Here is a 92,815-nt window from a genome sequence, read left to right as displayed (position 1 = left end):
GATGATAGTTGGTAGATGATGGATGAGAGATGGCAGAGGGGATTTGGGATTTTGGAATTTAAAGATTTGAGGGTTGAGGTTTGGAGTGAAGGGGTTTAGGAATGCTGCGGTAATTAAATACCAGAGGGGGAGAATAGAAATGCCTTTGATATGGTATAGCTATTCAGTAGATACGGAGCTAAAGGGCTGTTGGAGGGCATAAGCAGGGAACAGGCCCGGAGTTGCAGAGGAGTTCCCAGGCAGTCACACCGCGGTAAGGTCGCTATAGATAAGAGGTTCAAGAGTGAATAGTAGAAAATGTTATTTAGTTAAACACCTTCTCTATTATTTTATTATATACTACAACAGGTGAGATAGAATGCATACAAGCTAAGTCTTCGCGGAAGCATGGCTTGTTTCCAAATACAGAGCAGGGGCGACAATAGAGATCGACTTGCACTGCATCGTTTGGAGACTGCCCCCAACCATAGAATCCGGCAAAGGGATGTGTTGCGCCCCAAATTGAAACTACAGGAACACCAGATAAAGATGCAAGGTGCATGTTGGCAGAGTCCATACTTACCATAACATCCAATTGGGCAATCAATTTCAATTCTTCTTTAAAGCTCATTTTGCCAGCAACAGATTCAATACCAGGCATTTCACGCTCCCACTCCTTCAAAAGGACGACTTCTGACTTTCCTCCACCAAATAGTAAAACTTTTACATTTTGGTGTTGGAGCAAAAGACGCAATACCTCTTTCATTTTTTCATGTGGGTACATTTTTTCTGCGTGTTGAGCGAATGGAGCAACGCCTATCAAAAAAGATCGATGTGGGTTAAGAGCTAATGAACTTTGATGTTCTGGCGTTAGCTGCTGACTTTGATTGGAAGAATCATTTGAATCAGGATCGATCAAATGCGGTTGAACTCGATATGGAGATTCCTGATTAAGTTGCACCGGTAAATTTAGGCCAGCAAATACATCTGCATAACGTTGTATTGTAGACTTTAGAGGTTTCAGGATTTTATTTTCTTTCCTGGTTAATTCCTTCTTTTCCTTCCGGCCTTTATCAATTACAGCTACAGGTTTGAAGGAAATACCAAAAAATAAGCGCAGGATTTTGGTCCGTAATACATTGTGCAGGTCCGCAATCGCATCGAAGTTATAAGTCCGGCTTAGCTCCCGATATAAATTGAACAAGCCTTTCACACCTTTGTGGCGTCCTTTTAAATCTGCAGCATGGAAATGAAGTCGCTCAATGCCTGCGAAGAGTGGCGCAACAAAAGCATTGGACACATATGTAATGTGCAGGTCGGGATACTGCTGCAAAAGAGATTTCACCACAGGCACTGTCATGGCAACATCGCCCAGAGCAGAAAAACGAAAGACCAGTAAATGCTGCGGACTCTTCAACACTGTTTACAATTTTGCAGGTATTGGATTAAAACTTTTGTACCCTAAGGCTATTTGCTTTTTTGCTGATACAAAACCGGATTTAAGGATTCATCATTGTACATCTTCATTTGCCTGTAGACTTTCATGTATTTGATACCCCTGGCAATGTCTTCAAGCAGTTGATCGATAGCTATAGATAGGTCTTCTCTTTGAGCTAAAAGGATTTCCAACTTTTGCTGGCAAGCTTTTTTGTGGACTTCGGTTGCATCGGGCCGGTTTGCCTCTATCTCCATATGGTAAATCTTCAGCGCCAAGATGGAAAGCCTGTCGATGGCCCAAGCCGGGCTTTCTGTATTGATAGACGCTTCAGTTTCAGGAACAACCTCTTTGAACTTTTGCAGAAACCAACTATCGATGTATTCCACGACATCGGTACGCTCCTGGTTGGAACGGTCAATACGTCTTTTGATTTGTAAGGCATCCTGGGCATCAATCTGAGGATCGCGGATAATATCTTCCAAATGCCACTGAACAGTGTCAATCCAATTTTTCAAATACAAAAGGTGTTCTAAAGAATCAGCAGGATATGGATTTTGGATAGGAGTATCCACATGATCATGCTTATGATAATTTTCGATGCTTAGCTGAAAGATATAATTAAAATTCTGGCTGGTCATTTAATTGAGTTTAATAGTAAATCCCGAAGTCCAAAAGTAAAGGACGCGCGGAATGTCGTCAATTTATGATCGAAAAGGTTCGTTGCCGGGCACCCTTTTCGTCTTAGGGCGCAAATATAGAGTTATACAGGAATATAGCTTAGAAGTGTGAGTTTGAGATCATGGAACGTTGGAAAACTCGCCCTCCACAAAGTTCAGATCCTTACCGAAGGTTTCGTCTGAATTTATTGCGGCAACAATGGCTATGACCATGACGATAATGCCGGTGATCAGTCCGGCGGTAGCATATTCCATGTGGTTGCGGAGCCATTTGAAGAAAAATATAATTAGAGGCAATGACCCGCGTACTACATTAGGAACCGTAGTTGCAGCAGTAGCACGCAAGTTGGTACCAAACTGCTCGGCAGCCATTGTTACAAAGATGGCCCAGAAGCCGGTGGCAAAACCCAGACCAGCACAAATGATGTACATCTGCAATGCACTTCCACCCTTTTGCGAGAAGAAAAGGGCGACGAATAAAGCTGTCAATGTATAAAATATATACAGCGCCTTTTTTCGGCTTTTCAGCCAATTGCTTACAAAACCAATGAACACATCACCGATGCTTATCCCTACGTAAGCAAACATGATTGCTTTACCAGGATTGATGCTTTCGTCGATACCAAACTGTTTACCAAACTGGTCGGAGAAGGTTACCAATACACCGATGACATACCAGGTTGGCAGCCCTAACAGTATACTGCGCATGTATTTCCTGAATCGATGACTATTATTAAAAAACATGAAGAAATTGCCACGTGAGACATTCAGCTTTTTGGTTTCGTGGAACATAGAAGACTCAAAAACGGAAACGCGCAATATCAATAAAAGCATGCCAAGTCCGCCACCAATAAAATAGCAGATGTGCCAGTCGAAAGTCTTGGAAACAAAATAGGCCACTACGGCTCCTGTTAAGCCAATACCAGCAACCATTGACGTACCAATTCCCCTTTTCTCTTTAGAAAGAAGTTCAGACACAAGGGTAATACCGGCGCCCAATTCACCAGCCAGACCAATACCAGCAATAAATCGAACGATACCATATTGGGTGGTGTTCACCACCATTCCGTTGGCAATATTTGCCAGTGAATATAAAATAATGGAGCCGAAAAGCACACTCAGGCGCCCTTTCTTATCGCCCATGATTCCCCAAATGATACCACCAATCAACAGCCCAATCATCTGAACTGAAATGATATCTTCTCCCACGGTTGTAATCTGATCGGGCGTTAGTCCCAAATCGGCAAGACTTTGCTTACGAACAATTCCAAACAGTAATAAGTCATAGATATCTACAAAGTAACCTAAAGCCCCGACAATGACGGGAATGGAAAACACTCCATGATTTTTGGGATTCATCTGTCTTTTATTGTGCGGGTGAAAATATACAAAGTTTGATTACCCACTCATTTCTTATTGATTTAAAAAAATCAATTATTACCTTCTTTATTTCGATGGGGACCAGGCTTTAGAAACAAAAATATCCAAGACTACTTTTTAATTTCCTGTTCCTGTGAAGGCTTGCCAAGAGGCTTTTTTGAAAAAAACAACTTGTATAATACGGGTAAAGTAGTAATTAAAATAATTACAATGGCAATTGCTTCTATATGATCTTTCAGGCTGTAATTGAATTTTTCCTTAACCATTTCTTCCAGATAATATCCACCCAGCATCATGCTCACAACCCAGGCAATACTACCGAAGATATTGTATATGATAAAAGTTGGGCGATCCATTTTTACAATACCAGCTACGATAGGTGCAAAAGTGCGGATGATAGGCAGAAACTTAGCCACGAAGATGGTACCCTTACCATAATGGTCGTAAAAATCTTTTGCGCGTAGCAGGTGTTTACGACGGAATAGCCATGTTTCTTTACGTTCGAACAGCAATGGTCCGGCTTTATATCCAAACCAGTAACCAACCATATTTCCAAGAACAGAGGCTATAATCACCAAAAGAATAACAATAGCAATGGGGGCATTAAAAAATTCCCGAGACAATTCATTCAGGTAAATACCAGCAGCGAAAAGGAGGGAATCGCCAGGCAAAAAGAAGCCAATGAATAAACCGGTTTCAGCAAAAACCACGAACAGCATGAAGTACAAGCCGCCGTTTAAAATGATCCAGTCGATAAATTGTTGTACAAGTCCTTTATCCATATAACCCCCATCCCTTTCGGGAAGTTTTATGCCTTTGCAGGCTGTTTAATTAAAGTAAGCTGAATGTCAGGCTTTTGCTACATCCGACTGGTTAGCCGGGGTTGTAATTTAAGCAGCAGGCGCAAACATCAACCAAATAATCTTAACAAGTTATTAAAATTGAACGCCATTGGAATTACGAATGGAGCAATAAAAGAGGTCCATTCACTCATTGATCAGTTAGTCTTAAGATTTAACGCTTTCTACCATATGATGTTCACCGTGTACCAATTCGCCTTCCCATTTACTTACTACGCTGGTTGCCAAGGCATTACCAATGACGTTGGTTGCAGTCCGGAACATATCGCAAAAGTGGTCGATTGGTAGAATGAGCGCAACCCCTTCTGGTGGAATATTAAACATTGAACAGGTAGCGAGCACCACTACTAAGGAAGCGCGGGGCACGCCTGCTATACCTTTACTGGTGAGCATCAGTACCAACAACATGGTCAATTGCGTGCCTAACGGCAAATGAACGCCATAGGCCTGGGCGATGGAAAGGCTTGCAAAAGTCATGTACATCATACTTCCATCCAGGTTAAAAGAATAACCAAGAGGCAATACAAATGCCACAATCTTATCGCGGCAGCCAAATCTTTCCAGTTCTTCGGTTAGTTTTGGAAATACAGCTTCACTACTGGTTGTGCTAAAAGCAATCAGCAGCGGACCACTAATCCGTCTTAAAAGTGTTACAGTGCGGCCTTTAAATATCAGAAAGCCGACACCCAGTAACAATGTCCACAAAAGCAGGATACCCAAAATGAAGTAGGCAAAATACATAAGGTAGAACTGAAAAATGCTCAAACCTTTGGTAGCAACAACTGCTGCGATTGCTCCGAAAACCCCCAAAGGAGCAAAGTTCATCACATAGCCTACCATTTTAAGGATAATGTGAGAGGCCACTTCCAATGCTTTAATCAATGGCTTGGCATAATCGCCAATGGCTGCAGCGGCAACGCCAAAAAAAATGGAAAAGACCACCAACTGCAGGATTTCGTTCGTAGCCATGGCCTCAATAAAGCTCCGGGGAATAATATGTTCGACAAATTTATCCAGGGAGAAGCTTTGTTGTTTGGTGATGAGATCCTTAAGACCTTCGGTATCAGCCTGAGAAAGGTTGATATTATGACCAGGCTGGAAGTAATTCACCAACATCATACCCACCAAAAGTGAGACCAAAGAAGCTGTAATAAACCATAGAATGGCTTTGCCTCCTACCCTTCCTACGGTTTTCAAATCTCCAAGTTTGGCTATGCCTACAACGAGGGTAGAAAAAACCAGGGGAGCAATAATCATTTGCACCAGTCGTATAAAGACAGTGCTGAGGAGTTTTACGTTTTTGGAAAAACCACTTATAAATTCTGCGGAGGAAGCTTCGTGTATCCAGTAGCCAATACCGATACCCAAAACCATTGAAAGTATAATAAAGAAAGTAAGCCTATTTGCCTTTCCCATAAATGCAGTATCAATTAAAAAGAAGGGCCGAAAGTCGGAAAAAATACTCATCAACAAAAGTTTTTAACATAATAGGATTGGGACAATTTTTTAAGCCTTTCATGGAAAAGAAAAAGTTGTTTCTCAAATTATCCTTATTTTACCCGCTTAAATAGAACTAATTACTATGAGTTTATTCGTAAGGAAACCTCTTGCGGGACTGCTGACTGAGGCTCACGAAACAGGTGGCCATACCCTTAAAAAGACATTAGGGTGGGGAGGATTGATTGCTTTAGGTATCGGAGCCATCATTGGTGCCGGACTTTTTTCCATTACAGGTGGTGCAGCCGCTAACCAGGCCGGGCCTGCCATTACTATTTCTTTTATTGTAGCTGCTTTTGGTTGTGCCTTTGCCGGTCTTTGTTATGCAGAATTTGCATCCATGATCCCGGTAGCAGGTAGCGCTTATACTTATTCATATGCAACCATGGGTGAATTCATAGCCTGGATCATTGGTTGGGATCTTGTATTAGAATATGCAGTAGGTGCTGCCACAGTGAGTATCAGTTGGAGCCGATACCTGGTAAAATTTCTTGAAGGCTTTGATGTGCACCTGCCTGCAAGTATAGTCACGGGACCTTGGGATGGAGGATTGATCAACCTTCCAGCAGTTTTCATTGTTGTGCTCATGAGCCTTTTGCTGATCAAGGGAACCCAGGAAAGCGCCTTTGTCAATGGAATTATCGTGACGCTTAAAGTTGCAGTTGTATTGATTTTCATTTTCCTTGGATGGAAATACATCAACAATACCAATTACACTCCTTATATACCGGAAAATACCGGAACGTTTGGTCAATATGGATTTAGTGGAATCATCCGTGCTGCAGCCATTGTATTTTTTGCATACATAGGTTTTGATGCAGTAAGTACAGCTGCACAGGAAGCTAAAAATCCCCGGAAGGATATGCCAATAGGTATCCTGGGATCACTGGCTATTTGTACTGTATTATATATACTGTTTGCTCATGTAATGACAGGTGTTACCAGCTACACTACCTTTAAAGGTCAGGATGGAATAGCCCCTGTTGCTGTTGCTATTGAGCATATGGGTACAAAAGATGCATCCGGAGTTATCCACCCCGACTATCCCTGGCTGAACCGAGCTATTATTGTTGCGATTTTAGCAGGTTATGCGTCTGTTATCCTGGTAATGCTTATGGGACAAAGCCGTGTATTTTTCAGTATGAGTAAAGATGGTTTGCTGCCACGCATTTTCTCGGATGTGCATCCAAAATTCAGAACGCCATCAAGAAGCAACTTGGTATTTATGCTTTTTGTAAGCCTGTTTGCAGCATTTGTGCCGGCAAGAGTTGTAGGAGAAATGACCAGCATCGGAACCTTGTTTGCATTCATCCTGGTTTGTCTTGGCGTTATTGTTTTACGCCGCAATATGCCGGATGCACCACGCGCTTTTAAAACGCCATTAGTTCCGTTCGTTCCAATACTAGGCGTGTTTACCTGCCTGTTCATGATGGTATTCCTGCCGCTGGATACCTGGATCCGGCTGATTGTATGGATGATGATCGGCTTTGATGTTTACATGTGGTATGGCATAAAGAACAGCTATTTATCCAGCAAACTGCCTGGCACCATTCCGCAAGGGAATAAAGTAATCGGCTGGAGTGGATTGGCCCTGTCTCTACTACTGGCTATTGTTGCCTTTATTCACCACGGAATGACAGAAGTTAATAATCCTGATACAGGGCTGTTTTACTTCTCCCTGATATTTGCCGCGATTCATGCTGTAATTTTTGGCAGCAGGCTGGCGAAGAAATAAAAAAGTTACTATTTTTTAAAGAAAGCAGCTCTGGTTTAGCAGAGCTGCTTTTTTGTTTTGGTAAATAGTACTTTTGCGCGGCTGAACAGGCACAAATAATAAATTACAAACTAATATATGGGTCGCATATTTGAAGTACGTAAGGCCACCATGTTTGCCCGCTGGGACCGGATGGCCAAACAGTTTACCCGCATTGGGAAGGAAATCGCTATTGCCGTAAAGGCTGGAGGACCTGACGCTAACACTAACCCTGCTTTACGCCGGTGCATGCAAAATGCCAAGGCTGTAAACATGCCTAAAGACCGTGTAGAAGCGGCGATTAAAAGGGCCCAGGGTAAGGAAATGGAGAATTATGAAGAGATCTTATATGAAGGATATGCTCCACATGGCGTAGCTGTCCTGGTTGAAACTGCGACAGACAATCACGTTCGTACAGTTGCCAATGTAAAGTCTGTTTTCAATAAAGGAGGCGGAGCATTAGGTAATAGCGGCAGTGTAAGTTTCCAGTTTAAGAAAATGGGAGTCTTCAAGCTGAAGCCGGAAGGATTGAGCCCTGAGGAACTTGAACTTGAACTGATTGATTTCGGTTTAGAAGAAATGGGCGAAGGAACAGGGGAAAACAACGAAGAGGTATTGGTGTTACGCTGCGCTTTTAACGATTTCGGCAGCATGCAGAAAGCGTTGGAAGAAAAAGGTATTACCCCTATCAGTGCAGAAGTAGAATGGATTCCTACTACTACCGTTGAATTGCCAGAAGAACAAGCACAGGAAGTACTAAAGCTCGTAGATAAGCTGGAGCAGGATGATGATGTGCAGAAAGTGTTTCATAACCTGGCATAAGTTAGAACCAAGATTTGTAGGATCATCAGGATATTCAAAACGGCCTTTTCCAGGCCGTTTTTTTATTGAAACTTGCTTGAGAAAATCATAGAGGAATACTATAACTATCTTTAGGATATGAAGGAGATGCATCCTATTATTTTGTTTGATGGTGTTTGTAATTTTTGCAATGGCATCGTAAAATTTGTTATCCGGCAGGATCATAAGAAGGTTTTTCGTTTTGCTGCTTTACAATCGAAAGCAGGACTGGCATTGGCAGAAAGATTTGAGTTGCCGGGAAGCATTGAAACTTTTATTTTAATAGAAGATGGAAAGGTATACCAGAAGTCTACTGCGGCGTTGCGGTTGTATAACCAACTTTCATGGTACTGGAAGTGGACACAATTGTTTTGGATCGTGCCAAGGTTCTTACGTGATGCGGTTTATGATCTTTTTGCACGAAACCGGTACCGATGGTTTGGCAAGAGCGAAGAATGCATGATACCGACGCCCGATTTAATGAGCAGGTTTATCTGACATGCATTTTTGAGATAAACGGATTTTGCAGAATAGAAAAGGCAAAGCCGTAAAATGAACACATTAAACAGGCTTTGCTTATTGTAAGTAAAGAAATATCCAGATTAAGCGTGGTTAAGAAGAATTTCACCAGTCATATAGAGGACGCATTTTCCACTCATCAGGACACGCCCATCCTTTAGTTCGCATAATAAATCGCCACCACGTTTTGAAAGTTGTTTGCAGGACAATTCCTTCTTTCCTAGTTTTTCACTCCAATAGGGAACTATATTACAATGAGCAGAGCCAGTCACGGGATCTTCTTGTATGCCGGCCTTAGGAAAAAAGCAACGGGAAACGGCGTCGGCAGAATGGCCTTTCGCTGTAGCAATCACGCCGAACGCATCCAATTCTTTCATCAGGCTAAAATCAGGATCCAGGTTTTGCACGGCCTCTTCATTGGGCAGCACTACAAAATAATCTCTCGACTTCAAAACTTCGACTACGACATCAACTCCTAAGCTTTCCAATAGCGTTTCTGGTATTTCGGAAGTTTCAGGAACGCGTGCAGGAAAATCTAACGTGTACAGTCCATCCTTGGCAGAGGCTTTCAAGATGCCAGCAACCTGAGTAGAGAACTGAATTTCTTGTATATGTGGTTCCAAGAAGTTCTTGATCACATAAGCAGAGGCCAAAGTAGCATGTCCACACAGATCTATTTCATTTTGCGGCGTAAACCAACGCAGGTGATAACCTTCATCTGTTTTTACAAAAAAGGCTGTTTCACTTAAATTATTTTCCATAGCAATTTTTTGCATCAGGCTGTCCTCAGGCCAGGCCTGTAGGGGAATTACTGCTGCGGGATTGCCACCAAATACTTTATCTGTAAATGCGTCAACCTGGTAGATAGTCAGTTTCATAATGAGCTAATGTGGTAAAATGATAATGTAATAAGTTACTTCTTCCGGTAAAAATAAAGATTCACGTCTTTTGAAAATCCTTTTTCGCTTAATGTATAAAAGCCTGAATTATCAGCAGCAAATGCCACAGCTTCGCCTTGAGGTTCTATATGGTAATCCAGATTGGTAAAAGGACCTGCCAGTATTTTGGTAATATCTTCACTTTCATTGCGCCTGTAAAGATGCAGTCCAATGTAGGTTTTAATTATAATGTTTTTGGCATCTGCTGAAAGAGAAGCGCTAACAACTCCGGAATATGAAAGAGAGCCAACTTTAGTGGCAGTATTGAGTTCTGTAAAGCTTTGAGGGTAAGAAAGCTTATATATTTCAGAAGGATTATCCCTCTTGGTTATCAAGTAAATATCCTTTTTAACTGGATCAACCAGTAAAGCTTCCGCATCATGGGTGCCGTCGGGGTACTTAAAACGGATTGTTTTAAAGCTTTCGATCAAATTGACAGATGAAGAAGGTTCCGTAAACTGGTAAATAGTGTATTCATTACGTTCCAACTTATTGTCACCAATATCAGCAATGTATATCTGATCTCCGGCAAGGGTCATATCTTCCCAATCATAATTAATAGCATCTTTAATGGGTATCGTTTTTACAACATTTCCCTCGTGACTTATCAGAATCAGGTTCGGAGGATTGTCACTATCTTCCTGCGCCCATAAGTAACCGGGATTTTTCTTACTATCAGCTATGCCCGAAACTTCTAAGAGCATAGGAAGGAGAGGCTTAACTACCGGCGTATCAAATGTCAATATTGGTGACACTCTTAATTCTGACTTTCGCTGGCATGCCAGACAAAGGCTTATCGTAATTGATAAGACAAGACAATGAATATTCTTTGCCAAATTGATGGTGGTTAAAGGATGAAGGGTAATAACAGGTTACAAAAATACAGATTCGGAAGATTGGCAAACAGCCTGATCAGGATTATCTGGATATGGGAAGATGTTAAGGAAGGGGGAAAAGAAGCCCCAGCCCGCAGGCTGGGGTTATAGCATATTTGTTTTTGTTAATTGAAAACAGCATTATTGAAGAGATTTCTTACTGGAATGCTTTAATACCATTGCTTCAAGGTAAAAAATAATCTCTTCGGCAATATTCTTTACATGATCTCCTACCCTTTCGAGTTTCCGAATAATGGAAACTACATATAATGCCTGGTCCAAATCTTCGGGAGCATTCTTCAAATATTCAATTGTAAAGTCATTGGCATTGCGGTTGATGTCGTCGAGGAAATCGTCCTGCTTGAAGACAGCGCGCACTGAAGAAGCATCGCCATTTTCAAATGCATTGAGTGTTTCTTCAAGCATTTTAATTGCCTCACTAAACATTTCCACCACTTTTGTAGTTTCCAGCAGTTGCGGCTTGAAGCTTGAATCTGCATTGATCACAAATTTGGAAATCCCTTCGGCTATATCAGCAATCCTTTCCAGGTTCGTATTGATTTTCAAGGCAGCCAGCAAGAAGCGCAGATCCACGGCAACGGGTGAAAATAAAGCCAGGACATCTTCGCAGTCCCGGTCAATTTTCAGCTCAGCAGCATTCACCCTTTTTTCAATGCTCACCACTTCATGTGCCAAGTCTCTATCAAGATTAATCAGAGCAGACAGTGTTTTTTGAAGCTGAGAATGCACCAAACCCCACATGCTTGTTAGCTCTTCCCTTACTGAGTATAATTCGGTTTCTAATTGGGTCATTGTGTTTTTGAGTTTTCAAGTTTACAGGTTTACGGCTTAAGATAAACAATAAACCATCCATTAGCTAAATCTTCCGGTTATATAGTTTTGAGTACGTGAATCTTTTGGATTTGTAAACAATTCTTTTGTAACGTTGTACTCCACCAATTCTCCCAGGTAAAAGAAAGCAGTCTTATTGCTGACCCTAGCAGCTTGCTGCATGTTGTGGGTTACTATGACGAGGGTATAAGTGCTTTTTAGCTCATATAACAATTCTTCAATACTAGCAGTAGAGATTGGATCCAATGCGGAGGTGGGTTCATCCAATAACAACACTTCTGGTTCCATCGCAATAGCCCTAGCTATGCACAAACGTTGCTGCTGCCCTCCAGATAAGAAGGTACCTTTTTTATGGAGAGAATCCTTTACTTCATTCCACAGGGCAGACCTGGTCAAGGATTGTTCTACAATGCGGTCTTTTTCACTTTTGGAGAGTCTTAAGCCATTCAGCTTATATCCAGCAATTACATTGTCATATATACTGAGGTTCGGGAAAGGATTGGGACGTTGGAAAACCATGCCTATTTTCAAACGAACAAAAATGGGATGCATTTCGTATACGTCATCGTCATGCAGCATCATTTTTCCATCGCTTGTTGCTCCCGGCGTCAGCTCGTGCATGCGGTTGATACAGCGTAAAAAGGTGGTTTTGCCGCAACCTGATGGTCCCATAACCGCAATAACGCTGTTCTTTGGAATTTCAATGTTTACATTCTTCACCACGTGGTTCGTTCCAAAGTAGGCGTTGAAATTAGAGCTGCTTATAATTGTACTTTCCATTTCTGTGTGATCAGCTTAGTAATAATATTTAATAATAAAATCCATATCAACAAGATCATCGATGCGCCCCATGCCAGATTGTGCCACTCTTCGTAAGGACTAGTAGCATAATTAAAGATAAGCAATGGCAGACTTTGCATGGGCTTTGCAACATTTGCATTTAAATATGGATTGCCAAAAGCCGTAAAGAGTAAGGGTGCAGTTTCTCCTGCAATCCGTGCCACGGATAAAATAGCTCCTGAAAGGATGCCACTAAAACCGCAGGGCACGATTACTTTCAAAATCACTTTATGATAAGGGAGGCCTAAAGCGAAACCAGCTTCTTTAATGGTGAATGGTATTAGCTTCAGCGTTTCTTCAGTGGAGCGAATTATAATAGGGAGCATCATTACAGCCAATGCCATACTACCAGAAATAGCTGAAAAGGTACCACTCGGTTTTACGATCCAGAAGTAAATGACAATGCCTATTACAATAGAGGGAACTCCCTGAAGGATATCAACAGCCAGGCGGCTCCAGTAGGAGAGTCTACTGTTTTTATTTTCACTCAGGTAAATGCCGGCAAAGATTCCAATTGGAATTGCAATGATAGCAGCCACCAGAACAATAATTAAGCTTCCCAGCAGAGCATTGGCGATACCACCGCCAACTTCACCAACTGGTTTTGGAATATTTGTCAAAAAGTTCCAGTTGATCTTTGTGATGCCTTCTTTAATTACGAAAAACAAAATGGCAATCAGAGGGATCGCAATCATAAAGGCAAAAACTATAACAAGCGCATGAAATAGCTTGCTCATACCTAAACGGTACTTTATTCTTGGATTCAGCTTATTCATGTGTAAATCGTTTTATGATACTTTTGCCAATCATGTTTATGACCACTGTTACGAGGAAAAGCACCAGGCCCAATTCAATGAGTGCTGATAAGTAAACTGCGCGGTCAGCTTCTGTAAATTCATTAGCTATCACGCTGGCCATTGTATTACCAGGAGAAAAGATACTGTCAGGAATAAGGCTTGTATTACCAATCACCATTGTTACAGCCATTGTTTCACCCAAAGCTCTTCCCAATGATAACAGAACACCGGCAAACATGCCAGATTTGGTGTAAGGCATCACAACATCCCGTATCACTTCATACTGAGTTCCTCCCAGAGAATAAGCGCCTTCCTTTAATGAAGAGGGTACCATTTGGATCAATTCGCGACCCAGAGAAGCAGCATATGGAATGATCATAATTGCCAATACGATCGAAGCAGAAAAGATACCCACTCCGTAAGGAGCAACACCAATTGCGGACTCGAGTTTGCGCACTAAAGGCACCAAGGTTACCAAGGCCCAGAAGCCGTATATCACTGAAGGCACAGCTGCAATCAGCTCGACTACGTTCTTTAGAAAGCCTGACAACCAGCCGGTAGGCCTATATTCGCCCAGGTAAACTGCTATGGCAAAGGAAAAAGGAATTGAAATGATCAATGCCAGAAAGGAAGTAAGTAATGTGCCCAGTAAAAATGGCCAGGCGCCATAAATGTCGCTTACAGGATCCCAAGTTTTTCCGGTCAAGTAACCAATGCCCAAGGCTTTAATAGAAGGGATTGACTGAACGACCAGTGTAATAAAAATACCAACGACCAGCACCAGCACGCTTAATGCTGTTATTACCAGGGAGCGCTTAAAAACGCCTTCCCATCTGATATTGCGGCCGGTATATTTTGTTTTTCTGTCCTGTACAATTACCCGGCTGGGCTTCTGCACTAGTTGGGAGGTTAATTCCTGCATAGTTAATAAGCTAATGTGATGATGTAATCATAAAATAAGATGCCAGTTACTGGTTAGGTGTAACTGGCAACTAATCGTGTATTTCAATAACTTATTGCTCAGTTAAAATTGGCTTACCATCGTAAGTAGCTGATTTTAAGATTGTTTCTGCAACACTTTGGGCTGACTGGGAAAGTGGAGCGTAATGCAGGGGTTCACAGTATTGCTGTCCCTGGTGTATGTTCCACCAAAGTAGTTGTACCAAGTTGGTTGCTTTATCCTGAGAACGGTTGTTATATTTCTGTTCTTTATAGATGATCGCCCAAGTAAATCCGCTAATCGGATAGCCGTCTGGTGCATCTGTGTCAGTTAAAGAAACTTTTGCATCTGCAGGAAGCTGGATGTTGCCAGCAGCACTCGTTGAAGCTACGCTAGGAGTAATGAATTTTCCGCTTTTATTTTGGAGCCTGGCATATGACATTTTGTTTTGCAAAGCATAAGCCAACTCGATATAACCAATGGCTCCAGGTGTTTGTTTAATTAATCCGGCAACGCCTTCATTACCTTTTCCCCCCAAGCCAACCGGCCAGTTGATCGAAGAGCCTTTTCCTACTTTAGTATTCCATTCATTATTTACTTTAGATAAATAAGTAGTGAAAATATTTGTAGTACCACTGCCATCTGAACGGTGCGCAATAATTATAGGCATATCAGGAAGGGAAACTCCCTTGTTAACCGATGCGATTTTAGGATCGTTCCATTTTTTCACTTTACCCAAGAAGATATCGGCTAAAAGAGTTGGTGTGAACTGGAGGGTATCTTTAATACCAGGCAAATTATAACTAACAACTACAGCTCCAGAACACATGGGGATGTGCAAAACCGGAACACTTATTTTTTGTGTCTGCTCTTCATTGAGCGCAGCGTCGGTAGCTCCAAATTCAACAGTTTTATTGGTCAGCTGCAAAATACCGCCCCCGGAGCCAATGGATTGATAATTGACTTTTAAACCTGTGCTGTCATGATACACTGAAAACAGTTTTGAAAAAAGGGGATAGATAAAAGTACTACCGGCACCTAATAAAGCGTCGCCAGCTGACGCGTTACCAGCCATATCTTTTGGGCTATTGCTGCTTTCCCCACTATTACAAGAAGTTAAAACAAGGGCAATAGCACCCAATCCAAGCAGGTAAAAACGATTAAACAGGGAGATCATATATGATTATTAATGATAAGAATAAGATAAAATAATTATACCAACTCTGCTAAAAATGATAGAGACATAACAAATACTGACTGCATTTTTCCTCAAAATGATTGCAAAAAGCAGATTGGTATAGTACATGCCGTTTGAAAAACTAATATTTGCGCTGCAAAAGAACCAAGGCAATGTTACCAAATTGTTAAGCCATCATTAACATAATGTTACCCGGTACCTTTGCATCACTTTTAAAAAATAGAATTTTATGGCTTTCTCGTTTATGAAGCTTTTTATGCCTAAGAACACTGTGTTTTATGAACTATTTGAACAAGTGGCAGACAATGTTGGCATAATGTCGAAACATTTAATTACTGTAATGAATGAGCCGGACTTTGACAAGCGCCAGCAAATTATTACTCAAATGGAAGATATAGAACATGCTTCCGACATGCTGACTCACAGCATTTTTACTGAACTGGGCCGAAACTTTATTACTCCTTTTGATCGTGAAGATATACACTACTTAGCCTCTGCCTTAGATGATATTGCAGATTATATTTATGCGACAGCTAAAAAAATCAATTTTTACCGGATCAATCCCAACGATACCGGCATGCAAAAGCTGGCAGAAATTATTCACCAGAGCGCTACAGAAGTAAGGAAAGCCGTAGGTGAACTACGCAACATGAAAAACATGCGACTCATCACAGAATCGCTTGTAAAGATCAACAGCCTTGAAAATCAAGCAGATGATATGTATGATATGAGTATTGAGCGTCTTTTTGCTATGGAACCTGACGCCAAAGAGGTGATCAAGAAGCGGGAAATTTACCAGGCAATGGAAACTGCTACTGATAAATGCGAAGATGCTGCGAATGTTATTGAATCAATCATTGTAAAATACGCTTAATCCAACCAGACAATTTGAAAATAGAATCCGATAGTGGCTAGGGTGCCATACCTGATGATGCCACAGATTTTTCAGATTATTTCATTTTCAAGTTTTTACACTAACTCTATGTCCTTTATATTTATTATTATAGGCCTGGCTTTGATCTTTGACTACATCAATGGCTTTCATGATGCAGCCAACTCTATTGCAACTGTAGTATCGACGAAGGTGCTTACGCCTTTCCAGGCTGTGTTATGGGCTGCGGTTTTCAACTTTGCAGCTTTTTTTATATTTAAAGATCATGGTGTAGCAGATACAGTTGCTAAAACTGTAGATCCCAGCAAAATAGAAAAAGCAGGCATGTTGACTGTAGTATTTTCAGGTCTTATTGCTGCAATTGCCTGGAATTTATTTACCTGGTGGTTTGGCATTCCATCTTCCTCGTCTCACACGTTGATTGGAGGATTTGCAGGAGCGGGTATAGCAGCTGGCGGATGGGATGCAGTTAACCCTGAACCCATTATTAAGACAGCTTCATTTATTTTCATGGCACCATTGATTGGGATGATCATTGCCTTTATCATATCTATATGGTTTATTTATTCATTCAGAAATGGTCCGGCACCACGCATTATTTCGCTGTTGGTTATTCTCCTCGTATTTTATTTTTTATATGTCAATATCGAAACTGACCCTGAAAAATTAAAGTCGCATTACGAATCATATTTCTGGAAAGTAGTGTTTTATTCTAAGAATTTTAAGTGGATACTGCTTGCATTTATCATGATTGTAATGGCGGTGTTTACCTTCTGGCTTAATACACTCAATGCCACTAAAGCCAATACATGGTTTAAGCGGCTCCAGTTGGTATCTTCGGCGGCATTCAGTATTGGTCACGGAGGAAATGATGCGCAGAAAGTAATGGGTATTATTACAGCGGCCTTAATCGCCAACGGTAATATTACGAGTTTCGAACAAATGCCTGCATGGGTTCCTGTTGCGTGTTATACAGCTATTGGTTTAGGCACGATGAGCGGTGGCTGGAAGATTGTTAAGACCATGGGAACGCGCATTACCAAGGTTACTCCATTTGAAGGAGTTGCTGCCGAAACAGCTGGAGCTATTACCTTGTTCACAACTGAAGCATTGAAAATTCCGGTAAGTACAACACATACCATTACCGGTTCTATTATGGGGGTCGGTGCTACCAAGCGCCTATCTGCAGTACGCTGGGGCGTTACTATTAACCTGCTTTGGGCATGGATACTTACGATTCCAGTTAGTGCTTTGGTTGCGGCAGGGATATTTTATATTGTACGCCTGTTTCTGTAATCTTTGTAATAATTCACATATAATAAAAATGCCGGTATTGTAGCCGGCATTTTTATTGGTTTATACAGATTTTGGGACTTTGATGAGTATCGGACTTTTTTCCGACTTTTGCGGCTCAACACATTATTCAAACCATGGCTAAAATTTTAGTAACAGGCGGATGCGGCTATATTGGCTCTCATACGTTGGTTGACCTCATAGAAAACGGTTTTGATGTGATTTGCGTAGATAACAATTCACGCTCTAATCCGCTCATTTTGAAAGGCGTAGAAGAAATCACAGGTAAAAGCGTTAAAAATTATAAAGTTGATCTTTGTAACTACGACGATACTTACGCAATTTTCCAGGAAAACAGAGACATTGCAGGCATTGTACATTTCGCAGCTTATAAGGCTGTAGGCGAATCGGTTGAAAAGCCCCTGATGTATTTCGAAAACAACCTAGTATCGCTTATCAACCTTTTAAAATGCGTACAGGAATTTAACATCCCCTGGTTTGTATTTTCTTCATCCTGCACAGTTTATGGTAATCCAGATAACAGCATCGTAACGGAAGAAACGCCAACCAAACCTGCAGAATCTCCATATGGCTATACCAAGCAAATGGGAGAAGGCATGCTGAGGGATTTTCAAAAAAGCAATCCTCAAACACAGGTTATATTGCTACGATACTTTAATCCAGTTGGAGCACATCCTTCTATTCAGATTGGGGAGTTGCCCATAGGCAAGCCACAAAACTTAGTTCCGGCCATTACGCAAACAGCCATTGGCAAGCTGCCTAAGATGACCGTATTTGGCAATGATTATCATACAAGAGATGGCAGTTGTGTTCGTGACTTTATACATGTTAGTGATATTGCTAATGCACACACACTGGCTATCAAATACTTGCAAGATGGCAAGAGTGAAAATGGTGTAGAGGTATTCAACCTTGGTACTGGCAATGGTGTCACCGTACTGGAAGCTGTAAAAGCTTTTGAAAAAGTATCAGGGCTCAAATTGAATTATGAAATAGGAGCCCGTCGTGCAGGTGATGTAATTTCTATTTATGCCAATAACGATAAGGCAAAAAGTAAATTAGGATGGGATCCAAAATTTGGCCTCGATGATATGATGCTTACTGCATGGCAATGGGAGTTGAAGTTGAAGAAAGACGAGCAAATGTTTAGTGAACCGAAGTCGCAGTTGAATTAATCAGAAACTGGTTCGGGAGGATTTGGTGAAGAAAGATATCCTGATATTGTGATTAGAAATCATTAGTTTATAGAAGCAGGCCTGGTGCCTGCTTTCTTTTTGATTGAATTTGCAAACAGGTAAAGCCCTTCCATCGAAAACAATGTATATTCAAAGAGATTTTACCAATCTTTTAAAGCAGATAGTACTTAGCTTAGATGTTAATTCACCTTTAAAAATCATACATTTCTTTTAACAAAGCCAATTTATCCACTTATGAAAAAAGTTCTTGCTTATACCGGCGTTACACTGTTAGTACTTCTAGTTCTGGCACTTGTTCTTCCATTCCTATTCAAAGACAAGATCATTCAGTTGGTGAAGTCGGAGATTCAGAAAAATGTTGAAGCCAAAGTTGAATTCAAGGATGTTAGCCTGTCTTTTTTCCGGCATTTTCCGAAAGTCTCGGTAGGATTGGAAGATATTTCAATTGTAGGTAAGCATGAATTTTCGAAAGACACATTACTTAGTGCCAGCATGATTGATGCATCTGTTAATCTACTGAGCCTGGTAAGCGGAAAAGATATAGATGTTTCAGGTGTTTACCTTGATGCGCCACGCATCCATGCATTAGTAAATAAAGAGGGCAAAGCTAACTGGGATATTACTAAAGAAGATACTACGAGCAGTGTATCAACAGATACGAGTTCGTCTTTTTCATTGAAACTGAAGAAGTACGAGATCAATGATGGCTATGTGCTTTACAAAGATGAAAGTGCAGGCATCCATGCAGAGATCATCGGTTTGAATCATGAAGGAAGCGGCAATTTCACAGACGATCTGTTTACACTTTCTACCAGCACCAAAGCGGGCTCTGCCAGTTTTTCCTATGCTAATATGCCTTATCTGGTGAATGCAGAAACAGATATTGATGCTGACATAGAAGTGGATAACAAGACCACGAAGTTTACTTTTAAGAATGCTGATATCGCTGTTAATAATTTAAAGCTAGGGGTTGATGGCTTTTTTCAACTGCTGAATGACAGTACTTACAATATGGATATCAGCTTCAATGCTCCTTCCAATGATTTTAAAGATATATTATCGCTTGTGCCAGCTATTTATAAGAATGATTTCGACAAGTTAAAGACCAGCGGCACAGCATCATTCAAAGGATTTGTAAAAGGGACTTACAGTCCTCAACAAATACCAGCATATCAAGTTGACCTAGGAATCAAAGATGGTTTTTTCCAATATCCAGATCTGCCGCAGCCTGTAAAAAATATACAGTTAGCTGCACATGTAGCGAACCCGGATGGTATCACAGATCATACTATAGTGGATGTTACCAAGGGACACCTGGAAATGGGCAATGAGCCATTCGACTTCAGGCTCTTGTTCAAAAATCCGGAGACCAGCCGTTATATAGATGCTGTTGTAAAGGGGAAACTCAATCTAGCTGACCTGACCAAGTTTGTAAAACTAGATGCGGCTACTAAGTTATCTGGCTTAGTATGGGCCGATGTTTTTGCGAAGGGGAACCTTTCCGCTATTGAACAACAAAAAGGTCCTTTTACAGCAGGAGGCTTCCTTGATGTACGCAACTTGTATTATGCATCAAAAGATTTTCCCCAGCCTGTTCAGAACGGCAATTTTAAAATCCAATTAGAAAACAATGGCGGTATAGCAGATGCAACTGTTGTGAATATTACATCAGGGCATATTGAAGTGAGCAAGGATCCTATCGACTTTACCTTACTGGTTCGCAACCCAGTTTCTACTATAGACTTTAGCGGAAAGGCAAGCGGAAGGTTTACATTGGACAACATCAAACAGTTTGTACAACTAGAACCAGGCACCAGTATCAGCGGGCTTATGGATGCAGACCTCCAATTTAGTGGTAGTAAGGCGGCTATTGATAAAAAGGCATATGACCAGATCAACACTACCGGAGTTGTTCATCTTAAGAACACGAACTACATCTCCAAAGAATACCCGGAAGGTGTAAAGGTGAACACTGCGCAATTGAAATTTGACCCGAAGAATGTAGCACTGAATGACCTTGATGCCCAGTTCCAGGGTACTCATTTTACAGCTAATGGTGTTCTGAACAACCTTATTGGATATGCTTTGCAGAACCAAGTTTTGACAGGAACGGTAAACATGACAGCGGATAAAATGAACCTTAATGAATGGATGGGAACAGATACAACAACCACAACGAGCAGCGTATCTTCTGAACCCTTCCAGGTACCGGCTAATCTGAATCTTACGGTTAATGCAAAAGCTGATGCCGTTCAATACGATAAAGTTGTTTATAACAATGTAAGAGGTTCGTTGTTGTTGAAAGAAGAAACGGTTCAACTGCAGCAGGTACAAACAGAAGCACTGGATGGCACAATTGCTTTCAATGGTTCGTATTCGACAAAAGTTAACAAGGCACAACCTGCTATCAGTATCAATTATAACATCAAAGACGTAGATATTCAAAAAGCCTTTTTCGCATATAACACGATGCAAAAGCTGATGCCGATCGGTAAATTTTTATCAGGGAAGCTTACATCACAAATGAACATGAGTGGCCAACTAAATGGAGATATGATGCCCAACTTTAGCAGTCTTACGGGTAAGGGCAGCTTGTTTTTGATCCAGGGCGTACTCGCTAAGTTTCAACCATTAGAGAAATTAGCCAGCACCTTGCAGATCAATGAACTCAAGAACATCAGTCTAAAGGACGTGAAGAGTCATGTTGAATTTTCTAACGGCCAGGTACTGGTAAAGCCATTTGATATCAAGGTAAAAGATATTGATATGCAGGTAGGCGGCATGCATGGCTTTGATCAGACCATCGATTATATTATTGCGATGAAAGTTCCACGGAAATATCTTGGTACCGGGGGTAATGCTCTTGTCAATAACCTTGCGTCCCAAGCATCCAACAGGGGCATACCGGTAAATCTTGGAGAAGTAGTGGACCTGAAGGTAAGTATGGGTGGAAGTATTACGAATCCCGTAATTAAAACTGATTTGAAGGCCGTAGCCGGCGATGCGGCCCAGGAGTTAAAGCAGCAAGCTGTAAGTTTTGCCCAGCAGAAAATTGATAGTACCAAGCAGACATTTAAAGATTCTATGAACTCCGTGAAAAAGCAAGTAGCCAATGATTTGAAAAATGAATTGAATAAGCAACTGTTTGGTCCTAAAGATTCTGCCGATAAAGGAAATGGACTGGACAGCACAAAGCAGAAGGCTGCAGAGACTATTAAGAATACTTTGAAGAATGTGTTTAAGAAAAAGAAGCCAGCAGAAGAGTGAAGGGAATGACGAATGGGAGAAAGGTAAAGTGAGGGGGTTCAAAACTTGGAAGGTGGGGGTTGGTTTTGTACCTTTAGGTGCAGCTCCATTGACTCCGTTCAGGGCTTTTTAGGGCGTTCTGCCTGTAGGTTGTTTTCCCCTTATTTATGAGCATTTACTCCATTCAGATCGAAGCATAGTCGAAAGATGGTCGAAGGATAGTCGAAGGATGATCGAAGGATGGTCGAGGTAGCATCGGCTTAGATACGGCTATGGTACGGCTTAAGTACGGAGTTGGTACGGAGTAAGTAGGGAGTATACATACTTCACGTTTGCATTAGCACCGAAGGAGGAATTTAGTGATACAGAGAAAAAATTACATTTGCTACATCTTTAATTTTACTGAATGATATTGACCGATCAAAGTGATGCAGAATTATTGATTCAATTCCGAAATCCTGATACCAAAGAGCGGGCTTTTACAACTATTATAAAAAAATACCAGGAAAAGCTCTATTGGCACATAAGACGCATGGTTGTAGATCATGATGATGCCAACGATGTATTGCAAAATGTATTTATAAGAGTTTGGAACGGACTTGAAAATTTCCGTGAAGACGCGCGTTTGTATACCTGGCTGTATCGGATTGCCACTAACGAATGCCTTACTTTCATGGAAAGCCAGAAAAAGCGATCTGCCATATCTCTGAGTGATGTGGAGACGGGGCTCAGCAATAAAATTATTGCAGATAAGCACTTTGATGCCAATAAACTGGAATGGAAACTTCAATTGGCGATACAACAATTGCCAGAAAAACAGCGTCTAGTGTTCAACCTGCGATATTATGACGAAATGCCATATGAAGAGATGAGTCGTGTGTTGGAGACTAGCGAAGGAGCTCTAAAAGCCAGTTATCACCATGCGGTGAAAAAAATTGAAGATTATATCAAAAATCATTAAACTTAAGAACAATTATTGAGTCTTAAAGAACGAGATATGGATAGCCGGACACACATACAAAGCGAATTGATGGAAATGAACAGCAGTTTACCTTTTAACGTTAAAATGCCCGTTTTTAACGTACCCGAAGGTTATTTTGAACGCTTTGCAGATGGAGTACTGGCTAAAATAAAAGGTAAACAAGCTGTTACGCCATCGGATGAGCTGTCTACTCTTTCACCACTTTTGGCAGGGATTTCCCGTAAAATGCCATTTTCTGTACCCGAAGATTACTTTAGCGAGGCAACCAAAAGTCTTCCTGAATTGATACAGGAAGAGCATTTACCTGAGGTATTTTCTGTTGTGGGCAGGGCAATGCCATATGAAATACCTGCGGGATATTTTGATGAATTGCCGTACCAAGTTCTTGATAAGGTAGCAAAGCCCAAGGGAAAGGTTATTTCATTCAATCGTAGTTGGATGCGCTATGCTGCAGCAGCAGTATTGATTGGCATTGTTGCACTGAGCAGTATTGTATACTTTTCGAACAGGAACAATATTGATCCTACAGAACAATCTGAATCGTGGATTGCTAAAAAGTTGAAAAACGTAAGTAACCAGGAAATTGAGGAATTTATTAAAACAATTTCTTTTGGAAATGGGAATGGAACAGAAACAGCCAAAAAGGGAAATCAAGAAAGCCAGGATATTGAAAAGATGTTGAAGGACGTATCAGACACGGAATTGGACGCCTTTTTAAGCCAGGTCCCCTCTGGCAATGGCGAGACCTTGTTTATGAATTAAAATGAAGATCATGAAAAAATTATTATACACAGTTTGTATTTTATTATTAACTGCATCTGCTTCGTTTGCTCAAGATGATGACGGAGATAAGATATCCGGGCGAATGACAGAATACATTCAACGTAGACTGGGTTTGTCCAAAGCTGAAGCAGAGCGCTTTCAACCGGTGTTCTTTAACTATTACAATGACCTAAAAAGGACAACCCGTGAAAATAAGGATGACAAACTGGTGCTCCAGCAAAAAGTTACCGAACTAAGAGTCAGATACCGAGATCAGTTTAAACCTATTGTAGGGGATAAGCGTAGTAATGATGTTTTTGCATACGAACGGGACTTTGTAGACGAAGTAAAAAAGATAAGAATGGAGCGTATGCAGAACAGAAATCATAATCTTTCTGATAAAAGATTAGGTGGGCCGTTGCAAGAGTAGAGTTTTTACTCTATATTTGGCTCTGGTGTTTTTCATAGGTTAGCAACGGCCGGCTCTTTTTAGGGCAGGCCTTTTTTATTGCCGCAGATTTATATAATTAACAGGATAGGTTATCTCAATTTGAAAAAGCCTAGAAGTCTTGTCCAGCTTCAGTTACATTGATTTTATTTCCCCAACAACTTTTTAATATAAGCGATCTGACCCAAGTGGTAGATGTCGTGTTGCACAACTCCATGCAGTAACTTTCTAAATGAGTAAGTTCTTCCAGGAACATCATTTTCGAGTATATCATCCTGTTGCACTTGTAAAATATTTACTAATTCTTCCTGCGCCAGCTGTAATTTTTTTATGCCATCCTGAAAAAGATCTTTATTGGAATGGTCCAAATTTCTCCAATCATTTTGTTCAAATAATTGAAGGTTCTTTTCATTCCCCGGCCTGAGGCAATTGATCGCAAACTCTTTCCAGTTGATCATATGCCATATAAGTTCTACAATGCTATGCTGGCCGTTTGGTTTCTGAAAGGCGATGTCTTCGGTAACCTCTCCCAGTAATTTTAGTGCAGGTCTTCCAAACCAAGGTTCGCCTTCGAATGCATCTTTTAATTGAGCAATCAGGAATAAAATTTCGTTGTTCATGGTTGATACATTTATAGACTTGAATTAATGGACTATTATGTTACAATCACACTATTAAAGTAGCCATAAAAAAAGACCACAAAGGTTTATTAAACTTTTGTGGTCTACAAATATTTAGAAATAAAGTCTAACTGAAATTACTTCCTTCCATCAACGGTCTTACTTACTCAGGTACATGCTGCGGTCTTTATACAGCTTTCTGAAGTAAGGATCTCTAAGATCTTTGATGAAACGGATGGCTTCACCGGTTGATTTCATTTCAGGTCCCAATTCCCTACTTACGCCCGGGAATTTATTGAAACTGAATACTGGTTCTTTGATCGCAAAACCATTGAGTTTTTTCTCAAAGTCAAAGTCTTTCAATTTCTTCTCTCCCATCATCACCTTGGTAGCTACATTGAGGTAAGGAATGCCATATGCCTTAGCTATAAACGGAGTAGTACGAGAAGCCCTTGGGTTGGCTTCGATTACATACACTTTACTGTCTTTAATCGCGAACTGAATGTTGATCAAGCCTTTAATGTTCAGTGCACGCGCTATCTTCTCAGCATAATATTCCATAGTTGTTACCACAAGTGGCGCCAGGTTAAATGCAGGAAGTACAGCATTACTGTCGCCGCTATGGATACCAGCAGGCTCAATGTGTTCCATTACACCCATTACGTGAAACTCTTCGCCATCGAAAATGGCATCAATCTCTGCTTCCTGGCAACGATCCAAGAAATGGTCGATCAATATTTTATTACCCGGGACATGTTTCAAAATGCTTACCACTGCTTTTTCCACTTCTTCATCGTTGATCACGATCCGCATGCGCTGGCCACCCAATACATAACTTGGACGAACCAGGACAGGATAACCTACACGGTTAGCCACTTCAACAGCTTCATCTACAGAATAGGCAGTACCATAATCCGGATAAGGAATATCCAGTTCTTTCAGCATATCGCTGAAGCGACCACGATCTTCGGCGATGTCCATGTTATCGAAGGTAGTTCCGATGATCTTGATTCCTTTCTGGGTCAGGCGTTCAGCCAACTTTAATGCTGTCTGTCCACCCAGTTGCACGATCACACCTTCGGGTTTTTCGTGCTCGATGATTTCCCACAAGTGTTCCCAGTAAACCGGCTCGAAGTAAAGCTTGTCAGCCATATCGAAATCGGTAGATACTGTTTCAGGGTTACAGTTCACCATAATGGCCTCGTAGCCACTTTCTTTGATTGCTAATAGGCCGTGTACGCAGCAATAGTCGAATTCAATGCCCTGACCGATCCTATTAGGACCACTTCCCAGAACGATGATCTTCTTTTTATCTGTAACCTTGCTTTCGTTGGAGTGACCTGCTTCGAAAGTAGAATAGAAGTAAGGTGTTTTTGCTTCGAATTCGGCGCTGCAAGTATCCACCATTTTAAACACGCGGGTAATACCTGCTGCTTTGCGCTTTTCGTATAATTTATCTTCAGTACCGTCGTTCATGATGCGGCAGATCTGCTCATCACTAAAGCCATGCACCTTAGCATCACGCAGCAGTTCCAGCGGCAAAGTTTCCAGTTTGTACTTGGCGATCTCCTTTTCCATATTCACCAATTTCTGGATCTCATAAATAAACCAGCGATCTATGCCATTGGTAGCTTTTACGATGGTTTTTGCACTTACCCCCAGCATCAGGGCATCTTTTATACGGAAGATGCGGTCCCACTTCGGAGTCTTGATATATTCGATCAACTCTTCGGCATGCATCTGGCTTTTGCCATAATAGCCCAGACCTACGGCGTTGTTCTCAAGGCTTTGACAGGCTTTTTGCACAGCTTCAGTAAAGCTGCGGCCGATTGCCATCACCTCTCCTACGCTCTTCATCTGCAGGCCCAGTGTATCGTTTCCTCCTTTGAACTTATCAAAGTTCCAGCGAGGGATTTTCACAATCACATAGTCCAGAGCTGGTTCGAAGTAAGCTGAAGTTGTTTTTGTAATCTGGTTTTCCAGTTCATCCAGGGTATAGCCAATAGCCAGTTTTGCAGCTATTTTAGCAATCGGGTAACCGGTTGCTTTAGACGCAAGGGCTGAAGAACGGCTCACACGGGGGTTAATCTCGATAGCAATGATTTCCTCTGTATCTGGATTTAAAGCGAACTGCACGTTACATCCACCGGAAAAGTTGCCCAGGTCGCGCATCATTCTGATTGCCGTATCCCGCATCAACTGGAAAGCAGAATCACTCAGTGTCATCGCAGGAGCTACCGTAATGGAGTCTCCGGTATGAACACCCATGGGGTCGAAGTTTTCCACGGTACAAATGATGCACACATTATCTGCCGCATCACGCAGCAGTTCCAGCTCAAATTCTTTCCATCCCAGAACGGCCTTTTCTACCAGCACTTCGTGAATGGGTGAAGCCTCCAGACCGCGTGTCAGCGCTTCATCCAATTCGTCCTTATCGTGCACGAAACCACCACCGGTTCCACCCAACGTAAATGAAGGACGGATCACCAGGGGAAAACCAATATCCTGAGCGTACTCTTTACCTTCCAAAAAGGAGTTGGCAGTTTTAGCAGGCGCCACACTTACGCCCAATTCAATCATCCATTGGCGGAATTTTTCACGGTCTTCGGCTTTATCGATGGCTTTGATATCCACGCCAATCAGTTTCACGCCGAATTTTTCCCAAATGCCCAGGTCCTCGGCTTCTTTGGCCAGGTTTAAGGCAGTTTGTCCACCCATGGTAGGTAAAACGGCGTCAATTTGATTTTCTTCCAGGATCTGCTCAATGCTTTCCACCGTTAGAGGCAGGAGGTAAACACGGTCCGCCATCATGGGGTCAGTCATAATGGTAGCCGGATTGCTGTTAATGAGGATCACTTTTACACCCTCTTCCCGTAAGCTTCTGGCAGCCTGGGTTCCGGAATAGTCGAATTCACACGCTTGTCCTATAACAATTGGTCCCGAGCCAATGATGAGGACTGATTTTATAGATGAATCTTTAGGCATAGTCTAATTGAAGAACGTTTGTCTATGGTGAATGTTGGATAAAAAACCTTCACCTATATATACAAAAAAACCGGACTTTAATCCGGGGTGCAAATGTAGGACAAATGCAGCTTTTAAAGTCAAGTCTTTTCTACAAACCGGCAGGATTAACTATCCAATAAGCAAAAATAAAGGGCTACGATCTGCAGCCCTTAAGAATTGAAGTTCAATGAAATTAATTATGCATGTGTAAAACCATCTGCAGCACTTGCTTTCTTGGCAAAAATGTCTTTCACGCTTTCGGGAACCTTTTCATCGTAGAATTTCTTTCCTTTTTCCTTCAATCCATTTACCAGATCACGTTTTTGCTGATCGCTCATTTTAGAGTATTTGTAATAGGCAAATGCGGCAGCTCCTGCTAAAAGAAGACTACCCAGCCCCATACCAGACTTTCTAGTCATAATTTATAATTTTAATGGTTAAAGAAATGTCTCTAATTAATACAATAAAATATCATACCGTTTTTAGGTGGGGGGGATGGTGGAATAAAGATTGATGAACTAACTTGCACAAGTTTTTTTAAAGAGAAAGGAAGCACGAATGAATTGGATGAAATTAACCCTAACCACAGTAATACTTTTATTTTTTTTACTTCCCAGAGCCCAAGAGAAAGATTATCCTAATGGCTATTTCCGTCACCCGTTGAATGTTCCAATGGCATTGGTTGCCAACTTTGGGGAATTGCGCCCCAACCATTGGCACATGGGTTTGGACATACGCACACAGCAGAGAGAAAACCTTCCTGTTTATGCTGCTGCGGATGGTTATATTACTAAAGTCAAGATCGAACCAAGTGGTTTTGGCAGAGCCATTTACATTGCACACCCCAATGGTTACACCACATTGTATGCCCACCTGAATGATTTTTACCCAGCCCTGGAACAGTATATAAAAGAGCAGCAATACCGACTGGAAAGTTGGGCAGTAGAGCTCACATTACCCCCCTTTTTATTTTCTGTAAAAAAAGGAGATTTTATTGCCTACAGCGGCAATACTGGTGGCTCACAAGGTCCGCACGTGCATTTTGAAATCCGTGATACGAAGACTGATAATTGTTTGAATCCACTTCTTTTTGGTTTTCCTATACCTGATGCTGTGCCGCCAACTATTTCACGACTGGCCATGTACGATGCAAACAAAAGCGTTTATATGCAATCTCCGCAAATGATTCCCATCCGTAAAACAGGGGCTAATTACACATTGGCAATGTCTAATTTGTTGAAAGTAGGCAGCAACAAGCTCAGTTTTGCCATTGGCGCTAGTGACCGCTTTAGTGGTTCAGCAAATCCTGTGGGGGTATATTGTGCCAAGATTTTTTTAGATGGCGTATTCCAATCTGGTTTTGTACTGGACAGCATCGACTATAATGAAACAAGGTATATCAATGCACAAATTGATTATCGTTATAAGCATGCCGGCGGGCCCTATTTGCAACATTTAAACAAGATGCCTGGTGATACCAGCAATGTGTATACATCAACATATCCGGATGCAGCTATTGTTCTTCCAGACACTACGATGCATAGTATCAAAATAGAAGTAATGGATGCAGCACTGAATACCTCTGTTCTTGCCTTCAACATTCAATATAACGGCACATTAGCCAAACCAATACAAAACAATACTTCGTCCAGATTGGTTCCTCAGAATGTAAACATTTTCGAATCGGACAATTTTGAATTGTATACTTCAGAGTATACAATTTATGATACAGTACCTATCACATTCAGTAACAGTGGTGTTGCATCGGGCAATGCTGTTTCACCGGTTTATACATTTTGCAGTGCAGCTATTCCATCACATGATTCAGTTACAGTAAGAATAAAGCCTTCCCTTGCTGTTGCGCCTGAAGACAGAGATAAAGTAATTATTAAAAGTATTTCCGGCAGTCGTACTGTTGTTGGAAAAGCAAAGTGGCAGAATGGCTGGTTTGTGGCGAAGTTCCGCCAGTTTGGTACGTACCAGGCATTTATAGACCAAGAGCCTCCTTCGGTAAATGCACCGGTAACCGATTTAAGGAGAGCTAGCAGGCTTGTTTTTGTTCCTACTGATAACTTTAAAGAGATCAAAATGTTCAGAGCAGAAGTCGACGGCCAATGGCTTCGCTTTACCAATGACAAGGGTTATTCTTATATATATAAGTTTGATGAGAAGTTTCCTCAAGGTGAACATTCATTGAAAGTAATTGTTGAAGATGAAGCGGGGAATGTTACGGAGCGAGAATGGAGGGTGGTGCGATAGATGATAGATGATTATCATTTTAAACTACACTTAAAAATAATTTTTTTATGGCTACACATTTAGAAGTTGGACAAGATGCGCCTTCATTTACAGGCGTTGATCAAAATGGAAAGAAGGTTTCGTTGAGTGATTATAAGGGCAAGAAAGTAGTGCTTTATTTTTATCCTCAAGATGATACCCCTGGATGTACCGCACAAGCATGTAACCTGCGTGACAATTATGCTTTACTGAAACAAAATGGTTTTGAAATTCTTGGGGTGAGTCCAGATGATACTGCAAGTCACCAGAAGTTTGAAAGTAAATACAGCCTGCCTTTTACTTTGCTGGCAGATCCTCAGAAAGAGATCATTGAAAAGTATGGCGTATGGGGAGAAAAGAATCTGTATGGGAACAAGTTTATGGGCGTTTTACGTACCACGTTTGTGATTGACGAAAATGGCAAAATCGTGAAGATATTCAAAAGGCCTAAGACACAGGAGCATGCAGAAGAGATCATTGAAAAGGTGAGCGGGGAATAGGCAATGGCGAATGGTAAGTTGTGAATGGTGAATAGGTACTATCGCTTGAAAAGTAAAGACCTATAAGGTTGTGGTAATCTTATAGGTCTTTACTTTTTTTATGATGCAACAGTATCTCCTGTCTTTCTCCTGATTTTATCCCTTCCTTTATTCAGATTGATCAGTAAAGCTGGTAATAATACCAAGTTCGTAATTGTAGCTGTGACTAAAGTTAAGGAGGTGAGCCAACCTAAAGCTTTTGTACCACCAAAACCACTGAAACAGAAGATCACAAACCCAGCAATCAACACAATGGAAGTATAAATAATACTCAAGCCTGTGGAATGAATTGTATTAATTACAGTCCGCTCGGGATTGAATTCGTACTTTTTCAGGTCCTGCTTGTAGTTGACTAAAAACCGTATCGTAATATCTATCGCAATCCCCAAGGCCACGCTGAACACGAGTACTGTAGAAGGCTTCAACGGAACTCCTACCCATCCCATAATACCGGCAGTAATAGCCAGCGGAATTACGTTTGGAATTAATGAACAGAGCAAGATCCTTACAGAACGGAACAGGTACAACATACAAAGAGCGATCAGCAAGAAGGACCAGAAAATACTTTCCCTCAGACCATTGATGATATAACGACTACCTTCCAGGAAGGTAACAGAAGTACCGGTCAATTGAATTGAGTATTTAGATGTATCTAAATAACTATTGGCTTTTGATTGAATGCTGTCTAATATCAAAGGCAGGCGGGCGCTTCCTACATCCTGCATGCTCACACTGATGCGGGCACGCTGGCGAGTGCTATCCATGAATGATGACACCAGCTTTGTAAATGAGTTTTGCGAGCCCTCACTGCTGCGCATGGAAAGATAAGGCTGTAAGGCTGGCAGGTCGTATTCTGATGGTAATGAAAAGTTGGCACTGTCGCCTTCAAAGAAAGCCTGCTTGGCAAACTTCAGTCCTTCCGCAATGCTTAGCGGTTTACCGATGTAAGGTTTTGATGCCAGGTATTGCGTCAGGGAATCCATACCGGTCAAGGTTTTTAGCATTCCTTTCCTTATGCCGTTCTTCTCTTTAGTATCTACGACGATTTCCAATGGCATTACGCCTTTGAAGTGGGTTTCAAAAAACTTGAGGTCGGTATATATTTTATCTGTTTGCGGCAGGTCGTCTACTATATAGCCAACACTCTTCAATCGCATCATACCAGTTATAGATATCAGTAGCACAACGGCGGTAACGCCATAGATCAGTTTCCGGTGGTGGATAGCCCAACGCTCCAACCTGGTGAGCCAACGTTGTAAAGTCGGGTTTTCCAAGTAACGTGTATGTTTTGGTTTGGGAACTCCCATCATGCTCAATACTGCGGGAATCAGGATGAGCGATATAAAGAACAGCATCATGATGTTGATGCCAGATACTATACCGAACTCCTTTAAAATAGTGCTTTCTGTAAGGGCGAAAACGGCAAAGCCAATGGCAGCTGCGATGTTACAGAAAAGGGTCACAATACCCATTTTCTCAATCATCTGTACTATTGCATTTTCTTTGTGACCAGTCTCCCTAAAGGAAGTATGGAATTTATTGAGGAAGTAAATACAATTCGGAATGCCTATTACTACAATTAAAGGAGAGATCAAAGCCGTCAACAAAGTTATCTTGTAGCCAAGCAAATCCATCGTACCGAAGCTCCAAACGACGCCGATAACCACTACTGCCAGGGAAAGAAACATAGCGCTCACAGAACGGAAGAAAAGCAGCAGGATCACTGCCGATAGAGCAATAGAAATAAAAGTAAACCACTTGGTTTCATTGGCAATACGGTCGGCCATCTCAGTGCGGATGAGGGGTAAGCCGCTTAGATGCATCTCCAGATTATGTTTTTGGCCAAAGGCATTTGCCTTCGCAGTAATGTCGTCAACGATTTTAGTTCTTTTGGGAGAGTTCAGCAGGTCGCGATTGATGCGAACGCCCATAAGCCAGGCCTGTGTTTCCGGATTGTATAGGAGACCGCGGTAAAAAGGCAGGGAAAGAAAAATTGCTTTGCTGCTATCGATCTGGGCCTGAGACAGGTTGCCTTCCGGGAAGATGCGTTCGGCCTCCAGTTTTTCGGTCTCATAATTCTTTACCAGGTTAATGGAGGCTGGAAGAGAGATCACATCCTCTACCCCGGTTACACCTTTCAAGTTGTTGTGCAGTTGGACGTAGTCATTAAAAACAGACTGCTGGAAGATATCCTTGCTTTGGATGCCTATAACAAGGAGATTGCCGTCTTCGCCAAACTTCTTTTTAAACTCCTGATAAACAATGTATTTGGGGTTATTTGTTGGAATGGCTCTACCGAATTCATAGCTCAACTTCACTTTACTGGCATGCCAGCCCATATAGGTGGTGGCTGCAAGTAAAATGGTGAGTAACACGAAACGATAGCGGAGGACATTTTCTCCTAGGGCTTTCCACATAAGAAACTGGTTTAAGTCGGCAAAGGTAACCGCAACCGTGGATTTGGGGGATTTTTAAGTAAGATTTATTGGGAGAAGGGGGAGCGGTTTACATTTGCATTTATTATTTTACCCCCATTATAATCGATCTGTGATTCATAAAACCAAAGGTATTGTTTTAAGGAATGTAAAGTTTGGGGAGACCAGCCTCGTGGTTTCTATATATACTGAGTTGTTCGGGCTACAATCTTATATGGTGAATGGCGTACGAACGGCTACTAAAAAGAGCAGCCCTAAGGCGAGTATGTTCCAACCGGCGTCTATATTGGACTTAGTTGTGTATCATAACGAGTCAAACAGCTTGCAGCGGATCAGAGAGTTTAAATGGGCGCATTTGTACCAGCACATCTATTCGGATGTTCCGAAGAATGCTGTTTCACTCTTTATGATGGAGTTGTTGAACAAATGTTTGAAGGAACCCGAACCCAATGCGGACCTTTTTTACTTTATTGAAGACGCTTTATTGCATTTGGATTCTGCTTCTGTAACCATTACTGCTAATTTTCCTCTGTTCTTTGCGCTTCACCTGGCTGTGTTCTTTGGATTCAGGATCAGTGATGAGTTTTCTGAAGAGCATCCCTATTTAGACTTACAGGAAGGTGTTTTTGTAGCAGGGCCGCCAGAACATTCTAATTATCTACAGGATAAGGAAGCCGAGGTTACTTCTTATATTTTAAAAGTGATGAATCCAGTGGAATTGGAAGACCTGCATTTAAACCAGGAATTCAGAAGAAGGCTTTTGAGTGCATATGAACAATATTATGCCTTACATATTCCGGACTTTGGCAGTTTGAAAACGCTACCGGTTTTGAGAGAGATGATGAGTTAGAGGGTTTGAGGTTTAATAATTATTAAAGAATAATTATAAACCTCAAACGATAAGTTTACTTTAAAACTTCTGATAGTTTTCTTTCCAGGTCTTCGCCGCGAAGGCTTTCGGCAATGATTTTACCGGTGGGGTCAACCAAGACATTATAGGGAATACCTTCAAAATGATAAAGAGGAACAACTGAGCTTTCCCAGAATTTGAGATCGCTGACATGGGTCCATGCGAGTTTATCATCCTGGATCGCTTTTACCCAATCGTCTTTCCCATCTGGCCGGTCAAGGGAGACACCTAAAACAGTAAAGTTTTTATCCTTGAACTTGTTGTATGCCTGCACTACATTGGGATTTTCCATGCGACATGGACGGCACCAACTTGCCCAGAAATCCACAAGCACATATTTGCCTTTATAGGATGACAAAGAAACGGGGTTGCCGTTCACATCGGGCAGCGTAAAATCAGGAGCAGGCTTGTTCAGGAGGCTTGAAGCGGCAACTGCTTTTGCTTTTTGCATTTCTGCCAACATACTTTTGTTGATGGAGGCAACACCCTGATGTTCTGGAAATTTAGCTGCTGTCTGACCGATCAACTGTTGCAATTCTTCATTGGAAAATCCGTCCATTGCAAAGGCTGGGTTGGAAGCCATGCTTTGAAAAGTACCTAAGACAAAAACACTTAAAGCAGCGCTCTTACTTTTGCTGATAAAATCAGCTGTATATTTTTTCAATTCATTGACAGTATTGGTATGTTCCGTTACATGCAACCCTATAATACTATCGCCAACAGCAGCTTTTTGCAGGCTGTCGATGGTGCGGTTGGAATTGTAAATAGAACGAAGTTTTTCACCACTGGTATGTAAGAATTCTTTTAGCTGTTCACTTGCATGTGAACCTTTTACCGTATAAACTTCCTGTCCTTTTAAGTCAGCGTTGATGGTAATATGTTTACTATCGTTGATAAAGGAAACCACAGGATATACATTTTCATCAAGACGGAGGTTGTAAATGGTCTCTTCTTTTGCCAGGGCATCCATTAAGAACTTGCCGTCCTTATCCAGTTTTGCCGAATCAACAATCACCGGCCTGAAAGAGCCGATAGAAGCCTCTTCGAGATAAACTGTTTTGGCACCTGAATTTTTGATTGAGCCTTCTACTTCAAAAGATGACTGTTTATTGTTGTTGCAAGCAATCAACAATAAAAGGGAACTATAAATAAGTGTTCGCATTTTCGTTACAAATTAAAAGTTATGGGTTACGGGAGGTCCGGATTTTTTTACGCCTGTTTCAACTTTTCCGTAAACTTTTCTGTTATCAGTTTGGCATCGGCTTTTCCTTTGGCCAGCTTCATTGCTTCGCCTACAAAGAAACCGATAAGACCTTTTTTACCTTTTTTGAATTCTGTTACTTTTTGCGGGTGTTTTTCCAAGACAGAATTGATCCATTCATCCAACTCATCGCTATTATCACTCAACATCAAATTGTTTTCCTGAATGAATTTTTCTACTGCAATGGAACCATCTTTTAACAAAGCCGGAAGAATTTTTTGCACTGCGATGCCATAGGTGATCTTTTTTTCATCGATGAGGCGTATGATTTCAGCAATTGAAGCCGGAGGAACGGCCAACTCATCGGCGGTAAGCTCGGCTTCTGCCAACCAGTTCCGTATAGGGTTCAAAACCCAGTTAGCAGCGGCTTTCGTATTTGAAGTATGTGTAATTATTTTTTTGAAGTAGGCCTCTAATTCAATATCTCCAGTTAGTTGGGATGCGTCATAATTAGAGAGACCGAAGTTGTCAACCAAAGCCTGAACCCTTTGTTTTTGCGTGGGCGGCATTTTCTGAGCAACAGCATCAATCATTTCATCAGTGATCAAGAAAGGTGGCAAGTCAGGATCGGCAAAATAGCGGTAGTCGTCGGCATCTTCTTTTGTGCGGATGGCATAAGTAGTGCCGGAGGCCTCGTCGAAACCTCGGGTCTGTTGCAGCACCTCCTGTCCACTTTCAATTAAATCTACCAAGCGCTTGCTTTCGGTCTCAATCGCCTTTTTAATAAAGCGAATAGAGTTGAGGTTTTTGATTTCGACCTTTGTGCCCAGCTTTTCTTCACCCTTTTTGCGCACAGAAATATTTACATCGCAACGAAGGCGGCCTTGTTCCATGTTTCCGTCACATACACCCAAGTAGCGAACAAGATTGCGCAGCTCGGTTACATAGGCATAGGCTTCTTCACTGCTACGAATGTCCGGCTCGGTTACGATTTCCAGCAAAGGGATGCCTGCCCTGTTGATATCAACACTGGTATATTTTTCATCAATATCATGGACGCTCTTTCCGGCGTCTTCTTCAATATGAATACGGTTGAGTCGAATCTTTTTTACTTCTTTGCCAACTACAACTTCCAGGTATCCATTGCGGCAAATTGGTGCCGTATGTTGAGAAATCTGGTATCCTTTAGGAAGGTCGGGATAGAAATAGTTTTTGCGGGCGAAATAGTTGTTGCGAACGATTTCGCAATTGCAAGCCAAGCCCAGGCGGATCGCCAGTTCAATAGCTTCCTTGTTCATTTTAGGCAGAGTGCCTGGGTGAGCCAGGGAAATCACACTTACCTGTGTATTGGGTTCTTCGCCAAACAAAGTATTGTCGCTACAGAAAAGCTTTGTCTGGGTTGTTAATTGGGCATGTACCTCCAGCCCAACAACAATTTCGTACTGCTGATAAATACTCATTGCGGCAAAAATAGATGATTTGGGATATGGGAGGAGTGGTTTGGAGTTTGAAGTTTGAGGTTTGGGGTTGAGGAAGTAGTTGGATTTCACATTATGATAACGTTTGTAATCCGGCGCATTAGGGATTATAAAAAAACAGCCCGGGCCTGAAGACGCGGGCTGCTTGGTTTTCCATCAAGGATGGAGTCACAAGAGACTATATTTTATCCCTTTTCCATTCTGCATCCTGATTGTTGCCAGAACTGAAGTTTTACAGATCGGCAGTTTTCAGTTTGCGAGGGATTTTTACTTCAATATTTTGTGTTTTGCCTTTGCGTAGGATCTGAAAGTTCAAAGAAGTTTTATCCCGATTTTGTCTTACTTCTCTGGCAACTTCGTCTACACTTTTAATTTCTTTATCATTAATGCGGGTAATAACGTCACCTTCTTTAATACCGGCTTTGGCTGCATTGCTTTCCTCATCCACATCTAAAACTTTTACCCCTTTACCATCTTCGCTATCCTGGATAGAGATGCCAAGTTTAGGACCATTACCACCCATATAGCCTTCTTTGTAAAAGAAAGGCATTTCGTCCACGCCCGGAGGATTAGGAGGCATTACAGGCTGTTTCATGCGGAAGCCACGGGTTGTGATCGTCACACCCTGCCATTTGCCCAATTCAGCATTGAGGTTTTGCTTTTTGCCATCCCGCAAAATTGAGAGGCTGATTTTATCACCGGGTTTGTGTTTGCGTACATTTTCGGTTACGTCTGCTGGACTTTCAACTTTCTTATTATCGATTGAAGTTATGATATCACCGACTTTGAGTCCAGCCTTTTCAGCAGCACTTTCCTTAGTTACAGATTTTACTACAGCACCTTTTGCGCTTGTATCAGTCATTACACCTAGCATGGCCCGGTTAGAGTCTGCGTGGAAGAAAGACATATTGCCATTATCATCGAAGTCAAAATCGAAATTCATATCCATGTTTTCAGCTCTGCGTGCCCTTTCTTCAGCCCTGCGCACTTTGTCTTCAACCAGCGCATCCATGTCTTTTACCTTTTTAAGACGAACGCTTATTTCGCCATCTTTAATATCATTCACATTCTTTCCATTAATCATTACCTTATCTCCCTGAATTTCAATCACAGTTTTCTTACTGTCGTCTCCTTTGCGCGTAATGATGATCTGCTCTACGTCTGTGTTTTTGACTTTGTCCTTAGTATTATCCTGAGCCAATAAAGAAGCAGGTGCTGAAACCAGGATTGCGCCTGCCAATAAAATGCGCCTAGTGAAGAATTGTTTCATTTGAAATAAGTTTTTAATTGTTTGGGGGCCAATCGAGTACCCGCACTACGTTAAATTTCGTACTTCAAATATAAAATAAGTTTTGGATTACGAAAACTTTCGCATTTGTTAAAATAAAATACCCCCAACCCCGCCATAACGCGGGGTTGGGGGTATGCTGTGAGGATGAGGCTATTTATAAGAGGGCCTGATCCAGGTATTCTTTAACAACCTCAATCACCTTGTGCAGTTCACCTGCATTTTGTCCGCCTGCGGTGGCCAATGTTTTTTGTCCCCCACCCCCGCCTTTAATAACCGGGGCAATTTTTTGCTTGATGAGTGCGGATGCATCGAGATTCTTTTCTTTAGCTACAGCATCATCGAACAGCAGTACAATATGGGCTTTACCGTCAATAGCTGCCGCCAGTGCAATGACGTGGCTGACCACAACAGGCTTCAGTTCAAATGCCAGTTTTTTGAGGGCATCCGCGCTGCTTACTTCAACAATCTCACCAATGAAATTGGCGTTGCCAATGGGTTGCAATTTATGTTGCAGACCATTACGCAGAGAAAGTAATTGGGCAGCTTCGTATTTTTCAATTTGTTTTTTCAGGGCCGCAGTTTCTTCACTTAAAGAAGAGAGTGCTTTTAGAATATCTTTCGGGTTCTTTAAAGCTTCTTTTACCTGTTGCAGTTGGGCTAATTGCTCATTTACGTATTGTTCGGCGGCCATACCACAAACAGCCTCTATACGACGAACGCCAGCAGCAACCGCACCTTCGGAAGTAATTTTAAACAAACCGATTTCGCCTGTTGCTCCAACGTGGGTACCTCCGCAAAGCTCAATTGAGTAGTTTGGGTCCATCACTATGACACGAACAGTATCGCCGTATTTTTCACCAAACAGGGCCATGGCACCCAATTGGATAGCATCATCCTTAGGCATCTGCTTGATCACAACGGGTATATTCTCACGGATCTTCTCATTCACGATTGCTTCCACCTGACTAATTTCTTCGGAGGTCATTTTGCTAAAGTGAGAGAAATCGAAACGCAGGTAATCAGCATTCACCAGTGAGCCTTTTTGCGCCACGTGTGTCCCCAATACTTTCCGAAGAGCTGCATGCATCAGGTGGGTTGCGCTGTGATGCAGGGCGGTCTTCTTCCTTTTACTTGCATCAACAACTGCCATTACTTCACCATTGAATTCGCTAGGCAGGCTTTCTGTGAAATGAACGATCAGGTCCATTTCTTTCTTTGTATCTACAATTTCGAGTTGTTCATTGCCAATTGTCAAAGTTCCAGTGTCCCCTACTTGTCCGCCACTTTCCGCATAGAAAGGAGTTTTATTCAATACGATTTGATATAAGTCCTTTCCCTTGGTTTTCACTTTGCGGTAACGCAGTACGCTGGACTTAGTATCTAAAGAATCGTACCCAACAAACTCGGAACTACCACCTTCATTCACGATGATCCAATCGCCGGTATCAACGGCTGAAGCAGCACGTGAGCGTTGCTTTTGCTGTTGCATTTCAGCATTGAAACCAACTTCATCAATAGTGAGCCCTCTCTCAGAAGCAATCAGACGTGTCAGATCGAAGGGGAAGCCGTAGGTATCATATAATTCAAAGGCATCGCTACCGGAGATGGTTTGCTTTGTATGGCTGATGATATCTTCAATGCGTTTCAAGCCTTTTTCCAGTGTTCTTAAAAATGCGTCTTCTTCCTCGCGGATCACCTTTGCTACAAATTGCTCCTGTTGTTTCAATTCCGGGAAAACGTCAGCGAATTGATCAGCCAGCACAGGAACCAATTGATACAACAAGGGCTGGTTGTAATTCAGATTAGTATAGTAATAACGAACCGCCCTGCGCAGGATGCGACGGATCACATAACCAGCGCCGGTATTAGAAGGCAACTGGCCGTCGGCGATCGTAAATGAAATGGCGCGGATGTGGTCGGCATTTACACGGAAAGCTACAGCTTCGCCCCAGTTTTGTCCGGAATCAGGAGTAGCAGCAGCATTGTATTTCCTGCCAGTGAGCTCTTCTACTTTTTGGATCGTACCTGAGAAAACGTCGGTATCGTAATTAGAAGTTTTACCCTGTAGCACGCGAACAAGGCGTTCGAAGCCCATCCCTGTATCTACGTGTTTTGCAGGCAGCGATTCTAGACTACCGTTCTTCAGACGGTTAAACTGGATGAACACGTTGTTCCAGATCTCGATCACCTGGGGGTTGTCGGCGTTGACAAAGGTTTTGCCATCAACCAAGGCTCTTTCCTGGTCAGGGCGCGTATCTACGTGAATTTCGGTGCAGGGACCGCATGGGCCGGTGTCGCCCATTTCCCAGAAGTTATCTTTTTTATTACCCAGCAGAATCCGGTCTTCGGCAATCCATTTTTTCCATTCATTGTAAGCTTCTTCATCTTTAGGCAGATTCTCTTTTTTGTCGCCTTCAAAAATGGTGACATACAAACGGTCGATAGGAATTTGTAATTCTTTCGTCAGCAATTCCCAGCTCCATTCAATAGCTTCCTTTTTGAAATAGTCGCCAAAGCTCCAGTTACCCAGCATTTCGAACATTGTATGGTGGTAGGTATCCACGCCCACTTCTTCGAGATCATTGTGTTTACCACTTACTCTTAGACATTTTTGGGTATCGGCTACCCGAGGCCATGGAGATTTTTGGTTGCCCAGGAAATAATCTTTAAACTGGTTCATACCGGCATTGGTGAACATCAGTGTAGGATCGTTTTTCACTACAATGGGGGCCGAAGGCACAATATGGTGCTGTTTTGACTGGAAAAACTCCAGGAACCTGTTGCGGATTGCTTTCGCAGACAATTGATTTTTAGCGGTTTCACTGGATTGTGCCTGATTTGCTGTCATATTCATTGATAAGTTTCTGCATTGCGGCCTAGGCCGTTTCACAATAAATAGGTTGAAATTTAGTTTCTATCAACCAGTATATTTGTTGTTTCCCCTAAAAGACCGGTAGGTTTTGCAACCTTATTGGTCTTAAGGAGGCGCAAAGGTAACAAATGGGTCGCTTAGAAATCAGAACGATTGGTATTACCAACTTATGAAGAAAATAAAATATTTTTATAATACACATACACTTCGTTACGAAAAGTTGATTACCCCATTGAGGGTTAAGCTTTTACGCATTTTCGGGTTTATCGCAGCGGCATTGGTTACCTCAGTTATTATCTCCTATTTTGCCTTCCAATTTGTGGGATCACCTCATGAAAAGTTGTTGGTGTCTGAAAATGAGCGGCTCAAGAACCGCTACCGGGATCTGAGGGAAGAGGTTGGCGACTTGCAACAGAAAATGTCGGAGCTGGAAAAGAGGGACAACAATGTTTACCGGAGCATATTTGAAGCGGCACCGATTCCGGACAGTGCCCGTGCTAAGGCCATTGAGTTCCAGAAGGAAGTGGCCCTGGTAGAAAGCATGGAGGATGACGAACTGGTAAGTTCTATTAACGCTAGCATAAAGAACTTAACTAACCGCCTAGAGGCTCAGAAGAAGTCGTATGCAACCATAGAGAAACTTATTGCAAATAAAGAACAATTATTAGCAGCAACTCCGGCCATTCAGCCGGTAAGGGACCAGGACCTGAATCATGTTGCTTCTGGCTTTGGCTACCGGATCGACCCCATTTATAAAACGGTAAAAATGCATGCCGGCCTTGACTTTGCGGCTCCGCAGGGCACCCCTATTTACGCAACTGCCGATGGTGTGGTACAACTGGCAGGGTTTAGTGATGGAGGTTATGGCAATCACGTGGTCATCAATCATAGCTATGGCTATGAGACGCTCTATGGGCACATGGTGAGGGTGAAAGCAAGGCGCGGGCAACGTGTAAAAAGAGGAGAAGTTGTGGGATATGTTGGATCAACGGGTAAGTCTACTGGTCCACACCTTCATTATGAAGTGCATAAAAACGGGCAGAAGTTAGACCCGGTATATTTCTTTTATAAAGACCTTACTCCTGGGCAATTTAATGAAATGCTGAAAAGAGCGCAGGCTTCGAACCAGAGTTTTGATTAAGACTGCGGATGAATGGAATATATTATTAGGATCAATAAAAAACCACCTAATAATTAGGTGGTTTTTTATTGATCTGATTTCGAAAATAAAAATTAACGTCCTGTCCACCAAACTGGTGTGAAGTAGTCGTTTTGTGCTTTCACTGCATCGAATTTTTCTGGATTCACAGATGGCTCATTTTCAGGATACATAAATCTTTCGATCCATTTCATTTTAGTTGAATTAGGCAACAAGTTGCCATATTCTTTTCTCAATCTTCTTGCTTCTGCCCATATTTCGTATTGACCTAAGATATTCAGGTGCGCAAACTTTTGATAGAAGATTTCTTTGATCTTACCATCTTTAGTCAATCCTGTAAAGTAAGCAGACTTTGTTGTCAAGAACGCATCAATAACTGCCTGTGCAGGCTTAGGATATTGAGATCCTGGCACCACATTCAGTGGTATTGAAGGAGTTGATGACACACTATATTGGTTGCTGTTATTTACACTATACATCCAGTCGATAGACTGCGCAATAGCAGTTTTATACTCTTGTACTGGATTTATACCACCTGCAACACCGGGGAAACGCAATGCGGCCTCAGCAAGTAACAAATGCGTTTCAGACGGAGTAAATACAGGGAACTTTCTGTCAAAATTGTAGAAAGTCATTTTGTTATACATAGAGAAGAAAGGATTAGTATTATCATCATAATCCCAGGTTTTTGCTTTTTGTCTATCCGGATTACCTACAGGCCATAAAGCATCAATATGTGCTGTTTGTTCAGGACCCCAGGGTTTCTCACCAATATACTTTCCATCTTTGTTAGGCTGGAACAATACATACAAGCGAGGATCTACCTGATTAGCAGGAGTAGAAGGACCATTTGTATAACCAAATACATCGTTAACCAGGAAATAAGGAGCTACCTGGTCAATGACACGCTCATTAAATGAACGGTACCAATATACTTCAAAGATTCTTGATTTTTCTTTGGTAGCCATACCCACCAAATCAGCAGCATCAGTAACCATTGGTGCATTTGTTGAGAGCAATTCACCAATTACTTCCTGTGCTTTAGCAGGGTCTACTACTGAAAGGCGCATGGCCATTCTTAGACGTAGAGAGTTACAGAATTTTTCCCATTTAGCAACACTACCATCGTTTAAGATGTCGTAAACAGGGAAGTTTTTGTGCGCCTGAGACTGATTCAAAGTATAACCATGAAGTTTACCTGCAATAGTTTTCAATTGCGCTAACATATCATAGTAAATCTCCTTTTGCGTATCATATTTAGGCCAGAACTTGCCATCATAAGCACCACCAGCTTCAGTGTAAGGGATAGAGTTGTACACATCTGTTACCCTTTGGAACATGAAGGCCCTGGTTATGTTGATACAATTAACGTACACAGAATAATTGTCTCTTTCTTCACCGCTTAAATTACCCAGTTTCAGATTAATAACAGGGATATTTTTATATGAATCAACATATACACGATTGTAGAGGGTATTTCTAAGCGTACCACCCGACCAGTCGTTATACATAGTAATACTTCCATCAGGTGCTGTATTTTTACCATCAGTTTCTCCATTATAGTATCCCAATCCTAACAAACGGTTCATATTACGCAGGTTGTGATACTCATCACCGTAAACAGGTTGGTATAACCCCCAGGTTTGAAGTGTTCCTGTAAACAATGTTTCTATTGAAGCATCTGTCAGGGCATTGGGTTTTTGGAATTTATCTTCCAATTCTTTTTTACAGGAAGTACCAAAAATGCCCATTCCTACTAACAAATAAGAGAGCAGAGTTACTTTATATTTCATTGCAAATATTTTTACTGATTAAAAACTTAATTTCAATTGACATCCGATCGACCTTACACCCGGCAAGTTGGTAGATTCCATATATTCATTAGTTCCGCCAGTAGATTCCGGTGTTACGTTAGGCAGGGCTTTGTATAAATAAGCCAGATTAAACGCAAACAGACCCAAATTTGCTTTTTGAATTCCTACCTTTCTAACTAATTTAGAAGGCAAATCGTAAGATAACGTTACGCGGCGGAGCGAGATGTAATCACTTTTATAAATTACATCTTCAGTGATATCCATACCACCTTGCCAATAGGTTTTTTCATAATAAGCCTGGGCACTAATCAGCTTGTCATTTTTGGTTGTTCCATCTTCTTTTACACCATCAACAATAACTCCATCGTGGAATATAAAACCATATTTTGAATCAGATGGCACTGCAGCTGTGTGAGAATTCAACAATACATAAGCGCCGGAGTTGTTTACATAATATGGCAATCCGCCATTGGCTTCATCCCTGTATTGTAAAGAGCTCTTGAACGTACCATTTCCACGGCCAAACATATTGGTTTGAGAGATCAAGGTACCTCCGAACTGCCAATCAAAGTCCATATCAAGACTAAAGCCTGAATATTTAAGGTTAGAGTTAAAGCCACCCAATACTTTAGGTAACGTAACACCCACTTTTTTAAGATTGTCCTTATCAAATATGCGAATACCATCGCTACCAACGATGTATTTACCATCCTTGTTCCGTTTCCAGGGAGCAATGTAAATTTCACCATATTCACCGCCTACAACGGCACGGGAGAAAGCTCCATTAATACCCCATAAAGGCAGGATCTTAACACCCTGAGCCAGCTCCATGATCTTGTTTTTGTTCATCGAGAAATTCAAGCTGGTATTCCAAGCGAATTTTTTGGTCAGGACAGGCGTACCGGTAATTTGCAATTCAACGCCCCTGTTGCGAATACCTCCTGCGTTGGTTCTAATGGCAGCAGTACCGGATGATTGAGGCACCGACAGCGATATGATCTGATTATACATATAGCTTTGATAGAACGAAACATCTACTCCCAGGCGGTTATGTTCAAAGAACTTGGTTTCAAATCCAAATTCAGTTTCACGTTTCTTCTCCGGCTGCAAGTTCAATATCAGTTGTCCGTCCTTAACAAAACCCGGAGGCAATGTAGTAGAAGCGGTAGCAAATGGTATAGCACCATACATACCATTGCCATAAGTATTATTACCAAAGTATCTTTCTCCCGGACGTCCTACATCAGCTATTGACGCACGCACTTTAGCAAACTTAATAACAGAAGGAAGTCTTAACTGCTCAGAAGCGATCCATGAAACGCTGGCTCCTGGATAAAAATAACTATTGTTGGATGGAGGAAGAATGGATGTCCAGTCATTCCGTCCTTGCAACTCTAAAAACAGGAAATTACGATAAGAGAGGTTTGCAGACGCTAATGCACTATACGTTACGTCGTCACCTTCATCTCCTCCACCTGTATAAGGAGCCACATCGGTAGAATTATTGAATTTAAACAGGTTTTCTATAGCAAAATTCTGAGTTAACCCAGATAAAGACCTATCCATATTGTATCTGTACGCTGTACCCACAGACCCTGTCAGGGTGAAGTCTCTGTTCAAATTCCTGTTTACATTTAATAAAGCCTGGCCATAAATTGAATTATGCTGATTGTTCAATTCAGAAAAATAGCCCTGCTTGTTGTCCATATAAAGAGGTCGTGTAAAGTTCTTTTTAACGATGTCGTTTATCCTGGTCATGTCAAATCCACCCAACACAGAAAGATTTAACCAGTCTGTAAACGTTGCCGTAGCATTAATAGACTGAATGAAGTGATGTCTTAATTCATCGTAGGTGTTGCGCGTTTGAGACCAGAAATAATCACCCCCCAATGTTCCGGAAATAGTACCGGTAGCTCTATTGGCAATATCCTTATTCATTGCGAAATACGAATAATTGCCACTTTCATCAGTAATGTTATCTCTTAACAGATCCGTCTTTAAATCACGAGCTATACCGTAAGTCGCAAAAGATTGCATTCTGAAAGGAGCGTTATGATTATCTGTATAATAATAGTTAGAGTTAAAGCCAACTTTCAAGAATTTACTTGGATTAAAATTGCCTGAGAAACTAACTATATGATTTTGTTGACTTGCGCCAACCATCACACTTTCATATTTCTTGTTAGAGTAGGCCAAACGAACATTTCCCCAAGCACCGCCATTAGATACCGCAACATTGGTAGTTTGCAGGTGACCTTGATTAAACAGATCCTTGTAGTTGTTTGGCTGTGGCGTATATGGTCTCATTTGTTTGTCATACCAATAGATTTGAGTACCATCCATCTTAGGTCCGAAAGAACCACTTAAATTAAAGAAAACAGGGGTTTTAACGCCATTGATCATCTCATATTTGAATCCCTTTGCATCAGTCATCGCCGGATCTATGCTATTGTATGCAACGTTGCCGCCAGAACCATAAATATTCTGAAACTCCGGTTGAAACGCTGCGTTATCCCAGGTATAGTTTGTACTAAAATCAATACCAACTCCTTTTTGAGCGCTACCGTTTTTCGTATTGATCAATACTACGCCATTCGCGCCACTGTAACCATATAGTACAGCAGCCTTGGCGCCCTTCAGGATTTCTATTGATTCAATATCTTCAGCATTGATATCATTGATACCTGTACCTCTGTCGCGTCCATCCCTATCGTTCAAGCTGGTTGAGGTATTTTGGTCATAAATGGGAATTCCGTCCACTACAAATAAGGGTCTTGTCCTGGAACCTTCGTTTAAGGAAACCGTATTTCGGATATTGATAACGGTTCCGCCCGTAGGTCCGGTATTGGTGCTACTGATTCTTAACCCGGCGGCCTTACCATACAACGACATCAAGGGGTTCACGGTATTCCCGGTTTTTACCAATTCAGCCGCCTTAATGGTAGACATAGCGTATCCCAAGGATTTCTTTTCTCTTTTGATACCAAGGGCTGTAACTACTACGTCGTCCATATTTTGAATAGCCTGTTTCAATTTAACGGAAATAAACTCGGATGTTCCTGTTACTACCTGTTGACTTTCGAAACCGACGAACGAAAATGTGATAGATGTTCCTTTTTTTACATTTACATTAAATTCACCGTTTGCATCTGTAACCACTCCTTTACCATTTTTAACTATTACAGAAACTCCCGCCATGGGGCTTCCTTTTTCATCGGTAACTTTTCCTTTAAACTGACTAAAGGCAAATTGTGTTGTGAGTATGGCAAAAAATACCATGAGTAAGCGAAGCAGCGCTTTGGTTGGATTCCTCCAACTTTTTGTTTTTTGTTGATAGCAATTGTAATGCTTTGGCATATCAGCTTGTTTTTGATTTAATAAGAAATAGTTGTAGTTTAAAGTCATTGTGTTATTCATTTCTAATTCATAGGCGTTTTATGGGATTTTTAATTTTGAAGGGAGAAATATTTCAACGGGAGCACTTACCAAAAAACGGGCTATGCCAGGTAAGAAAGTGTCAATAGCGTATAGTTGGTGCTTCTGCCCTGCCGAAAAAGAGGCAAGGCATGATTCAATAATGACATCTGTTTTTATTATCGGGTCGATAAAGTTTTGAGTATAGGGCAAACTAGTTTTCATTGGCAAGCTAAAATGCGAACATGAAGAGCGGAATTAGAAAATAATTCCCTTATAAAGCCTTTCATGGCTCACATTTCTACTAATTTTTATAAAAAGTTAAAATTATTATTGTAAAAGTAGATTAACTTTTTAAATAATTGCGAATACTTTTTAAAACTTGTTAATTTTATTTTAAGGAATTGTTATTTCCAAGTAACTGTTTGTTTGCTAGAAAGTAGTTAATGGATGGGCGTAGAGACTGCGCTTTGCAAACTTCAGCCGCCAAATTTTGATTTCTTAACTTTGGCGGCTGAAATGGCAAATTCACTTACACAAATAACATTTGATTTTATTGATCCGGAAGAAACACCCAAAGAATTTCTTTCTGGTATGCCTGCTCCGCAGAAAGAGAAAAAACCTAAAAGTACACGTGGTCGTAAACCGCTGAAGGAAGAAAGTGATTGGGAGCAAATTGAAATACCGGAAGATGAAGTATTGTTTAAAAAACTGTATTACTCCATTGGCGAAGTTGCAACAATGTTCAAGGTGAATACTTCGCTGATCAGACATTGGGAAAATGAATTTGATGTACTTGAACCCAGGAAGAACCGAAAAGGCGACCGCTTTTTCACACCTGCCGATGTAAAGACCCTGCACCTTATTTACGATCTTGTACGCCGGAGGAAGTTTACAATCGAAGGCGCTAAAGAGTATTTGAAAAAAAGCAAACATTCAGATGAAAGGTTTGCCATGATACAATCGCTGCAGAAAATCAGGTCGTTTTTATTGGAGTTGAAAGCGAGTTTGTAGTTTGGAGTTTTTTAACTTTCGATTTTTAAGTAGAAGCTGTAGCTAGATTAACTTTGGAAGATGCGTACAATGACAAAACTATTATCCGTTCTTTTTTCCCTGTTACTGATACAAACTTCCTTTGCTCAAAATGCAGAAATCAGCCGTGATGGCAGCGGAAATAAAGTAGTAAAGGGCTTTATTTCCAGAGATGAAATTACTAAAGACACTGCATTTAAATGGTTTGCAGACAATCAAAAAGGGTATACACCTTACGCCCCGGCCCTACAGGCCATCAAAGCCATTAAGGACTCCATCAATATTATTGCTTTTGGCGGTACATGGTGTGATGATACCAAATTTGTTCTTCCCCGTTTTTATGCGCTGACCGATGCTGCAGGCTTATCTGCAGACCGTATTACTTTCATTGGCGTTGATCATAGTAAAAAGACGCTGTATCATTTATCTGAAGCTTTTAACATTACGAATGTTCCTACTTTGATTGTCATGAAGGGAGGTAAAGAAATTGGTCGTGTTGTTGAATATGGTAAAACAGGAATGTTTGAAAAGGATTTGGGGGAGATATTGGGGAAGCGATAGAGAATAGATAGCAGGAATAAGAACGGATTCTTATTCTAGTGGCGGTAGGAAAAGATGGATACTGAGTTTTTTGATAATGCAATTAATTTATTCTGACTTAAGCTGTAGCGGTAATACCGCAGGAAGTTTTGAGGAAACATGTAACGGCTTTCCATTAGTGTTGCAGTTGAATAGTTATTGATACCATTGTTGCTGATACCAAGGACATTTTTACCTGCAATTACAATACTGTTCCAGTTGCTGAGGGGTAACTTTCTTTTAAAGGTGCCATAGTAATCAAATACAAACAATCCGCTGGTTGTATCATATAAATATAGGAGACCGTCTCTATCCAGAATTTGTTGCGGTACTATAGATTGATCAAAGAGGATGCGGAAGTCCGAGGTTTCCTGTAATAGGCTTCCCTGCTCATCAAGTTTCTTCAACTTGTATTCATAACTGTCAAAGATCCAGATCTTATTATCATAACTTGCCCCAACGGCAGATGCCTGCATAATATTATTTTGCTTTAGATCTATAGTTCCACGTACAGTAAGAAGCCTATCCAGCATCACTATCCGAGAAAAGTCCTTATAAAATAATAGAAGTTTCATTGGGTTGGAAACATCGACAGAATGCAGTTTGCCAAATCTCTTAACTCCATTGAATGCTGCTACGGAATCACCATTTATATTATACTTTTTTAGCTGGTCCTGTGGAGTTATGATATATAGATTATCAAGATTGTCAAGCATGGCATCAGCCACTTCAAAAGGGTATGTTTTTACCAGTTGAAAAGCAGAATCACCTTGAGCCAATACACTTTTACCCAATATGATCAATAGCAATATGGTAAACCAATTCTTCAATGGCGGTAGATTTTGTCTTCATTACCAGTAAATGCCTTCAAGTGCATTTCATGGCCGTCGAAGACAGCATAGGTATAAAATGTAATCCAATCACCCAGGTTAATATAGCGACTTTTTTCATTCAAACGATAATCAATGGGCAAATGCCGGTGTCCGAAAACACAATAGTCAACAGGCTTTTGTTTGATCACTTCCCTGGAATAAATCAACAGCCATTCTTTATCATCTCCTAAATACTTTTCCTCAGAAGTACCGGTCGCCTGTCTGCTTTTACGACTGAAATAATCGGCCAATCCAATACCAAAGAATGGAGGGAGGATACCAAAGAGCCATTGACAAACAGGATTACGGAATATCTTTTTCAGTGTTTTATAGCCATGATCGCCGGGCCCCAAGCCATCGCCATGTCCTATATGAAATTTTTTACCATTAAATTCAAAGTCTTTAGGCTCAAAATATACAGGGATGTTCAATTCTTTTTGAAAGTAATCGCTCATCCACATATCATGATTTCCCACAAAGAAATGAATGGCTATGCCAGCATCGGTCAATTCAGCGAGCTTTCCAAGCAGGCGCACATGTCCTCTGGGTACTACTTTTTTATATTCGTACCAGAAGTCGAACAGGTCGCCAACGATAAAGATCACAGCAGCTTCGTGCCTGATCTCTTCTAAAAACCTGATGATCAGTTTTTCGCGTTCGAGGCTGGCGGCATGATTTGGTGCCCCTAAATGGAAATCGGAAAGAAAGAATACTTTTTTACCAGGAGGAAGTTGCATTGGCGGAAATACTTCTTTTGAAAAGAATGCAAATATTCAAATTTTCACACGTCCTCATTCACTTTCCACCAAGAAACAATACACTTCTTTTGGACCATGCACCCCTACGACCAAAGTCTTCTCAATGTCGGCAGTGCGGCTTGGACCAGTAGCCAGTGTTATTAACGAAGGAAAATTATCCTGGTATTTTTGCCCGATGTAATCTAACGCATCTTTTATATCATAAACCAGTTGGGATGCATAGGCAACGCAAATGTGCACAGGAGCATATACACTGGGAATACGCTGGTTGAGAGACGAGCTCAAAATGATACTACCTGTTCGGGCTACTAACAACTCACAAGTGGTTATTGCGGCTTCACAGGTTTTGATATCGTTGTTCCATTGAACAGATGGAAATAAAGCCCGCAGCTTTTCATCTTCGCAATAGAGTTTTGTCCATTGCTGCTGTAAGCATAGATTTTGCAGGTGCGAGAGCAGCTCTCCTTCGCTAAGGCAATAATCGAATTTTCCTTGTAAGATGGTAAACTGTTCGGCAAATTCGACCATCAAGTCTTCTTGCAGTGGCTGAAAAAGGGATTCACTACCCTGGCTGTCAGAAAATGGTAAAGGCGTTGGTTGTTCCAACGCCGTTTTTATTTTTTTGAGAATATTACTTCTCGCTGAAGATGCACTCATTTTATTTTGCTGCAGGTTGCTGATTCATCACATTAGGATCGTAAGGAGGCACGCCTTCGCTAATGCCACCTTCATGGTGTTTGTCATCTTCGATTCCCAGCGGTTTTTTTTCTTCGTAGGGTCGTTTTCCTATCAGTTTTTCTACATCGCTTTGGAAAAGAACTTCCCTTTCCAGTAAGGCTTCAGCCAATTTTTCTACGTCACCTTTCTTTTCGGTCAGTAGCTGGATGGTTCTTTTATAAGCGTCTTCGATCACCACCCTCACTTCTTCATCGATCATCTTGGCTGTTTCTTCGGAATAAGGCTTCGTAAAAGTTTGCTCCTGGTGCGGGTCGTAGAAGCTAATGTTACCCACTTTATCACTCATCCCGTATACAGTAACCATTGCATAAGCTATTCTGGTAATCTGTTGCAAGTCGTTTTGAGCACCAGTAGAAATCTTTCCAAAGAAAATATCCTCACTAGCACGGCCACCCAAAGTCATACAGATCTGATCCATTAACTGATCGGTATTGTACAGGTACTGCTCTTTAGGCGTGTATTGTGCATATCCTAAAGCTGCTGTTCCGCGGGGAACGATGGTCACCTTCAACAATGGGTAAGCATGTTCCAGATACCAACCACAAATGGCATGACCAGCCTCATGGTAAGCAATGATGCGCTTTTCGTCGGGAGAAATGATTTTGTTCTTTTTCTCCAGACCGCCAATAACCCTGTCTACTGCATCCTGGAAGTCTTCCATTTCAACAGCGGCTTTGTTTTTACGAGCGGCAATCAGGGCAGCCTCATTACATACATTGGCGATATCTGCACCCGCAAATCCTGGTGTTTGCTCAGCCAACTTATGAATATCAACAGTTTCTGACAATTTGATCGGTTTCAGATGCACTTTGAAAATAGCTTCGCGGCCTTTCAGATCTGGTTTATCTATTGTAATCTGACGGTCGAAGCGGCCAGGGCGCAACAGGGCGGTATCCAATACGTCAGGACGGTTGGTAGCAGCCAGCACGATAATGCCACTTTCACCGCTAAAACCATCCATTTCTACCAGAAGCTGGTTCAATGTGCTTTCGCGTTCATCGTTGCTCATCATCATGTTCTTGCCACGGGCACGACCAATCGCATCAATTTCATCGATAAAAATGATACAGGGTGATTTTTCGCGCGCTTGTTTAAACAGGTCGCGTACACGGCTGGCGCCCACACCCACAAACAATTCTACGAAATCAGAACCAGACATCGAGAAGAAAGGAACCTGGGCTTCGCCGGCCATAGCCTTTGCCAGGAGGGTTTTACCAGTACCTGGAGGTCCAACTAACAGGGCTCCTTTCGGAATTTTACCACCCAGGGAAGTATATTTTTTAGGATTCTTCAGGAAGTCAACAATTTCCATTACCTCCACTTTGGCTTCATCCAGGCCCGCCACATCAGCAAAGGTGATGTTCACCCTGGTGCCTTTATCAAACAGAGTAGCTCTGGACTTCCCGATATTGAAGATTCCACCAGGGCCACCGCCACCGCCAGCGCCACCGCCCATTTTACGCATGAGCAGTATCCAGATGGCTATAAATATTAAGATTGGCAGCAGCGTAGTAACAATTGGTCCAAAAAAGTCTCTTTCAGTGTCAACGGCACCTACATTGCTAACAGTTGGGTTGTCCTCGTAAAACTTCCGCATATCATCCTTGAAAGAATCACCGGATACAATACGGAAATAAAAATGAGGACCTGCTTCATTTTCAGAAACATCTTTGCCTAACTGGGATTCATATTTAGGGAGGGCTTCTTTTTTGAGAGCAACCCGTACGATATTACGATTGGATACAATGGTGTATTGCTTAATATCACCTTGTTTCAGCATTTGCTCAAAATCGTCCTGGCCAATTTGTACGGTACTTGGAGAAAAAGGCCCAAATACCTGGAAACCTATCAGAACGGCGAAAATGATAGCATAAACCCAATAAATGCTAAACTTTGGGCCCTTACGAGACCCTTCCTCACCTTCGCTATTTGAACGGTTATTAAATTTTGGCAGTTTCGATTTATTATCCTCTTTATATGGTTCTTGTGACATTTGTAGTCTTTACTTAAAATTAATTATTCAGGGAAAAACCCAAATATAGGAGTTTAAAAATGCAAGTATGCTTTTTTAACAAACTCCAATCAGGAAAGGTTGTGTTCTTCAATAACCGCATCGCTCCACATTTCCTCGAGTTTGTAAAATTTGCGACTTTCCGGCATCATGATGTGCACAACGACATTTACATAATCAATCAGCACCCATTGCAAGGCTTGCTTGCCTTCGTGCCGATATGTATATTCATTGCATTTTTTCTTTACGTCCTCTTCCACGTGTTCGGCAATCGCCCGGATTTGCGGCTGGTTATTGGCTTCGCAAATCACAAAGAAGTCGGCTACAGCCTCCGGAATTTTGCGCAGATCTAGAGAAACAATATGCTCTCCTTTTTTATCCTGAATGGCCTTTATAATTGTTTTTAGAATTTTCGAGTTGCGGTTTAGACGGGCAACACCTTTTCTTTTACGACTAGTTAATACTTCCAATGGTTCCAAATATCAATAATTTAATGTTTCATTTAAATCAGGCAGCGGGGTTAACTGAAAAGCAATGAAATAGTTTTCTTTGCTCAAATTTATATGAATTGTTTCCTTCAGCAAAACAGATAGGTTTCCCCTTTATTGAACTGCACACTGTGGACAGTACCAACAACTATGCCATGGGACTGGTTCATGCAGGTATGGCACAGCATGGCACTTGCGTGTTTGCTCATGAGCAGACAAAGGGCAAAGGACAACGATCGAAGCGATGGGTTTCCATTCACGGCCAAAATATTTTATTAAGCATTATCATTGAGCCCTTTAACCTGCGCCCAGAGCAACTTTTCCGTCTTAGCATGATGACTGCAATTGGTGTTCAGCGGTTTTACAGCCACTATGTCGGCGAAGACACCTACATCAAGTGGCCCAATGATATTTACTGGCGTGACAGAAAGGCAGGGGGCATCCTAATTGAAAACAATTTGCAGGGGAGGGAATGGAAATATGCTGTAATCGGCATTGGGCTAAACATCAATCAAACCAGTTTTGAAGGCATGCCTGTCAAAGCCGTTTCACTAAGACAGATAACGGGCAGAAGATATGATACTGTAGAGATGGCCAAAAGTCTTATTAATACACTTCAAACAACCTTTGAAGAATTGTTAAATAATTCGGAAGAAATCGCTTCCTGCTATCACAAATTCCTATACAAAAACCACCAAACTGTAAGATTAAGAAAGGGCTCCAGAATATTTGATGCCTATATAAAAGGAGTTACAGAAGATGGCAGACTCGTTACAGCGACCTCAATGGAAGAATATTTTAGTGTGGGAGAGGTTGAGTGGGTAATGCATGAAGAGTAATTGGAGTTAGGGGTTTCCGTCTATCTTTGCCGCCGATTTATGACACACTATCAAAAGCTTATTGAGGCCGCAGCATATTTAAAGCAATTCGTACAAGAAAACACAAAAACCAGCGTAATACTGGGCAGCGGCCTGGGAAATTTTGTAAAAGAAATTGAAATAGTCAATGAGATTCCATACGAGCAGATACCACACTTCCCGGTATCCACGGTGAAAGGACATCATGGTAAACTTATATTTGGAAATGTAGCGGGTAAGCCTATACTCGCTATGGCAGGCCGTTTTCACTTGTATGAGGGATATGGAAAAGAAGAAGTTGTATTTCCAATCCGCATCATGAAAATGTTGGGTATAGAAACTATTCTGATGTCAAATGCAGCAGGTGGCGTGAACCTCAGTTTCAAAGTAGGCGACCTTATGATCATTAAAGACCACATTTCTTTAGCCACTAAAAATCCCTTGATCGGCGCTAATGACGACCGCCTGGGTACACGTTTCCCGGATATGAGTGAGCCTTATAAGAAAAGTCTTATTCAAAAAGCGAAAGAGATTGCCAGAGAACATAACATTACTTTAAAAGAAGGTGTATACTTTGGCGTTACAGGTCCGACGTTTGAGACCCGAGCCGAATATAAAATGATACACGTTCTCGGTGGAGATGCTGTAGGTATGAGCACCGTACCTGAAACCATTGCGGCAGTACATGCAGGAATGAATGTATTTGCCATGAGCGTTATCACTGATATTGGTATCAGAGAAGAAGAAAACGTAATTACACATGAAGAAGTATTGGAAGCAGCCCAAAATGCTGAACCGATTTTTTCAACCGTTTTCCGTGAATTGATCCGAACTCTTTAATTTTTCTTTTTGAAGCGACTTTTCTTCTATATAGTTTTAACCTTGCTGCTAGTATCAACGGTGGCAGGTCATGTAAATGCTCAGCAGATGCCCGGGGTACTTCGCAGGCTTCCAACAGGTGGCGGCGGCCGAGGTGGTGGCGGCGGCGATAGTTTAAAACGCCGTGATAAATATGAGGACAGTATTACTATCTCTTACAGGCTGCTCGATTCTACGCGCACTTTTAAGTTTGACTCTACGCTGAATGATTTTACCAGGCGGTTTCCTATACCAGCTACTGATATTTATTTAGGTAATACAGGAAATGCAGGCAAATCGATCCTTTTTTCTCCCAGAACAACCACCGGTTGGGACCCAGGCTTTCATGCATTTGATATTTATAAATGGAACCTGGACCAGATAAGGTTTTTCAATACTACCCGGCCTTATACCGAACTGGGATATTTATTGGGGGGACAGTCGCAACAAATTATCGAAATTCTACATACACAGAATATAAAACCATATTGGAGCGCATCACTACAATACCGGCTCATTAACTCGCCAGGTCTTTTTAAGAGCCAAAAGACCAATCATAATAATTATTTACTCACTTCCTGGTACCAAGGACCCAAAAAACGATACAATAATTATTTAATTCTTTTAGGCAATTCGCTGCAATCGGAAGAGAATGGAGGTATTCTTAATGATAAAGACTATCTAAACAGTCCATCTTATGAAGACCGATTCAACATTCCTACTAAGATTGGAGGAGATGCGAGTTATCAGCGCGATTTTTTCAACAATACATTAAATACCGGGAACCGCTATAGCGAGTTCACCACCTTGCTGAGACAACAATATGATCTTGGTCAAAAAGATTCCATTGTAACTGACTCTACAGTAATTCCATTATTTTATCCACGACTTCGCTTTGAGCATACCTTTCGTTACCAGAAGATGCGGTACCGCTTTATCGACAATGTTGCCGACTCCGATTCCGATGGTTTTTACAGTACATATTATGGTCTAAAACTGCAATCTGACAGCTTTTTGCTCCAGGAAAGATGGAGCGAAGTCAGCAATGACTTTTCTATTTACCAGTTTCCTGATGCCAAGAACCTGCACCAGTTTTTGAAACTAGGTATAGAATACCAGTTGCTACAAGGTCAATTGAAAACAGACACAAAATCGCTTCATAATTTTATAGGACATGGGGAATACCGGAACCGCACCCGCAACAAGAAATGGGACTTTGAAGCCTTTGGAAGCCTCCATCTCAATGGCTATAATGCAGGGGATTACCATGCACTTGCCAGTATTACCAGGATTATCAATCCTGCAGTAGGTAGTCTTCAGCTGGGGTTTGAGAATGTGAACCGATCACCTTCCTTTAATTATGATACGAGGAGCAATTTTTACCTCGATGAGTCTAAGAGCTTTTCGAAAGAAAATACACTTCATTTCTTTGCCTCCACATGGGTGCCGAAGATCAAATTGCAGTTAAGAGGTGATTATTTCCTGGTGAGTAATTATTTATACCTGACTAACTATTATAAGATGCAGCAGGAAAACGCTCTTTTTAACCTGCTACGCATCAGCGCCTCCACGACGTTTAAAATAGGCAGAAGGTGGAACTGGTATAGTGATGTTTATTTACAACAAAAAACCGGAGCTGTGAACCTGAATGTCCCACTGGTATATACCCGCAACCGATTTGTTTTTGAAGGTAATTTCTTTAAGAATCTTTTCCTTGCCACAGGATTAGAGGTTCGTTACCATACACCATACAAAGCAGATGACTACTCGCCAGTATTAGGACAGTTCTTCTACCAGGACTCTGTGACCATATCCAATTTCCCGGACATAGCGGCCTTTCTGCATTTTCGCATACGTAGTTTTAAGGCCTTTATACGGGCAGAGAACCTGAATACATTCCGCTACCAAAACAGTAAAATCACTTTCACCAACAACAATCTTGCAGCTCCAGACTATGCGTACCCCGGGCTCACTCTCCGCTTTGGTTTTTATTGGAGCTTCGTTAATTGATGAGGATAGAAACCTGTTGGCAGGTAAGCATTTTTAAACTTTCGAAGTTTTTAAGTCTATTGGGTAAAATAATTTTTCCACATTTTAAGGTAGTGAATTAAGGGGCAAAAATTATTGCGGCTTATATCCTTATTAATACATAACACTTAATAAAAATATGACACTTCTTAATAGATAGGACTTAAAAAATATTTTTTTGTCTATTTTTTTGATGAAAAACATATTTTTTAGCTATATTTGTAAAACAAAACCAAATAAAATATTACATAACTACAATTAACCATACAACTTTATAACTGAAACATGATTTAAATTTCATTATGTTATTCTGCTCAACAGAAAGTAATGAAATGATTTTATTCAAGTTTTTCATATGGCAAGCAATCGTTAGTCGCCCTTTGTTTCTACAAGGGGCTTTTTATTTTAGATACTTATTATGATTGTTATTATATTTATGCTCTATTAAATTATTATTACTAACGAATGCCTACCATAATTCCCGCTTTTTATAAGCGGGATTTTTTTATACATCAATTCAGAAGTTTTTACTTTCGGCCACAAAAATTATCAAAATGCAATACCGCTCATTTAAAGGGAACTTAGTATCGGAAGTTGGATTAGGTACATGGCAACTAGGCAGTTCAGACTGGGGTGTGGTTAATGATGATGAAGCATTTGCCCTGTTGCAGGAATTTGTAAATCTGGGCGGAAATTTTATTGATACAGCTGATGTGTATGGAATGGGGATCAGTGAAAAAGTAATCGGAAGATTTTTAAAGACTGTTGATCAAGAGGTATTTGTAGCCACTAAATTGGGAAGAAGAAGCGATCAAGGAAATGGCTGGCCACAGAATTTCACTTATGATGTATTGCGCCGACACGTAGAAGATTCCTTATCTCACCTTGATCAGCAGCAATTGTTTTTAGAACAACTGCATTGCATTCCTACTGAAGAAATGCGCTCAGGTAAAGTGTTTGACCATTTAAGGCGTCTGCAACAAGAGCAATTGATCCGGTACTGGGGAGCCAGCGTTGAAACTTCAGAAGAAGCTTTGCTTTGCCTGGAGCAGGAAGGAATTGCATCACTGCAGATTATTTTTAACCTCTTCCGGCAGCATGTAGCTGAAGAAGTGTTTGACAAAGCAAAAGAAAAAGACGTTGCGATCATTGTACGGGTACCACTGGCGAGCGGCCTGCTTTCAGGAAAATTCAATGAACGAACCACATTTACCACGAATGATCACCGGAACTATAATGCAAATGGTGAAGCATTTAATGCAGGTGAAACTTTTTCAGGTGTAGCATTCAAGGAAGGTGTTCGTCTTGCCAACGAAATGGCGGCATTATTACCAGATGAACGAATGGCGCAATGGGCAATCCGCTGGATATTGGATCATCCACAGGTTACCACTGTTATACCCGGAGCCACAAAACTGTCGCAGGTTCAAAGCAATATGGCGGCTTCTACCCTACCGCAGCTTCCCCAAGAAGTGCATCAGCAATTAAGGAATCTTTACGAGGAAAAGGTCCGGAAGGAAATCAGGGGACATTACTAGTCTGTTATTCAAGGCTGTTTTTAAGTTCGGCAATAGGCAGGCATTAACTGCCGTGTTCAGGGCTTTTTCTGCTCAACTGTTGGCAGCAGTTCAGGTTGGGCTTATGTAATTTTTTTTCCAAAAAACAATTCCAAAAACTGAATAATTAATACTTTTTCCGTATCTTAACCTATCACACTTTTCATTGGCATCGTTATGCTAATGCAGGACTAGAAAAACTTTAAATCCATGCGCTGCTGAAAGCTATCCTAAAACGAATACCATGATCAGAGTTTTTACCACCAGCTTCGAATTTCAAGGCCGAACCTATTCATCGATGGTACAAATGACCATTGATAAATCTGATTTTGCCATGCAAATCAGCGTTGAAGACCCATCGCTGTACAGTTTGCTGCCGGATGGTAAAATCAGCTATACCAGTAAGAGTGGATTAAAAACGAACATTGAAGGCAAAAAGCTACAAGCACAGGAATTAGTTGGAAGCGTAGTAAGATCTGTTGAAAAACATCTTTACATGTAAAATTGTTATCTATTAGCTTTGGGCATACATCCTTAACCCCTTCCTGCTTATGACATACAATAGCTATCGAATACTTCTGGCAGATGATGATGCAGATGACCGGTACATCATGTATCAATCCTTTAAGAATATTGGCTGGGATGAGCAGGTAAAACTGTTCGACTCAGGCAAGCAGCTTATGGCTTACCTGGACAGTCTGACAAATACTGTTTACCCCAAGCTTATTGTGCTTGATTTCAATATGCCCGGAATGAATGCAGCAGAGATACTTCATCATTTGAAAAGACATGATAAGTATAAAGACATTGCCGTAGCAGTCTATTCTGTAGACATGAGTGACTCTTTACAGCAAAAATTGATGTCAATGGGCGTTATTTCCTGCCATAAGAAAGTTATCCGGCAGGCTGAAAGTGTCGCGCTAGCACAAACCTTCAAATTACTTGCAGAGGATGTTTATGCTGATTGATTCTTTGGTTGGAATAGTTAAATACATTTAAAAAACTGGTTCAGAATTTCCACAACTTTTAATTACCTGATAATTTTCTTCATTCAACTTTTTTAAACTTCTTAGGTATATACAAGAAGTACTATTTGGCATACCAATTGTTTCATTTATCAATGTGAGTGTATCATGAAAGTTTGATTGAACATTCATGACAGTTATAGGTATTAAGTGTTTATAACTGTTTTAGAAGGAGCGGTCTTAGGATCGCTCTTTTTTTTGAATTTATGCTCTTTTTCAGACTTCATAATTCGTTGTAGATGTATTTCTACAGAGCCACTGTTTAAGGAATACAACAGTGTAAGGTTTTGCCATTCATCACTTTATAATCAATAGATAAAATGAAGGCTTGGTATTTGCCCTATGTGACTAAGCCCTACCTTTTATACTTATGAATACCAAGGAGCCCCAAAAAGAAACCAGGAAAGAGACTAGTTTGGTACAGAAAGTTGCTAAAGTCCTTCTTAAAATCGTACTCTTTCTGTTTTTACTGGTAGTTGTACTCTTTCTTCTCATTTTTACACCTCCTGTACAGCGCTTTGCGACAACCAAAGTGGAAAATTTCCTGCAAAAAAAGTTGGGAACAGAGGTTGAAATTGGCAGTATTTCATTTAGTTTGACAGGACGGATCAATTTGGAAAATATTTACTTTGAGGATCAGAAGAAGGACACCTTACTTTCCGGAGGCCAAATCAAAGCCAATGTCACCTTATCAAAACTTTTCAATAACGAGGTCGAGGTTAAGGATTTAGTGCTGAGGGATATTACTGCGAAGATCAAGCGTGTTCTTCCTGACACCACTTTTAATTTCCAATATATTGTAGATGCCTTTGTTACGCAGCAGACAGCTCAACCTGACACAGCACAAACGGCGCCCTTGAAGATGGCATTGGATAAACTGACACTGGCCAATGTTGCCTTTACACTGAATGATATGATCACGGGTAATGACATGTTTGTAAAGATTGGAGACTTGGCTGCAAGATTTGATACCATTGATCCCTTCAGTTTTCATTTTGATGTCCCTTCACTACAGGTGCGCGATATGGTAGCCAGGATCAAGCAATACAAACCATTGGTGGAACCAGAGCCAATAAGTAAGGACCTGGCTGAAGCCAGCGCCCCGACACCTATGAATTTAAACTTCGGCACTATTGACCTGAGGAGGATTGACCTGAATTATGCTAATGACATTTCAGCATTCTACACACTTCTCAACATTGGCCAATTAAAGGTCGATGGTAAGAAGATTGATCTTGCCAATAATGCTATACACCTGGATGAAATAGTGCTTAATGATTCCAAGTCAGTTATCAGGCTTGGTAAGGCACCGGCAGCTAAGGTTGTAAAAAAAGAAGTGAAACAAGAAGTAGCGGTGCAACAGCAAATGGGGTGGAAATTTTTAGTGGATAAAATAAACATTGATCATAACACTTTCCAATTTGACGATGACAATAGTCCGAGGCTATCCTCTGGTATGGACTATGCTCATATGCATGCTGAAGACCTGACCTTACGGGCAGAAAACTTTATCATGGTTCCAGACTCCACAGGAGCCAGAATTACAGAAGGGCACATGAAAGAAAAGAGCGGCTTACAGTTGGAAGCGTTGAAGGGAGACCTGTTATATGCCTATAACCAGAGTTATTTAAAAAACTTCTACATAAAGACGCCTGGTACAGAGCTTAAGCGTGGTATAGTGCTTGAATATGCATCATATGATGCCTTGATGAAACAGCTTTCCCAAACAGTAATGGATGTCAATATTGATCATAGTTATGTACAAGTAAAGGACATCTTACTATTCGCTCCACAGTTGCGGTCCAACCCGGCTTTTAAAAATCCCAATGATGTATGGCGTTTGAACATGCAGGCCTCAGGAACTATGAATCGCCTTTATGTTGAAGCTTTGCAATTTGATGGTTTCCAAAACACAAAAATCGATGCGTCGGGCACACTCGCCAGTCTTACCGATCCTAACCAGGCGGGAGGAACTTTCACGATCAGAAAGCTGCACACTACAAGAAATGATATTGCGACAATTGCCGGTCCAAGCTTACCCAAAGACCAGATCAACCTGCCTGAAACTATTGATGCATCAGGCACCTTATCCGGAAATGCGTCTAACTTACTTACCAACCTGCGCATAAACACATCTTCAGGATCTGCCACGATAAATGGACATTTCAGCAATCTTACCAATCCAACTTCGGCCACCTACAATGCGCAGGTACGCACCAGCGGATTGCAGTTAGGTAAGATTCTACGTAATCCTCAAATGGGCTCTTTAACGGGCACTTTTACGGCCAATGGCAAAGGCTTTACACCTGATGCCATGCGTACGGATTTCAGGGGCGTGATCAACAGTTTGGGATTTAATAACTACCAATACCACAACATTTCTCTAAAAGGGAATTTAAATGGAAGCAACTATAAGGTTACTACAGAAGCAAATGATCCAAATGCTGATTTTAGCCTGACTGCAACTGGCAGCTATGCAGCAAAATCATCTTTAAAGCTTGATGGTTTTGTAGATAGCATCAAAACACTACCGTTAAACTTTACCACTCAACCTTTAATATTCAGGGGAAAGATTACAGGAGATATACCATCACTAGATCCAAACAATCTGGAAGCAGATGTTTTTATTACAAATGCGCTGTTTGTATCGGATACGAGCAGATTACCATTGGATACGCTTCATCTGGTTGCCAATAAAACGGATACGGGCCAGTATATCAACCTCACCAGCGATATCATAAACGCACAACTGTCGGGACAATACCAGCTTACAGAACTGGGCACAATCCTACAAGATAATATCCAGCCATATTTTTCGGTTGCACCATACCGTAAAACAGCTGTAAAACCTTACAATATTTTCTTTACTGCCGATGTTATTTATGATCCTATCCTATCTGTTTTTGTACCTGGATTAACCAATATGGAAAACATACATGCAACCGGCAGTCTTTCATCCGGACAGGGTTTGCAGGCTAATATTTCTGCCCCATACATCTTGTATTCATCAAATGAAATCAATCATGCTTTGTTGAATGTGGCTACATCGGATAGTGGATTGATGGTAACGAGTACCGTCGACCGGTTAAAGAGTGGTTCTATTCATATTTATAAGGTACAACTCAATGCAAAAGCTTTAAATAACATTATTGATTTTGCACTAGGCATTGATGATAAAAATGGTAAGGATATATATAACCTAAGCGGGAACATCAGCCAGCCCAAAACCGGAGACTTCATCATTAGCCTGAAGCCGGAGAACTTAATGCTGCATTATGAGCCATGGACCATTGCACCCAATAACTCTATTGCTCTTATTAACAACCAGATCATCGCCAACAATTTCGTGATGCAAAAAGGTGATCAGCAGCTTAGCCTGCAAAGTGCCTCCCAAACAGGTGCACCGCCTTTGGATGTGCGTTTTACCAATTTCAGGATCAGTACCATCACCGGGTTCATTCAGCCCGATACGCTATTGGCAAATGGTATAATCAATGGATCGATTACCCTTCGCAACCTGATGCAGCAGCCTGTTTTTACCTCAGATCTTAATATTTCTGATCTGAGTTTCAAACAGGATACTATCGGTAATATAGCTTTAAAAGTAAACTCTGAAGGTAACAGATACCAGACCAATGCTACCATTACGGGCAAAGGAAATGATGTTTCACTAACGGGATATTTCGAGCCTCAAGGCAGCAACGATATTGCTTTAGACCTTGATCTGGCCATTCGCAGAATTGAATTGGCTGCACTTCAAGGCATATCAGGTGGATTTATTAAATCAGCATCCGGCTCTATTAATGGAGATGTAAGCATTAACGGGACAACCAGCAAACCGCTAGTGCAGGGAAAAATCAACTTTGATAGTTCCAAAATTTCTACCACCCTGCTAGGAGGACCACTTAGGATTAATAACGAGACAGTGCAAATTTCGGAAAAGGGCATACACTTTGACAAATTTACCATCCGGGATTCGACCAATAATGAACTTACGATGGATGGCGATATGTTGACGACCAACTTCATCAACTACAATTTTGATATTAATGTAAGGGCAAACAACTTCAAAGTGATCAACACCACCAAAAAAGACAACAAGATGTTTTATGGCGATATGGTCATTACTTCCCGAATGCACATTGGCGGCACAGAAGCAGAGCCTGCTATAGACGGAAATGTTACCATAAATGATGGAACTGATATCACATTTGTTGTGCCGCAGGTTGAACCGGGTGTTGCTGATAGAGAAGGCGTGGTAGAGTTTGTTGACCTGGAGGCACCAGAGAATGATTCGCTATTCCGTGCTTATGACTCACTAAATACTTCTGCCATTTTAGGTTTTGACATTGCTGCCAATATAGAAATTCAGAAAGAAGCCAATTTTAATATTGTGATTGATGCGGCCAATGGAGATTTCCTGAATTTGAGAGGCACAGCTCAATTAACTGCAGGTATTGATCCAAGTGGCAAAACTACACTTACCGGCACTTATGAAATTGAGGAAGGAGGTTACCAATTAACCTTCAACTTCCTGCAACGAAAGTTTAACATTGAGAAAGGCAGTAAGATCATTTGGCTGGGCGAGCCTACCAATGCAGATGTTGATATTACAGCCGTTTATATTGCCAACACGGCCCCGCTCGACCTGGTAGCAGGAGTGGTCCCTGATGAACAACGCAATTACTACTTGCAAAAACTTCCTTTCCAGCTAAAGCTGAAACTTACCGGTGACCTGATGAAACCGCAGATAGCATTTGATATCCTGTTACCGGAAGATAAAAACTACAATGTTTCCCATGACGTAGTTAGTACAGTAAATACAAGCCTGACGCAGTTACGGCAAGAATCTTCGGAACTGAACAAGCAGGTTCTTGCTTTATTGTTATTAAACCGGTTTGTCGGTGAAAACCCATTTGAGTCTAGCGGAGGAGGCTTTAATGCAGAAAGTTTTGCCAGGCAAAGTGTAAGTAAGCTCTTAACAGAACAATTGAACCAACTGGCATCGGGGCTGATTGAAGGTGTTGACTTAAACTTTGATGTAGCCTCCAGTGATGATTATACCACCGGCTCCCGTCGTGATCGGACAGATTTAAATGTTGGTGTTAGTAAACGGCTGATGAGCGACCGGCTAACAGTTACCGTAGGCAGCAACTTTTTGCTGGAAGGGCCACAGCAATCGAACCAGCGATCGAGCAATATTGCAGGTAATATCTCTGTCAATTACCATTTGAGCAAGGATGGGCGATACATGCTGCGCTTTTACCGTAAAGATGAATACGAAGGTTCTGTAGACGGCTACATTATTGAAACCGGTTTAGGTTTTAGTATTTCGGTAGATTATAACCGTTTCCGCCAAATATTCGAAAGTCAAAAGAAACAAGCTGCAAGAGCAGCACAAAGACAGGCAAATATGCAACAACCTAAAGTGCAATGAGAAGGTTTTTGATGGATGGTTTATTGTTCCTCCAAACAATGAAGCCATAAACTCGATACCATAAACAATGAAAACGGAAATGATCAAGAAGCATTACAATATTTTTTTTCTGTTACTCTGTTTTTGGCTGGTAGCCTGCAATGTTACCAAAAGCCTGCCTGAAGGTGAGAAACTATACACTGGCGCGAGCATAAAAGTCAAAGGCCCGCAACTTACATCAAAACATAAAAAGGTGCTGGTTAGTGACTTACAAGGCCTGGCACGCCCTAAGCCTAATTCAAGACTATTAGGTATTCCTTTTAAACTTAAACTATACACTCTTTTCAGGAAGTCAAAGCCTAATTCTTTTTTTGGGAAAATTAGAGATAAGAATGGTGAGCCGCCGGTTTTAATGAGCAGTGTGGATCTTGAACAAACTGCAAAGCTGATGCAAAATCACCTTGAGAATAAAGGATTTTTTAAGGCAGCAGTTACCGGAGATACCACAGTGAAGAAGAAAAAAGGTAGTGCAAGCTATAGTGCTGGCACTGATTACCAATATCATATCAGGAACATTATGTTTCCTGACGATAGCAGTCAGCTTTCCCAAACAATTCGTCAAAGTGCAACAAAAACCCTGCTCAAAACAGGTCAGCCATTCGACCTTGATCTTATAAAAGGCGAGCGGACCCGCATAGATGCAGTCCTGAAAGAAAAGGGCTACTTTTTCTTTAGTCCTGATTTCTTATTGGCAAAGGTGGATAGCACTAACGGCAATCATATTGTAGATATGAAACTGGTTGTTAAACCCGGCATCTCTGAAGTGGCTACCCAGGCTTACCGCATTAACAATGTGTATATCTATACTGGTTACAATATAAATGCATCCAAGACTGATACCAACAAGGCATATGCAAAATTTTATGATGGATTTTATGTTATTGACCAGCGAAACCGGTTTAAACCTAAACTATTTACGAAGATTATGCAATTTAGACCAGGTGATCTGTATAACCGAACCGATCATAATCAAACGTTGAACCGTCTGATCAATTTAAATGAATTCAAGTTTGTAAAGAACCGATTCGAGCCTATTCCTGACACTTCCAAATTGGATGTTTATTATTACCTAACACCTTTACGTAAAAAGACGTTGCGTGCTGAAATCACGGGTACAACAAAGTCGAACAACATGAATGGGGGCCAAATCACTGGCACCTGGTTAAAAAGAAACACTTTCCACGCAGGTGAACAGCTAAGCTTAAGCGCTTATATTGGATCAGAAGCTCAGTTTGGAGGTGGCTCTAATAAGGGTTATAATACCTACCGCACAGGGGCTGAACTAAATCTTACCTTTCCCCGCCTTATTGTTCCATTTTTCGATTTCAGGCCAAGTGGCGGTTATGTGCCAAGAACTAATATTAAACTTGGGTATGACATTTTAAAAAGACAAAAGTTATATACACTTAACTCATTCCGAGGTGCCTATGGTTATTTATGGAAAGTAAGTATGGCTGAACAACACGAATTATATCCTATCAGTGTTACTTATGTGCAACCATCAAAAGTGACGCAGGAATATAGAGACAGTGTGGCGAAATATCCTTCCCTGAAACATGTCATCGACTCTCAATTTATTATTGGTGCTACATACCAGTATAATTATAACCAAGTGGCAACCGGCATTCAAAGGACTAATTCATTTTATTTCAATGGCCTGGTTGATATTTCAGGGAATATGGCAGGCCTGCTTACGAATAAAAAGGACGGAGAGGGTAAAGAAAAAATTTTCAATGCACCCTTTGACCAGTATTTAAAGCTGGAAGCGGATTTCCGTTATTACCGCCGCCTTGGGCTCAATGCAACCTGGGCCAACCGAATTGTTCTTGGATATGGACTACCTTATGGCAATTCAGACAAGATACCTTATATCAAGCAGTTCTTTTCTGGCGGTAATAACAGTATCAGGGCGTTCCGAAGCCGGTCGCTTTTGGGGACGTACTATATACCTAACCAACCAGATGCCTATCCCGATCTAACGGGTGATTTGAAATTGGAAATCAACACTGAATACCGACCAAGGATCAGCGGCCCTATCTATGGCGCTTTGTTTATTGATGCAGGTAATGCGTGGCTTAAAAATGAAGACAGCTTGCAACCCGGAGCAAAATTTACCAGTGATTTCTTAAATCAATTGGCAGTTGGTGCAGGTGTAGGCTTAAGGCTGGATATTCAAATATTTGTCCTTCGCCTTGATGTGGCTTTTCCTTTGCGTAAACCCTGGGAATCAAACCCGTGGGTAATCGACCAAATAAGATTGGGCAACGCACAATGGAGAAAGGACAATCTTATTTATAACCTGGCGATTGGATATCCTTTTTAACCGGAGATAATCAATTAAATAAGAAACGCCCTGGGAACAGGGCGTCGTGCTTTAATGTGTATATACACTTCGGTCTTTTGACCAAAGTCATGTTGAAAGCAACAGTAAATCATGCAACAGGTACTAAGGTAAAACGAACATTGAGCCAGCTGCCGTCAGAAGATCGGAAAATCTCTCATTTTTTACGTTTTCGTACTTTTTAAGGCGGCTGTATTAATAGAAGATTTTAATATGGCTCGATCCAGGTGTTACACTTGCCGCATTAAAAGCTGTTCTTTTTTAAAAGACTGCTCGAAAAACGTACTTGAGGAGATCTCAGATCTCAAGCAACATTTCACTTTTGAAAGGGGTGAATTAATTGTCCGTGAAAATGAAGAGATCAATGGCGTTTACTTTATAAGCAGTGGTGTAGCGAAAGTGATGCTGAATGATGTTCAAGGCAGACCTCTGATTATCAGGCTCTTACAACCAGGGGAAGTGTTTGGTCATCGTATTAACAACAAGCACAAAATACACCCGGCTTCAATTGTAGCTATTGAAAAGACGAACATATGTTTTGTTCCTCTCTCCTGTTTTCTAAAATTTTTCAGTAGCGATAAAACTTTCTTCCAGGGCGTCATCAACCAATATCTTAATGATGTAAGGGATGTGGAGCTACGTACTTTATTCCTGGCCTATAAAACGGTTCGTCAGAAAGTTGCCGGCGCGATGCTTCAAATAGCCAAAGCCTATCAATACCAACATGACGCAAAAGGCATTCGTATACACCTGGAACGACAAGAAATAGCGGATCTCGCGTCTACTACAAAAGAACAGGTCTCGAAAATTCTTTTTGATCTGAAGAGTGAAGGTCTTATCAACTTCAGGGCAAAGCACTTTAAGTATATAAATACCGAAGCGTTGCAAGGGATTCTGGATGGGAGTGGTTAAGTGGTTAGCAATTTTTGCAAGGCAAGCTTTACTTTTAGGGGGTTGGGTAACATAGCGCTTTCCAAACCAACATTGAGGGGCACTGCAGGTAAATTAAGAGCGCCTAATACGTCTACAGGCAAATCCAACCATTGAAAGCAAGCCTTGGAAATGCGTCCTGCTAAAGCTTCTGCAAATGAGTTATTTTGTTGTTCTTCGGTGAGCACCAGGCATTTACCGTGCTTTTTTACAGTTTCATAAACAAGTTCCTCGTCTAAGGGATACAATGTTCTCAGGTCGATGATTTCAACCTGCCCAGGCAAATCTTTGGCAGCAGTTTTGGCCCAGTACACGCCCATGCCGTAAGTGACTACACATACAGATGCTCCATTTTGTTCAAAGTGTTTATCAGACTGGAGGACAATGTTTGCCTTACCAAGTGGTAATAAGTAATCGCGTGCTGGCTCTATGGTTTTTGCCTCCTCGGTTCCGGGGAGTTTGCTCCAGTAAAGGCCTTTATGTTCCAGCATCAGAACCGGATTGGGGTCGTAATAGGCTGCTTTCATCAATCCCTTCATATCTGCAGCATTAGATGGATAAGCGATCTTTAATCCTTTAATGGTGAGCAAGGTACTTTCCACACACCCGCTATGGTAAGGACCGCCACCACTGTAAGCGCCAACAGGAACCCGGATTACAGTTGATACAGGGAATTTGCCACAAGAGAGATAACAGGATTTTGATATTTCTGTAACTAACTGGTTGAAACCAGGGTATATGTAATCTGCAAATTGCACTTCCACTATTGGCCTCACTCCTACTGCACTTAACCCCACTGTGGAACCAATTATATATGCTTCCTGGATGGCAGTATTAAACACCCTTTGTTCACCAAACTTTTGAGCCAGTGTAGCTGCTTCCCGGAAAACGCCACCTAGTCGCTTACCCACATCCTGTCCAAACAAAATACAGGCTTCATTATCTTCCATCAATTCGCTGATAGCAAATAAGGCAGCATCAACCATCAGTACCTTTTCTTTTCCTTCCGGGCGCCGTTCTCCTCTTTCTTCTGTTATGGATGTAGGTACAAACACATGTTCGGCTACCCGGGCCGGGTCGGGCTCAGGAGCGTTTACAGCATCTGTGAATTGCTGCCTGATGGACTCTGTTATTTCTTTTTCCAATGTAATCAATTCCGCTTCGGGCACCTTGTACGAAAGTGTTTTCCGGAGTTTAGGAAGAGGATCATTAGCCCTATGCTTTGCCAGGTCTTCATCGGTCCGGTAGAATTCTTTGCGAACGCCGCTGGTATGATGTCCTAACAAGCACACTTTAGCATGCACGAGCCATGGCTTTCTGTACTGGCGTACATGATTCACAACACTTTGCATTGCTTCAAAGGAAGCCAGGAAGTCGGTACCATCCACTTTTAGCCTGTTGAGCCCTTTAAAACCTGCTGCATACTCAAAAGCGTCCATTGCCCTTTCTTCGGCTGCTGTGGCACTGATGCCCCATTCATTGTCCTGAACGAGGTAGATAATTGGCAACTGTTTCAATACAGCAAACTGCAAGGCCTCGGCAACTTCTCCCTCGGTGATGGAGGCATCTCCAAGAGAACAGAGGACAATAGGGAATTCTTGAGAGGGTTGTCTTCTAGCTTCCCAATACTGTATTCCTTGCGCCACGCCGGTCGTGGGTATAGCTTGCATACCTGTGGCGCTACTTTGATGAATGATTTGGGGTTTGTCGGGTGCTTTTGAATTTGGATGTGAATAGTAACTACGGCCTCCGGTAAAAGGATCCCCGCCCTTGGTTAATAATTGGAGCATCAGCTCGTAAGGAGTCCACCCCATGCCCAGTAACATGCTTTCGTCGCGGTAATAGGGGCTTACCCAATCATAAGGTTTAAGCTGGAAGGCTGTAGCCAGTTGAATGGCTTCATGGCCCCTGGAAGTGGAATGAACGTAACGGGTAATTTGCCGGTTGGCTTCGTAGGTTTCTGCCATAACAGAAGCACTATACATTAACCGGTAGGCATGAAGTAAAAGTTTCTTTTCTGGCATCGTTAGTTCAAATGCTAAGAGGTGATCATGAGTTGGCCATCAACAAAAAAGCCACCGTTGAGGGGTGGCTTTCCGGTTATTTTACATCTAATGATAACAGCGGGTCGTCTTCAACAAAGGCTTCCAGTTCATCGCCTACAACAATTTCTCCGACACCTGCGGGTGTACCTGTAAAGATCAGGTCGCCAATATTGAGGGAGAAAAAGTTAGAAATATAAGAAACAAGGTAATCGAAATTGAAGATCATATTAGTAGAACTACCCTGTTGCATCAACTCTTTATTCTTATAGAGGCAGAAATTGATTTCCTTTTTTCCTTTCAGATTAGCAAGGGGGATCCACTTTCCTATTGCGGCTGAATTATCCCAGGCTTTGGCTTTTTCCCAAGGCAAGCCTTTCTCCTTTAACTGGTTCTGAATGTCACGGGCGGTAAAATCAATACCTACGGTAATGGCATCATAATACTTATTGGCGAATTTCTCCTGTATGTATTTGCCATTCTTTGAAATACGCAATACCAGTTCACATTCGAAATGCAATTCATTGGTAAATTCGGGATAATAGAAAGGCGTATGCGGCTGAAGCAAAGCGCTTTTTGGCTTCATAAATATGACTGGTTCGTCGGGAATGCCATTGCCCAGCTCTTTAGCATGTTCAACAAAATTGCGGCCTATACAAAATATCTTCATAAATAAGGGTGTTTAGAGTAAATACATCGGATAACAATGCGTGGTGGTTTTCTTTCGCATCCCATATATTTAAACCTTTAGCAGTTTTCCTTGGTAAAGAACATTATGGTTTCGCTAATGTAAGTAATTGCACTCATTTTTCATACTATATAACAATATTGTTTATTTTGTTCATAGTATCGGTTATTCCTGCAGCTGCAAAGTTTTCAATGGCTTCAACACTTTTATCAATCTTAAGCTTAACCAGTATTTCCTCCTCTTTATTCCATTTGCCCAGGACAAAATCTACCTGCCTGCCTTTTGGATAATTGTTTCCAATGCCAAATCTCAGCTTTGGATAATTTGAGGTACCCAAACTTTCCTGAATGCTCTTTAAGCCATTATGACCGGCATCACTCCCACCTGGTCGCAACCGCAATTTATCCAGGGGTAAAGCCAGGTCGTCTACGACTACCAACATGTTTTGCAAGTCAATTTTTTCTTTATCCATCCAGTATTTTACCGCCTTACCACTCAGGTTCATGTAAGTGGTGGGGCAGATGCACACAAATATTTTTCCTTTCCATTTAATTTCAGCTACGTAAGCATAACGGTCGGAAACTAACTGGCCGCCATGCTTGATTACAAAAGCCATAACGACATCAAAACCAATATTATGGCGTGTATGCTCATATTCTCTCCCTATATTTCCCAAACCTACGATCAAATATTTCATAGAGCGAATATCTGAGTTTTTGCAAAATGATGATAAAACACTAAATCTCAAATACCTGATTCAGGGTATTTTAAAAAAAAACCCGTTCCGGCAGGGAACGGGTAAAGAACAAATTGTTTTTATTATTTTTTGCCTTTTGCAGGAGCTGCTGCAGCCTCTTCCTGGCGTAAAGCACGGGTAGTAACAACAGAAGCAATTGGAATACGGGGTGAGTTCAGTACCTCGTAGTTTTCAGTTTTGACATCTTGAACGCGGAGGTTGTCACCGACATTCATATGCTCTACATTAACCTCGATTTTCTCTTTCAGATCGCGAGGATAAGATCTCACTTTCAACGCTTTCATCTTTGTTTCCAGACGTCCACCACCTTTAACACCGATAGCTGTCCCTACAAAACTCAAAGGAATAGTAGCAACAACCTTTTTGTCTTCTACCAATTCCAGTAAATCAACGTGGATCAACTCATCTGTGATCTTGTCAAATTGAAGGTCCTTCAAAATGCAACGATAAGTTTTGCCATTAACATTAACCTCCGCTAACTGGAAGTTTGGTGTATATACTAAAAGCTTAAAAGCCTTGGCAGGAGCAGTAAAGTTTACTTCCTCCGCACCCCCGTAAATTACACCAGGCACGAGTTCCTGAGAGCGAAGCTGGCGGGTGGCTGACTTGCCAAATTCGGTCCTCAGTTGTCCTTCGATTGTAATTGTCTTCATTGTATGAGTGTTTAAAAAATTGAATTTGTCAATTGTGAAATGTGAATGGTCAATATTCCCTTCACATTTTCAAAGTTTTCCGGCTGAACATGGGCATTACATATCTCTTCTTTGCGAATGGATGAAGAGGTTGTTGATGCTTCTGTTTTCGTGTGCATTGCGAATAGCTACGGCAAACAGGTCGGCTACAGTAATTACTTTCAATTTAGGTATTTGCTGCAACTGTGGTTTGAGTGGAATGGTATCACATACCACCAATTCCTCCAAAACGCTATTTGATATATTATCGAAGGCCTTTCCGCTTAATACGGGGTGAGTTACCAGGGCCCGAACGCTACGCGCACCTTTTTCTTTTAAAAGAGCTGCGGCTTTTGCCAACGTGCCTGCTGTATCTGCGATATCATCAATAATTACGATATCCTTGTTGGTCACATCGCCAATCACCACCATGCTGGCTATTTCATTTGCCCGCTTTCTGTGCTTATCACAGATCACCATTTCGGCATTGAAATAACTGGCTATTTCCCTGATGCGGTTGGTTGCACCCACGTCAGGGGCCGCAAAGGTAAGGTTTTCCAGTTTGAGTTGTGATATATAAGGTATAAAAACTGCTGAACTATCCAGGTGGTCTACCGGGATATCGAAATAGCCCTGGATCTGGGGAGCGTGGAGGTCCATTGTGATCACCCTGTCTGCACCTGCAGCGGTAAGCATATTTGCTACCAGTTTACTACCGATGGCCACACGAGGTTTGTCTTTCCTGTCCTGGCGTGCATAGCCATAGTAAGGCATTACAGCCACAATTTTAGCTGCCGAAGCGCGACGTGCGGCGTCGATCATGAGGAGGAGCTCCATCAGGTTGTCGCTTGGGGCATGAGTACTTTGAATCAGGAAAACCATGTCGCCACGGATACTTTCCATAAAAACCGGCTGAATTTCGCCGTCGCTGAATTTCTGGATATTGATTTTACCAGGCAGGCACCCATAGCGTTCACAAATTTGAGCGGCTAACTCCTGTGAACTGGTACCAGAGAAGATTTTTGCTGTAGAGTGCATGTTTTTAAATCTGCGGCGAAGATAAGCTAACAGACAAAAGAGGGGAAGATAAAAAAGAGATTTTAAGAAAACAGGTGTTCACATTATGATAACATTTTAAGTAAGAGGGGGATGTTGGAGAAATCAAATACCAAACTGGTAGAGCAGATATGGCTTGGATACGGAGTATACAGGGAGTACCTATGCAGTTAGACCGCAGTAATGTCTCTATAAGGTCTCTATAAGGTCTCTATAACATCTCTATAAAGTCTCTATAGATCGAGAGAAAATAAAATATGAGCGTGGTTGGAAGATGGGGAAATGTGGTGCTTTGCACCCATTGAGATCATATAAATTTTGGCGCATATTATTTATTATTGGCATTATGCAAGAACCAAAACAAACTATTAAAGAGTGGGCGGTTGATGACCGACCACGGGAAAAAGTCATTCTAAAAGGTCCAGATTCTCTTAGTGACTCTGAATTATTAGCCATATTAATTACGAATGGCATCCGTGAAAAAAGTGCTTTAGACCTGGCAAAGGATGTTTTAAAGCTGGCAAAGTACAATCTTCCTGAACTGGGCAAACTTAATGTTAAAGAACTCATGAAAGTGAAAGGTATTGGCGAGGCGAAGGCAATTACTATTGTTGCTGCAATGGAATTGGGAAGGCGGAGGCAGGCTTCAGCTTCGCGGGAAAAAGAGGTGATTACCAGCAGCAGTGATGTTGCCAGGTACCTGCAAACGCTTTATAAAGACTACCGGCATGAGGTATTTTCAGTGATGTACCTGAATCGAGCGAACAAAGTGAATCGAATTCAGAAAATTTCTGAAGGCGGCATGACTGGTACAGTGGCTGATCCCAGGATTATTTTACGAAAAGCACTAGAAGAAGATGCTGTTAGTATTATCCTTTGTCACAATCATCCTTCCGGAAGTCTGAAACCTAGCAGGGCTGATGAAGAACTAACAATGAAAATAAAGGAGGCAGCCCGATATTTTGACATTAAAGTGCTGGATCATCTTATTGTAAGCGAGGATGGGTATTTCAGTTTTGCGGATGAGGGGATACTGTAGTTTACAATTTGTTTGGACAAAATAAAAAACCGCCTTCGGGCGGTTTTTTATTAGATCAGTCTTGCAAAAATTATTTTACATCCCACCACACACGGTCATAGAGTAGCTTTTGACCCGGGAAGTTTGTATTACGGGTAACTTCTGTGTTTGGATATAAAAAGCGTTGTGGCAGCTTTCCAGATCCTAATGTAGAAGCAACCGAAGGAACTAAAAAGTTGGGATAACCTGTTCTTCTGTATTCGCTCCAAGCCTCAAAACCTTGTGTGCCACACATAGCATAGTATTTCTGTGTAATAATAGCTTTGATCTGACCTTCTTTATCAAGTGGCAGTTGAGCATCAGGAGCAGCCGCAATATATGCAGGTGCAGAACTAGCCAAACCAGTAGCAGTAAAGCTGGCAGTAATACCATTTTGAAATAATGTAGCCACAATGCCAGTAGCCCAGCCACGTGCTACTGCTTCTGCCTGCAAGAAGTAAGCTTCTGCTGCGCTCATCAAGATTACAGGTGCAATACCTGAAGTTGCAGCCCTTGAAGAACCGGCCCTTCCTCCCACATTGGTGCTTGGATAGGCAGGCAAAACAGTGGAACCGGGCTGAGTATCATAGTCTCCTTGCAAATGACCAAATATTTGACCAGTCTGAGCACCAGTTGTATACCTAGACAAATAAAAGTAATTGATCCGGGGATCGGAATTTGCTTTAAATGCATTTATTGCAGTCTTGCTCGCAATCAGATTTTGCACATGACCTAAGCCTACACTTTCAGCATACAATGGATTTTGATTACCACCCACAGATGTATAAGTGATTTTTGCATCAGAGGTCAAAAAGGTTGGGGAAGTTGCAAACAACGCTGCTATTCCGGCTTGAGCCTTGGCTGCATCCACTTCCGAAAGACGCAAGCTAGCCCTTAACAAAAGAGTGTTTCCAAACCTTTTCCACAAATTCATATCTCCTTTAAATACAATATCATCTGTACCTGGTTTATAAGAAGAAGAATTATTAGCTAAAGACACTCCCTTTGCAGCCCATACCAAGATGCTATCATAAACAACCTTTTGCTCATCGTAATGAGGGAAAAGATTATCCGCACCTTGCATGGTTTCCTTCAAAGGCACATTTCCAAAAGCATCTGTCAGTAATTGATAAACATATGCCTTTTCAATATAGCCAATGGCTGCATATTGCTTATATTTTTCCTGATCTGCTTTGGCAATCAATTGCTCTATATCCTTGAGCACTATATTGTATAATATTCCCCATGGCCTATCAAAATTAGCGGCATCAGGCTGGTATCTTTCAACTGGCTTGTACTGGGAAGCAGTCGTATTTTGTGTCCAATATTCACTCCATAGTCCACCATAGACTTGAAAATTATTGCCTACCACCATGCCAATTCCTCCCTGTGTTGAAGGCAATACCAGTGATTCCTGGGCGCTTTCCGGCCCATTAGGACTTTCATTTACATCAAGGAATTTTTTGCATCCTGTAAAGCCGACTGCAGCTGTCATCACTGCTACAGTCAGCAAATTCTTATATAATGATTTCATAGTTTTTTTTTAGAAGGAAACTTTAAGATTAACACCATAATTGCGCACAGATGGTTGTGCTGTAAAGTCAAAACCCTGTTCATTACCACTACCGGTAGAATTGACTTCAGGATCAGCATATTTGTTTTCCTTTGCAGTTTTAATCCAAAGGTTGTTTCCAAATATTCCGATTGAAGCTTTTCCAAAAGGCGTATTTCTCAATTTGCTTTGAGGCAGATCATAACTTAAACCCAGTTCACGCAATTTGATGTAAGAAGCATCAACTACATGCTGGCCAGCAGGGATCAAATCGGTATAATAATCCTGTGGGAAAAATTCAGTAGTATTAGCGATATATTTTCCAGAAGTAGGATCAAGTACAACAGAGTTCTTAAATACGTCTCCCTCCCTGTTATAGTCAACCGTTTCGGCAGCTGTGCCTACAAAATCCAGAATGTCTTTTGTTCTGGAATAGAATTTACCACCTTGTTTCGTATCAAACAAAATACTCAATGAAATTCCTTTATAACTTAAGTTAGTACCCAAAGAGGCCATGTATTTTGGATTATAAGAACCCAGGTACACTGCATCTGGAGTTAGTTGAGGCATACCGGTTTCCGCATCAACAATCACATGTCCTTCATCATCTTTTAACAAGTCACGGGCATAAAACATTCCATAAGGACGATTTTTAGCTGCAACTATGCTCATCCCGCTAAAACCGCCAACGACAACCTGATCTACATCAAGTTCCTTCACTACACTGTTATTGTGGGTATAAGTTCCAAATATTTCCCACGTAAACCCAGAAGCGTTTTGAATAGGAGTTGCACGTACACTCAACTCAACACCTTTATTTTCAACCAAACCTGCGTTCATTACCCTGGAAGAAAACCCTGTAGTAGGAGTTACTGGCACTGATAATATCTGATTTTTCGAACTGTTTTTGTAATATGAAAAATCAACATATGCTCTATTTTTCAAAAATCCAAGTTCAGCACCCACTTCATAAGCTGTGGTAATTTCGGGCTTCAAATTGGGATTACCTATTTTATCACCCAACGTGTAGCCTGGCACAGAATTTAGCGGAAATATGGTGGAACCAAAACCTCCATTAATAGAAGTTTTCTCATACAAGGTTTTTAACAAATATGGATCAGCATCATTACCCACCTGCGCTATGCTAGCTCTGATTTTACCATAATTCAGCACATTTGCTATTTTGGAACCATGCGTCAATTCGGTAAAAATAAATGCTCCGTTTACACTAGGATAGAAGAAAGAATTGCTTCCCTCTGGCAAAGTAGAGGACCAGTCATTGCGGGCTGTAGCACCCAGGAATAAATAATTTTTATATGATAAGTTAAGTTCTGAATAACCCCCCACTAATCTTCTCTTCGAATAGTTGTCATATGATCTAAGCGGACCATTACTGTTATCCAAATCGTACCAACCCGGAATTACTAATCCTGCAGTATTAGTGGCTGCTTCCAACTCTGTATAAATCCTGTTGCGTACATTATGACCAACCATTAAACTACCTCTGAAATCTTTATTAAAGTCTTTGTGGGCAGTGATCATCAAATCGTTGACGATTTCTGATAAATTATATTGGAAAGCTCCAAAATAACCATTACTGGATTGAATATTACCAGTAGAAGAATATTCTCCTGAAGTATTATCAGCAGGTATCAGAGAGAATCTGGGTTCTTGTCTGCGCCTGCGGTCAGCATAAATATCAGTACCCAACCTGTTCGTAATGTCCAGCCAATCTGTAGCTTTATAATTTACAGAAAAATTTCCTGTGATACGATCAACATCATTAAAATTTCTGTAGTTTTTCAATAGGAAATATGGATTTAAGGTGTAAGCACCATAATATCCATAAGTTTCGTTACCATCTTTATCAAAAGTACCGCCCATGCTATAATATGGATTGCTCAAATCGCTCAAATCAGTCAATGGAATGTTGCGTGGCATTTGCAGCACATTATCATAAACAGATCCATCAGCCTGCCCACCCTGTATAGCATTGCTTTTAATTTTGGTATAGCTTACAGAAATGCTGGAGGTAAAATTATTGGCCAATTGTGTAGAGCCATTAAATCTTACACCATATTTATTATACTTATCAGCATCACCAGGCATTACACCATTTGAATTCAAAGAATTCAGAGACAAATAATAGGTGCTCTTGTCTCCAGCTCCTGAAAATGAAAGATTGTTAGTGAAAGTCTGGCCTGTTGCAAAGAAATCTTTTACATTATCAGCAACAGCGCTGTATGGGCGTTCTAATTGCTTTCCATTGATTGCCTGGCCCCAGCCACGAACTTTACCGTCAAAGGCTGGCCCCCAGCTAAAATTTTCTTTTGGGTCAAAGGTTTCATTATCATATCCTTCTCCATATTGATTTTGGAAATCAGGCAGTTTTAAAATATTAGAAAAACCAACAGAGCTTGAGTAAGTAATTTCATTCTTTTTGTTCTGACCCTTTTTACCTGATTTAGTGGTAATAATTAATGCACCATTAGAAGCCCTAGAACCGTACAGGGCTGCTGCCGCAGGCCCTTTCAATACAGTAATGGATTCAATGTCTTCAGAATTGATATCATTTCCTCTATTACCATAGTCGACACTAGTCAAAGCACCCCCACCAATTACGCTGGAATTATCAATAGGCACACCATCAATTACAATCAGCGCCTGGTTGTTACCAGTAATGGAAGAACCACCACGCAATACAATCCGACTTGAACTACCAGGCGCACCAGCAGTACCAGTAACGTTTGCACCGGCTACTTTACCTTGCAAGGCATTGATTGCGCTTGATGCGTTTCCTTTGGTCAGTTCATCTGCTTTAACTACTGGTGCAGAATATCCCAAAGATTTTTTATCACGCTTAATATTATTAGCAGTTACGACTACTACTTCCGACAACTGTCCTTCAGCCCTTTTAAGGGTAATTGTTTGAGCAGCGGCTCCTGAGGGGAGTGTTTGTGTTTGAAACCCTGTAGCAGTAATTGCTAACCTTCCATTTTGTTTAATGGTAATATTGAAATTACCTTTTTCATCTGCGGTTGTACCATTTTTTGTTCCTAATTCGGTAACTGTGGCAAAAGGTACTGGATTGCCATTATCGTCTCTGACCGTCCCCGTTACCGTGCGGGCCTGGCCAAATGCTAATGCGCATAATAGCATCAGCACTGTAAACAGCGATGCAATTTTTCTCATGTGAACTTAGAATTTAAAATTTAAAGCATTAAAATATGGTTAGAAATCAATGATTCCTGTGTCAGCAACCATCTGGCTTCGAATGGGTAAGCTCTGCAATAAAGCCAAAAATAGAATTTTTTTTTAAAAATCGGCCTTCCAAAATAAATATTCTAAAAATTAATATTTATTCTAAACCGCAAATCAGGGCTTTAATCATTTGCAAACTTTTATACATATTAAGTGTTTGGAGTACATATTACAAGCAATCCCAATTAAAATGAAAGAAAGTTTATATGGGATAAGTAGTGTTTTGAGATCGCATTATAACAGAAGAATATGTAACAAATGGATATACTTCGTCAAGGCATAGTTTATAACCATGCCTTGACGAAGTAATATGCATAACGACTTAGAGGTTTATACAAAGAAAATATTATGCTTGTCCTGCCGGGCCTCCAAAGGTTAAGGGGATTGAAATTTCTTCCAGGTCTTTAATCGGGCCGTTAGCGGCTTCATATCGGTTCACATTTTCTATTAACGCTTTCATAAAGCGTTTGGCGTGTTGAGGGGTAAAGATAATGCGCGATTTCACCTTGCTTTTAGGTGTACCTGGCATCACATTTACAAAGTCAATCACGAACTCGGCATGGGAATGGGTAATAATAGCGAGGTTGGCATAACTGCCTTCTGCTACTTCTTCCGATATCTCTATATTAATTTGATTCTGATTTTGATTTGGATCTTGCATAAATAAAATTAAGGAATCAAATGTATAAAGCATATCAATGAAAAAGAAAAAGGGCTGCAAAAAATGCAGCCCTTTAGTCAATAAAAATAGATAACTCTACTCCCTGGTGATCACTTCTTCTACAATCCGGGGAGCTGAAGTATTATATGAATAATGCAAATGGAATGACTTGGTGGCAGGATCATAATAATTGCGCCCCCAATGTTGATCAATATTGGGCGTTACTCCTCTCGGCTCAATGGTAACTGAATTATCTGCATTAATGATCAAAAGCATTTGATAACCAGCGCCGCCTAAATCGCCTAATGGTGCCAAAACAGAATTGGGCTCTTCTGTAGTGAGTTCTTTTTCTTCATCGATATCTCTATCACCTGCTGTAGGGTGGTGAAAAACACCTGCTGCATGGTAAAGACCGTGATATTTATTTTTAACACGGAGCGAGATCAATTGCTGGCCATAGTTCCCGCTAATTTTAATATCCGGGTTAGAAACATTTGCCACTTTCATTCCTAAAGCGTATTTACCTGATTCGAGAAAACTAGGATTCTTTATAGTTCCACTTAATACGGCCTCTCTCTGTCCTTTAGGTATCGTCGCATCCATGGTTGGAAAGTTGAAATAAGATGCTGGCAATGGGGTAAAATTCTCGTCATTCCGTGCATTAAAATCTGCTATTACTGCGGGATCAACAGCCAGCGTAACTTTTAAATCCTCAGGAGCGGGATCGAGTGCAGCCAGATTTAAATTCACCAGTTGTACGGTTGTATCACCCGTGCTATAATCAAGCGACTTTGTATAAAAGCCTTCGATAGGGCCCATGATCTCAACAAGTTTAATACTTTTATTGATATTTATATTTTCCTTCCCTTCATCATAATCGTCATCTTTTAAGCAACTTACCCCTAAAACCATCAGAAGCAGGCAGGCACTTGAATGAAGCAGAAATTTATTGATTGATTTCATAATCATGTTTTTTATGGTAATCATTGTTTGTCCCAAAAGATTCTTGTATTAGGATCGATATTGCCTTGAGCTTGTACGTTAGCCCCATTAACAGCGTATTCAGTCTGAGGATATAATAGCCTGACGGGTATTGTTCTTGAACCTCGAGCAGGGTTCACTGATAGCGGAACGTCTGCAGGCACACCTAGCCTCCTGTAATCATTCCAGGCTTCTATTGGATTGATACCTACCATTGCAATATATTTTTGGTTTACAATGAACTTTATCCTGCTGTCCATGCTGGAACCAGCATTTGCCCATTTAGCATTCCTTGCTTCACTTAAATACTCTGCAGCAGCATCTTCTGCGTCATCAACTCCTAACCAAATAAATGATTCAGTGACAGCTTCCTCGTATGCCTGCTGAGCAGAGCCAGAATAGCCAACATCCCAACCCCTGGCCACTGCTTCGGCTTGCAGGAACATACTTTCTACAGAAGTCACGATCCACTGACCCTGGTCATATGATTTAGCCAAGCCCGGACCAATATTCGAAGTTTTATCTCCATTATATGCATCATCCGGAGGAGAGCCATACACTGTACCTACAAACTGCCCCCCGTTTTTTGCAGGAGCAAAGAAGTACGCCAGTCTAGGGTCAAGATTGTTCTTTAATACATTGATCATATAAGCATTGGCCCTGTAATATTCATTGGCCACATTACCACTAGGCAAAAGTCCATAAGCTGAATAGAAAGGATTTTGCTTACCTACATCATTCAAGTAACCTGGGTTTACCTCTGCGCTTTCGCCAGATTGCAAAACACCTCCATTGGTTTTGATCTTTGCCAGTTCGGCTGTTGGATTCGCATTGATCTCGGAAGTCCTGATCAAAAGCCTAAGCTTAATTGTATTAGCCATTTTAATCCACATTTCAGCATCCCCGTGATAAACGATATCTATAGTTTCGGCAGAAGAAGGCACATGATCAACTACTTCACTCAAAATTGCAACTGCTGTATCTAACTGCACTTGCAAATTTGCATAGATATCCTCTGCTTTATCGTAGGCTGGCGCAGGGAATTCAATTGGTTTAAACGCCTGGGAATATGGAACATTTCCATAAATGTCCACTAAAAATTGGAACAAATGAGCTTTGTTGATCATCGCAACTGCCCTATAGTATGGCTGATTGCTTTCCAATGCTTTTTGTTCAACGTTATAAAGATCAAACAAAACATTATATAGGCCAGGCCATCTCGTATCCTGGAAAGTATTGGTAATGTTATAGGTAGACTCTTCGGTACTTGGGTTATAGGAACCGGATGGAGAAAAATGTCCCATCCAGTTGGAAACCCATCCATAACCGGTGGCGTAACCGTCATTATCTATCGTACGGTTTCCCACAGCAGTCTGGGCACCAACGCCCTGTAAGGCATTAGGTAAAATTAACTCGGCCGTAATATTGGATTCAGTTACATTATTTGGGTTGTGATTGATATCCAATTTTTTCTGACATCCTACCATCCCGATAGAAAGCAATACGGAAAAGAAAAGTAACTTATTTATATTGGTTCTCATTTTAAACATTTTAGAACGTTAATGTAACTGACCCGCCAAAGTATCTTGCAGGAGGTGTGGCGAATACGTTGTTAATCCCGTAAGTGTTACCTGCTGAAGTATAGTTGAACTCAGGATCGGTCCATTGATTTGATTTCGGTAAAAAAGTAAGGAGGTTTCTACCAACCGCGCCTACAACTACTTTTTTAATCACTTTCGTTTCTCCAATATATTTAGAAGGTATGTCATATGAAATCACCAACTCTCTCAACTTCCAGAAAGCTGCGCTTGAAAAATAGTTTGTACCGATGGCTGTGTTGGTGGCGCCCACAGCCCAAAAGTTCCTTCCGCCACCTGACGTTGTTAAATTCTCGTTCGGAACATACTTAGAGCCATCCCAGTAAACAGAATTTGGGAAAACAAAACGCTGACGGTTAAATTGTGCACTACGTTCTGAAATACCGGTAAAGTCCATATCCGAACCAATGCCATGATAAGCAAAGTGACCGCCCCTGTAATCCCAGGTCATCGCCACTGTCAAACCTTTCCAGTTGAAAGATGGATTGAAGCCCATTATCCAAAGTGGCAAAGTGCGTCCCCTGGTTACTAAACTATCTTCCAGGCTAGGATCGCCCGTAATCCTGTCGACGATCACTCTTCCATTCGGATCTCTTTTGTAATCAGTTAATTTGAATACAAATGCTGGCTCTCCAACAATCGCATAGTTAAAGACATCCGGAGAACTTGCAGCTATTTGAGTAAATTCATTACTACCACCAATGGCTAATTCATTGATACCAGGGAACAGAGATTTGACTTTATTGTCATTATAAGTAACATTCACGCCAAAGTTGATTCTTCCTTGTCCCAGATATACCAGCGGAGAAAGGTTTAAATCCATTTCAACACCATAGTTATTGAAGTCAGCAGCATTGGTGAAAAAGGAAGGATAACCGGTAGCTGCAGACTGTTGCACTTCCAATATCTGGTTTGTATTTTTTTGGTGGAAATAAGTTGCATCCAGGTTGATCCTGTTCCTGAAGAAACCTAATTCTACACCGACTTCAAACGAATTCACAAACTCTGGTTCAATCAATGGGTTGGTAACCACATTAGCTGCACTAAATCCACCCAGGCCACCATAAGGGAATCCATTGGTTTGTGTATAGATAGCTTCCAGTTGGTAGATCCCCAGGTTTACGTTTGCAGATTTCGAAATAGCGCTCCTGACTTTTGCATATGAAATGGTGCGGTTGCCTTTTAATGCAGGAACGGCATCAGTAAGTATAACAGAGCCACTCACTCCCGGATAGAAATAAGAGTTCTTCGATTCATCCAGGCGACTGTCCCAGTCATTGGCAGCTGAAAATTCCAGGTTGGCCCATCCTTTATAGTTCACACCGATCTGGCCAAAAAGAGAAAAAAGTCGATTCCGAAAATTATTTTCGAAGGCTATTGATTCGCCGGTTCTATTGGAAAGGTTGAACAGGTAAGGCACAACAAGGTTGTTGCCCTGAACATTGATATTTTTGGAATCATTCTGCCGGTACCTGAAGCCTAAAATGTAGTTCAACCTGAAATCATTTTTTACTTCTTTTCTACCATTCAAAAACAATTCATGTGTAATCCGGCTGATATAGGATTCACCATCTCCTACAAAGCCAGGCTGAGGATCATACTGCTGTCCCCTGGTTTCCTGAGCCCACTCGGTTGTTTCAATTGGAGAGCTTTCACTTTTGTAAGAGTTGAAACCAAAGGAGGCACCTGCACGATAAGTAGCAGTCAACCAATCAGTAAAATCGAAGTTGGCTTCAGCCGAAGCTAAAAAGTTATCGCCCCGACCTATAGTTCTATGATTTTCAATCACCCAATAGGGATTTACAAAATACTCATTGTAGTAATTGGAGTATTCTGCATACTTATTCGTTTTAGGATCTTTATATGAAGTTAAGGGGACTTGTGCAGGAGTATTCAATACCGTAAAGTAAACACTACCATTGTAACTGCTTGAAAACCTGTTAGCATATGCGGCATCATTGACGACGTTATAATTGGTTTGAATGTAATTTAAGTTAGCTGTGGCCCTGAACTTTCCATAATCCTTAGAAGAATTTAATCTAAACGAAGTACGGCGGTTTTTATCTTGTGGCATCAACCCATGGATTCGAGCATCCTGGAATGAGATATAATAATCCTTTGCTCCAAAAGAAACGTCCACCTGCTGAGTTAAGCCATTATCGTTCCAGAATTTCTTTCTTTCATCTGTTGGACTGTATTTAACCACCTGCTGAGAACTATCTTCCAACATCCGTCCTAAAGGTCTCATAGTGCCGTCAAATCGAGGACCATATTGCTGGTTTTCTACAGAATCATACTCTGGCCTGCCGAGTGCATCTTCACTGCTACCACTTCCAAATTTATCTTGCAAGTCTGGTAGAAAAGAGACCTTGGCCAGTTGAACAGTGTAACCAATACTTACAAAGGGCTTACCGGAAGCTCCTCTCCTGGTTGTAACAATGATGACACCGTTTACTCCATCGGGGCCATAAACAGCAGCTGCAGAAGCTCCTTTCAAAATATTTACTTCCTGAACGTCAGAGGGATTTATAGTGGAAATAAAAGTCAGAGGAGTGGGAACACCATCCACAACCATTAATGGCTGGTTATTACCGGTCAAGGAACGGATACCACGCAGGTTAATCCTTGATTCCTCAAACACGCCACTATTTACTGTGGTAATATTTACACCAGACACTTTACCTGTTAACCCGTTTTGCAGGTTGGTAGATTTTGCCTGTGTCAATTGGTTGTTTGAAACACGTGCAGTTGAGTATCCCAATTCTTTTGCCTGACGTTTGATACCCAAGGCTGTAGTTACAACTACTTCGGACAATTGGCCCTCAGATCTGGCCAAAGTAATTGCCTGAGGACCTTCTCCTATTGGAGAAGAGACTGTTTGAAACCCGGCGGCTGTAATGGCCAATTTTGCATTCGGGTTACGGATTGTAAGACTGAAATTACCTTTTTCGTCTGCTGTGGTTCCATTTTTTGTTCCGGCTTCGGCAACTGTAGCAAAAGGTATAGGATTGCCGTTATCATCTTTGACCGTACCTGTTACTGTGCGGGCCTGGCCAAACGCCAATGTGCATAGCAGCATTAGCACCGTGAACAGTGATGCAATTTTTCTCATGTGTACTCCGAATTTTTAATTTAAAGCATTGAATTATAGTAAAAAAGATATATACAACTTTATAGCAGCCTGCTTTACCATATTATTTCATAACAAAACGAGCATACCAAACAAAGCATTTATCTTATTCAAGCTTGGGTACTAATCTGTTTTCGGGGGTACTAAACTTTCAGGTTATTAGACTTGAAATATCAACACGTTACATGCTCCTCTATATACTATTTTTTAAAAAAGATACACGAATCCAATGCAGGAATTTCACCTAAACAACTCCTATAGACAGTTAATCCTTTGATAATGATGCATGATCAACAAAAATTATTGAACTTTTTGTTGAGCACGAGATGTTTTATTCAACTTATACAAATAGAATAATATTATATATATCGATTAAATCTTAAATCTCATCTATTATTGATGGAATATCAATTGTCGCTGTCCATGCTTGATGAATAGATACCTAATTTTAAAACATATCAGCATTAATGAGCTATGTTCCTTCCAATTTTAATGCATGAGTTATGCAAATGAATTGGTCAGCCTGCATTTTTATAGCAGAGTTTACTGGGACAATTATCTTTTAAAACTGTAATGCTGCCTGTAACCGGATCTCAGTTTTTGCCATTGCGTTGGTACCTGAATCAGAAGCATCAATGGACAAATTGTTTTGATAAGAAGTTCTGGCTATTTTCAACCATACTGAGAGGTGTTTTAATACATCGTAATTGAGATTTACATAATAACGAAGACCGTTGCCATTATAGAAAGGAGTGGTAAAGGAATACGAAACATCATTTTCATAAGCATAGATCCTGCTATAAAAACCAGAAGTTTCGAAGAACAGAATCCGTCCATTTGCAGAAAGTTTTTTCAGCGGCTTATAATTTAATCCTGTAAAAAACAGAAACCCTTCTTCTTCCTTATTACCACCTTTATCATACCAAACCACATCCATTCTGTTCTGCCATGTTAATTGAGATGCCAGAACACAACTCATATGAACGCGCCATTGTTGACGCAACTTAGGAATCACTTCATTCAGTTCTGTTTCTGCTGCTGTATTATTGATATACTTCCGTTCATTGCGGTATCGGGTATACAATTCCATCTGTTTGTTTGGCTGATAAGTAACTTGAATCATATAATCCCGGCCGGTAGAAGGAGCATCGACCCTGTATTTCAACCAGGCGAACTTATAAACATCACTATATGCATTTATTGTCAAATTAACGGTTGGCCGCAAACGTATACCTAAATACAAACCAGATTCATTTGTAGGCATTGTACTTTCAGAAAAAGCTTTACCGTATACAGTCACATAATCTTTTTCATAGTGTCGATGCAGTACCGATAAGTCCACCTTGGAATGCAAACTTGCAAGTAACCCACTTAGGATGGCTTTATAAAAGTTTTCATCAGCAGCGGCTTCTCCAAAAAAATGAAAATTCCTGTATGTGAAACTGTAATCTGTACTCATGTTCATGGCTGAACTTCCTTTTAATGCAAAAAGATTATAGGGATCATCTCTTTTCTCTACAGGGCTAGAAAAATTGTGAGCAACTGCATTGAATCCAATATGAAAAGATCTGACCTTCCAGGAAAGATTGCCACCAATTGAATGCTGTTCAACACTGGCTTTATCCATAATTTCTGATGAGGATCGGTGCATCCCTGAGCTGATAAAACTACTAACGGCCTCACTCCCACTGATTGAATCCTTTACAATATTAGCGTCCAATTTTCTGACTGATCCAAACAAGGTTGCCTCTGTATTCCATTTTTGGATGGTAAGACCTACACCCCGGTTGAAATAAAACTCTCCCGCAGATGTGTAATGTTTTAATACTGGTGCCTGTTTTTTTATCGAAGCAGCCTCAGCTCCTTTCATAAACGAAATAGACTGCCATTGTACTAATCCCTGTCCCAAATTGACACTAAAATCACCAAGAGCGATGGCTTTAAAAATCCCAACATTGCGCGTGAATAAATGAGCCGAATAAAAGTCAAAGCCTTTTGATTGAGCACCTTTAAAAAACTGTTCCCCCGCATCATTCTCGGCTGTAAAACCATATTGCAATAAATTGTTGTACTTATACTGATACCTCAAAAGAAGATAATTAGGATTTCCCAGGTAGTGGGCAGAACGTGAAGTATCATAGTCGTCACTATTCTCTAAAATCCGCGACGACCGTAGCAATAGAAAATGTGCGCCACCTTTTAGCCTTGGTTTAATGCTAGCAGAGAAAGTTACCGGCTTCCGGATGGTAATGAAAGGCTGCATCTTACGAATGGTTGATATGTCCCACCCAGGAATGCTCTGCAATTCGTAAATATCTATAAAACCACCCAAGGACTTCCGGTAGGCAAGAAAATTCTGTATTTGCAAAGCGCTCAAGAAAGGAAAAACATGCAATTCATCGGCTTCAGCTTCATTTAAATTCAATGGTCGTTTTTTATATGACTCCAACTCTTGTAACAAGATATCGTCTACCGTCTCGTTTTCTGTTAGTTCAGCCAGGTTTTCGAGCTGTTGTTGTGTACCAGAAGGCAATTCCTGGGCATATATGGCTTGCACTGCAAGCACCATGACCATTAATACAAAAAAGCGTGTCATTCTTAATCAGGCAAATGATATGATAATTGAACAGCGGGTGTAATTCCCAAGTTTTGATGATAGGAAGTAATGGCATCAATCCTGAAATCACTCAATTCCACTCCAGCCCCCATAAAAAAGGAAGCAGAGCCGCTGGAAATACCTGCTTTACAAAGCAGAAGTTTGGTAAAAGCATACTGTAGTGATGCTGTTACCTGCATCCCCAAACCATCCACCTTGTTTGCGATAGCAGATAGAAACAACTGATCAGATGCGTCATAACCTAATCCTATTTCATATACGGATGCCAGCTTTGTCTCACTTTCTTTTCCAGTCAGCGTTCCAGCAGGTTTATAAACGTGGAACCCACCCCTGAGCTCATCAGAAAATTGGAAAATAGCACCTGCATCAACAGCTAATAAACCTGAACTACCATAACCATTGGCTTTGAAAGCTCGATAATTAAATTGTGCGCCTATCGAAACCCTGTCATTTAGCTTGCGGCCATACGCTAAACCCGCTTCTGTTTCATTAAAATTGAGGGAGCCAAAACGCCTGGCAGAAAATCCAAAATTGCCGCTGCTTGTAGGCAGAACTGCCGAAGCAGCGAAAAATGCCAGCTCATCCAGAAGAAACCTTTTTTCGCCATAAATGCTAAAAGCAGGCTTTTTGAAAATGGCTAGTGCAGCCTGGTTGGATGTAAATGAAAAAGCCTCAGCTTGAAGTTTGCTATAAGTGGTTGCTTGTAAAGGGGCCCTGAGCTCAGGCAGATGAAGAACTTGCGAGGTCGATATTAATGGAATCAATCCAAGCAAAAAGAATAAGCAGTTATGCACAGTTAGTTTTCATGTAAAATAAACATGACTAATTAAAAGTGCAAGCCTGCAGGAAGAAAGTTTATTTCAATGGTAATCTTTCTTCTGCAGGCTTAAACCAAAAGACATTGATCTCTATTTATTACCTGGTATTTTGCGACTGTTGCTGAGCAGGAACCTGTGTTCTTTTTAGCAGCATCACATAGCCACACAGATCTTTCTTTTTTTTCTTGTTTACCTGCACAGGTTTCATCATGTGAAACCCTGTGGCTTTAGGTTGATATGAGTATGAAATAATATTACCATCTACATCTCCCCAGCGCTTCTGCTGAAACACTACTTGTTTTTCACTCCAATCATACATACGAACTTCATAAAGGCGGGAAGTAGGTTCTCCAATAAAAACAAACTGGTACCAACCGTTCTGTTGTAAGGGAACAACCACAGGCATTTCATACTCACTTTCCATAGTAATGGAAGCTTCTTTTAAAACAGTAAAACCATCTTTTGCATATAATGATTTCAAACTGTCCACCTGGCTTTTGATCACATCGCTTTTACATTCCTGCACCCGGATCACGTTCTGGGATGAGGCAGAAAATGCACAACACAAGCTGAATACAAAAAGGATAAGGTACGGTTTCAATATTCGGATTTTAATGGTACTAAAAGAATCGTGCATAAAACTATTCAAAAGGTTTTAAGTCTGGATAAAACATGCGTGGGAATTACGACCCCTAAGTAATAATACTAATATTTTCCTACTAGGAATAATAAACAGACAATAGGCCAAAGCCTTATGTATGCGGCCAAGATGATGCCACAGTTTGGATGTTTGTAACCTTTTGAGTTAGTATTTTGCCAACAAATCTTAGAAGCCCTGTAACACAGGGCTGTACATAATTTAAAAAGTCAGGACTTATTGAAATGATAGGAATCTGCCTGCCGGGTTGGAGTCAATACCAGGTCGTTAATACAAACATGAGGAGGCAGTGTGGCCGTATAGTAAATAACAGATGCCACATCTTCACCTGTGAGGGGTTGATAGCCTTCATACACTTTTTTAGCAGATGCTTCATCTCCTTTGAAACGTACAATTGAAAACTCGGTTTCAACAGCTCCGGGGTGAATAGCGGTAACTTTAATATGGTGTTGCAACAAATCGATGCGCATAGCCTTGGAAAGAGCATCAACGGCGTGCTTACTGGCGCAGTAGGCATTTCCTTTTTCATATACTTCCTTGCCAGCAATGGAGCCGATGTTGATGATGTGGCCGCTTTTCTGTTTGATCATCAAAGGGGTCACAGCTTTTGAAACATAGAGTAGCCCTTTAACATTCGTATCAATCATGGTATCCCAGTCATCAAGAGAAGCATTTTCAAAAGAGTCGCGGCCTAATGCAAGGCCTGCATTATTGATTAAAATATCTATACTTTTCCAGTCCTCAGGAAGACTTTCAATCGCATCAAAAACGTGTTGACGGTTGCGTACATCAAAAGGCAGTGAAATTATAGTAACGCCGTATTTATTTACGAGTTTTTCTTTAAGAGCTTCCAGCCTGTCTAATCTGCGACCATTCAAAATCAACTTATATTGATTAGCAGCGAATTGAATTGCGCAGGCTTCGCCAATACCTGAAGTAGCACCGGTAATCAAAACTGTTTTTTGCACTGAGGATAGTTTATTGTTTAGAGATTGTTTACGATCTTGGATACAAATGTAACCTAGAGTTTTATTCCAATTGGAACTGATCTTTCCAGCTTTTACCGGATCAGCGTTACTGTTCCTTTTGCAGAAAAATCTTTACCTGTATAATCAACGCCTTTTACAACCCAAACATAGGTACCAGAAGCCTGATACTGACCATCGATCCTTCCATCCCAGCCTTTGCCGTTTTCATTTGTGCTAAATACCAGTTCGCCCCATCGGTTGAACACACGGAAAAATTCTATCCGGCTCATCCCGACTGCTATTGGACGGAATACATCATTAATGTTATCTCCATTGGGGGTAAAGGCCGAAGGAACAAAAATTCTCGGATCCGTTTGAAATATACGCACCTGAACATAAGCAGTATCGGTGCATCCTGTGGCATCCCGCACTACAACCTGATAGCGTATACTTTCCAAACTGCCATCATAAAGAGCTACCGGGTCTGGAATCTTCGGATTGCTTAATGCTGTTGCCGGATTCCAACTGTAGTCTACTCCCCCTGTTGCTTTCAATTGTACTTTCTGACCAACGACGACAGCTGTATCACCGCCGGCATAGGCCACCACTTCCGGCAAAACTGTTACTAAAACAGTGTCCCGGCCAGGCTTAGGGCAGCCTTGGTCATCAAAAGCTGTTAGCACAAATGGTGTACTGCGCATTGGACGAGCAACCGGCCTTAATGTAGTAGCATCAGTCAATAATACCTGTGGAGACCAATTAAAGGTCTTCCCAATGATGCTTCCCTGTAACTGGGCGAATGAATTGAAACAAATTACAGTATCTGGCCCGGCATTAGCTACAGGATATGGAACTACATTTACTACAACATTATCAGTCGCAGAACAACGTCCGATAAATGCAGTAAGCTGATAGGTTGTTGAAACAGAAGGTGCTGCCCATGGAGATAAGGCTGATGGATTGCTGATATTATCTACCGGACTCCATTGAAAACGCAGGCCGTCAGTAACAGCACTCAATTGCACTCTGTCGGTTGCACAAATGGTGGTATCGGCCATACCTCTAAGGCTAACAAAATCAACCACACGAACCTGCACAGAATCTGTGTTCACGCAGCCGTCATCATCCAACGTAACAACAAAGCTTGCAGTAACCGCAGGTTTTACTGTTGGCGTTGCCGTATTTGCATTTGAGATATTAGCAGTAGATGTCCAGCTAAAATTTCCAGTGCCTGAAGCTACCAACTGTAGTTGATCCCCATTGCAAATCAGCGTATCTCTGAATTTAAGGCCGATCAGAGGCTTGTCGTAAATATCTACGGTCTTATATGTAGTATCGGTGCAACCATTAGAATTGGAAGCAATCAGGCGAATATTTTTAGGCCCGGTCTGTGTAAAGGTGTAAGTAGGGTTTTGTTGTGTCGAGACATCATTTGTTGTATTCAGATCTCCAAAGTCCCACTCCCATGCATTCACCGTGCCATAAGTAGTTGTTGTTTTATCCAGGAATGTA

At 41.2% G+C, this 92,815-nt stretch carries 69 protein-coding genes (1 of these 69 running past the window's edge); 26 read left to right on the top strand and 43 right to left on the bottom strand.

Translation table 11 applies throughout. From position 1 onward, the window contains the following. Nucleotides 1–304 precede the first annotated feature (304 nt). The 5 genes from OCK74_RS18490 to OCK74_RS18470 form a co-directional block, all read right to left on the bottom strand. Nucleotides 305–1,399 carry a glycosyltransferase family 9 protein gene (locus OCK74_RS18490; protein WP_279298557.1) on the bottom strand — a complete coding sequence of 365 codons (1,095 nt, stop codon included), beginning with the start codon at nt 1,397–1,399 and terminating at the stop codon, nt 305–307. 47 nt (nt 1,400–1,446) lie between these two features. After that, nucleotides 1,447–2,055 carry a DUF4254 domain-containing protein gene (locus OCK74_RS18485; RefSeq protein ID WP_279298556.1) on the bottom strand — a complete coding sequence of 203 codons (609 nt, stop codon included), beginning with the start codon at nt 2,053–2,055 and terminating at the stop codon, nt 1,447–1,449. A 159-nt stretch (nt 2,056–2,214) separates the two neighbouring features. Then, nucleotides 2,215–3,453 (bottom strand): MFS transporter, encoded by a 1,239-nt coding sequence (locus OCK74_RS18480; RefSeq protein WP_279298555.1) that lies wholly within the window; start codon nt 3,451–3,453, stop codon nt 2,215–2,217. Nucleotides 3,454–3,584: 131 nt separating this feature from the next. After that, a complete protein-coding gene (locus tag OCK74_RS18475) occupies nt 3,585–4,256 on the bottom strand; it encodes a DedA family protein (protein WP_279298554.1) in 672 nt (223 codons plus the stop codon). A gap of 225 nt (nt 4,257–4,481) precedes the next feature. Continuing rightward, nucleotides 4,482–5,801: a dicarboxylate/amino acid:cation symporter gene (locus OCK74_RS18470; protein WP_279298553.1), complete on the bottom strand. Its 1,320-nt coding sequence runs from the start codon at nt 5,799–5,801 to the stop codon at nt 4,482–4,484. A 115-nt stretch (nt 5,802–5,916) separates the two neighbouring features. Between OCK74_RS18470 and OCK74_RS18465 the strand changes: the two genes are divergently transcribed. The 3 genes from OCK74_RS18465 (at nt 5,917) to OCK74_RS18455 (ending at nt 8,922) form a co-directional block, all read left to right on the top strand. Continuing rightward, nucleotides 5,917–7,566: an amino acid permease gene (locus OCK74_RS18465; protein ID WP_279298552.1), complete on the top strand. Its 1,650-nt coding sequence runs from the start codon at nt 5,917–5,919 to the stop codon at nt 7,564–7,566. A 117-nt stretch (nt 7,567–7,683) separates the two neighbouring features. After that, complete coding sequence (locus OCK74_RS18460) at nt 7,684–8,406, top strand: YebC/PmpR family DNA-binding transcriptional regulator (RefSeq protein ID WP_279298551.1); 723 nt, start codon at nt 7,684–7,686, stop codon at nt 8,404–8,406. A gap of 117 nt (nt 8,407–8,523) precedes the next feature. Further along, on the top strand, nt 8,524–8,922 hold the full coding sequence (locus OCK74_RS18455; RefSeq protein WP_279298550.1) for a thiol-disulfide oxidoreductase DCC family protein: 399 nt from the start codon (nt 8,524–8,526) through the stop codon (nt 8,920–8,922). A 104-nt stretch (nt 8,923–9,026) separates the two neighbouring features. Here OCK74_RS18455 and OCK74_RS18450 read toward each other — a convergent pair whose 3' ends face one another. From OCK74_RS18450 to pstS, 7 genes are all read right to left on the bottom strand, one after another. Further along, nucleotides 9,027–9,821 carry a PhzF family phenazine biosynthesis protein gene (locus OCK74_RS18450; protein WP_279298549.1) on the bottom strand — a complete coding sequence of 265 codons (795 nt, stop codon included), beginning with the start codon at nt 9,819–9,821 and terminating at the stop codon, nt 9,027–9,029. Nucleotides 9,822–9,856: 35 nt separating this feature from the next. Next, a complete protein-coding gene (locus OCK74_RS18445; protein WP_279298548.1) occupies nt 9,857–10,585 on the bottom strand; it encodes an SdiA-regulated domain-containing protein in 729 nt (242 codons plus the stop codon). Nucleotides 10,586–10,897: 312 nt separating this feature from the next. After that, nucleotides 10,898–11,569: a phosphate signaling complex protein PhoU gene (gene phoU, locus OCK74_RS18440; RefSeq protein ID WP_279298547.1), complete on the bottom strand. Its 672-nt coding sequence runs from the start codon at nt 11,567–11,569 to the stop codon at nt 10,898–10,900. A gap of 60 nt (nt 11,570–11,629) precedes the next feature. Next, complete coding sequence (gene pstB / locus OCK74_RS18435) at nt 11,630–12,388, bottom strand: phosphate ABC transporter ATP-binding protein PstB (protein ID WP_279298546.1); 759 nt, start codon at nt 12,386–12,388, stop codon at nt 11,630–11,632. Beyond that, entirely contained in the window at nt 12,370–13,224 is an 855-nt protein-coding gene (gene pstA / locus OCK74_RS18430) for a phosphate ABC transporter permease PstA (protein ID WP_279298545.1), read from the bottom strand. Before pstA ends, pstB begins: the two co-directional genes overlap by 19 nt. Next, entirely contained in the window at nt 13,217–14,167 is a 951-nt protein-coding gene (pstC, locus tag OCK74_RS18425) for a phosphate ABC transporter permease subunit PstC (protein ID WP_279298544.1), read from the bottom strand. Before pstC ends, pstA begins: the two co-directional genes overlap by 8 nt. Nucleotides 14,168–14,258: 91 nt before the next feature. After that, on the bottom strand, nt 14,259–15,362 hold the full coding sequence (pstS, locus tag OCK74_RS18420; RefSeq protein WP_279298543.1) for a phosphate ABC transporter substrate-binding protein PstS: 1,104 nt from the start codon (nt 15,360–15,362) through the stop codon (nt 14,259–14,261). Between the two features lie 250 nt (nt 15,363–15,612). Here pstS and OCK74_RS18415 point away from each other — a divergent pair, with 250 nt between their 5' ends. The 7 genes from OCK74_RS18415 (at nt 15,613) to OCK74_RS18385 (ending at nt 24,205) form a co-directional block, all read left to right on the top strand. Then, nucleotides 15,613–16,257: a DUF47 domain-containing protein gene (locus OCK74_RS18415; protein WP_279298542.1), complete on the top strand. Its 645-nt coding sequence runs from the start codon at nt 15,613–15,615 to the stop codon at nt 16,255–16,257. 108 nt (nt 16,258–16,365) lie between these two features. Continuing rightward, complete coding sequence (locus OCK74_RS18410; protein WP_279298541.1) at nt 16,366–17,571, top strand: inorganic phosphate transporter; 1,206 nt, start codon at nt 16,366–16,368, stop codon at nt 17,569–17,571. Nucleotides 17,572–17,705: 134 nt separating this feature from the next. Further along, nucleotides 17,706–18,764, top strand: a complete 1,059-nt coding sequence (galE, locus tag OCK74_RS18405) for a UDP-glucose 4-epimerase GalE (protein WP_279298540.1) — start codon at nt 17,706–17,708, stop codon at nt 18,762–18,764. Between the two features lie 255 nt (nt 18,765–19,019). After that, complete coding sequence (locus tag OCK74_RS18400; RefSeq protein ID WP_279298539.1) at nt 19,020–22,052, top strand: AsmA-like C-terminal region-containing protein; 3,033 nt, start codon at nt 19,020–19,022, stop codon at nt 22,050–22,052. 385 nt (nt 22,053–22,437) lie between these two features. Beyond that, on the top strand, nt 22,438–22,992 hold the full coding sequence (locus OCK74_RS18395) for an RNA polymerase sigma factor (RefSeq protein ID WP_279298538.1): 555 nt from the start codon (nt 22,438–22,440) through the stop codon (nt 22,990–22,992). A 36-nt stretch (nt 22,993–23,028) separates the two neighbouring features. Next, nucleotides 23,029–23,775, top strand: a complete 747-nt coding sequence (locus OCK74_RS18390; protein WP_279298537.1) for a hypothetical protein — start codon at nt 23,029–23,031, stop codon at nt 23,773–23,775. Nucleotides 23,776–23,785: 10 nt separating this feature from the next. Then, nucleotides 23,786–24,205, top strand: coding sequence for a hypothetical protein (locus OCK74_RS18385; RefSeq protein WP_279298536.1), 420 nt, complete (start codon nt 23,786–23,788; stop codon nt 24,203–24,205). Nucleotides 24,206–24,369: 164 nt separating this feature from the next. Here the strand turns inward: OCK74_RS18385 and OCK74_RS18380 are convergent, their stop codons facing one another. The 3 genes from OCK74_RS18380 to OCK74_RS18370 form a co-directional block, all read right to left on the bottom strand. Continuing rightward, nucleotides 24,370–24,843 (bottom strand): DinB family protein, encoded by a 474-nt coding sequence (locus OCK74_RS18380; RefSeq protein ID WP_279298535.1) that lies wholly within the window; start codon nt 24,841–24,843, stop codon nt 24,370–24,372. 159 nt (nt 24,844–25,002) lie between these two features. Beyond that, entirely contained in the window at nt 25,003–27,828 is a 2,826-nt protein-coding gene (gene carB / locus OCK74_RS18375) for a carbamoyl-phosphate synthase large subunit (RefSeq protein WP_279298534.1), read from the bottom strand. 218 nt (nt 27,829–28,046) lie between these two features. After that, the gene (locus OCK74_RS18370; protein WP_279298533.1) at nt 28,047–28,268 is read right to left on the bottom strand and encodes a hypothetical protein; all 222 of its coding nucleotides are present in this window, start codon (nt 28,266–28,268) and stop codon (nt 28,047–28,049) included. 148 nt (nt 28,269–28,416) lie between these two features. On the opposite strand from OCK74_RS18370, the gene OCK74_RS18365 reads away from it, so the two are divergent. Together OCK74_RS18365 and bcp are read left to right on the top strand one after the other, a co-directional pair. After that, nucleotides 28,417–30,108, top strand: a complete 1,692-nt coding sequence (locus OCK74_RS18365) for a M23 family metallopeptidase (RefSeq protein WP_279298532.1) — start codon at nt 28,417–28,419, stop codon at nt 30,106–30,108. A 47-nt stretch (nt 30,109–30,155) separates the two neighbouring features. After that, nucleotides 30,156–30,626, top strand: coding sequence for a thioredoxin-dependent thiol peroxidase (gene bcp, locus OCK74_RS18360; protein ID WP_279298531.1), 471 nt, complete (start codon nt 30,156–30,158; stop codon nt 30,624–30,626). A gap of 98 nt (nt 30,627–30,724) precedes the next feature. Here bcp and OCK74_RS18355 read toward each other — a convergent pair whose 3' ends face one another. Beyond that, nucleotides 30,725–33,082: an efflux RND transporter permease subunit gene (locus OCK74_RS18355; protein ID WP_279298530.1), complete on the bottom strand. Its 2,358-nt coding sequence runs from the start codon at nt 33,080–33,082 to the stop codon at nt 30,725–30,727. Between the two features lie 130 nt (nt 33,083–33,212). Here OCK74_RS18355 and recO point away from each other — a divergent pair, with 130 nt between their 5' ends. Further along, a complete protein-coding gene (recO, locus tag OCK74_RS18350; RefSeq protein ID WP_279298529.1) occupies nt 33,213–33,950 on the top strand; it encodes a DNA repair protein RecO in 738 nt (245 codons plus the stop codon). Between the two features lie 55 nt (nt 33,951–34,005). Here the strand turns inward: recO and OCK74_RS18345 are convergent, their stop codons facing one another. From OCK74_RS18345 to alaS, 4 genes are all read right to left on the bottom strand, one after another. Further along, nucleotides 34,006–35,172, bottom strand: a complete 1,167-nt coding sequence (locus OCK74_RS18345; RefSeq protein ID WP_279298528.1) for a redoxin domain-containing protein — start codon at nt 35,170–35,172, stop codon at nt 34,006–34,008. Between the two features lie 47 nt (nt 35,173–35,219). Continuing rightward, the gene (gene gatB, locus OCK74_RS18340) at nt 35,220–36,761 is read right to left on the bottom strand and encodes an Asp-tRNA(Asn)/Glu-tRNA(Gln) amidotransferase subunit GatB (RefSeq protein WP_279298527.1); all 1,542 of its coding nucleotides are present in this window, start codon (nt 36,759–36,761) and stop codon (nt 35,220–35,222) included. A 160-nt stretch (nt 36,762–36,921) separates the two neighbouring features. Then, nucleotides 36,922–37,959 (bottom strand): PDZ domain-containing protein, encoded by a 1,038-nt coding sequence (locus tag OCK74_RS18335; protein WP_279298526.1) that lies wholly within the window; start codon nt 37,957–37,959, stop codon nt 36,922–36,924. 175 nt (nt 37,960–38,134) lie between these two features. Further along, nucleotides 38,135–40,828, bottom strand: a complete 2,694-nt coding sequence (gene alaS / locus OCK74_RS18330) for an alanine--tRNA ligase (RefSeq protein WP_279298525.1) — start codon at nt 40,826–40,828, stop codon at nt 38,135–38,137. Nucleotides 40,829–41,021: 193 nt separating this feature from the next. Here alaS and OCK74_RS18325 point away from each other — a divergent pair, with 193 nt between their 5' ends. Then, nucleotides 41,022–41,993 (top strand): peptidoglycan DD-metalloendopeptidase family protein, encoded by a 972-nt coding sequence (locus OCK74_RS18325; protein WP_279298524.1) that lies wholly within the window; start codon nt 41,022–41,024, stop codon nt 41,991–41,993. Nucleotides 41,994–42,085: 92 nt separating this feature from the next. On the opposite strand, the gene OCK74_RS18320 is transcribed toward OCK74_RS18325, so the two are convergent. Next, nucleotides 42,086–43,804 carry a SusD/RagB family nutrient-binding outer membrane lipoprotein gene (locus OCK74_RS18320; protein ID WP_279298523.1) on the bottom strand — a complete coding sequence of 573 codons (1,719 nt, stop codon included), beginning with the start codon at nt 43,802–43,804 and terminating at the stop codon, nt 42,086–42,088. Nucleotides 43,805–43,822: 18 nt separating this feature from the next. Further along, a complete protein-coding gene (locus OCK74_RS18315) occupies nt 43,823–47,182 on the bottom strand; it encodes a SusC/RagA family TonB-linked outer membrane protein (protein WP_279298522.1) in 3,360 nt (1,119 codons plus the stop codon). A gap of 576 nt (nt 47,183–47,758) precedes the next feature. Between OCK74_RS18315 and OCK74_RS18310 the strand changes: the two genes are divergently transcribed. Both OCK74_RS18310 and OCK74_RS18305 read left to right on the top strand, forming a co-directional pair. Beyond that, nucleotides 47,759–48,253 carry a MerR family transcriptional regulator gene (locus tag OCK74_RS18310; RefSeq protein ID WP_279298521.1) on the top strand — a complete coding sequence of 165 codons (495 nt, stop codon included), beginning with the start codon at nt 47,759–47,761 and terminating at the stop codon, nt 48,251–48,253. Between the two features lie 60 nt (nt 48,254–48,313). After that, complete coding sequence (locus OCK74_RS18305) at nt 48,314–48,832, top strand: thioredoxin family protein (RefSeq protein WP_279298520.1); 519 nt, start codon at nt 48,314–48,316, stop codon at nt 48,830–48,832. Between the two features lie 35 nt (nt 48,833–48,867). Here OCK74_RS18305 and OCK74_RS18300 read toward each other — a convergent pair whose 3' ends face one another. The 5 genes from OCK74_RS18300 to rsfS all read right to left on the bottom strand — a co-directional run bounded on the left by OCK74_RS18300 (nt 48,868) and on the right by rsfS (nt 53,708). Beyond that, nucleotides 48,868–49,680 (bottom strand): hypothetical protein, encoded by an 813-nt coding sequence (locus OCK74_RS18300; protein WP_279298519.1) that lies wholly within the window; start codon nt 49,678–49,680, stop codon nt 48,868–48,870. After that, nucleotides 49,677–50,459, bottom strand: a complete 783-nt coding sequence (locus OCK74_RS18295; RefSeq protein WP_279298518.1) for a UDP-2,3-diacylglucosamine diphosphatase — start codon at nt 50,457–50,459, stop codon at nt 49,677–49,679. The genes OCK74_RS18300 and OCK74_RS18295 overlap by 4 nt, the downstream gene beginning before the upstream one ends. A gap of 54 nt (nt 50,460–50,513) precedes the next feature. Next, the gene (locus OCK74_RS18290; RefSeq protein ID WP_279298517.1) at nt 50,514–51,137 is read right to left on the bottom strand and encodes a LutC/YkgG family protein; all 624 of its coding nucleotides are present in this window, start codon (nt 51,135–51,137) and stop codon (nt 50,514–50,516) included. A gap of 1 nt (nt 51,138) precedes the next feature. Then, nucleotides 51,139–53,211 carry an ATP-dependent zinc metalloprotease FtsH gene (gene ftsH, locus OCK74_RS18285; protein WP_279298516.1) on the bottom strand — a complete coding sequence of 691 codons (2,073 nt, stop codon included), beginning with the start codon at nt 53,209–53,211 and terminating at the stop codon, nt 51,139–51,141. An 89-nt stretch (nt 53,212–53,300) separates the two neighbouring features. Beyond that, complete coding sequence (gene rsfS / locus OCK74_RS18280; RefSeq protein ID WP_279298515.1) at nt 53,301–53,708, bottom strand: ribosome silencing factor; 408 nt, start codon at nt 53,706–53,708, stop codon at nt 53,301–53,303. A gap of 89 nt (nt 53,709–53,797) precedes the next feature. Here rsfS and OCK74_RS18275 point away from each other — a divergent pair, with 89 nt between their 5' ends. From OCK74_RS18275 to OCK74_RS18235, 9 genes are all read left to right on the top strand, one after another. Further along, nucleotides 53,798–54,556: a biotin--[acetyl-CoA-carboxylase] ligase gene (locus tag OCK74_RS18275; RefSeq protein WP_279298514.1), complete on the top strand. Its 759-nt coding sequence runs from the start codon at nt 53,798–53,800 to the stop codon at nt 54,554–54,556. A gap of 39 nt (nt 54,557–54,595) precedes the next feature. Further along, the gene (locus tag OCK74_RS18270) at nt 54,596–55,414 is read left to right on the top strand and encodes a purine-nucleoside phosphorylase (protein ID WP_279298513.1); all 819 of its coding nucleotides are present in this window, start codon (nt 54,596–54,598) and stop codon (nt 55,412–55,414) included. Between the two features lie 9 nt (nt 55,415–55,423). Continuing rightward, nucleotides 55,424–57,442: a putative porin gene (locus tag OCK74_RS18265; RefSeq protein ID WP_279298512.1), complete on the top strand. Its 2,019-nt coding sequence runs from the start codon at nt 55,424–55,426 to the stop codon at nt 57,440–57,442. 572 nt (nt 57,443–58,014) lie between these two features. After that, a complete protein-coding gene (locus OCK74_RS18260) occupies nt 58,015–58,998 on the top strand; it encodes an aldo/keto reductase (RefSeq protein ID WP_279298511.1) in 984 nt (327 codons plus the stop codon). 262 nt (nt 58,999–59,260) lie between these two features. Next, a complete protein-coding gene (locus OCK74_RS18255) occupies nt 59,261–59,518 on the top strand; it encodes a hypothetical protein (RefSeq protein WP_279298510.1) in 258 nt (85 codons plus the stop codon). A gap of 49 nt (nt 59,519–59,567) precedes the next feature. After that, entirely contained in the window at nt 59,568–59,984 is a 417-nt protein-coding gene (locus tag OCK74_RS18250; RefSeq protein WP_279298509.1) for a response regulator, read from the top strand. A gap of 427 nt (nt 59,985–60,411) precedes the next feature. Beyond that, nucleotides 60,412–65,478 (top strand): translocation/assembly module TamB domain-containing protein, encoded by a 5,067-nt coding sequence (locus OCK74_RS18245; RefSeq protein ID WP_279298508.1) that lies wholly within the window; start codon nt 60,412–60,414, stop codon nt 65,476–65,478. 67 nt (nt 65,479–65,545) lie between these two features. Next, nucleotides 65,546–67,840: a translocation and assembly module lipoprotein TamL gene (tamL, locus tag OCK74_RS18240; protein ID WP_279298507.1), complete on the top strand. Its 2,295-nt coding sequence runs from the start codon at nt 65,546–65,548 to the stop codon at nt 67,838–67,840. Nucleotides 67,841–68,071: 231 nt separating this feature from the next. Continuing rightward, on the top strand, nt 68,072–68,770 hold the full coding sequence (locus OCK74_RS18235) for a Crp/Fnr family transcriptional regulator (RefSeq protein WP_279298506.1): 699 nt from the start codon (nt 68,072–68,074) through the stop codon (nt 68,768–68,770). Here OCK74_RS18235 and OCK74_RS18230 read toward each other — a convergent pair. From OCK74_RS18230 to OCK74_RS18210, 5 genes are all read right to left on the bottom strand, one after another. Further along, nucleotides 68,767–70,812 carry an alpha-ketoacid dehydrogenase subunit alpha/beta gene (locus OCK74_RS18230; RefSeq protein ID WP_279298505.1) on the bottom strand — a complete coding sequence of 682 codons (2,046 nt, stop codon included), beginning with the start codon at nt 70,810–70,812 and terminating at the stop codon, nt 68,767–68,769. The genes OCK74_RS18235 and OCK74_RS18230 overlap by 4 nt on opposite strands. Before the next feature lie 76 nt (nt 70,813–70,888). Further along, nucleotides 70,889–71,500, bottom strand: coding sequence for a fumarylacetoacetate hydrolase family protein (locus tag OCK74_RS18225; protein ID WP_279298504.1), 612 nt, complete (start codon nt 71,498–71,500; stop codon nt 70,889–70,891). 145 nt (nt 71,501–71,645) lie between these two features. Then, complete coding sequence (gene pth / locus OCK74_RS18220; protein WP_279298503.1) at nt 71,646–72,215, bottom strand: aminoacyl-tRNA hydrolase; 570 nt, start codon at nt 72,213–72,215, stop codon at nt 71,646–71,648. Between the two features lie 122 nt (nt 72,216–72,337). Next, nucleotides 72,338–72,928: a 50S ribosomal protein L25 gene (locus OCK74_RS18215; RefSeq protein WP_279298502.1), complete on the bottom strand. Its 591-nt coding sequence runs from the start codon at nt 72,926–72,928 to the stop codon at nt 72,338–72,340. Between the two features lie 96 nt (nt 72,929–73,024). Beyond that, nucleotides 73,025–73,984 (bottom strand): ribose-phosphate pyrophosphokinase, encoded by a 960-nt coding sequence (locus OCK74_RS18210; protein ID WP_279298501.1) that lies wholly within the window; start codon nt 73,982–73,984, stop codon nt 73,025–73,027. 364 nt (nt 73,985–74,348) lie between these two features. Here OCK74_RS18210 and radC point away from each other — a divergent pair, with 364 nt between their 5' ends. After that, entirely contained in the window at nt 74,349–75,041 is a 693-nt protein-coding gene (gene radC, locus OCK74_RS18205; protein ID WP_279298500.1) for a RadC family protein, read from the top strand. A gap of 70 nt (nt 75,042–75,111) precedes the next feature. Here the strand turns inward: radC and OCK74_RS18200 are convergent, their stop codons facing one another. From OCK74_RS18200 to OCK74_RS18150, 11 genes are all read right to left on the bottom strand, one after another. Continuing rightward, a complete protein-coding gene (locus tag OCK74_RS18200) occupies nt 75,112–76,593 on the bottom strand; it encodes a SusD/RagB family nutrient-binding outer membrane lipoprotein (protein ID WP_279298499.1) in 1,482 nt (493 codons plus the stop codon). A 9-nt stretch (nt 76,594–76,602) separates the two neighbouring features. Further along, nucleotides 76,603–79,803, bottom strand: a complete 3,201-nt coding sequence (locus OCK74_RS18195; protein WP_279298498.1) for a SusC/RagA family TonB-linked outer membrane protein — start codon at nt 79,801–79,803, stop codon at nt 76,603–76,605. Between the two features lie 415 nt (nt 79,804–80,218). Next, the gene (locus tag OCK74_RS18190; RefSeq protein ID WP_279298497.1) at nt 80,219–80,533 is read right to left on the bottom strand and encodes a DUF3467 domain-containing protein; all 315 of its coding nucleotides are present in this window, start codon (nt 80,531–80,533) and stop codon (nt 80,219–80,221) included. A 96-nt stretch (nt 80,534–80,629) separates the two neighbouring features. After that, the gene (locus tag OCK74_RS18185; protein WP_279298496.1) at nt 80,630–81,496 is read right to left on the bottom strand and encodes a BT_3987 domain-containing protein; all 867 of its coding nucleotides are present in this window, start codon (nt 81,494–81,496) and stop codon (nt 80,630–80,632) included. A 20-nt stretch (nt 81,497–81,516) separates the two neighbouring features. Then, nucleotides 81,517–83,055 carry a SusD/RagB family nutrient-binding outer membrane lipoprotein gene (locus OCK74_RS18180; protein WP_279298495.1) on the bottom strand — a complete coding sequence of 513 codons (1,539 nt, stop codon included), beginning with the start codon at nt 83,053–83,055 and terminating at the stop codon, nt 81,517–81,519. 10 nt (nt 83,056–83,065) lie between these two features. Beyond that, complete coding sequence (locus tag OCK74_RS18175; protein WP_279298494.1) at nt 83,066–86,224, bottom strand: SusC/RagA family TonB-linked outer membrane protein; 3,159 nt, start codon at nt 86,222–86,224, stop codon at nt 83,066–83,068. 580 nt (nt 86,225–86,804) lie between these two features. After that, nucleotides 86,805–88,838 (bottom strand): ComEA family DNA-binding protein, encoded by a 2,034-nt coding sequence (locus OCK74_RS18170; RefSeq protein ID WP_279298493.1) that lies wholly within the window; start codon nt 88,836–88,838, stop codon nt 86,805–86,807. Nucleotides 88,839–88,840: 2 nt separating this feature from the next. Next, a complete protein-coding gene (locus OCK74_RS18165; RefSeq protein WP_279298492.1) occupies nt 88,841–89,653 on the bottom strand; it encodes a hypothetical protein in 813 nt (270 codons plus the stop codon). Between the two features lie 121 nt (nt 89,654–89,774). Further along, nucleotides 89,775–90,278: a hypothetical protein gene (locus OCK74_RS18160; protein ID WP_279298491.1), complete on the bottom strand. Its 504-nt coding sequence runs from the start codon at nt 90,276–90,278 to the stop codon at nt 89,775–89,777. Between the two features lie 266 nt (nt 90,279–90,544). Beyond that, nucleotides 90,545–91,303: an SDR family NAD(P)-dependent oxidoreductase gene (locus OCK74_RS18155; protein ID WP_279298490.1), complete on the bottom strand. Its 759-nt coding sequence runs from the start codon at nt 91,301–91,303 to the stop codon at nt 90,545–90,547. 92 nt (nt 91,304–91,395) lie between these two features. After that, nucleotides 91,396–92,815 carry the 3' portion of a PKD domain-containing protein gene (locus tag OCK74_RS18150; protein WP_279298489.1) on the bottom strand. It continues 1,205 nt past the right edge of the window, so only the last 1,420 of its 2,625 coding nucleotides appear in the window; its start codon lies off the right edge, out of view; it ends in the stop codon at nt 91,396–91,398.

It is taken from the genome of Paraflavisolibacter caeni, assembly GCF_025628885.1.
In the GTDB taxonomy this organism is placed as follows: Bacteria; Bacteroidota; Bacteroidia; order Chitinophagales; family Chitinophagaceae; genus Flavisolibacter; species Flavisolibacter caeni.
Note: the sequence above shows the minus strand (reverse complement) of the source record. Positions and strands in the feature narration are given on the sequence as shown.

Bases quoted from the DNA above. Each gene is read 5' to 3' on its own strand.
- OCK74_RS18485 (WP_279298556.1), bottom strand. From the start codon at position 2,055: ATGACCAGCCAGAATTTTAATTATATCTTTCAGCTAAGCATCGAAAAT.
- OCK74_RS18480 (WP_279298555.1), bottom strand. From the start codon at position 3,453: ATGAATCCCAAAAATCATGGAGTGTTTTCCATTCCCGTCATTGTCGGG.
- OCK74_RS18475 (WP_279298554.1), bottom strand. From the start codon at position 4,256: ATGGATAAAGGACTTGTACAACAATTTATCGACTGGATCATTTTAAAC.
- OCK74_RS18470 (WP_279298553.1), bottom strand. From the start codon at position 5,801: ATGAGTATTTTTTCCGACTTTCGGCCCTTCTTTTTAATTGATACTGCA.
- OCK74_RS18465 (WP_279298552.1), top strand. From the start codon at position 5,917: ATGAGTTTATTCGTAAGGAAACCTCTTGCGGGACTGCTGACTGAGGCT.
- OCK74_RS18460 (WP_279298551.1), top strand. From the start codon at position 7,684: ATGGGTCGCATATTTGAAGTACGTAAGGCCACCATGTTTGCCCGCTGG.
- OCK74_RS18455 (WP_279298550.1), top strand. From the start codon at position 8,524: ATGAAGGAGATGCATCCTATTATTTTGTTTGATGGTGTTTGTAATTTT.
- OCK74_RS18450 (WP_279298549.1), bottom strand. From the start codon at position 9,821: ATGAAACTGACTATCTACCAGGTTGACGCATTTACAGATAAAGTATTT.
- OCK74_RS18445 (WP_279298548.1), bottom strand. From the start codon at position 10,585: ATGCTCTTAGAAGTTTCGGGCATAGCTGATAGTAAGAAAAATCCCGGT.
- phoU (WP_279298547.1), bottom strand. From the start codon at position 11,569: ATGACCCAATTAGAAACCGAATTATACTCAGTAAGGGAAGAGCTAACA.
- pstB (WP_279298546.1), bottom strand. From the start codon at position 12,388: ATGGAAAGTACAATTATAAGCAGCTCTAATTTCAACGCCTACTTTGGA.
- pstA (WP_279298545.1), bottom strand. From the start codon at position 13,224: ATGAATAAGCTGAATCCAAGAATAAAGTACCGTTTAGGTATGAGCAAG.
- pstC (WP_279298544.1), bottom strand. From the start codon at position 14,167: ATGCAGGAATTAACCTCCCAACTAGTGCAGAAGCCCAGCCGGGTAATT.
- pstS (WP_279298543.1), bottom strand. From the start codon at position 15,362: ATGATCTCCCTGTTTAATCGTTTTTACCTGCTTGGATTGGGTGCTATT.
- OCK74_RS18415 (WP_279298542.1), top strand. From the start codon at position 15,613: ATGGCTTTCTCGTTTATGAAGCTTTTTATGCCTAAGAACACTGTGTTT.
- OCK74_RS18410 (WP_279298541.1), top strand. From the start codon at position 16,366: ATGTCCTTTATATTTATTATTATAGGCCTGGCTTTGATCTTTGACTAC.
- galE (WP_279298540.1), top strand. From the start codon at position 17,706: ATGGCTAAAATTTTAGTAACAGGCGGATGCGGCTATATTGGCTCTCAT.
- OCK74_RS18400 (WP_279298539.1), top strand. From the start codon at position 19,020: ATGAAAAAAGTTCTTGCTTATACCGGCGTTACACTGTTAGTACTTCTA.
- OCK74_RS18395 (WP_279298538.1), top strand. From the start codon at position 22,438: ATGATATTGACCGATCAAAGTGATGCAGAATTATTGATTCAATTCCGA.
- OCK74_RS18390 (WP_279298537.1), top strand. From the start codon at position 23,029: ATGGATAGCCGGACACACATACAAAGCGAATTGATGGAAATGAACAGC.
- OCK74_RS18385 (WP_279298536.1), top strand. From the start codon at position 23,786: ATGAAAAAATTATTATACACAGTTTGTATTTTATTATTAACTGCATCT.
- OCK74_RS18380 (WP_279298535.1), bottom strand. From the start codon at position 24,843: ATGAACAACGAAATTTTATTCCTGATTGCTCAATTAAAAGATGCATTC.
- carB (WP_279298534.1), bottom strand. From the start codon at position 27,828: ATGCCTAAAGATTCATCTATAAAATCAGTCCTCATCATTGGCTCGGGA.
- OCK74_RS18370 (WP_279298533.1), bottom strand. From the start codon at position 28,268: ATGACTAGAAAGTCTGGTATGGGGCTGGGTAGTCTTCTTTTAGCAGGA.
- OCK74_RS18365 (WP_279298532.1), top strand. From the start codon at position 28,417: ATGAAATTAACCCTAACCACAGTAATACTTTTATTTTTTTTACTTCCC.
- bcp (WP_279298531.1), top strand. From the start codon at position 30,156: ATGGCTACACATTTAGAAGTTGGACAAGATGCGCCTTCATTTACAGGC.
- OCK74_RS18355 (WP_279298530.1), bottom strand. From the start codon at position 33,082: ATGTGGAAAGCCCTAGGAGAAAATGTCCTCCGCTATCGTTTCGTGTTA.
- OCK74_RS18345 (WP_279298528.1), bottom strand. From the start codon at position 35,172: ATGCGAACACTTATTTATAGTTCCCTTTTATTGTTGATTGCTTGCAAC.
- OCK74_RS18335 (WP_279298526.1), bottom strand. From the start codon at position 37,959: ATGAAACAATTCTTCACTAGGCGCATTTTATTGGCAGGCGCAATCCTG.
- alaS (WP_279298525.1), bottom strand. From the start codon at position 40,828: ATGACAGCAAATCAGGCACAATCCAGTGAAACCGCTAAAAATCAATTG.
- OCK74_RS18325 (WP_279298524.1), top strand. From the start codon at position 41,022: ATGAAGAAAATAAAATATTTTTATAATACACATACACTTCGTTACGAA.
- OCK74_RS18320 (WP_279298523.1), bottom strand. From the start codon at position 43,804: ATGAAATATAAAGTAACTCTGCTCTCTTATTTGTTAGTAGGAATGGGC.
- OCK74_RS18315 (WP_279298522.1), bottom strand. From the start codon at position 47,182: ATGCCAAAGCATTACAATTGCTATCAACAAAAAACAAAAAGTTGGAGG.
- OCK74_RS18310 (WP_279298521.1), top strand. From the start codon at position 47,759: ATGGCAAATTCACTTACACAAATAACATTTGATTTTATTGATCCGGAA.
- OCK74_RS18305 (WP_279298520.1), top strand. From the start codon at position 48,314: ATGCGTACAATGACAAAACTATTATCCGTTCTTTTTTCCCTGTTACTG.
- OCK74_RS18295 (WP_279298518.1), bottom strand. From the start codon at position 50,459: ATGCAACTTCCTCCTGGTAAAAAAGTATTCTTTCTTTCCGATTTCCAT.
- OCK74_RS18290 (WP_279298517.1), bottom strand. From the start codon at position 51,137: ATGAGTGCATCTTCAGCGAGAAGTAATATTCTCAAAAAAATAAAAACG.
- ftsH (WP_279298516.1), bottom strand. From the start codon at position 53,211: ATGTCACAAGAACCATATAAAGAGGATAATAAATCGAAACTGCCAAAA.
- OCK74_RS18270 (WP_279298513.1), top strand. From the start codon at position 54,596: ATGACACACTATCAAAAGCTTATTGAGGCCGCAGCATATTTAAAGCAA.
- OCK74_RS18260 (WP_279298511.1), top strand. From the start codon at position 58,015: ATGCAATACCGCTCATTTAAAGGGAACTTAGTATCGGAAGTTGGATTA.
- OCK74_RS18255 (WP_279298510.1), top strand. From the start codon at position 59,261: ATGATCAGAGTTTTTACCACCAGCTTCGAATTTCAAGGCCGAACCTAT.
- OCK74_RS18250 (WP_279298509.1), top strand. From the start codon at position 59,568: ATGACATACAATAGCTATCGAATACTTCTGGCAGATGATGATGCAGAT.
- OCK74_RS18245 (WP_279298508.1), top strand. From the start codon at position 60,412: ATGAATACCAAGGAGCCCCAAAAAGAAACCAGGAAAGAGACTAGTTTG.
- tamL (WP_279298507.1), top strand. From the start codon at position 65,546: ATGAAAACGGAAATGATCAAGAAGCATTACAATATTTTTTTTCTGTTA.
- OCK74_RS18235 (WP_279298506.1), top strand. From the start codon at position 68,072: ATGGCTCGATCCAGGTGTTACACTTGCCGCATTAAAAGCTGTTCTTTT.
- OCK74_RS18230 (WP_279298505.1), bottom strand. From the start codon at position 70,812: ATGCCAGAAAAGAAACTTTTACTTCATGCCTACCGGTTAATGTATAGT.
- OCK74_RS18225 (WP_279298504.1), bottom strand. From the start codon at position 71,500: ATGAAGATATTTTGTATAGGCCGCAATTTTGTTGAACATGCTAAAGAG.
- pth (WP_279298503.1), bottom strand. From the start codon at position 72,215: ATGAAATATTTGATCGTAGGTTTGGGAAATATAGGGAGAGAATATGAG.
- OCK74_RS18215 (WP_279298502.1), bottom strand. From the start codon at position 72,928: ATGAAGACAATTACAATCGAAGGACAACTGAGGACCGAATTTGGCAAG.
- OCK74_RS18210 (WP_279298501.1), bottom strand. From the start codon at position 73,984: ATGCACTCTACAGCAAAAATCTTCTCTGGTACCAGTTCACAGGAGTTA.
- radC (WP_279298500.1), top strand. From the start codon at position 74,349: ATGCAAGAACCAAAACAAACTATTAAAGAGTGGGCGGTTGATGACCGA.
- OCK74_RS18200 (WP_279298499.1), bottom strand. From the start codon at position 76,593: ATGAAATCATTATATAAGAATTTGCTGACTGTAGCAGTGATGACAGCT.
- OCK74_RS18195 (WP_279298498.1), bottom strand. From the start codon at position 79,803: ATGAGAAAAATTGCATCGCTGTTTACAGTGCTGATGCTATTATGCGCA.
- OCK74_RS18190 (WP_279298497.1), bottom strand. From the start codon at position 80,533: ATGCAAGATCCAAATCAAAATCAGAATCAAATTAATATAGAGATATCG.
- OCK74_RS18185 (WP_279298496.1), bottom strand. From the start codon at position 81,496: ATGAAATCAATCAATAAATTTCTGCTTCATTCAAGTGCCTGCCTGCTT.
- OCK74_RS18180 (WP_279298495.1), bottom strand. From the start codon at position 83,055: ATGAGAACCAATATAAATAAGTTACTTTTCTTTTCCGTATTGCTTTCT.
- OCK74_RS18175 (WP_279298494.1), bottom strand. From the start codon at position 86,224: ATGAGAAAAATTGCATCACTGTTCACGGTGCTAATGCTGCTATGCACA.
- OCK74_RS18170 (WP_279298493.1), bottom strand. From the start codon at position 88,838: ATGACACGCTTTTTTGTATTAATGGTCATGGTGCTTGCAGTGCAAGCC.